Genomic DNA, 85,625 nt, shown 5'->3' with positions numbered 1-85,625 from the left:
TCTAACGGCTGAAATGGAACGGGGCGGCTTCAAGTTCTGGTATCGCAACCCCGACCGCCCCAGCCAGGATTCGCTGGGCATTTCCTATGCCGATGGTGACGATACGAAAATCGTCAGGCCGGATTTCATTTTCTTCGCGGAGCAGGATGGCCAGATTGTGGCGGACATCATTGACCCGCATGGCTTCCACTTGGCCGACGCCTTACCTAAATTGCAAGGCTTGGCGTGCTACGCCGAAACCCATTCGCAGATTTACCGCCGCATCGAGGCCGTCGCGGAAACAGGCGGCAAGCTGCGCGTATTGGATTTGACCAGCGCCGATGTTCGCCAAGCGGTTGTCGGTGCGACGAATGCGGAGGCGCTCTACAAGAGCGCGGTGGCGGGTGATTATACGTAACAAATGAGCATTGCGTCCGCTACCATGCGTGATGGATTCCAGATCATGGGGGGGGGGGGCGAGGGGGGGGGCACCACGCCGTGGATGTCATAATACCCTAACGGGCAGGTCTTTATGGCGAGGAGCACGCTCCCGTGCGTCTCAGAAGCCGTTGATGTAGCGGTCGACGTTTAGGTTGCCAACCTGAAGGTTGATCTCGCACACCTCTTCAGTTTTCGATGTTCGTACTTGGGGGGAGGGGTTGCAATGGGTTCTTAAGCAGCCTGCCGGATTCGCCCCCACGCTGCGTGGCGTAGCGTGTTCCGGAGTACGTCACGAGCCCCCCGCTAGATGTCTCTCAACGGGCCACATAGGCTGGGTTTGAACAAGTTCACAATACCCCGCCGCCTTCCCTGTAGTTGCCGCTGGAAGGCACGGCGGCGAAGGTCAAGGGGGCCAAGGTATGGAGACCACCAACCCGTGGCTCGTTGTGATGACTGGATGAATCCGGTCGGCGGGGTCGGGCGTACCCTTACGATTCGTCGGCGCGGTTCTGCTTCGCCGGCATGTTGAGGTTCGCGCAATGGGCGTGTGGACCGGCCGTGTGTGAACCTTAGAGGATTTGAGTATGAGGCGACGATGGCGATACGCATCCCTGGTCGGCGTACTTGTGCTGGCCTTGGGAGCGGGGTGGGTTGTGTACGGTCGTTCGGTCGGCGAAGGACACGGTCCTTTGTCGAGCGATACCAACGCTGTCGCGGTTGAGGTTGTGGCGGTTGAGCATGGCCCGATCCGTGACACCTCGACGTTCGCGAGCAATCTTGTGGCGCGGGCGCGCTTCGATGTAGCGCCCAAGATATCCGGTCGATTGGAGCGGATGGAGGTCGACATCGGCGACACCGTCGAGCGCGACGAGGTGGTCGCGTGGCTGGACGAGGGCGACTTCGCCCAGCATGTGGAAGAGGCCAAGGCGGAGTTGGCCGTTGCTCAAGCGAATCTGGAGGAGGCACGCAGTTCGCTGGACACCGCTGACCGCGAGCATCGGCGCGTGCGTTCGTTGCGCGAGCAGGATGTGGCCTCGGATGCGGAGATGGATGCTTCGCGTTCGCAGTATCAGACCAACCAGGCGCGATTGCGGGTGGCCGAGGCGCAGGTGAGCCAGCGGGAAGCGGCGTTGCGTGCGGCGGAGGTTCGGCTGGATGACACGAAAGTTCGCGCGACGTGGCCGGACAATGGTCATCAGCAGCCGCGTGTCGTGGCGCAGCGTTTTGTCGATGAGGGGGCGATGCTTTCGGCAAACACGGCGGTCGTGAGCGTGGTCGAACTGACGGCGTTGCGGGCTGTGTTTTTTGTGACGGAGCGGGACTATCAACGGCTGTCGGTGGGCCAGACGGCCGAGGTGCGGGTGGATTCGCTACCGGACGAAGTGTTTGCGGGCGCGGTGACGCGATTGTCGCCGGTGTTTCGCGAGACCTCGCGCCAGGCCGAAGTGGTGGTGGAGGTGGCGAACGACGAGCGCGTGCTCAACCCGGGCATGTTCGCGCGGGTGGAACTTGAGTTTGACCAAGCGTCGGAGGCGACGCTCGTGCCTCGTTCGGCGCTACTGCGGCGTGACGATCGGCAGGGCGTATTCGTGACGACAGACCGTGAGTCGGTGCGTTTTGTGCCGATTGAGACGGGCATTGAGGCCAACGGATTGGTTCAGGTGATCGAGCCGGCGGACCTGAATGGTGAAGTTGTCGTGCTGGGCCAGCATCTGGTGCGTGACGGCAGCCCGATCCTTGTGGTCGATGACGATCTGATGGCCGGGGTGGCCGCGACTGCGGCACGTTGACTTACGCTTGACAGTGTTTCGTTGCATGTCGTGCCATGAGTTGTGAGCAGCGGCGCAGGGCATGGTTGTGCGCATGTGGCAGAAGGATGATTGTGTTGTTTCATTCCAAGCGGCGGTCGAGCGCTGACGCCATGGAGTCGGGAGCGTTTTGTTCGTATGCGATTAACGGAAGAAAGCGTCGCCCGGCCGCTGTTCACCACGATGGTTGTGTTGATCGTGGTGATTCTGGGCGCGGTGTCGCTGTCGCGGCTGCCGATCGACTTGATGCCGGATGTCACGTATCCGACGCTGACGGTTTCGACATCGTATGGCGACGTCAGTCCGGAAGAGATCGAACAACTCATAACCCGTCACGTTGAGGAAGCAGTGGCGGCGATCCCGGGCGTGGAGCGGATCAGTTCGATGTCGTCGGAAGGCAACAGCACGGTGCGCGTGACGTTTGCCTGGGGGATGGACCTTGACGCGGCGGCGGCGGACATTCGTGACAGCCTTGATCGCATCGTCAATGATCTACCGGAGGATGCGGGTCGGCCGCAGTTGCGCAAGTTTGACGTCTCGCAGTTTCCGATCGTCATACTCGGCGCGATCGGGCCGGACGATCCGGTGGAGATGCGGCTGCTGATCGACAATCAGGTCCGTCAGCGCATCGAGCGTATTCCCGGCGTTGCGGCGGTGAACCGCTGGGGCGGGTTGAATCGTGAGATCCAGGTTAACGTGGATCAGGACAAGATGCGTGCGCTGGGCCTCACGCTGGACGACGCGGTGCAGGCGGTGCGCGCGGCGAATGTGAATGTGCCCGCCGGCTCGATCGAGCGTGATCAATTCGAGATCACGCTGCGAACGCCGGGCGAGTTTGCGAGTGTTGACGAGTTGCGCAACACGGTCGTGGATCTGCGCGACGGCGCCCCGATCTACCTCAGCCAAGTGGCGAATGTGGAGGATACGCACGCGCGCTGGGCACGGTACATTCGCATCAATGATGAGCCGGGCGTTCGGCTGGCGATCCGCAAGCAGCCGGACCGCAACACAGTCCAGGTTGCCCGCGCGGTGCAGCGGGAGGTGGAGCGGATCAACCGCGACATTCCACAGATCACGCTCGTGCCGATGGTGGACACGTCACAGTTCATCGAACGCTCGATCAACAACGTCAGTCGTTCGGTGATCTTCGGCGGCTCGCTGGCGGTGCTGATGCTGCTGTTTTTTCTTCGAAGCATTCGCAGCACGCTGGTAATCGCGGTGGCGATTCCCATTTCGGTGATCGGGACCTTTTCGCTGATCTACCTGGCGGGCTTCACGCTCAATCTAATGACGCTCGGCGGACTGGCGCTGGGGGTGGGCATGATGGTCGACAGTTCGATCGTGGTACTCGAAAACATCTACCGCTTGCGTGAGCAAGGGTTGGGCATGCGCGAAGCGGCGGTGAAGGGGGCACAGCAGGTGACGCCGGCCATTGTGGCGAGCACGATTACGACGCTGATCATTTTCCTGCCGTTGATTTTCCTGCAAGGTGTGAGCGGGGTGATGTTTCAGCAACTCGGTTACGTGGTGAGCTTCGCGCTGGTGTGTGCGTTGTTCGTGGCACTGACGCTGGTGCCGATGCTCTCGGCCCGGCTGTTGACCAAGGCACACCAGGGTGTGGAAGGGACGACAGCGGGCTGGGGACGACGGGCGTATATCGCCAGCGGTCAGATTTTCGAGGCGACGGAGCAACGGTACCGTCGCCTGCTGGATGCGGCGTTGAAGCGTCGGCTCGTATGGCTGGGCGGAATCGCGGTGGCGTTTGCGAGCTGCCTTCTGCTGCTGCCGCAGATCGGTTCGGAGTTCATGCCGAGCACGGACGAAGGCGAGGTTCGCATCACGGCCGAGATGGAGGTGGGCACGCGACTGGACGTGGTCGATCGGCAGTCGCGGCGGATTGAAGCCATCCTCCGACGGGAAGTGCCGGAGATCGAGCACATGGTCGTCAGCGTAGGTGCGGGTTCGTCGACATGGCGGCCCGGGGCGACGATCACCAGCGACATCACGCTCACACTCGCGCCTGCTGCGCAGCGGACTCGAACAAGCGAACAGATTGCAACAGACCTTCAGCCGGCACTGGCGCACATTCCCGGCACGCAAGTGCGGGCCCGGCCGGGGCAGGGGTTGTTCGTGCTGCGCGCGGGTGCGGGCGATGACGCGGACAACCTCGAAATCGAGGTGCGTGGCTGGGACTTGAACATTCTCGATGAACTGGGCACGGAAGTGGTTCGCCGAATCGCTGTCGTGGACGGCTTGACGGATGTGCAGTTCACGCGCGAAGAGGGCGTGCCGCAGGAGCTGTTCCGTATCGACCGCGCTCGTGCGGCGGATTTGAATCTGAGCGTGGACCAGATCGGCCGCGTGCTGGAGGCGGCGATCGGGGGCGTGAACGCCGGTGATTTTCGCGATGGCGGTGATGAGCATCAGATTCGTGTTCGACTCGCGAATGCCGAGCACATGGCCATGCACGAATTGCTCGATCTGACATTGGCCAACGGGCGTGGTGAACAGATCATTCTGGGCAACGTGGTGACCACCCAGAGCACACGTGGCCCGACGGTGATCGACCGCCGGGACCAGCAGCGGATTGCTTCGGTGACGGCCGGCGTGACCGGCCGCGATCTGGGGTCAATCGTGGCCGACGTGCAGGAGCAGCTGCGCGGTCTGCCGTTGCCACCGGACTACGAGGTGGTTATCGCGGGCGACTACGAAGAGCAGCAACGCGCGTTCTACGAACTGCTTTTCGCCCTGCTGCTGGCGTTGCTGCTGGTGTACATGGTGCTGGTGTGTTTGTACGAGTCGTTGCGCGATCCGCTGGTGGTCATGTTTACCGTGCCGATGGCCGCGATCGGGGTGGTGGTCATGCTGCTGTTGACGGGCACGACATTCAATGTGCAGACGTTCATCGGCTGTATCATGCTCGCCGGGATCGTAGTGAACAACGCGATTCTAATTGTCGATCAGGCGACGCGACTGCACAGCGAGGGGATGTCGCCTCGCGAAGCGGTGCGTGAAGCGGGACGGCGACGTTTTCGACCGATCCTGATGACCTCGTTGACCACGGCGCTGGCACTGTCACCGTTAGCGCTGGGGTGGGGCGAAGGCGCCGAAGCGCAGGCTCCGATGGCGCGGGCGGTGATTGGCGGGCTGTTGAGCGCGTCGATCATCACGCTGGTGCTGATCCCGGTCGTGTACACGCTGGTGCATCGCGAGGCGAGGCCGGCATGACGCGGACCTTTCTGACATGGGCGGCGGTGTGGCTGATGACGGGGAGCTTGGCGTGGGGGCGCGATGGCGAGGGGGAGGGTGATGTGCTCACGCTGTCGGTTGAGCAGGCGGTGGTGCTGGCGGTGCAGCACAACCGGGCGCTACGCGTGGAGCAGCTTCAGCCGAGCATTGTCGGACAGTTTGAGCGAATCGAACGGGCGTCGTATGACCCCCTTCTGCTGATGGAGGTGGCGTATGGCCGATCTGCCGTACGGACCGGTGACGACGGTAATATCGATCGCGCGTCGCAGTTGCTGCTGGACGCTCGCATCCTTCAGCGTGTGCCCACGGGCACGGTGTTGGAACTGGAAGCGCAGCATGAACGGTTGTCGCCGGACGGTGAGCCGACCGAACACGTGGCGCGTGTCGGGCTGACGGTGACACAGGCACTGCTGCGTGGGGCGAGCGTCGGGGCGAATCTGGTGGACATTCGGCAGGCCCGGCTGGAGACGCAGATCAGTCAGTACGAACTGTATGGTTTTGTCGAATCGCTGGTGGCCGAGGTTGAGCAGACGTACTGGCAACTGGTATTGCTGAAGCGACAGATCGAGTTGGTGGGGCATGCGCTGGAGGTGGCTCGCACGCAAGAGGATCACGTCGAACGGCGGATCGCCGCTGGGGCGCTGGCGCGGACAGAATTGGCTGCGGCGCGGGCGGAGGTGGCGTTACGTGAGGAGGCGTTAATCGTTGCGGAGGCGGCGGCGCAGGTTGAGCGGCTTGCGTTTCTACGACTGGTGAATCCGCCCGGCGGGCCGAGTTGGGATCGGCCGGTGCGGTTGTTGGATGAGCCAGAACCGTTGCTGAAGACACTGGATGAGGCTTCGGCGCACGCGGCGTTGGCGGTGCAATTGCGGGCTGATCTGAACGAAGCCCACTTGCGTCTGGAGCAGGGGCGGCTGGAAGTACGGCGGACGCGCAATGGGTTATTGCCCCGGTTGGACCTGTTCGCGAGCCTGGGGCAGACCGGCCACGCCGACACGTTGGGTCGGTCGTGGCGCGAGGTGGATGGTAGCCGAAGCTACGACATGACGGTGGGGGCGCGTTTCGAGCAGGCCCTGGGCAATCGCGAGGCCCGGGCACGGTACGAGGTTGCCCGTGCCAGCCGGCGGCAAGCAGCCGAGGCGGTCGCGAACGTGCGGCAGATTGTCGAACTTGATGTGCGGCTCGCGCACCTGGAAGTGCAGCGAGCACAGGAGCAGATTACGGCGACACGGGCGACACGGGCATTGCGTGAGGCGACGTTGCGGGCGGAGCAGGCGAAATTCGCGGCAGGTTCGTCAACGGTGCTGCTGGTCGCGCAGGCGCAGCGTGATCTGCTGGAAAGTCAGATCGCGGAAGTGCAGGCGATGGTGGAGCATCGGCAGGCCGTGATTGAACTTTATCGGCTTGATGGTTCGCTGTTGCAACGTCGCGGCGTCAACGTGCGTATGGCCGAGTGAACGAGGCACACAGAACGCGAATCAGCTGCGGGCGCGCATTCCGCGATTGTTCGGGTTGCGCCATAACAGATGGTCGAAGATGGTGAAGCGTTAACCCCAGCATTGAGTCTTCATCATGTACATCTCGCGACGTGATCCGATGGACCTGAACCAGTGGAATCGCCGAAGTAGTGATCGACGTTTAGGTCGTTAATGTGACGGCCGACTTGCTAACCCCCCCCTCGGCTGGCGCTCTCTGCTCTGGATCACGGATCTTGTAGTGGCTGTATGCGTATTAAGCTGCCCGTTGAATTTCTCCCCACACGGCGTTTCGTAGCGTGTGCTGAAGCACGTCACGAGCCTCCGCTACTTTACCGATCACAGCAGCCTCGGCACCCGCCTCATCGGTAGGGTACTGATGCGTAGGATCGGCATGTTCACAGGTCAGCCCGAGCCTGTGATTGGGCCGAAAATCGGCACGAGTAGCTTTCCACCCCCTCTCGTGGTACCGAGAATGCGGGTAAAGGGCTTTCATTTGAAACGATTGACGTGTCGTCGTGTTCCTGACCTGGTTCGCCATCGCCTCCTCTTCTAGGATCCGCAATTGTCAGATGGCGTCTGTGTGTTCCCGTATCAGTTGCACCGGCACCAGGAACAGGGGGGGCGGAGAACTTCGTGTCGCTGTTGGGCGACTCGTAGTATTCGAGAAGGCCGCAGGCGAGGAACAGCGTGTTGACGCCCTGTTCGGTTTCCGGGGGGCCGGGCATTGAACCAGAGTCGGTAGAGGCGGTTGGCCAGTTCCTTGTCGGCACGGTCCGTCAGCAGATGGAATGGTTGCAACGCATTGGACGCGCGGCAGGCCGCCAGCACCTGCTGCTCGCTGGGGCCGTTCGCCTCCTCTGGCACTTCATCGTCATCCTGCAGGTCCAATAGTGGCGGCAGTAGTGAAGGATCGTCGTCCTCCAGGTCAAGCAGATCGCGTCGCCATGGGAACAGCATGGTCTTCCCATCGCAGCATTGTGCTTTGCACGCGAATCATGCTCCTGCGCTATTTCATCGACTGTTGATTCGGCCATCCAGCGGACGGAACGCTGGTTCATTCGTCAGCAGCAACACGTCGTAGCGAACCTCCTCATGCAGATTTTCCAGACTCAGCGTATGTTCGCCGGCAGGAAGTTCCAGCGAAACCAGATTCGACTCGCCCGGCCACGCCCATGTCCACGCCTGCTCAGCAAGCGGCTCGCCCGGTGAAAGCATCTCATCCGCAACGTCCACATCAGCTTGATCCACAAGTGTTGTGATGCGATCACCATTCAGAAGCACATGGATACGCTGCTGTGCACCCTCCCCACGCTCTCCGTCACCGCGTTGCAGATAACGTAGCCACAGGTAATAATCACCATCGTTCGGCACGTCGATCTGCCATGTGGCGCTGTTCTGCTTGGGCTCCTGGGGGACAACAAAAGCTTCGCTTCGCAGACCGCCTGCCTCGGACCGCTCGAACGAGCCTTCCAGTTCTGCATCGACAAATGACAATTCGATCTCGAACTCGTCCACCTCGCGCCGCGGCGTGCGCGCCTCAGCGAACACCGGCTCACTCTGATTCCGCTGGCGATCCACCGCCGTCACCGCATAGTAATACGGCGTGTCAGCACGAAGTCCCCAGTCAAATAGCTCCGCTTCCGTTGGCGAACCGATCAGTTGCTGCTGTGAAAGCTCATCGAAAGGCTGTGTCGCTGCATACACCTGGTAATGCGACACCGCAGGATCATCCGATTCCTGCCATGTCAGATGATGCGTCCGCGAACGTACGCTTTGAACCTCAAGCGACGTTGGCGCAGCGGGCGGTGTCGCATGTTCCGGCCGCAGCCCCTGCGGTTCGAACGTACTGTCGCTGCTCAGGCAGATGAGGTCAAGCCCCGCGCCGCGATCCTCTGTCGCCAGATTCAGCGTCACATTGCCCGCCGCCAGCTCTACCTCGCCGACATGCACCCACATCCAGCGATCGGAATCGGTTGAGACTTCCAGCGTATCGCCTTGAATCTGCAGCGCCCATCGCGCCTCGGACGTGTCGTCGCTGCGCACACGCGCCCAAAGCTGATATCGCCCATCGGCCGGCACGCGCGCCCGGAGGCTCGCTTCGCCACGTTCCGCATCCGGATGCCGGTAGATGTAGTACCAATCCGATGCGTCGCGGACATCACGCCCAGTCGCCAAACCCGGCTTATCGGTTGTGTACAGATCCCACAGTGCCTCTTCAGCTTCCACATATACAGTCACAGGCTCATCGATCACTGAAGGCAAATCGATGCCCGCCCGCGCCGCTTCCATCGAATACCCGCTTTCCAGCCCGGAATGCTCAAGTGCACTGACCACGTAGTAGTAAGTCTCACCCGCCTGGATGGATTCATCGCGCCAACACGTTCCGTCCACCGGTTCAGGCGTCAGCAGTTCGTAACCATCGCCGCTTCGCTGGCTGCGGTACACCAGGTAACCGCGTGTTTCACGGCTATACTCCGATGGCTCCCATGAAAGAAGGACCGCATCACCATCCGTCTGCCAATCCAATTCGCGTGGCGGACGCGGACGAGCCATAACCGCCACATACGTGCGAAACCGCCCGGTCATGTTCGACGCGGTGTGAATCTTAGTGGCGTCCGGACTCTGCATGGAAAAATCACCGCCGGCATAATAGCCATTGAATTGATGATGCGTGTTGAACACCGGCTGGGCGGTTCCGTCCGTATAAATTTGGTAAACGATGTTGGCATGCTCCGGCTTTGTGAAGCGCCGAAAATGCCACCCCCGCACCCAGCCGATATAAAATCGCGGGTGCTTCACCCAGTTCACGTGATAGTTGGTCCCGTCAGCTGAAAGGCGGATGGTATCAATGACCTCACCCTCGCGCACGTCGATCAGAGCGGTTGATGTACCATCGCGCGACATGTACCGGCCGTCGGGTGAATGGGCCTCATGGCCGTGCGTGAGCATCGGGTAGTAAAGGTAGATCTCGAACAGCTCGTCCAGATCATCGCTTTTGTGAATACGGTACTTGTCCCACTCAGGTCCTTGCGGCCAATGGATGTTGCCGTCCCTGAACGCGCGCAGGTACTCTCGTTCACCGGCAAGCGGCGCGATGACGTAATCGATCTCACCGGTTTCGCGGTCGATTAGCATGCCGGTGCGCACCATGATGATGGGCCCAAACTTGTCATGCTCCTCGACAGCCTTGCCCCGCGGACTGCCGCGGAACATCAGGTCGTCGATCTGATCACGCGGCGGCACGGCGTTGCCGTCTGCGTCCAGACCACCGGGGCGCCCGTCATACATCTGGATATGGGGAATTGGATTCTCCGGCAGGTCGTATGGCAGCCAGATGCCCCCGTTAGGTGTGTCCACGAAAACATACCGGTTGTCCGATGTCAGGCCATAAGAACGTTCACGCGGGTATGCCTCCCACTCGGCCAGCAATCGGTTTTCACCGGTGCGGGCGTTCGCTTCATGCAAAGCCCCGCCCCCACTGGGACGATAGAAAAAGATGTCCGGATTCTGGCGATCCCAGATCGGGCGATATCCAACGGTATGCTCCAGCAGACGTGAATAATCCGCATTGAACAGCGGACGCCGATTGGCGTCTTCAAACGGCCGACGTCCTCGGGTGAAAAGCAGCGAGGCATCGGCGTTCCACGCCGGCCAAACCGAAGCGGTGCCCGAGTGTTCGGTCACCGGCGAATTGTCGAGCATCCACACCTCAGAGCCGTGATCCTGATCTTCAAAGATAATGCGATGATTCAATATCCCCCCCTCACGATACAGCAGGTCATATGGCTTGTGACCATGCCGCTGCAGGAGCGCGTCAAGCCCCTGGGGCGTTTCGGCACCACCCGCGTAGATCCGTGCTGGGGTCCCAGCCAATTCCTCCGGCCCGCCAATGGCCAAAACCGAGCTGCCGCTGCCGCTGATGAATCGCACAGCCAATACGTTCGCCCCCGGCCCCAGCGTCACGTCGGCAGTGTGATCGGTGTACAAAGGTGGCCAGTAATCATTGCCATGCTCAAGCGTGCTGACAATCTGCTCACCGTTTAACCACGCCTGCAACCACCAGTCGCCACCCATCCCCAATGTCACATCGCGCTGGGTATCAGCTTCGATCTCCAGAAACGCGTAAGCGGTATTACCCGCCTTCACTTCCCCGAACAGCGGTGCAAAATCAAATATCCCGCTGTCAGTTACAACGAACTGCCCTTCAATCGTGCGACCGTTCACCTCGATCGACTCGGGAATCTGCTCAAGCGTTTCGCGATCCGGCACAGGATCATCCCGGTCAAGAGTCACAAACACCCGCCATTGATCGGGCATCTGAATCTCACCTCGAACCTCGTTGGCCGTCAACACGTTGACGGTCAAAGCCAACATCATGCCTAACCCAATCGCCAGTTTCGTGTTCTTCGTATGCACCTTCATGAATTTACCCTTCAACCAATTAAATTTGAGAATGTTGTGCCCAGTCACTGCTACCTGATGCGGCATCTCACGGCTCATCCGCGCGCCAGCCCTCCGGGCTACCTTCGAGGCAGCAGAACGAGCGGAGACAACCCACCTTAATTCAACCGAAGCGCGCCCAGTTGACGGGGAGGGGTTCACTCATCAGAAATCTTAATTTCGTCCGCGTAGTTCGTTGGTCCAGGGCATCGAATCCCAATTACGATCGGGGAACCTCATTTCTTCGTGTGGCAGGCCTCTGGCGTGGCCATCGAGAAACACAACATTATTGCGATCATTGTGCGGGTAAACCAAGCGGTGCGTGGTCACCGTGCCGTGAAGAATATCTGGCTGCGCATGGCTCTCGTCGACGGGCTGGTGAAACCATACTGGCGTCAGTTCGCCCATGCTGCCATCCATAAAGTTGAACGTCTCGCTGGGGCGGTAGAAGTCGGTCAACCGAAAACCACCGGTATGACTGGTCCAAATATTCATGGAATAGGTGACGTTCCAAATGTATTGTGTGGCAAATCCAGTTGCCTGAATTCGTGGGCAGGTCAGTATGGTATCTTCATCCCATATTTCTTCTAAGAAGCCAAGGTATAGGAGCATGCCGGAGTTGGTATCACGCCAGCGCTGCTGGGGAAACTGTTCATCATAATCATTGGTATACATTACCCGCGCGAGACCGACCTGCCGCAGGTTAGAGAGGCACTGGATGTTATGGGCCGATTGCCTTGCTGAACTCAGCGCCGGCAGCAAAATACTGATTAGGATCGCAATGATTGAAATGACGACAAGGAGTTCGATTAATGTAAACGCGCGATCGACTTTCGTAAGATTGCTGGAAATGGTGGGCATGTCGCTGTTCCTTACATCGGAGTAGATGGGTCATCGAACCTAGGTAGATAGATTGAGGCCTTAGTTAACAGGGGCGGTTTCCACGGGCGGCCTCCTATCGTAAAAGAGGTTTGTGGTGCGTAAAACTGACAGGACGTTAGAACGATCACCTTTGACGCAACCGTAATCCACATCTGACGCGGTCATCATTCCTGAGCGGGTGTCTGATAAAATGGAACTCACACAAACGCCGCCTGCATCATGCTGATTTCCTGCTGTGCGGCACCGCGTATGCCATCGGCAGTTTGCGATGCACCACAACTCTGGCCGAGTACCAGTTTGCCGACGACGTCCCGCCGAATCGGCTTCTCTATCTGTTCCAAAACAAGCGACTTGGCAATTTCGGCCGCGGCTTGTCCCATTTCATAGCGAGGTAAATAAGTCCAAGTCATTGGTGGCTGCAGCGACGGGGCGGTAAATGGATCATCGAATCCGACCACGGCCACATCATCGGGAACACGATAGCCATGAGCTTGCAGCTTTTTAAGTGCCGCGTGGCCGGCGTGATTGACATCCGCCACTACCGCATCGCCAATCCGGCCAGCCCGCACTATCTCCTGTGCCGCTTGTTGCCAGGGCGGCAAATCGAGGAAATGCTTACAACGAATCGTCAGCGTCGGATCGTACGTCAGGCCCGCCTCTTCCAGTGCATCGAGGTAGCCGAGGAATCCAACTTCAGCCAGCGGATCGTTGGTGTCTCGTCCCCAAAAACCAATCCGTCGCCGACCTTGGCGAATCAGATGCAATGTTGCATCGTGCATTGCTTCCCGACGACGAAAGCGTACCTCGCTGAAACGATCGTCATTCATCTGCCAGTAATACGTGATCACTTTCACCCCCTCCTCCGCCAATCGCTGAAGCAATGGGCGAAGTTCGGGAATCATACACATGACAACATCAAAACTAGCCGCGATGCGGGCGACATTCTCTTCCAGTTGTTCGTTCGACATCGGATACTTCAACCCTACCGTCTGCACGCCGAGCAGTGTGGATTGAAGTGTCTGGTGCACACCGGCCAAGAATTCCTGATGCACATAGACAATATGCGGATGCGGAACCAATTCCGCCCACGGGGGCAGGAGAACAGCAACATGGCCGAGCCTCCCGGAGAAACGGTTTGCAAACGTGCCGCGACCACGCTCCTGCCGTACCAGCCCCCGCGAGGCCAATTCGGCGTAGGCACGACTGATCGTCATCGGATGTGTACCCAACGCTTGCGCCAACTGGCGATGCGTGGGGAAGCGAGCCTCCGGCGGAATCTTGTTCATCCGGAATAGGGTCTCGGCTTGAGAGGCGATCTGGCGATGCACGGCGTCCTTTGCGAGAACATCAATCACCAGATGGTCACATAGCATTTCTGTGACCGACGTATTTGACGACATTGAACGCATATGCCCATCATACCCAAAAGCGTAGTCAAGTAAAGATAGGCGTATGTATTTGGTGGTTTTGAAGCGAGGTGCATGGCGGCGTCCGCTATCTAGATATGCTTATAAATCTAGAATTTACAACAAATTTACGTTAGAAAATGATTCAGCAGGATGCATCTGGAAATGTGACCCTTTCCGAATTCTGATTCAGAAATCGTGTCGGCAACTGGTAGAGCTGGCGCACAGCCGCTGACGCCCCCGGTGAGCGGGGGTACGCCCCAATTGTTGAGGATGGCATCTCGATGTTGGGGCTCTTCGGAGAAATCCGTGGGTGGTTGGCGGGCCTCGTTGTGAGGTCGATCGTGTTTTTCGCCTCGCCGCTCCTTCGGTTCGGGCGAGAGCGATGAGCTTCGCCAAGGCCGTGGACATGGTGACGAGCTAACCGCCTTCTCTCGCTGGCGTGCGTATCGCGCCAACGGTTCAGGCTGGCGGTGGGCAACCGCCGCCAGTCTTTTAAGCCCCCTCACACTTGAGGAACCAGCATCATGAAGATCAAGTTTCAACGCCCCCAACTGATCGGCCGACGCAGTTACCGCGCTGGCGACATCATCGAGAAACCCGACGCCGAGGCCGTGCGGCTGATCGAGGCCGGCTTTGCAGTGCCCGCCGTTGAAGGTAACGCGCTCGAAACGGCCATCGACCCCGCCGCCGGCCAGGTCGAAACCCGCACGGATGAGCCCGAGCAGCAGCCGGAGCAGACCGAGCCCGAGCAGCCCGCCGGTGAGCCCGAGCAGGATAAGCCCCGCAGAGGCCGACCCCGCAAGCAGAAAGAATAACGACCGATGCCGTATGGCCTTGAAATCCTGACCGCCCCCGACGCGCCGGTGGTGTCGCTTGAAGAAGTAAAGCGGCACATTCACCTCGATGGTGTGGACGTCCACGACCAACTGCTCGAGCGGCTGGTGCAGGTTGCCACCGAGTACGTGCAGGAGCAGACGGGGCAGCAGCTTTTCACCGCATCGTATCGCATGACGCTTGACCGCTTCCCGCAGGGTAGCGAGCCCATCCGTGTGCCCCGACCACCGTTGAAGCGTGTGGTAGAAATCAAATATACCCGCCCTGACGGTGTGCTCATCGGAGCGTTTCAAGGGGGAACATCGAACCAATCCTCGCTCACGCTGGACGGTATGAAGGTGTACTTTGATTACGGCCGCTCGCCCGGCCGTATCGTGCCCGATCGGGTGTGGCCAGCAACCGCGCGGCAACCCGACGCGTCGAGGGCATGCCCCGCGACCAGCGAGGCCGCGCCAGCCCGCCGCAGCCGCGGGAGAGCCCCGGCGACAGCTTCTGGGCGGTCATCACCGGCCGGAGCATCGAAGGCGATCGGTTTAGCTGGCAGCGTGCAACCCCGGACGGCAAAGGGGGCCTCGTCATCGAGCCCAGCCCCGGGGGCCAACTGAATGCCATTGAACTGAACGACTCGCGCGAAGTGTCGACGATGGCACGCGTAAGGATGCATCGCATCGGGCGCGATGAGGCCGGTAACCCGCGTTATGGCTTCGTTGCACCGGCGAAGCAGGAGTGGCAGCCGGTGCCCAACCATGACCACCGCGACAACCACAACGGGGGCTTCGCGTTCAGCGTCTACCACCCAGGCACGGACCTGCCCCAGCAGCCTTACGCCCTGTAACCACGTCGAGCATACGCCGCATGATCGCCACCGCACCCACACGACGACGCATCCGCCGCACACGCGAGCAGGTCGACCACGAGGCCGAGTTATGGCGACGCTACACACATCGGCGAACGCTGACCAACCGCAACGCTTTGGTGGCCTGTTACAAGCGCTTCGCGTGGCACCTGATCCGCCAGTATGAACAAGGCGGACACCTGCCCCCGCAACTGACCGGCGACGACGTGTCCGGGGCCGTCATGGCCGCGCTGGTGTGGTGCGTTGAGCGCTTCAGGCCCAACAGCGGAGCAGTCTTTACCACGTTCGCCCGTCGCCGATTGCAAGGGGCCATCATCGACGAACAACGCCGCTGGGGGGGGCGCTGGATGGATATAGCCGGCAGTGTGGCCGGCTGGCACACCTGACGAGCTACGACGCCATGCTCGACCGATACGGCGACGAGCAGACCAACGCCCACCCGCGCGAGGTGCTGACCGATGAGCAGGCCCACGAGGCCGCCGGCTTCATCGACGGCATGGACACCATCGAGGCCGTGGTGGCGATGCTACCGCCCCAGCGTCGCCTGATGATGCGATTGCGTTACGTGCATGGCATGTACATGGGGGAGATTGGCCGACGGCTGGGAGTGTGCGAGGCCCGCGTGTCGCAGATGCACACAAACGCGATCAAGCTGTTGCGGGGCCGGCTACGCGAGCAGGTCGTGGCCGTGGCCGTCGCCACAGCATCGCCATCCCGCTCAGGCCCAGCAGCGCCAGCGACCCCGGTTCGGGCACTGCGCGGATGTCATGGATGGTGAGGTAGCCCGGATCATCGCTGTAGTTGCCGCCTTGGATTCGTAGAAGCATTGCGTCGACACTTGTCCAGTCCGCTTCCGTGCCGGACCCACTACCTCCGAACTCGCCGAACATCAGATCGACGATAAGGTGGTCGGCCGCGACTTTTGAGGGAATTGGCATGACTCTTACGCCAACCGCCTCGCCGTCTTCACCCGTGGTCCAGACCATGGAACTCAGGTTTAAATGATACGGGTCTTCAGCGCTGGTCCTCGACCATCCTAGGTCGCCTGAAAAGCTCAACGTTACGCGAATACGATCATTGCGGCCGCCGCCCGTCAGGTCGATGCCAAGTTCGCCCTCATTCCCCCAGTCGGCACCGCCGCTGTAGAGCAGCCAGCCCATACCGATGAAGTTCCCAGGTTGGACGTCAAATCGGAGCGCATCATCGACGGCGGGATCGAGGGTGGCTGCGAAGTCCGCATCATGGAACAACTGAATGCTGCGAACGCCGCCAAGGACATGCTCGCCCGGGAGGCCGTCGTGGACTTCGGAATAGGGCTCTTCGGCACCTTCCGGCGACCAAGTGCCGTGCGGCGCGTTGAGCATGCCCTGCGTGAAGTCGTCGATTACCACCGCTTGCGCATCGCCGACGGCTGCACCAGTAACAAGTCCCGCCAAGGTAATGGCCAATTTTCGTGACGTCATCATGTATTTCCTATCCGCTTCAAAGCCCATGAACACACTAAACCCCCGGCTGATGTACCAGCGTATGAGCCGAGGTTACATGGTCAAAACCCCCGGAACAGATCAAACTAACGGGCAGATGAAGTGGGATGACCCACGCGTAATAGATTAATGGACCACATGGACATGAGCAATCATGACGGTGAAATTCTTCATTCATAAGCGCTGGCCTTGCCTGCCCCGGCCCCCGCCGCACATGACGACCTCGAGCACACGCCGGCAAAGTGTGCTCGGCTTCGCGGTGTGCCGGGGGATCGCATCGCAGGCCCACGCCCCGGGCAGGCAGTGTGCCCGGGGAGCACATGAGTAGCAGGCGGCCCGCACCCCCTTGTACCCCCTGAGCACAGCCCGCCGAACCTTGTACCCCCTGAAAACTTTCCCGCAGGGGGTACAAATGGGGGTACAGAAGGCAGGGGGTACATACTCAGGACATAAGAAAACCCCGCAAATATTGTGATTTACGGGGTTTATAAAGTGGAGCCGAAGGGGATCGAACCCTCAACCTCTGCATTGCGAACGCAGCGCTCTCCCAATTGAGCTACGGCCCCAACCGGTCGAGATCGACTCGACCATTTGAGCCAAGCATTGTGTCGTCGTCGTCGCTGGAAGTCAAGCAGGCTCAGTCGGTGGCGTCGGCTCGCTGCTGCAGGCCGCGAAGGAGCAGCAGCAACAGCAGGGCGGGGGCTCCGGCGATGACGGTAAGGAGGAAGAACGGGCCATAGCCGAAGTCTTCGACCAGACCGCCGGAGTAGGCGCCGAGGTAGGCGCCGACGATGCGCATGAGGCTGGTGAGCAGGGCGAACTGGAAGGCGGAGAAACGTTTGTCACAGAGGCTCATCAGAAAGCCGAGGAAGCCGGCGGTGACCAGGCCCAGGGCGAAGCTGTCGATGAGCGAAACGGTGAACATCATCGCCCGGCCGCCGTCGAGTTCGTAGAGCAGCCAGTAGCCGGCGTTGGTGAGGGCCATTGCTGCGCCGAAGATCAGCAGTGAGCGGATCAGGCCGAGCTTGACGACGAGCGCCCCGCCGATGAACGCGCCGAGGATGGACAGCGCGATGCTGGCCGACTCGGCAATGCCGACGTCGGTTTCGCTGAAGTTCATTTCCTGCAGCAGCAGCGTCATGCGCATCGTGCGTGCGAGCTCTTCGGGCAGCCGGAACAGGGCCACGACCAGGAGCACTGCGGGCACCTGCCAGCCGAAGCGTCGGATGAACTCGACGACGGGGCGATAGACCGCCTCGATCAGCGACGCTGGCCGACTCGCCGCGCCGCTCGGCTCGGGGCCGAGCAGCGACGCAGCGACGCCGACGAGCATCAGCCCGGCCATGGCCATGTACACGCCCGGCCACCCCAGCCAGGGGGCGAGCATGAGCGTGCCGCCGCTGGTGATGATCATGGCAGTGCGGTAGGCGGCGACCCACACGGCCGCGCCAGCGGCGACCTCGTCGGCGGCGAGGATGTCTGTCCGATAAGCATCGCCGACCACGTCCTGCATCGCGCTGAACGTTGCCAGCAGCAGCGCCATCGCCGCCAGCAGCCAGAGGTGGGGCGAGATGCCCGCCGCCGCGTCGAAGCCGAGCCATCCGAGTATGGGGGCGAGCACATCGCGGACCGCGCCCCCGGCGGGCTCGACCTGCTCGCGCGGCAGCAGCGATTCAATCGTCACCTCGGCAAGCTCGGCTTCGCCCATGGCGGCGTTGTCGGTTGGCGCGGGTCGGTCGGCGACGTTGGGGCCGATCACCGCCATGCCCAGCAGTGTGAGCATGATGAGCGTTTGTGTAATCAGCAGCCAGCCTCGCCGCCTGCCGAGCATCGGCGGCACGTAGCGGTCCATCAGCGGGGCGACGACGAACTTGAACGCGTAGGGCATGACGGCCAGGCTGAACAGCCCGATCGTCGCCGGCCGAATGCCCGCCACACTCAACCAGGCCAGGAGCGTGGCGCTCGACAGCAGCAGCGGCAGCCCGCCGGCGAAGCCGAGGCCCGCCAACGCGAGCATGCGTCGATTGAAGTAGACATCGACCACGCGTCGCCAGCTGGGGCGCGATGGCGTATCGTTGTCATTCGAGGCAAGGGACGGTGTCACCTGTCACTTATCGGCCAATGATGGGCGATGGCCGCAGTGTCAGCGGCGACGAAGGTATGACCACGTGCTGATAGACCCGGCGACAAACCCGATCAGCAGCATCAGTGTCAGTAGCAGCGCCCGCGGCATTGCCGGCGTCGTCCAGAAGAAAATCTGAGTCTCAACACGATCCAGGTTCTGCATGATCAGCACGATTCCCAGCGCAAGCAGGACAGCGGCTACTGCAATCTTGACTTTGGTTGCGGTGGAGAAGCGAGATGTTGCTTCCGGCATGGCCAGACCCCTCTCTACAATGGTTCACGTCGCCTGCAAGCTACAGGGCGATGGGGCCCGCGTCCAGTTTTGCCCGCATCGGTGCGGGGTTCCTTACGCGATGCGATCATCGCACTTTCTCATGCAGCGGCTGCACCTGCAGCAGCGGCACGTAGCAATAACGCGGCTGTGTCATGCACCAGAGCACCGCTTCGGCAATGCACTCACTGACGAGCATCTCGCCTTGCGATTCGAGCTTGCGTTCCTCTTCCGGTGACTCGGGATTGATGTCCGCGCCGGTCGAGCCGGGCTCAATAAGCGTGACGTAGATATCTTCGTTCTGCACCTTGCGGGCGAGCGACTCGCTGAAGCCGCGAATGGCGGTCTTGGTGGCGACGTAGATATCGGAGTCGGGGCCTTGCCCTTTAGCACTGAGCGAACCGATGTTGATGATTCGGCCGGCGTGCTGCTCGCGCAGCCGCGACAGGGCGCGTTGAGCGCAGGCGAGGTAGCCGATCAGGTTGGTTTCAATCACCTGTCGGTATGCGTCGGGCGAGGCGTCGTCGATGCTGCCGGCGCCGATGCCGGCGTTGTTGATGAGGATGTCCAGGCCGCCGAACTGCTGGTCGATGGTCTGGAAGACGCGGTCGACGTCGGCTTCGCGGGTGACGTCGGCGGTGAGGCCGACGACTCGGTCTTCGCAGTCGCGCATGGTTTCGATGGCGTCGTTGAGTTCGCGTTCGTGTCGGCCGAAGATGAGCACTTTTGCGCCAAGGCTGGCCAGCAGCAGGGCGGTGCTTCGGCCGATGCCGGTCGTGCCGCCAGTGATGATCACGCGCTTGCCCGCGATGGTGGCGGGCTCATACTTCCAGGCGTCCGGGCGATGGTGGGTCAGTGTCAGCATGGTTTCGTCCTCGCGGTTGAAGGTTGGCTCCTTCATCAGCGTAGGCGCGCAAAAAACGACCCGCGCGGGGTGGCGCGGGTCGTGTGAAGGAGTGTCGGATTCCGCGGATTTGTCAGGCTCATCCACGGGTTTATTGGGAGAAACTTTTACTTGATGAACAGCATTTCCTGGTACGTGGGCAGCGACCAGAGGTCGTCGGCGACGATGGCTTCAAGGGCGTCGGCGTGCTCGCGGACGCTGAGCATGGCCGGCAGCAGGTGGTCGCGATAGAACGCCGACTTCTTCTTGAGGTCGTGGCCCAGGGCGTCGCCCTTGACGACCGCCTTGTCCAGCACGCCGATGGCATCCTGCAACTTCTTCACCAGGCCGGTCACCTCATCGAGCGAGTCGGTGTCGAACGTGTAGCCCACTGCTTTGAGGTGGGCGCACGTCTCGGCCAGCTCGCGCTGATGGCGGATCGCGGCCGGGAAGATGGCCGTCCGCGCCAACTTCAGCGCGACCTTGCTCTCGACGTCGATCTGGATGCAGTACTGCTCCAGGTACGTTTCCTGTCGGCTGGCCAGCTCGCGCTCGTTGAGCACGTTGTACTTCTTGAAGACCTTGACCACCTCCGGGCTGGTGATCACCGGCAGGGCGTCGGCGGCGGTGCGCAGATTCGGCAGGCCGCGCTTCTCCGCTTCCTTATGCCACTCTTCCGAGTAGCCGTCGCCGTTGAAGATGACCTTGTCGTGATCGCCGAGCACCTTCTTGAGGACCTTCTGCACAGCCGCATTGAACTTCTTGGGGCTGCCCTTGGTCTCTTTCTCGATTTCCGTGGCGATGTAGTCCAGCGACTCGGCGACGATGGTGTTTAGCGCCACCAGCGGGCCGGCGATCGACTGGTTCGAACCAACCGCGCGGAACTCGAACTTGTTGCCGGTGAAGGCGAACGGGCTCGTGCGGTTGCGGTCGCCGGCGTGTCGCGGCAGCGACGGCAGCGTGTCGACGCCGACGGTCAGCGTGCCGGGCTTCTTCGAGCCGGTAAGCGACCCCTTCTTGATTTGCTCGAACACGTCGGTGAGTTGATCGCCGAGGAAGATCGACAGAATCGCGGGCGGTGCTTCATTCGCACCAAGACGGTGGTCGTTGCCCGCCGAGGCGATGACCGCCCGCAGCAGGTGGCCGTACTTGTGCACGGACCGGATCACGGCAGCACAGAACACGAGGAATTGCGCGTTTTCATGCGGCGTGTCGCCGGGCTCAAGCAGGTTGCCCTGCGTCGCGTTGCCCAGCGACCAGTTGACGTGCTTGCCGCTGCCGTTGACGCCGGCGAACGGCTTCTCGTGCATCAGACATTCCATGCCGTACTTCTGCGCCACACGACGAAGCATGATCATCACGAGCTGCTGGTGGTCGGTCGCGACGTTGGCGTTCTCGAACACCGGGGCGACTTCGTACTGGCCGGGCGCGACTTCGTTGTGGCGGGTCTTGACGGGCACGCCGAGCTTGTAGAGTTCGCGTTCCGTGTCGAGCATGCAGGCGAGCACGCGTTCGGGAATCGCGCCAAAGTAGTGGTCGTCGAGTTCCTGGCCCTTGGGCGGCTGTGCGCCGAAGACCGTTCGGCCGGCGGCGACGAGGTCAGGCCGGGCGAAGTAGAAGTTGCGGTCGATCAGGAAGTATTCCTGTTCCGCGCCGGCGGTGGCGTTCACGCGGGCGACGTTCTCGTGGCCGAACAGTTTGAGCACGCGCTGGGCTTGCTCGTTGATCGCCTGCATGGAGCGGAGGACGGGCGTTTTCTTGTCGAGCGCTTCGCCGGTCCACGAGACGAAAGCGGTGGGAATGCACAGCGTCGTGCCGTTTGGATTTTCGAGGATGTACGCGGGGCTGGTGACGTCCCATGCGGTGTAGCCGCGTGCTTCGAAGGTGGCGCGCAGGCCGCCGGAGGGGAAGCTGGAGGCGTCGGGTTCGCCTTGGATCAGTTGCTTGCCGGAGAATTCGGTGATGGCTTCGCCGTTGCCGTCGGGTTCGAGGAAGCTGTCGTGCTTCTCAGCGGTCTGGCCGGTGAGCGGGAAGAAGACGTGAGCATAATGCGTCGCGCCTTTTTCGATGGCCCAGTCTTTCATGGCCGAGGCGACCTGATCGGCGATGGAGTAGTCGAGCTTTTCGCCGTTGTCGATGGTCTTGAGTAGTTTTTTGTAGATGTCTTTGGGTAGCCGTTCGCGCATGGCGTTGGCGTTGAAGACATTTTCACCGAACAGCTCGCGCGACGGCGTGTCGACGAAATTCAGCGGGTCGGAGAAGGGCGTGTAGTTGGTTACGGCCGAGACGGCCTGAAGGCGGGCGGTGCTGCCACTCATCGAAGATCGATTCCTTTGGGGCTCGGGTGGGTTACGGTCGGCCTCGGCCCCTCTCCGGCCGACCGTGCAGGCGGCGACAGTTTAACGAAAGCGGGACATGTCGGCGAACGGGCCTGTCACGGCCCCGCCGGGCCGCCGGGGTCCATCAGCACGACAACCCGCTCGCGATGCCGGGCGGGAATCGCGTGGGCAAGCAGTCGGCGGACCCGGTCCATCGGCAATTGCCGCGGCAAATGCGTCAGCACGACCGTCTTCGCCTGCACCATTTCAAGCAGCGAGACGATGTGGTCCAGGTGCAGGTGCTGGCCGCGTCGGGCGTGTTCGCGGTGACTGGCTTGAAGAAAGGTGCACTCGGTGATGAGCACCTTGGCGCGTTGGACGTCGCTGCGTTGAAAGTGCGGCCCCCAGTCAGTGTCGCCGGTGTAGCAGAGCAGCGGCGCGTTGTGGCGTTCCATGACCGGCTCGCCGCGGGCCTGCAACGCTTCGAGCCGTTCGAAGGGCAGGTGAGCGACTTCCTTGCGCAGACGCTTGCGCCGCTCGTAGACGACGTAGCCCAGCGAAGGCACGGTGTGGCGGGTTTCAAACGCGCGAAGGTGTAACGCGTCGTGCAGGTGCAGTTCGTCGTCATGCTTCAGCGGTGTGATGTTGACATCAGCCTGATGCGCGTCGAGCGCCGCGCTGGCCTGGACGAGATCGCGCAGCGGTGCTTCGAGGTTGGGGTGGCAGACCAGGCGAGCCGGGCCGAGGTTCATCCGCTGGCGTTGGCAGAGGTAGTAGCTGAGGCCGGCGACGTGGTCGATGTGGCCGTGGGAGATGGCGATGGTCTTGCTGACGAGCGTTTCGCGGGGGCAGAGGCCCATGTCGAAGCAGAGTTCGAGTTCGGGCACCTGGACGATGGTGTGTTCGCCGGCGACGGAGAGGCCCTGGATGCGGAACGGTTCGAGGCGCAGCTTGGCCATGACCGGGTGGCCGGTGGGCGCGGGGTTGGCGTCGGGCTGCTCGGGTGTGGGTGGCATGTGCAGTGTGTGAGTTGTCTGTACGAACCGACCGGACACTCTATCATGTAGAAAGATGCCATGACTGTCGATGCTCAAGCTATCAAGGCTCACTGTTCACCTGCCGACGCCGACCGGGTTGAGGCGATGCTTCGGCGGGTCGATGACGAATATCTTCATCGCTTCGACGCCGCGACGGTGGCGTCGCATTTTCAACAGCTGCTGCAACTGAACAAAGACGAGCCGGTGCGGACGCTGGTCGAGCAGGACGAAGAGGGCCACGTCGTCTGCACGGTGCTGGCGTTTGATCATCCGTTCGAGTTTTCACTGCTGACAGGTGTGCTGGCGGGCACGGGGCTGTCGATCGTGTCAGGCGATGTGTTCACGTTGCCGGTGGTCAAGGGCGAAACGAAGCCGACGGGCACGACGCGCCGTCGGCAGATCGGCGGTCGGCGGTGGACGTTGCCGACGGGGTCGGACCCGAATCGACGAGGTTTGATTGTCGATCATTTCGTCGGCCGACTGGTCGACGAGGGCGATACGTTTGACGCCTGGCGCGAGCGGTTCGAGTCGACGGTGCGCGATGCGATCATGCTGCTGGAGACCGGCGAAGAGGGCCGTATCGAGCAGGCGAAGAAACGCGTGAACGAGATGGTCACCCAACGCCTGCTGGAGCTGAACACGCCGCCGGAGAAGTTGCTGCTGCCGGTGGACCTCGACCTGACGCCGCTGGCGGACAAGCAGACGCGGATCGCAATCGTGGGCGAGGACACGCCTGCGTTTCTTTACACGCTGAGCACGGCCTTGTCGTTGCGCGGGTTCGACATCCGCCGGGTGCGCATCCGCAACGCGGCGGGCGGTTACATCCGTGACGAGATTGACCTGGCAGACCCGGCCACGCACGAGCCGCTGCCCGAAGAGACGCTTCGTCGCGTGAAGCTTTCGGTCGTGCTCACGAAACAGTTCAGCTACTTCCTTGGTCAGGCGCCGGACCCATTCACCGCGCTGCAACGTTTCGGGCAACTGATCTCCGAGTTGCTTGAGCAGCCAAGCGAAGGCGAGCCGACGGTGGTGGAAGGTTGGCTTGACCTGCTCGCCGACCCGCGCGCGTTGCACAGCCTTGCTCGACTGCTGGGCATGAGCGACTACCTTTGGGAAGACTTTATTCGCGGGCAGTACGAGTCGGTGCTCAGCGTGATTGGTTTGCATTTGCAGGGCAAGCGGTTTTGTGAGCCGATGGAAACGCTGCCGCTGCGACTTGCCGAAACGCTCGATGGCGCGATGGGCCTCGCCGAGCAGCAGGATCGGCTTAACCGGTTCAAGAGTCGCGAAACCTTTCTGATCGACCTCGATCACATTCTCACACCAGGCGTCGACTTTCGCGACCTGAGCGCCCACCTCACCACGTTGGCAGAGAACCTCATCGACGCCGCGACACGGTTGGTGTTTGAGGATCTGGTCCGCTCGTTTGGTCGGCCGTGCTTTGAAAAGGTGCAGACCGAGTTTGTCGATGGGAAAACGTTCGGGCAGACGTGGCCTTATGCGGTGTTTGGCCTGGGCAAACTCGGCGGCGTCGCGCTGGGCTATGCATCCGACCTTGAGTTGCTGTTCGTCTATCCGGGTATGGGTGACGCAGGTCAGACGGCGGGGGGTAAGCGTGAGCCGATCTCCAACACCGAGTTTTACGAAACGCTCGTGCGCGACACGACGCAGTTTCTCAAGACGAAGCGCGAAGGCATTTTCGAAATCGACCTTCGCCTTCGGCCGTACGGCAATGACGGCCCACTGGCGGTGAGCCTCGACCAGTTCCGACGGTATTACGACCCGGCGACGACCGGGACGGGTACACAGCGTAAGGTGGGCAATGGGGCGAAAGCGTCGAGCCCGCCGCACGCATTTGAGCGGTTAGCGCTGGTTCGTCTGCGGTGGATCGCGGGCGATCCGGAACTTGGCTACGAGGTGGAGAAGCTGCGCGACCGGTTTGTGTACGAACGTCCTGAACTGGATATGGACGCGCTGTGGACCTTGTGGGGCAAGCAGAAGAAGCAGAAGCTTGCCGGGAACAAGCACGTGAACGCGAAGTACAGCCCCGGCGCGCTGGTGGATCTGGAAGGGGCGGTGCAGTTGTTGCAGGTGCAGCATGCCCGGCGGGTGCCGCAGTTGCGTACCGCCCGCGTGTCGCAGGCGATGGACGCACTGCGGCGGGCGGAGGTGTTGCCGCCACGCGACTACGCGGAGTTGAGTGCTGCGTACTATTTTTATCGCCAGCTCATCAACGCGCTTCGCATCCTGCGTGGCGATGCGCGCGATTTATTTCTGCCGGAGGTCGGGTCGGATGATCTGACGCACCTGGCGCGGCGGATGGGTTATGCTCCGTTAAGCGGGCGTCGGCAGCGGGCGTTGGACCTGACATTGGGCGATCGGCTGCATCGCGATTTCGCACATCACCGCGAGGTGGTAGGGCGGTTTCTGCGGTCGCACTTTGATCGGCCGATGCCGTACAATGCCGGGCATGCCAGAGATCCACAGTGAACAACTGCCCAACGGACTGCACCTGCTCGCCGAGCCGATTGCGGGTGCTCAATCGCTATCCATGACGCTGCTGCTACCGGGCGGGTCGATGTACGAACCGAGCGATCAGTTCGGCGTCGCGCCGATGCTTTCGGAAATCATCTGCCGCGGCGCCGGCGGGCTTGATGCACGCCAGCACAGCGAAGCTCTTGAACGCCTCGGCGTGCATCGCAGCACGAACACGGAGACACGACACCTTCGCCTGAGCGCGACCATGCTCGGCGACAAGGTGGACGAGGCGCTGCCGCTGCTGGTGGACATGGTCCGTCGGCCGCGCTTCGACGAGGCGTCACTCGAGCCGACGCGACTACTGGCGTTGCAGTCGCTGGACGCGCTGGCGGACGAGCCGCAGCAGCGGGTGATGCTGGAACTGAAGCGACGCTTTTACCCCGAGCCGATCAACCGTTCGCCGCTGGGCGTGCGTGAGCATCTGCAGGCGATGACGCTGGATCAGATCAAGTCGTACTGGCAGCGGACGTTCGTGCCCAGTGGGGCGATTCTGGCGTTTGCGGGCAAGCTGGACTGGTCGGCCCTGCGCGATCGTGTGGCGAAGCTGACCGCCGACTGGCAGGGGGCCATTGATGAGCCCATCGTGCAGGCCGAGGCGAAGCGTGACTACGAGCACATGCAGGCGGACACGTCGCAGGTGCATATCGGCATGGCGTACGACGCGGTGCCGGAGAACGGCGAGTCGAGCATTCTGCAACGCGCCGCGACGAGCGTGCTCAGCGGCGGGATGTCGGGTCGGCTGTTCACCGAGGTGCGCGAGAAACGCGGGCTATGCTATGCAGTGATGGCCAGCTACTCCGGCCATCGCGATCGCGGCGCGGTGCTGGGCTACGCCGGCACGACCACGCCACGTGCGCAGGAGACGTTGGACGTGATGGTGCAGGAGCACCGTCGCATGAGCGAGGGCGTCGACGAAAGCGAGTTTCAGCGGGCGATTGTCGGCTTGAAGTCGCGACTGGTCATGCAGGGCGAGTCGACCGGCGCGCGCGCCGGTGCGATTGCGTTCGACCAGTACAACCTCGGTCGGCCGCGCACGCTTGAAGAGTTGGCTGAGCAGGTCGATGGTGTGACACTGGAAAAAGTCAACGCGTTCATGCGCGAGCACAAGCCGGGCGAGATGACGGTGGTGACGCTGGGATCGCAGGCGCTGCGGTTCTGAATTTCGGATTTGGGATTTCGAATTTCGGATTTGTGGCGGCGGCCAGTGGGGGTGTGGTAGTACGTGAAATGATCGACTTCGAGGCCCAAATTCGAAATCCCAAATTTGAAATCCGAAATTCCAATGAGAATTCTCATCACAGCCGGGCCGACGCGTGAGCCGATTGATGCGGTGCGGTTTATCTCCAACCGTTCGAGCGGTCGGATGGGCGTTGCGCTGGCGGAGTCGGCCGCGGCGGCGGGGGATGAGGTGACGCTGCTGCTGGGGCCGGTAGACGTCACGCCGACGGCGGCAGCGCGGATGCGGATGTATCAGTTCAACTCGTCAGCCGAGTTAAAGCAACTGCTCGAAGCGCACTTTCACGATTGCGAGTTGCTCATCATGGCCGCGGCGGTGGCGGACTATCGGCCGGTCTGCGTGCACGAAGGCAAGCTCGCACGCGAAGGCGCGGGCACGATGAGGATCGAACTGCAGCCGACGCCGGACCTGGTGGCGTTGATGGCGTCGCGCAAACGGGCGAACCAGCGCGTCGTGGCGTTTGCGTTGGAGGAAAAGGCGCATCTCGAAGAACGCGCAGCGGAGAAGATGCGGCGGAAGGGTGTCGATGCGATCGTGGCGAATCCGCTGGGGACGATGGAGTCGTCGCGCATCACGCCAGTGTGGTTGACCGCGGCGGGCGAGCGTGACGAGCCGGGACGGATGGACAAGGCCGACTTCGCCGGTTGGATGCTTGAGCGTGCGAGGGCGTTGTGAGTGGACGTCATCTGTGAGTCGATGTCATCGTGATGCGTCGGCCCAGATGCCACGGCCGGCGGCGCGGGCCTCGGCTTCGTGCTCGGCGTAACGCTCCAGTTGATCATGTGACCAGCGCGCGTTGACGCTTGCCAGCCCGGCCGACAGCAGTTGGGCGTTCAACGAAACATGGTCGTCAACGTACACGTGGGCGAGCAGTTCGCCGTCACGGTTGCGCACGCGATGCGATTCGGTTTCAAGGCGTACCGGCCGATCGCCCACCTGCTCGCGAACAAAGGCGGCGGCTTCGTCGGCCAGCGGTTCGGGGTCGGGTCGGCCGCGCTCGGGCTGTGCGTTTGCCGGCGCGGTGATGCCCCATAGCCGAACGCGCGTGGTGGGGCGGTTGCCGTCCGGTGCGTCGATTTCCAGCGTATCGCCTGAGATGACCTGCACGACGGCGAACGTCCGCGTGTCATAGCGTGAACGATCATCACCCTGATGCAGCAGCAGGCCTGACCGGTCGGCCAACACCGCGATCGCCAACGCCGCCACCGCGACGACGGCGATGATCCGCCGTTTGCGTTGGCGCTGGTGAAGGAACGCCATCACCGGTAGTCGCGGCGGCGATGGTGCGCGTCGGGCACGTGATGATGAAGATCGCTTCGAGCGGGCCATTCGGACAGTGTAGCCCGCGAGGTGCAAGCAGTGGCGTGGTGGATGAGATCAGGCGAGCAGGTCGAGCATGCTGCCTGTGCGAGCCTCGGCCGGGCTCGGGTAGGGCACGGACCATACCTTCGGCTCGGGCGGCGGCGGCTGGTCACACGTCAGCGGCAACTGCCAGGGCCACTTGCCCGACGGCCCCGGCTCGCGCCCCTCGTCCGCCAACGGCAACGCACCTTGCTCGGCCAACGCGCCCGGCACGACACGCGCCGTCGCGGCTTCGGAAATGTGATGCGCCGGACGCTGCGACGACACCGCGCAGGGTTCACCCCCGCGCGGCGGCAACGGACTCGGGTTGGAACAACTGTCCAGTCGCATGCCGGATGACCGGCGAAAGGTGAGCCGAGCCGTGCCATGGACGGCGGCGAAATGCATCGCCATGTTATGGCATGACTTGCAGGCAACGTTCGGCCGTGTCGCCTGTGTCACCCATGCCGGATGTTGCCCACACGCAACACGTCATCGCGGTGTCAGTTGCTCAGACACCACGCGACGCTACGATTTCGACTTCGCCCGGCCGCTTCCAGCCAGGCGAGGGCCCCGAGTTGAAACTGCCATGCGTGCCGATACCCTCGACTATCACCTGCCCGACCGCTTGATCGCGACGCGCCCTGCCGAGCCGCGCGACGCCGCCCGGCTGATGGTCTGTCACCGCGACACCGGCCGCATCGACCACCGCCATGTCCGCGACCTGCCCGGCCTCGGCGTGCTCAAGGCGGGCGACCTGATGATCGCCAACCGCACGCGCGTGTTGCCCGCTCACTTTCACGCCATCCGCACCGCCACCGCCGGCCAAGTGCGTGGGCTTTACCTTCAGGCCGACGACGGGCAGCACTTGCAGGTCATGCTCGAAACCCGCGGCAAGCTGCGCCCGGGCGAGCACATCGCATTTACCACGCCGCCGCATGACACCACGCCCAACCAAGCGCCTGAGACCGCGGCTCTCGAACTGACGCGTTCGCTCGGCGGCGGCCGATGGCAGGCCCGATACCTTGGCGATGAGCCCGTGCCCAGCCTGCTTTCCCGGATCGGTCAGCCGCCGTTGCCGCCTTACATTCAAAAGGCACGCAAGGCCCGCGATGAGCCCGGCATCACGGCCGACGATGTGCAGCGGTACAACACCGTCTTCGCCGACGTCCCCGGCTCCGTCGCCGCGCCGACCGCCGGCCTGCACTTCACCGACGAATTGCTCGCCCGCCTCGCCCGCCTCGGCATACATCGCCGACACGTCACGCTCCACGTCGGGCTCGGCACGTTCATGCCCGTCCGCGCTGACACACTGGACGAACACGACATCCATGAGGAGTGGCTGCAAGTGCCCGCCGACACGTTGGCCCACCTCGCCCGCACGCGCGAGGCCGGTGGCAGGACGCTTGTGGTGGGTACGACCAGCGTTCGCGCGATCGAAAGTCTGCCCGAGCCGATTGTCAGCATCGAAGGCGACTACACGGCGAGCACCCGCCTGTTCATTTACCCCGGCGCGGCTTTTCGCTATCGCTTCACTGATATGTTGCTGACCAACTTCCACCTGCCGCGCTCGACGCTGCTGGCGATGGTGGCGGCCCTGCCGGGCGTGGGCATCGACCGCCTGCACGCCTGGTACGCCGAGGCGATCGCTCACGAATACCGCTTCTATTCCTACGGCGACGCGATGCTGATCGTCTGATTCCAGTTCCCGCACAAAGCCCACGGATCGCATCCGTGGGACCGCACCCGCCTGTGTCAATTAAAACGACTGTAATGATCCTGCGACCTGTTGAATACGGGTGATATTTCCTGATTGGCGCTTATCCCGCGCCCGGCGCTGGCCGATAAGCCGAATGAGCCGACTCCGTGGTGGTTCGGCCGTGCGTAGTACGCGCGGCCGACGCGGGCGGCAGCTTCAACCTGCGAGGGTCGCAACCGCATGGATCTGGACACGATTCTCAAAACCGCCGTCGAGATGGACGCTTCCGACATTCACCTCGTGGCAGGTCATCCGCCGATGGTGCGCGTGCAGACGACGATGACGCCGCTGGACTACCCCGTCATCACCGCCGAGTCGGGCATGCGAATGCTCAAGCAGATGGCCGGCGAAGATCAGATGAAGACGTTCGACAAGGTGAAGGACTCCGACTTCTCCTACGAAGTCCCTGGCGTCGGTCGATTCCGTGTCAACGCTCACCTTCAGCGCGGCGCCGTCGGTGTCGCGCTGCGTGCGATCAAGACCAAGATCCCGCCGTTCGAATCGCTCAGCCTGCCCGACGTGGTCGAACGGCTGACCTACCTGCCGCGCGGCCTCGTGCTCGTCACGGGCGACACCGGCTCGGGTAAGTCAACCACCCTCGCCGCCATGATCGACGCGATGAACGCCCGCTACAAGAAGCACATCATTACGCTCGAAGACCCGGTGGAGTACACCTTCGTCTCCAACAAGAGCGTGATCGAGCAGCGCGAACTTGGCGCGGACGTGCCCAGCTTCGCGTCCGGCCTTCGCCATGTGCTTCGACAGGACCCGGACATCATCCTCGTCGGTGAAATGCGCGACCTCGAAACCACCGCCGCCGCCATCACCGCCGCCGAGACCGGCCACCTCGTGCTCAGCACGCTGCACACCGTCAACGCATCGCAAACGGTTGAACGAATCATCGACATGTACCCCGCCGACCAGCAGAACCAGATCCGCTCCATGCTCGCCAACACGTTGCAGGCGGTGATTTCCCAGACGCTGTTCCGGCGGATCGACAAGCCGGGCATGGCGCCTGCGGTTGAGGTGATGCTCTGTACGCCCGCCGTGCGAAACCTCATTCGCGAGAACCGGGCATTTGAAATTCCCAACGTGATCGACACCAACCGCGCGATGGGTATGACCAGCCTCGACAGCGCGATTGCCGAGTTGTACTTCAACGGCATCATCAGCAAGGAAGACGCGGTCGCGCAAGCCGCGTTCCCCGAGAAGCTCGAGCGCATGATCGCCGCATGATCCAGGCCGGTCGCTTCAGTGACCGTTCAGCGGGAAGAGTCGCAACGCAAGCCACAGAGGTGAAGTAACCCCATGCCTCAGTACCGTTACCAGATGCGAACCAGCGGCGGCGAAGTCTCCGTGGGTGTGCTTGGCGCAGAAAACGCGCTGGCCGCCGCGCAGCAACTCCGCAGCCAGGGGCATACCGTGCTCCAGCTTTCGCCTGTCCGTACGTCAATGACGGCGAAGTCGGCGATGGCCAAGGTCAACGAAGTTCTCAACTATTCGTCCGGGCCCACGGCTCGCGACATTCTCAACTTTACCACGCAGCTCGCCGTTATGGTCCGTGCCGGAATCGCGCTGCGCGCCGCTATCGAAGGCATTGCCGAGCAGACCCAGAACCCCAAGTTCCGCAACATCCTGTTCCAGATCAAGGCAGACGTGGAGTCCGGCAAGCAGTTCAGCGAGGCGCTCGCGCGACACCCGCGACAGTTCGGCCCGTTGTATGTGAACATGGTGCGCGCCTCGGAAATGTCTGGCTCGTTTAGCCACATGCTCGAACGCATCGCCAGCTATCTCGCTCACCAGATCGAGACGCGATCGATGGTCATCGGCGCGATGATCTACCCGGGCGTGATCGCCTCCATGGCCATCGGTGTCACAATCTTCCTGCTCACCTTCGTGCTGCCGCGCTTCGCCACGGTGTTCGAAGGCAAGGAAGCCGCGATGCCCACGCCGACCGTGGTGCTGATGAACCTCTCGGCCTTCATGGTCGACTGGTGGTGGGCCGTCGTGATGGGACTGATCGTTGGCTGCCTGGGCTTTTTCGCCTTCGTCCGCACGCAGGCGGGCGGCTGGTGGTTCGACGGCGTGAAGCTGAAAGTGCCCCTGTTTCGCGCCATGTTCCGTGCCCTCTACATCAGCCGAAGCCTGCATACCATGGGCGAACTGGTCAACGCCGGCGTGCCCATGCTCGACACGCTCCACATCACCGGCGAGATCAGCGGCAACCGCCACTACCGCCGACTCTGGCTCAGCGTGCAGAACTCGGTGAAGCAGGGTAAGAAGATCGCGCATCCCTTACAGAAAAGCACACTGCTGCCCAAGGCCGTTGTGCAGATGGTCTCGGCCGGCGAAGAGTCGGGCAAACTCGGCGAAGTGCTGGACGAAATCAGCACGTTCTATTCCAAGCAATTACGCGAAACGATCAAGACTGTCACCAGCATGATCGAGCCGATCATGATCATCGTGATGGGTACGGTGGTTGGTTTCATTGCGATGGCCATCATCCTGCCGATCTTCAAGCTCTCGACGCTGGTGAGTTGAGGAATTGATAATCGCTGATTTGTGATCGCTGATTTTCCGGACGTGAGGTTTCAAGCAGTTGTCGTGGCTGCTAAAGACAAAGAAGCGACATTGGTAAGGTCGAAGGGTTGGTGAAGCTGCCCGTGAATCGTATGAAAAGGAAGGGGGCAGGATGTGCATGGCTGTGATGTTTGACAATCAGCAATCAGCAATCAGTAATCAGCGATTACGTCGGCGAAGCCGACGCGCCCGCGGCTTTACGCTCATCGAAGCGGCGCTGACCACCGTCATTGTCGGCACGGGTGTGCTCGCCATCGTTGCGGCGCAGCAGGCCTATCACATGAAAAACGACTGGGCGCAGCGCACTGGCACGGCGTTGCTGCTTGCCAATGAGATCCGCGAACTGACGCTGACGATGCCGCTTTACGATCCGATCCACGGCCCGGCGAACTTCGGCAGCAAGGGCGACAACGTCCTCGCATTCAACTGCGTTGCCGACTTCGCCGGTGCGCCTGGCACGGGCGGCCTCGGCGAAGGCTGGAAGTCCGGCGAATACCCGATCGACGCACGACGCCAGCGGCTGACCGAGTATGGCCGATGGCGGCAGGTGGTGACGGTGCGCAACATCTGGCCGGAGAACCTGGGCACGACCTTCGTCGAAACGCTCGGCTCGACGGACATGATGCGCGTCACCGTCGATGTCCAGTACCGCCAGTCAGAAGATCACGATTACCAGCATGTAACGCGGTTGTCGTGGGTGGTCACGCGATGAGCCCGCTTACGAGCTATGCACGCTGTCAGGGCCCGCACCGTGAGGCAGAAGGATCTCGGCATTGAAATCTTCGAAATTTAAAATTCGAAATCCGAAATCGCAACGCGGCGCCGCCGCGGTGCTTGCAATGATGTTCCTGGTGATCTTCGGCTCGCTCGCGGCGGCGATGGCGATCGTCTCGCAGGGCAACCTCGCCACGGCGGACAGTCACCTGAAAGTCAACCGTTCGCTTGCTGCGGCCGAGACGGGCATGCGCGTGATCGGTCATGAGTTGGGTAAGCTCGCGCTGGGCGATCCCAACGACGCCGAGCGCTACCCGGGCATCCGCATCACAGAAGGCGAGATCTCGCCGCAGCTTGCCAGTCAACTCTGGTCGCAGTCCGATCGCATTGCCGATCGCCTGGTTGATGCGTTCCCCGAGGCAGCGACGATCGCAGCCGACCCGGAAGACGGCGTTGCGGTTGTGCACATCGGTCCTCTGGGCATTGCGCCCAATGACCACATGACCTTCACCGCAACGGTTCGCCCTCGGCCGGACGACGCCCGCTATCTGCGGGTGCGCGTGGTCGCCAGTGATGGACCGGAGCATGCGCGCATTCACCGCTCGATCTCTCAGGACTTCCGCATTGATAAGCGGATACCTTACGCCGTGCTCTCCCGCAGTCGCGTCATGGTCGGGCGAAACGTCATGATCGAAGGCCCCATCGGTTCACGCTTCACCGAAACGCACCTCGAACACGGCCACCCTGTGCACATTGTCAGCGACTTCCACGGCCTGACGCCCGAGTTCGACGAATTGCTCGAAGCGTTCTACGGCGACCTGGCCTCCAACGACCACGACGGCGACAACCGCCTCAGCCTCGCCAGCGAACTGGAGATGGAAAGCATTAGCGACCCCACCGAGTGGGACGTCACCGGCGACCACCACATCAGCGAGTGGGACCTGTTCCTCAAACACTTCGGCAACGAAGTCGATGGCGAATATCGCGTCCGCAAACAGGATCTTGTCAACGCCGGCGTTAACGAGGCGATCGCCAACGAATTGTTCGACATGATCTACACCTTCCGCGACCCGGACCGCTCGTTCGACAGCCAGAGCTACCTCGGCCCCGATGATCGCTATGCGAAAATCCAGGGCGAGGTCTATCTCGACGCCACACGCGAGCAGTGGGAAAGCGGTGCGGCCTATGGCGACTATCGTGATTTTCTCCAGGGCCCGATCCGCCCCGGCCACAACAAAGATGCGTTGACATTTGATGCCCAAAACACCAACGAAATCTACGAGTTCGACTCGTCAAATTTCGACGTGAGCTGGTTTCGCGATCAGGTCAGCTACGCCGGCAGCGACGTCGCTTCGCAGGCTTACTCGCAGGTCAGCAATCACGATCCCGACAACCCGAACTCGCCCCAGCCGATCCGCTATGTCACGGAGGAAGTTGCGTTCGGCTCGCAACATCCTTACGACTTCTTCGAACGTCCCGTCTATGAAAACATGACGTTCGAGAACGTGAAAATCCCCCGCGGCACGAACGCGCTGTTTATCAACTGCACGTTCATCGGCGTGACCTTCGTCGACTCGAACACCGACAACGACGACCCCAACTACAACTACGCCGGCATGCAGGAAGTTGACGGCACGCCGCGATACCCCGGCCTGACCGCCACGGTCGACGGCCAATCCATCGAAGACACGAAACAGCATGGCAATAACCTCCGCTTCGAAAGCTCCACCTTCGAAGGCGCGGTCATCACCGAAACACCTGACCAGTTCACCCATACGCGAAACAAAATCTCCTTCACTGGTAACACACGCTTCGACATTGACAACTCGGTCCATCTAAGCGAATCGGAGCGGGCGCTGTTTCGACGCAGCACCATCCTCGCGCCGCACTATTCCGTGGAGATGGGCACCTTTACATCGCCAGACGATCCAAACCAGTACGTGGAACTGTCCGGTGCGATCGTCGGCGGCATTGTCGACCTGCGCGGCAATATTCGAATCAACGGCATGATTATTACTACTTTCGATCCGCAAAGTGGTCAGCACCCGGTGATCGGCGACACAAGCCCGCAGTTCAACACCACGCTCGGCTACTTCGGCCCGGATGCTGGCGACCTCGAAGGCGGCTTCCCCACCACCGGTATGGGCCGTATCCAGGTCCGCTACGATCCGAGCATCGCGCTGCCTGACGGCATTTACAGCCCGATCCAGATCACGCCTGTTGTGGCGACTTACACCGAAGGTGGGAAATGATGATTTGGGATTTCGAGTGTCGAATTTCGGATTTGAAACACGCCACGCCGACGGCCGTGAGCAGGATGGTCGTACATGTTGACTGCCCTCCGCAGCATAACGATATGAATAATGTACAACTTCGAAATTCGAAATCCGAAATACGAAATCGCGTCAAGGCTTTCTCCCTGGTCGAGATGCTCATCGCGCTGGCGATCACGGCCATGCTGCTGACGGCGACGATGGTTGCCATTGACGTGAGCTTCCGCGCGTATGCCGCGGCTGCCGAAAGTGCCGGCACGCAGACGGCCACCCGGCTGGTTACGCATCGACTGCTGACGCTCGTTCGGACGTCTACGGCTCACGGCCCGACATTGCCGGACACGTCCAGCGAGCCGCCGGTGGTTTACTTCGTGCGCGACAACGGACAGGTTGATCCGTCTATTCTGGTAACGAATTACATTGAGCTTTTCGACACGCAAGGTCGGCGGATTCGCATCGAATACCAAGAGGAAGATAAGCAACTGTTGTTGACCACGAATTACGGCGGAAGCAACGCGAACACGCAGCCGCTGCTGGGCGGGGTGACGCAGTGCAAATTCTATGCGCACCGTCGGCAGGATAATGAAGGCGTGTGGGTACTCGAACGAGCGTCGATGGACATTACCGTTGAGCCGGATCGCGATTCAACGCTTGCCATCGAGAGCAGCCAGACGCAGCCGGTGCGTTATGTGGCGTCGACGATGCCGCGCAAGCTTGAGTGAAGCGCTGCAACAGCAGCAACAGCTCACTGCTGACCATCCGTGGTTTCAAGTTGTGCCGATGACCAACTGCCGAGTCGACGCATCCCAAACAGGCTTCCATCGCGTCGCCGTTCAAAGAGATGATGCTGGCAGTACGACTCGATCAGTCTTCATCGACCGCCGTGCGGAAGGTCACTTCGTAGTGAAGCTGGCCATCGAACCCCCGTGTCCAGACAAGCACCGGCGAAGGTGTGAGTCCCGATCCAACCACCGTTGGCGGAAGTGCATCGTCCGTCGCCTCCTGCAACTCGAAGGATACCCATTGGTCTTCGTCGTCGAGGTAGCTCATAAGCGAGCGACCATCGCCCGGGACGGTTGGCATGGTGATGCCATGCGGTCCCGGTTCGGGTGGAGTTGCCTCCGCTTGATCAAACATGACGTTCATTTCGTCTAACGTCGTCGGGAGGTCGCCGCGCTCCGCCGCGAAACGCAACTGGGAGCCGACGCTCAGCAGCCGTTGCTTGGCCAGGTACCGCCGGTCAGGGGCCATCTCTTCCAGTACATAGGCAATCCATCGTTGCTCGGCCACGGCGATGTCCGCACCGAACGCTTCACGAAACGCCACCCGGCCGCCCCGTCCCCCCGCCAGGTCGTTCAGGAACTGTTGAAATGCCGGTGCGTATCGCCCCTCCTCCGCGTGCATGAAAAAATGCACCATGCTCCACGACTGGAGATACTGCACCCGTGATCGTTCGCGGTCGTGCCGCATTGCCCGACGCCACGCGGAAGGTGAAATATCAAACAACTCGTCCAATGGTATGTGTCGTCGTTCGGCAACGATCTGACGCAACGCCGTGATGTCCGAACCTGCCGCGAAGCCGACAGCGATGCGGTCGTCCACCACGATCGATCGCTCAAAGTATCCTGCAAATCCTTCGTTCAGCCAGCGGGGAAGCCGTCCGCCGAAATGACGGGCAGCGAACTGGTGAAACGCCTCGTGGCGCAACACCCGCAGCACATGGTGGCGATCCCGGCCGCCGACATAGGTGATCAGTCCCGATCTGCGGTGCGAGTCTGTACTGAAGTACATGCCGCCGGCATGTTCCGCCCGGATGCCGAAACTGCGCATGAGCGTGCGATAATCCGGTGCGGTCTCAACGAGAAACAGCGATTCGGGACGGTGCTGACGTTCGCGACCACCGAAGTCGGCGGTCAGCCACTGAAATTCCTCGTATACGTGGTCCATACGGTCGGCGTACCATTGGACTTCCTCGGCCGGCAGATTGGTACGGATGTCGTAGTAGACGCTCTCGTGCTTCCACAGGTCGGCCATGCGCACCTGTGCCGGGGCGGGTGTTCCACTGACCAGAGCGATCCAGCTTGCGAGCAGTACAAGCGATAGACGACGAGATGCCAGCATAGCAACGTCCCCCTTCCGTAGATCGTCTTTGAATGCGGGCGAGAGGACTCGAACCTCCACGGGTTTTACCCCACCAGGACCTAAACCTGGCGCGTCTGCCAATTCCGCCACGCCCGCGTGCTGCGTCGGCCCCGCTATTGCCGGGGCAAATCAATATACCGAATCAGGGAAATGATAGTCCGCTGCGTTGTCTTGCGTGATCAATTGCACCGGCAGGATCAGCCGCCGTTGTTCCGTCGGTCGCGGCTCGGCAAGCCCCAGCAGATCACCGGCGTCCAGCCTCAGGTGGGCCGGTATCATCGCGGCCACAGCCTGCTCGTCACCATCATACAACACCTCCGCCACTGCCAGGTGCACAGCCACCGCCATCATCGCCGGCGAATACGCGACCGTCGCGGGAAACAGCGGGTCCTGCTCCTTCACCCGGCCGACGATCTGGCTCATCCCGCCGCCGCCGAGGATCAACATCTCATCCGCACGGCCAGCGGCGAGCACCGCCTCCTCCACGCCGAGCGCCATCTCGTCATCCCCCGCCCACACCGCACCGATCGTATCGTGCTCGGCAAGGGCTGTTCGCATCGCCTCGGCCGACTGCTCGCGATCGCCCTCGCCCGGCAACGTGTCGAGTACTTCAATACCAGGATGTGCGCCGAACACTTCCATCGCTGCTTCATATCGCATGCGATCCCCCGCTGTCGGTCCGCCGCGCAGGATCACGACCCTGCCCTGAAAATCGAGTTGCTGCACGATGAATTCCGCACTGACTCGGCCGAACGCGGCATGGTCGCCCGTTACAAACAGGTCGGCGATCGGTTCGTGAAGCGCGCGATCGACGCTGACCACGTAGACATCGACGTCCGTCGCATGGCGGACTGATGCCAGCGATGTGTCCTCGTCCAACGCGAGGATGATCAGCGCGTCGATGCCTTGCTTGAGCATGTCGTCGATCTGCGCTGCCTGCTCGCTTGCATGCTCGGCACGCTGGACGAGCCAATCGACCTCCGAATGCTCCGCCATGGCTTGCTCGGCCCACCAGTGGACACCGGCGTGCCACTTTTGTCCGTCGCCCGGCAGGGACACGCCAACGGTCGGCCGTGTGTCGCCGTCGCGGCTCAATCGGCGATCGCCTTCGCCCTCCGAGCCACAACCCGCCAATATCAACCAGGCCGCAAACAGCACCATCGGTATGTGAAAGCGAACGAGCATCGACATACACAGTTCCTAAGGCGGGTCATTGCTGGGCAAGCTGTGAACATACGCAACCGAGCCGTATGATCAATCTTCACCGGACGACGCCTGCCACGCAAGCCGACGACCGCGCGAAAGCGAGAACATTGTCAGTCACCAAGTCGCGCCGCCTGCAAGATCTCCGATAAACTGCCTGCATGAAAACGCGAGAAAGCGGCATGCCGGACGACGCATCGTGGCAGACGTACTTTTCACCTGACGCGACCTTGCGGGCGATGGGTTTGCACGCCGACACTGGCGACGTGGTGGATTTCGGATGCGGCTACGGCACGTTTGCCATCCCCGCGGCACGGATCATCAAAGGCAGCGTATACGCCCTCGACATCGAAGCGGACATGGTCGCCGCTACGCAAGCCAAGGCGGACGCCGAAGGTGTGGCAAACGTTCTGGCGATCCGGCGCAACTTTGTAACCGAAGGTACGGGGCTGGATGATGGGCAAGCCGGGTTCGCAATGCTGTTCAACATCCTGCACTGCGAAGAGCCGGAACGGCTGTTGGCGGAGGCCTGGCGAGTGTTGCGGGCCGGGGGCGTGCTCGGGATCATGCACTGGCGGTGCGACATCCCGACGCCACGCGGGCCGAGCATGGCCATTCGCCCGCGACCGGAGCAATGCCAGCAGTGGGCTGAGCAAGTCGGCTTCAAGGCCAACGAACGCACAGTGCTTGGGCTACCGCCATACCACTACGGCTTGGCAATGATAAAGCAATGAGGCCGGCCGCCACGGCCAGCCGGTGGCATCGGGCTAACTGACGGACATGTAAAAGTTGGTCGTACGACTCCAACCCTGATCGCAAGCGCTCAAGGCAAACGTTACGTCCGCCAACTCCGGCGGGGGCGGCTCTGGGTCAATCGGATCCCTCGGCGATCCAGACCAGGACGGCGAGGCTGAGCAGGGCGGTGAGCCAAAGGGCGAGGGCCGTGAAGGTGGCGCGGCGGGCGACACTGGCTTCGTACCAGGTGCGGGGCCGAATGCCCTGTAACACGAAGGTACCCACACCGGCCAGATTAATGCAGATGATATTCACGGCCAGCAGGAGCGCGGCGCCGCCAGCCATGACCCATTCGCCCGCGCCGAGCAACAGGCCGGTGGCGACGAGCGGCGGCAGCAGGGCGACGGCGACCATGACGCCGATGAGCGTGGCGGGTACGCCGGTGGTGACGGAGATCGCGCCGGCGATGCCGGAGGCGAGGCCAAGGCCGATGTCGCCGAGTGAAACACGAGTGCGTGTTTGCAGTTCGTCAGCGGAGGGATCGACGCCGTGTACGAGGCCGACGATGCAGGAGAAGATAAAGGCCACGGCCACGCCGGCGGCATTGGTGGCCAGGGCGCGGGCCGCCATCTTCAAGTCGCCGAGCGCGGTCGCCAGGGCGAGGGCCATGTTCGGCATGAGCAGCGGAGCGATGACCATTGCGCCGATGATGACGGCGACGTTGTCCCGGAGCAGGCCGACGCTTGCGACAATGGCCGAGAGCAGCACCATGATGAGATAGATGGTGGAAATCTGCGTGCCGGGTGTGAGATCGTTGAGTAGTTCGTCACGGCTGATGCGGCCGCGCTGGCGTTGATCGCCGGATTGTTTCGCGGCCTCTTTGCTGGTTTGCTCTTCCTCCGGCTGGCCGACGGCAGGCAGGGTGGCCTCAATTGGGAAGAGCATGACGCGAAACGAATCGTCGGGCAGTTCGTGTTCGGCGATGGCGTCAAACACCGCCTCGACGGCGTCGGAAGGCAGCAGCAGGCGAAGGGTTGAGCGATTGTCATTGCCGTGAAGGAGCCATTGCTCGATGCAGGAAATATCTCCGACCGCTTGTTGCAAGCGTTCGACCGCGTCGGTATTGGCGCTCAGTTCGACGAGACGAAGGGTGGTGGACATGTGGCGGTTCCTGGGCGTAGTGGTGTTTTCAGTTTAGATTGCCGGGGCGAGGCTGTCTGCGGGGAGTCGCGATGGGGGGGGGGTAAGATGAGTCGGTCCACTCCGCGAGCAGCCCGATGCGTACCACGACCGGCTCACGGTGGCAATATAATGAATGGGACCACCGATTCTGTTGCTCGAATTCTGACCACCGCGATGATGGGAGATTCAGGGATTCGCAGCACTCAGCACTCAGCCCGCTGACCCAATGCCACGTTTCACTCGGCCTCTAGTGCCGCATTCGCGAAAGAGTTCATGCCGACAAAGACGTGGTTGGGAAAGTTTTTCATACTCGAACTTCTGTTCGTGTTCCTTTGGAACTCCGGGTTTATCGGGGCCGAATACGGCCTGCCATTTGCCGGCCCCTTTACCTTGCTGTTCTGGCGTTATCTCGCGCTGACAGGCCTGCTGGGCGTGTGGCTTGTGTTGAGCGGCCGTTTCAGTTGGCCGGGGCATCGGCTGGCCGGCCGAATGGGCATGGTGGGTATTCTCGCGCACGGCGTCTGGCTGACGTGCGCGCTGTTGGCGTTGGATATGGGTGTGCCGGCGGGCATCGTGGCGCTGGTGACGGCGCTTCAACCCTTACTCACTGGCACGCTTTCGGGGTATGTCCTCGGTGAACGAACCGACGCACGCCAGTGGCTCGGGCTGATACTTGGCTTTGGTGGTGTGGTCATCGCGGTCGGGGCGCGACTTACTCTGGATGGAACGACACCGCCACTCGGATATTTAATCCCATTCGGTTCGGTGGTGGGCATCACGATCGCGAGCCTGTTACAGCGGCGCTGGACGCGCGAAGGAAGCCCCGACAGTCAACCGCTCGATTTGACACTTTTTTACCAGAGCCTTGCCACCACACTCGCTTTGCTGCTTCCTGCCTGGTGGATTGAAGGCTTCGCCACACAGTGGGTGGCACCGTTTGTCGGCACGATGGTCTGGCTGGTGGTGGCTGTGTCACTCGGGGCATACTGGAGTATGTGGCGTCTGCTTGCACGCGAAGAAGCGACGCGTGTCGCCAGTTTGTTCTATCTGAGCCCGCCGGTGACGATGCTGATGGCATGGATCGCATTTGGCGATACGCTGATTCTTACCGACGTGTTGGGGTTGATCGTGGCTGGCGGGGGTGTAGTGCTGGTCTACCGTATTGGCGTTCGCCGTCCCCCTCTCGCGAGCAAGGCGGAAGGGTAAGCCGGCTCAGGCGCATTCGGGCACGGCAGATTCCGCCGAGCGCGGTCGTCACGCGGCAAGCCGATGGTCATGGATGAGTTGGGCTATGCCTATGCCGCAACAGGGGGTCGGCTGGCATGCCGATCCTCAGACACGTCCGCCCTGTTCAATGAGTCAGGCTCGGCCGATTTCTCGCGTGCGAGCCGGCGGTGATCGTCTGACCACGCCCGGAAGCGGCCGATGTCGGAATTGACGAGGGCGGGTTCGGCAAAGGTGAACCGCTGGTCAAACGCCTCCGGCGGGATGCGATTGTCCATAAAGTATTTCAAACCGCGTGGGAGGCGCGACTGGTAGGGCGTCGTGCGCAAATCCAGGCGCAACAGGACGACCAACTGGTCGTTGACCGTGGCATAGCTTCGCTCGGGGCCGGCGATCTCGAAGCCGATCATCCGCTGATAGAAAGGCGCGTGGCGGGGGTGGACGCCGATGACGGTGTCATCCATGCCGCAATGGATGTCGTACAGGACGCCGAACCGCATCAGGTCAAAGAGACTGTTGAGTGTACGACTGGGATTTTCCCGACGGTCGGCGAGCAGGCCGATCTCGGCGAGTCGCCGACCGCGGCGGCGCAGTTGCGTGAGTTCGTCGGGGTAAACCTGGTCGAGTGGCAGGCCGGTGGGGCCATCGGTGTAGGAACTGATGGTGCTGACGACTTCCGTGCCGAGCCGACCACAGGCGACCATGGTCTGCGGCCCGATAATCTCCGGCAGCGAGTGCAGGTTGGCGGGGTTGCTGGCAATCAATCCCGCACGTCGGTAGCTGCGATAGACCAGCCGCCATGCCTCGATGACTGCGTCGGCCGTGCCAGCCACGTCATAGCTCAGGCCGGTCTGTTCCAGCGGTCGCCTCTCAGTCTGCAGTCCAGCATTGGATTGAATGGATGACAAAGCGGGTGCGGGTGATGCGGACGAACCCATATCTGACTTCCTTAAACTGACGGAATCGGGTCTTCAGGCTGAGGCGGTCGCCTCTTTCCCCGCAATTAGTCGTCAGAATCGCCGTATGACTCAACCTGCTTGCCTATTTTTCGCAGTCTTTTCAAATACTGCAATTGCTCCAGACGTACGCGAATTCGACCGAATCAATAGCAACCGTTCTTGTCGCCCGGCCGACCTTTCATCTCACCACGACAGTGGCCGGGCGGGGCTCGCTGCCGGAGATTATCGGGCCGGAGCAGGTGTTGTCGCACTACCAAAGGGTGCGTGATGAGATGCGAGACTACATCCAGACGCTGGCGAGCATCAGTTGCCGATACCGTCAGACAGCGTGATCGCGGCGAGTTGCTGGTACAGCGACAGGCGTCGCGAAGCGAGCGTCTGTGCTGCTTCGGCAAGTGCCTTAAACTCCTCCGCATCAACCTGCTCGACCATGCGGAATCGCGTTTGGTGATTCATGTAATCACGGACGTCATGGTGCGGCGCTTTGCTGTCGAGTTGCAGCGGCGGCTTGCCTTGCTCGATACGGCGAGGGTCAAAGCGATACAACGGCCACATGCCGGTTTCGACCGCGAGTTTCTGGTGGTCGAGGCCTTTGCTCATGTCGTAGCCGTGGGCCATGCAATGACTGTAAGCGATGACCAGTGAGGGGCCGGGGAACTGTTCGGCTTCAATCAGCGTCTTGACGGCATGGTTGTCGTTGGCTCCCATGGCGATGCTGGCGACGTAGGCGTGGCCGTAGCACATGGCCATAAGGCCCAGGTCTTTCTTACCCGTATGTTTCCCGGCTGCTGCGAACTTCACTGCAGCGCCGAGCGGGGTGGCCTTGGATTGCTGGCCGCCGGTGTTGGAGTAGACCTCCGTATCGAGCACGAGCACATTCACATTGCGCGACTGTGCGAGCACGTGGTCGAGCCCGCCGTAGCCGATGTCGTAGGCCCAGCCATCGCCTCCGACCAGCCAGACGCTGCGTGGGACGAGGAAGTCAGCGAGGTGGTCGAGCCGACGGGCTTCGGGCGCGTCGATCTTCGCCAGCTTCCGTCGTAGTGCATGCACGCGCTGTCGTTGCGTGTGTAGCGATGCTTCGTCGCTGGCGGGGATCGCGATAAGGTCATTGGCGAGCGTATCGCCGATGCGGCCGGCCAGTCGATGCACGAGGATGCGGGCGGCGGCGGCGAGTTGATCGACCGCCATACGCATGCCGAAGCCAAACTCGGCGTTGTTTTCAAACAGCGAGTTGGCCCATGCCGGGCCTCGGCCGTCGTTGTTGACGCAGTAGGGGGTTGTGGGCAGGTTGCCGCCGAAGATGGAGGAACAGCCGGTGGCGTTGGCGATCATCGCGCGGTCGCCGAACAGCTGTGTCAGCAGCTTGATATAGGGCGTTTCGCCGCAACCGGCACATGCGCCGGAGAACTGCATCAATGGCTGAAAGAACTGCGATCCCTTCGCGTCGAGGCGAACAATGCGGGTACGCGTGACGTCGGGTAGCTTCTTGAAGTAATCCCAGTTGACTTCGTCGGTGCCCCGCACATTTTCGCGCGGGACCATGTCGATGGCTTTATGGCCGGGCTCGGCTTTATCCTTGGCTGGACAGATATTGACGCATAAACCGCAGCCTGTGCAGTCGTCTGGAGCAACCTGGAGCGTGTACCTCAGCCCGCGCAGGTCGGGAGCTTTGTAGTCCATCGTCTGGAAAGTGTTGGGGGCGTCGGCTAGTGCGCTGGGCTCAAAAACTTTCGCGCGGATGGCGGCGTGCGGGCAGACCATCGCGCACTTGTTGCATTGGATGCACAACGCCGTATCCCACTGGGGCAGCTTCGTGGCAATGCTGCGTTTCTCCCACTGGGACGTCCCGGTGGGCCAGGTGCCGTCCACGGGGAACGCGGAGACGGGGAGGTAATCGCCCTTGTCTGCCAGCATCACAGCCGTCACACGCTGGACGAAGTCCGGCGCTTCTTCCGACACGATGGGCAGGCGGTAGTGCGTCGAGTCGGCCGTGTCAGGCACGTCGAGTTGGTGCAGATGCGCGAGCGCCTGGTCCACCGCTGCGCAGTTCTGCTTCACGATGTCGCCGCCCTTGCTCGCGTAGGTTTTCTCGATTGCCTTCTTGATGTGGCGGATTGCGGCATTACGTGGCAATACGTTGGCGATGGCAAAAAAGCAGGTCTGCATGATCGTGTTGATCCGCCTGCCAAGGCCGATGTCGCTGGCGATGGCGTAGGCGTCAATGGTGAACACGCGCAAGTTTTTCTCGATGATCTGCTGCTGGAGCTCCCGTGGCAGACGCTCCCACACCCGGTCGGCCGAGTAGGGGGCGTTAAGCAGCAGCGTGCCGCCAAATCTGGCGTGTTCGAGTATGTCGAGCCTGTCGAGGAAGCGGAACTGATGGCAGGCGACGAAGTCGGCCGAGCGAATCAGATAGGGTGCGTGAATCGGGTTGGGCCCGAAACGCAGGTGCGATACCGTGGTCGCGCCGGACTTTTTTGAGTCGTAGACGAAATAGCCTTGCGCGTGCAGGCCGGCTTCTTCGCCGATGATCTTGATTGCGTTCTTGTTGGCGCCCACCGTGCCGTCGGCGCCGAGGCCGTAGAAAATCGCCTGCGTTGCTCCGTCGGTATCGAGGCCGAACCAATCGTCGATCGGCAGCGAAAGGTGGGTCACATCATCCATGATTCCCACGGTGAAGTGACGGCGCGGCCGTGAGCGACGCAGTTCGCCATAAATCGCCTTGACCATCGCCGGCGTGAATTCCTTGCTGCCCAGGCCGTAGCGTCCGCCGATCACGCGTGGCATGACGCGATCGTCGGGCAGGTCCTCGGTCAGCGCTGCAATCACATCCTGATACAACGGCTCACCCACCGCGCCCGGCTCTTTCGTGCGGTCCATCACCGCCAGCCGACGCACGGACGCAGGCAACACCGAGACGAAACGCGCCGCGTCAAACGGGCGATACAACCGCACCTTCAGCACGCCGACGCGGCGTCCGTCTGCGGTCAGGCTGCGGACGGTCTGTTCCACCGTTTCGCTGGCGGAACCTATAATGACGATGACGTCCTCGGCTTCGGGATGGCCGGCGTACTCGAACAGGCTGTACCGCCGACCGGTGAGCGCGGCGAAGCGGTCCATCACATTCTGCACGATGTCGGGGCATGCGAGGTAAAAGCGGTTGCTCGCCTCGCGCGCCTGAAAGAAGACGTCGGGATTCTGCGCGGTACCGCGGATGCGTGGCGTGTCAGGGCTGAGTGCGCGTTCGCGATGGCGAGCGATGGTGTGCGGATCGAGCATGGCGAGCAATTGCTCATCGTTGAGCAGGGTGAGGCCGTTGATCTCGTGGGATGTGCGGAAGCCGTCGAAGAAGTGAATCACCGGGAGACGTGCTTGAAGCGTCGCGACCTGGCCGATGCAGGCGAGGTCGTGTGCTTCCTGTACCGAGTTGGACGCAAGGAGGACACAGCCGGTCTGTCGGCAAGCCATGACATCGGAGTGGTCGCCGAAGATCGACAGCGCGTGCGTCGCGACAGCTCGCGCTGCGACATGCATACAGAAACTCGTCAGCTCGCCGGCGATCTTGTAAAGGTTAGGGATCATCAACAGCAGCCCCTGCGACGAGGTGAAAGTCGTCGTGAGGGCTCCGCTTTGCAGTGCGCCGTGCACGCTGCCGATGACGCCTGCTTCCGACTGCATCTCTACCACACTGGGGGTCTGGCCCCATACGTTTTGTCGACCGCGCGTTGCCCACGCGTCGGCGGACTCGCTCATCGGCGATGAAGGCGTTATCGGGTAGATCGCAATGACCTCATTCATGCGATATGCGACCGATGCGACCGCCCCGTTGCCGTCCAGCATGACGCGCTTGTTACAGTGCATTGGGTTCTCGCTTCCTGGCAAACTGGCACGGGCGTCCACCAGTTCCGATCTTCACGCACTACTGCAGCCGGCGCCGCCGCAGCAGCCGGCCGAGCGGCCTGGCTGATGCAACTGCACACGGTGAGGGCGGAGGATCTTTTCCTGCTGGTTGAGGTACTCCACCGCGTCCACGCGCGTCTCAACGAAACGGTATTCGGTGCCTTCCTGTTGGCCGAGCATGTTCAGGCCATAGGGCTCGACGTGGCGGATCAAGCGGTCCCACAAGTCGTCCGCCCCCACCGCGTCATCGACCTCGCGAGCGTGGCCATACAGCGTCACCACCTCCTGTTGCTCCGGGTCGGCGAATACCCAGCACACCTCGGGATTGGCATGAAGATGCGCAAGCTTCCGTCCATCGCGCACGGTGAGGCAGTAGAGTTGTCGAATATTGGCTCCGATCGCGGCGGTCATGTACCGACTGCATGGCATGCCGGTCGGCTCGACGGTCGTCATCATCCCGGTCGGATAGCGCTGGATCACCGAAGCGCATCGCGCGAGCAGATCAGATTCTCTGGCCATCACAAACCCCTTTCCGGGAGGGCGTGCGCCGCCTGCTACCGTCGTAGCGGGCTGCGCCGGCAACATGCCGGCGGGGGGGACGCACAAGGCTGCTGCTTAATTCTACCATTAAAGATCTTTTTATCGTTTAATACTCATCTGTTTTTTCACTTTTTCTTCGTTCCTCCGCCACTGCCATGAGCAGCGGCGACGGCGGCCGCGCGATCATCCGGCATGAGGTGTGGTGCGGCCACGTTGGCCCGGAGCGCGTCGTACCGTTGACGGCGGAGCGGAACGAGGAGGCGATTGGCTCGCAAGCGATGGTCGGCGCGGGGTCGCCGCGAGGCACTTGGCTGCGGAAGTGGTTGAGGTAGAGGCACGGCGAGCGAAGGGCCTATTGCCTGGTGAAATGCTCGGTCGGCACATTCGAGCAGTTGTGGTGCATCAGGGTGGACCTGCTGCGTGGGCTTAACAGGTCGCTGCCAGCGCCGTGGCACGTTCGCGAAGCTGGCGTTCGCAGGCGTCGCGCGAAGCGCCGGCTGCGAAAAGTGTGACGACCGGCTCACCGGCGGCGATCGGCTTGTTGGGCAGCGGTCGATCGGCGACCTGATCCGATGGCAGACTGTCGAGGTCGGGCGGGCCGGCGAGATCGTGTGACGCGAACAGCGTCGCTCGGCCGAGGGTTCGCGGCGCGGCCGGCAACGGTCCGGGCCCAGTCGGCGCCAGCAGTGGCACGTTGCTGGCTCGTTCGAGCAATTCGATGGCGTCGACGTAGCGCGGGTTCACTTCAACGGGCCACAGCGTTCCGCGATGGTCCATGATCAGATCGACACCGAAGAGCCCGCGCATGTCGAAGCGTTGCGTGAGTTGGACGCTGAGGTGCGATAACGCCGTGCGGGCCTGTTCAGCGAGTTGAACGGGGCCGAGTTGGCCGACGACCTGGAAGCCCTGGGCATGGAAGGCAGGTTCGCCGACGAGAATCTCGGTGACGCCCAGCAGCCTGGCCGACCAGCCGTCCGCGAAGAAGACGGCGGTATAAGGCGTGCCGCGGATGTACTGCTGAAGGTAGCGGTCGTGGCCGATCCGCTGACCGGCTGCGCCGGGCGTCCACCACTGGATGCCGTGGCCAAGATAAGAGCGGCGCGGTTTAAGCAGATACTTCCGCCCGCCCCATGCGCCGAAGACCAGCCGGGCGAGCCGTTGAGCCAGCGAGGCGCGCGTGCGTGTGTGGCAGGATCGTATGCCCTCAATCGCTGGCAGCGAGGGCAGGGTGAGCGGGTCGCGAATGTGACGCATCGCGTCGACCGTACAGCCGAGCAGTTTGTGCTCGAAGCTGACGGCCTGCACGACGTCGAGGTAATTCTCCATATCGCCGGCAAGCAGGATCGGCGCGGCCACGGGCGCATCGTCGATCATGCCCAGGACTGCGGCGGGATAACGCTCGGCCGGGCAGTGGCGGACGGTGGCGATGTCGGGAAGGTCGACCGTGGGGCGGGTGGTCACAACCCACGGCTCATAGCCGGCGAGTCTCGCCGAACCGGCAGCGGCGCGAGGGTTCTGGCCAAGAATGATGAGCGGGGTGGGCATGTCGACCATTCGGAAAACGGGTCGCCAGGCAGGGCAAGCATCGGTCGTGGATCAGCAATACTTCCCCGTTGGCTTCCATCGACATGGATCGACGAGGGTTATGAGTCAGTTTATCGCGTGACCGTCGTCGCGAGAAATACCGCTCCAACAGTTCTCCGGGGCGAGGCGTGCCCGGAGTCGGCCTCGCCTGGCCGATGCTTGACGCGTCGTGCCCAGCCAGAGCCGGCCGACATGAATCAGGTCGGCGATCTGTTGGGTCTTCAATACAAGGCACCGTAGGCCACGAACAGGTGGGCTGAAGACGATCTAAATCATTCAGAAAAATGGTTGACACGATTTGGGAATATGGTCTAATGAACGCGCGATCATTTTTAATGATCGCGCGTTCATCCAGGTTTTTGGAGCATTTGGCGATGGCGACGGTTGAAGACATCTGCCGACTGACGGGTAAAAGCCGGGCGACGGTGTCGCGGGTGCTGCGTAATGATCAGCAGTACCGCGTCCGACCGGCGGTTCGGCAGCAGGTGCTCAAGGCCGCGGCGCAGGTTGGTTATGAGCCCAATCATTTGGCTCGGTCGCTGGCGACGGGCAAGAGCTTTTGCATCGGGGTGGTGCAGGGGCAGGCCGAAAAGAGCTTCGGGTCGCCGTTTTTCGCTCCCACACTGCTGGAAATGGCCAACGTCGCGCTGGAGCGAGGGTACCACCTGGCGTTGCTGCCGGTGGAAGTGGGCGAGGTGGGGGAATCGCAGGTGCTCAAGGCCATTCATCGCCGTCGCATTGACGGGTTTTACCTCAGCACGCGGATCTTCGGTCAGCAGACTTTGGATGAACTGATTCGGCGCAAGATACCGGCGGTCACGACCGATCCACCGACCGAACTGGGCGCGTCGGACAAGCTCAGTGTGGTTTTGCGTGACGATCGGTCGGGCTACGTCCAGTTGGCGCAGGAACTCAGACGGCGCGGTCACAGGCAGGTCGGCTATGTCACGGGGGGCTACCTGACGCGCGATCCAGTGCGGGGCAACCGCCTGGCGGTGTTTCGCCAGGCGATGGCTGAGCAGGACATCGAGGTGCCCGAGCATCGGGTGTTGTGTTACGAACCTCGCACGGATGGTGCGATTGCGGAAATCAGCGAGGCATGCCGGGCGATGCGGGCGAACATGGACCGTTTTGCCGGCTGCACCGTGATGGTGGGCGCTAGCGACGCGGTGGCGTTCGGTGTCGCCGACGCACTGCGTGAGCGGGGCATCGAGCCGGGGCGCGACGTGGCGTTGGCGGGCTTCGACGATCTGGAGTCGAGCCCGAACTTCCCCACGCGCGAGCCATTTCTCACGACGATCGACCCGCAGCGTCGCCTGCGTGGGCGCAAGGTTGCGGAGCTGCTGGTCGAGGCGATGGAGAATCCTGCGTTTGAACCTACGACGTTTGCCGTGCCGACGAAGCTGATCGTTCGGCGGAGCATGATCGACGCGTCGGCGTGCTGTTGGAAGCCGAGTCATTGAGCATCATCAGTCGTAATCGTAGGGGCAATCACAGGGATGACGGACATGGTCACAACCGGGACACTTCACGAACGGAGCAGTCTTATGTCAAATCGACGCGGATTCACACTCATTGAGCTTCTGGTCGTCATCAGCATTATCGCATTGCTGATCGCCATCCTGTTGCCGGCCCTTTCCGCAGCGCGGCAAACGGCCCGCACGGTCCAGTGCCTGTCCAACCTGCGACAGATCGGCATGGCGTTTCATACGTATGCCGGGGACTGGCGCGAGCGGTTTCCCGGTTATCAGTGGTACCATCCACGGCGAAGTGGCTGGCACGATGGGCTCCCGCGAGGGGACCGTATCCCGGCGTACCTGGGCGATAGCAACTGGAGCCATGAGGAGAATGCGTGGCCACTGAATTGTCCGGATGTGCCATTCGACATCGTGATTCAACCCGGTATGCAAGGCGGGACATACGGCTACAACGGGTGGTGGTACCGCAGCACGCCGGACACACCCGGCACCGGAGTCCGGGGCGGCAGCGCCCCCCCCTATGACGATGATTGGACCAGAAGCCGAGGTGGTACCCATATCGACGAAGCGGACGATCCGTCCAATACCTTGATTGCTGCTGATGCCGTTCAGTGGAGTATCACGAATGGGCCGCACTACGGTGGCAGTGACGTCTCAAGGCATGGCTTTGCATTCGAAAATACGGCATACGATGACACCCGGGTGGTCGCAAGTGTGTTCACCGATGGTAATGGTCGGTTGGAACGCGGGCCTTGGGAGGGCTCATATGCACCGACCAATCAATTCAACCTTCGGGAGAAGGTGCTCTGGCTAAAGCGATAGGCCGTATCCGCGTGGAGGCCGATGCCGCTTTGAGCGTTGGCGGTTGTTGGTTGAACGATCTTGAAGCAGGCGATCAGCCTGTCGGTGATGCGAATAACAGGAGCGTATTTGATGAGGCGATCGCAATGGTTGGCAGTAACTTTGACGCCGCTGTGCCTGGTGGCATTGCTGGCAGTGCAGGCGCAGGCGGGGCAGGTGACTTACCCGGCGTTGGGCAACATTGATCCGGAGCGGGGCACGATTGAGATGTGGCTTGTGCCGCAGTTCGATCCCGACGCGGATATCGAGGGGCACTATCGCGGGCGACGGCTTTTTCTGCTGGAGCAGGAGCAAGAGCACACGTTCTTTCAACTGATCTGGCGGACGCGTCGGCAGGACGATGGCAGCCAGCGTTCCGGGCCCTGGATTCGCGCGAGCAATGAAGGCGAACAGGTCGTGGTGATGGCGCGGTTGTGGCATGTGTCGGGCGAGGACGACGACGGCTGGCGGGAGGGTGAGCCGCGCCATTTCGCCTTGAGCTGGGACGGCCGGGAGATGTGGGTGACGGTCGACGGCCGGGAGACGAAGCGTGAACCGATGCGCCGACCGTTGGGGGTTCAGCCGGATGCGGACATGAAGATCGTGCTCGGCCACAGCGGGGAAAATTCGTTCGTGATCCATGACTTTCGAATTTCATCGCTGCCGCGCGAGCCGGAGGAGCTTGGCTATCACTATCCGGACGGGTTGCGTCCTGATCCATGGACATTGTTGCTGGACACGTTCCGTGAGCCGTTTGAGGTGGACGGTCAGCGGCAGACGCGACCGTATGGCCTGACGCCGAGCCATGACCAGGACGGCGGCTTGCCGAGCGAGGGCGCGCGGTTTATTGAAACGTCTTTGGGAATGGGACTGAATCTGTAGGCCATGGCACGCGGGCGGTGGTGCGTCCGATTGCGAGCGAATCAGCTCGTGAACGAGACGGTGTGTGAAAAAGTGCGTTGATGACCAGAAGGAAGCCGGCGTAAGGCTGGCGTATGGAGAGTTCAGAGCATGACGATTCAAACGAGGCGTTTTTCGGGAGTTCTTTCGGGACTTGCATGCGGTCTGGCGATGTCGCCGGGCGCGTTGTTCGCGGAGGAGTTGCCGTGGCAGCGGCTGCCGCATGTGGGGGCGCCGATGCTTTCCGAAGCGCCGACGATCGACGGGCGCGTGGATGAGCGCGAGTGGGTTGGGGCGTCGACGCTTTCGCCGCTGATCTCGACCGAAAGCGGGCAGCAGTATGAACGCGACACGGAGGTTTACGTCGGCTATACCGAGGAAGCGCTGTACATCGCCTGGCGGGTGCATCGCGACTACGCCGGCCCGATGCACATTTCCGCGGACGAGCCCGGCCGGGCGACGACGGGCGTGTGGGGCGACGACGCGATTGAGGTGTTGATCGACGTCGGCCGAACCGGACAGGAGGCGGTTCACTTCGGTGGCAATGCGGTCGGGGCGTACGCGGACGGTCTGGTGCATGCAGACGGCCGTGACGCCGGCGCGCAGTGGGACTGGACGTATGCCGCACGTCAGACCAGCACTGGCTGGGAGGCCGAGCTTCGGCTGCCGTTCTCCGAACTGGACATGGACGGCCCGCCTGAAGCGGGCGAGACGTGGGGGCTGGATGTGGCCCGCGCCGACAAGACGCCGGAGGATACCTACGCCTTCTGGTCGTATCGCGATCGGGTGCGTTTCCGCAACCTTGCGCAAGTCGGCGTGATGCAGTTCGTCGGCGAGCGGCCGGCGTTCCGCCTGCGAGAAATTGGACGCCTGGGCGATATGTCGTCGGGCGCGCTGGCGGAACTGGTTCATCTTGGCAGCGATGATGTGTCGGTGAACGTGCAGCACGCTGTGTACCTGCTTGAAGAAAGCGGCGCCGTGGACAACGTCTTCGATACGATCGACTCGGGCGTGGGCGAAGAAGATATGGTCGGCGACGTCGGCGCATATACCACACTCGATCGGCAGATCGCGCAGGTGTTGGGCTTCTACACGGTCAAAGGCGAGAACGAGCGCACGGTCGACGCCGTGGCAGGCGGCCGCACGGGGTTGAATCTCAGTGCTGTCGATGTGCCGGCGGGCGATGTGTTGATTGCCTACCACGTGACGGACGCCGAGGGCCATGTGCTCGGTTCGGCACTCGTGCCGACGGTGCAGCGCGAGCCAATTTTCCTTTCCGTCGTGCCATACTTTCTCAGCAGCGAAAAGCTGGACCTTTCAGTGTCGCTGCATTCCGATCAGCTTCGCGGACGGGTGCACGAAGCGGAAGTGATGTTGACCCAGGACGGTCAAACGCTGGAAGAGGGGCGCTACCCGATTGACGAGGCGATGGAGCAGGTGCTGTTTTCCAGCGAAGGGATTGCCGAAGGCGGCTATGAGTTGATGGTGAGGCTGCTGGATGCGAACGGCGAAGTGGCAGGGGAGTTGCTGGAAACGTTATATCGGCCCGTGCCGGATTGGGTGAAAAATCAGCCGGGCACGAGCGCGTTCGTGCCGCCGCCTTATGAGCCGGTGGAGGCGGCAGCGGATTACGCTCGCATCTGGGGCCGAGAGTATCGTTTCGATGGCTCGTTTCTTCCATCGCAGATGGTCAGCCAGGAAGAGGGCCTGTTTGCGGCAGCACCGCGACTGCATTTGAAGCTTGATGGTGAAAAGGTGGAACTGCGCGGCACGCTGTCGCTGACGGAGACAGACGACGAATTTGCCCGGTATGAATTCGAGGGCAGTGCGGGCGACGTCGCGGTGCGAGCCGTGACGAAGGTCGAGTTCGATGGCTTTACGACCATTGACCTGGAACTGGACACCCAAGGCGTGCGCGTGGACGAGTTATTCGTCGAGTTTCCGATCAAGGACGAGCACGCTGAGCTTTATACCTTCAACGCATTTTTCAATGAGAACACACATCGGCCTGACACGCGGCAGATGGAGGAACTCAGTGCCGGCCTCTCGCGGGCAGGGTTGATCGACGACGGGTTTACCATCGGTTTCAACCATGCCATCTGGCTGGGCACGCCCGAGCGCGGCTTCCAGTGGTGTGCGGAAACAGCGCAGCACTGGCATAACCAGCAGCGAGCCGAGGCGATCGAGGTGATCCGCACCGGTGAAGCGGACCAGACGCTGTTTCGCCTTCGCGTGATTGACAAGCCGACGGAGGTCGACGCGCTGGCGTATCGCTGGGGCCTGATGGCCGGCCCGGTGCGGCCGTATGGTCGCGGGGCGCAGGACTTTTACTTCGGCCAGTTGCATACGCCGTACGAAACGCTGGAACTGGATGAGCAAAGCATGGATTTTCGCCGGTTCATTCCCGCTTACCGGGAAGCTGGCGGACAGTGGCTCAACGTCTTCTCACGGTGGAATCGGCCGCACTTCGGCCAGCCGTTCCGCGAAGCCGAGGGCATTGAACAGCGTCGGGCACTGAACGACCGCATTCAGGCCGAGGGCTTTCGAACGACCTGGTACGCCGGTTGGAATGCGCTCGACCCGAGCATGGAACTGTACCAGCACTACGGGGTGGCGATGCGTCGCGTGCCCACACGCTTCAGCTGGGGCGGCTACAAGGAATGCACCAACGCCGGCTACATCGAGTATCTCGCCGGCGGGGCGGTGTGGATGATCGAGAACATCGGCATGGACGGCATCTACCTCGACTCCACCCCCGGCCCGGAGTTCTGCAACAACCCGCTGCACAGCGGCCCGCTCGGGGGCGGCTGCGGCTATGTCGATCCGGAAACCGGTGAGCGCATCGTCACCCGCGACATCTGGGGCCGACGTGAACTGTTCAAACGCCTCTTCAAGATCTTCCACGGCGAAGTCGTGGAGAATGGCCTGGTCTACGGCCATGATGGATGGGCGCCGCTCATGGGTATCAACTCATTCATCGACGTCTTCCACACCGCCGAGGGCGCCCGCCGCGAGGACTATCACGACATCGATTTCTATCGCGCTCAATACAACCCCACGCAGTACGGCGTGCCGGTGGAGCATGCGTGGGAGCGGCATCACCCGGTCGACCGCAACATGGCTTGGGCCGTGTCATTGGTGCACGACAACCGCATCAAGATGTATCCGTACTACATCGCCATCGCGGAACGCAAACGCGACACGTATGAGCCCGATCTTGGCATCGACCACCGCATGTGGGTCGCCAGCCAATGGTTCGACTGGGACGCCGACTGGAAGTGGCATCCTTATTACAGCAATGAAGAGGTGCTGAGTGTGGAAGCCGACGAGGTGTACGCTTCGTTCCACGCGAACGACCAAGGCCAGATCATTTTCAACGTGGTCAACATGGCGGAACAAGCCAGCAACGCCCAGTTCCAGCTTGACCTGGAAGCCTTGGGTCTGCCGTCGCAGCTTTATGCTCGCGATGTGGTGACGCACGAAACGTTTGAAATTCACGATGGCCAATTCGAGTTGGAAGTGCTCGGCTATCGTCCCCGCGTTCTGATGATCAATGCGACACCGGTACCCGAACTATGAGGTGGAGGAAATTGCTTCCGAGGTTTTTGGCCCGTTGAGGCCGTCTTTATCTGACTTCACGTCAACTCTTTTATGGAGATCTGAAAGATGATTCATGCACTGAAATCGCTTTTTAATCGAAACTCGGTCCACTTCAAGGCCGGTGCGGTGGCACTGGTAGCCAGCGGCTGCCTCGCCGGGGGCGTCAACGCCAGCACGCTGCACTACTGGTCGTGGGAAGGTGAGGATGGCACGCCGCCTCAATCCGGCGGCATCCCTGGCACTGGCACATGGTGGCAGGACAAGGAAGGCAGCGGCAACATGAACTGGCAAACCGATGGAGGGGTTGAGCGACTGGAACTTCCCGAATCGGGGCCTGGGTCGGCATTCCCCAATCCAATCCCCTTGACCGGCGAGACCAACACGCATGGGGTTGATGCCTCCGAAGGCTACATCCGGACATCCAACCTGGAGACGTTCAACCGAAACAGCTTTACCTTCGAAACCTACTTTAACGCCATGTCGACGGCTGGCTTCACCCGATTCTTCGACATTTCAACTTCCACGGTTCAGTCGCAGGGTGGGGTGAGGGACGGGATGCTGGCTGCCCGCGTGTATAACGACGATGGCAGCTTCAATAGCGAGCACACGAATATTTCATCATCGCTGGCAGTGGAAGCTGACAAGGACTACTACGTTGCCATCGCCATCAGCACGGGCGAAAATGCAGAAGACCGCTTTGTTGACTTTTACCTTCAGAACCTGACCGATGGCGGGTCGCTGCAGCATGAACGCGTGGCGATCTGGGACGGCTTCACCAGCTTGTATCACCGTAACGGCGGAATTTCGATGCGGGTTGGCCGAGACAACAATTTCCAAGCCCTCGGCGACATCCGCTATTCCGATGGCGTGCTCGACCAGAGTGAGTTGATGATCATCCCCGAGCCGGGCTCGGTCGGCCTGCTGCTGGGTGGCTTGGCCCTGACGCTGACGGGGCGTCGCCGAGGTGAGATTTCGTAACGTGCATCAAGATCATGGCGATTGCATCGGGGAGCATTACGCTCCCCGATGCGGCCGCCAGTTCGAAGCAGGGTTCGCAGCGTCGGTCGAGGCTCTTGTGAGTCGACGCCCGGCAAACGGTAGTAGCGACACGTGAGAACGGAGCGAGGCGGCTTTATGCCAAACAGTGTGACATCGGCGAGACAGCAGGGGGGCGTTCAGCTTGGCGTCATTGTGGTGATGACGGTTCTGGCGCTCGGTGTGCTGATATCTGGGATATGGTTTTTCGCTTCGCCTGACGAGCAGGCGGAGCGGCCGCGCTCGGATGATGAGCATGTAACGACGCCCGTTTCAAACACTCGGCCCGCTGCGGCGGCCCCCGTCGATACGGGCCGGTCGTTGGCGTTGGACGCGTTCCAGTCAGCTCGGGCAGAACACCCGACGCTTGAGCCTGAAGTGTCGAAGATCGTCTACTCGCGATTCCCGTATGGCACGAAGCTGATCGACGAAGACGGGATGGAGTGGGATCTGACGTATCATTCGGGCGAGCATGCGGCGTTGGTGATTTCGCCGGATCACGATCGCGCTTTGTTCACCTATCCCCATGACGAAGCCGATGGGCTTTGGGTGCTCGGGCTCGACCCTGGCACCGGGGCGCGGCATCTCTGGGCAGGCAGTCAGGGCAGTTGGTCGCCTGACGGGCAGAGCGTGGTCTACCAGCGGGACGGCCACATTTACCGACGTCCGCTCGATGGCGGGGAGGCGCAGCGCGTCAGCCCGGCGGGTGTGGAGGACGCGGCGTGGCCGATCTTTTCGCCGAACGGCGATTCCATACTGTTCGTGGCAGGCGCTGACGAAAGTGACAAACGCGCTCTGCATGTGGTTCCCGCGCAGGGGGGGAGCGAAGCTCGCGTGCTGGTTAGCGGCGAGATTTACAGTCGACCTGCCTGGTCGCCTGATGGACAGCAGATCGCATATCAGGATGGGGCACGCATTGCATTGACCGATCCGCGAGGCGAGTCGGTACGTTACCTGACCGCGGAAGGTGGGTTTCATGCTTTCCCGGTCTGGTCACAGGACGGACACGGCGTGGCGTACAACCATGCGCCGCGCCCTGAGGGGCCATGGCGTTTGCGGGCGGTGGATGTCGCCGGGGCTCATCGATCGGTGTTGCTTGAAGTGGCGGAGGAACAGTTCACCGGCGCACCGTCACGGCAGGAAGACATGGATGCGGGAGCCGGGATCGTCTGGTCATCCGGCGCGGGCCACAAGATCGGGCGGGCGCCTGGCGTGCATTATGCGGTGGATGACGATCAGGCCACACTCTCGCTCAGCGCGGATCTGAAGTTGGCGTTGCGCAGCGAGCGTGCCGAGGTGTTGGCAAATGCGATGACGGCTGATCATCATGTAACGCTTGCTTTGCGCTCGGATGATGTGGTGTCGATTCAAGCCGACGCGGCGAAACTGGTCGTGCCCGATCGGTTGGGTGACGATCTGATCATCGAGATTGACGATTTGACTGACGAGCCAATGGACCTTTCCCATGCTCGCTATGTGCTGGCGATGCTCAACGATGGGAAGGGGGTTGCTGTGTTCTGTGTGCCCGAGGGCGGTATGGTCGCTCGTAAGGCGGCCGACGATGAGCGGGATGGCACGAGGCTGGAGTTGACCGGGGGCGGCATGGCCCACGTCGGGATGCTCTCGGCGGGCGAGGCAACCTGGACGCTCGGCAGCGACGACTGGGAGCCGACCTTCGATGCGGTGTGGCGAATCGTTGGCAGCGATGGCAGCGATGGCAGCGGCGTGCAGGCGTGGATGGCTGGGTTCGGCGAAGGTGAAACCGACGATGAACGAAAGGCGATGTTCGACAAGATTCACGGCAGTGAGGGGCGGTCGGCGCTGATCTATCCGTTCGAGCGTACCAGCCAGACGCCGATTCATCTGGTGACGGTTTCCGATGTGCTCACGCAGGCGATGGGCGTAGCGTCGGCCGACCGGATTCTTCAGCGCGAGGCGGTGGCTCGCTACCACGAACCGGAGCGATGGACGACGTTCCCCACGGTTGACAAAACGCTCGATTTTTTTCACCGCTTGTACATATCGCCTTCCGTGATGGCGGGCGGGTTTCATGCGGATGTGCCGGACGATCTTGTCAACTGGAGCGAGGATTTGAAGGTGCTGCTCCGGTGGAAGGATGAGCGAATCGAAGCGTATGCGGCGTTCGCGAGCAACTTTGAGCAGGCGAGCCTGGCGGACGGAAAGTTCGATGCGCATCGCGAGAAGCTCAGCGAGCTTGCCTCGGCTCGTGACGAGATGACCCCGCAGGATGAGCTCAACCGCTGGGCGGATCGTATGAAGTCCGGCGAATTGAACAGGTCGGATGTACGAGGGTCGTTTCTCCCGAAGATGCGCGAGGCTGCGGAGCAACGACAAACGCTTCTTCATGATTTCCGTCAGGCGGTTCGTCGGCTTCGCACTGATGTCAATCTCGCGATGACGAGTCCTCCTTCGGAGGATGAGCGGTCGGCGTTGCTGGCCGTTCAACAGCAGACCGCCGAGTTGCTGGGGCGACGCATCATCGCCGAAGCGGACTGGCGGGGCGAACTGGTTGTTCGCCGCTACACAGACATTGCGCCGGCGACTGTCCTGGCTGGCAGTTTACGGCACGGCAATGTTCAACGGCCGAACGTCACACGACACGACCGCACGCCGCGGATGTGGTGACTAGCCTGTCCGTTGTTGTCAACGGCGGCGCAGTTGTTTTATGAAGTACCTGGGAATCAAGACATGCTTGTTATGAATAAAAAGTATTTTAGTTTTGCGTCTGTGTGTAGAGGCGATCGATTGCCGCCAAAGGCGCACGCGACGTTCTTGTATGGCGTGACGTTGCGACTCATAGGTTGCATGCTGATCTCGTCGGCATTGCTCATCGTCGGCTGCGATGGGGCGGAGGGCGTCGGCCAGAACAGCAGCCGATCGCAACTCGGCGACGGCAACGTGCAGGAGGTTGAAAGCGAGAACGACTTCACCATGGTTCGGTTGCCCGCCGGCGAGTTCGTCATGGGCGACGAACGCGGCAGCGAGGGCGAACAACCCCGTCAGGTGCGTGTCGATTCGTTCATGATCGGCAAGCATCCCGTGACGCAGGAGCTGTACGAAAGCGTTATGGGTGACAATCCGTCGAACCGGAAGAATCCCAACAACCCGGTGGAGCAGGTTCGCTGGTCGGATGCGGTGCGCTTCTGCAACGCGCTGTCGGAGAAGGAAGGGCTCGAGCCGGTCTACGATCTCGACGACTGGTCGATCAATTACGAAGCGAACGGCTATCGCCTGCCGACCGAGGCGGAGTGGGAGTACGCGGCGCGAGCGGGGGAGACCGGCCGCTATTCCTTCGGTGAAGACGAATCACGCCTGGGCGACCATGCATGGTTTGCCGGCAACTCCGGCGGCCAGCCGCGACCGGTTGGCCGCAAGCGGCCGAATGCGTGGGGCTTGCACGACATGCTTGGCAACGTCTGGGAATGGACCAATGACTACTACGAGGCTGTGCCCAGTGGCACGGATAATCCGCGTGGTCCGGAATCGGGCGACCAGCGCGTCGTTCGCGGCGGCGCGTGGGATTCGCGAGCCGAGCGATTGGCCGTCTTTCACCGCCATGCCGAGGAGCCGGGCTACGCGGATGTGTGCGTCGGGTTCGACGTCTATGGATTCCGAATCGCCCGCAACGCCGACTGAATCACCTGGTTGGCAAGTTGGCCTGAACGATGCTGCCCTGCATGACGAGGAGCGTTTGTGATGATGGATCTTTTTCGGGAATATGCGGTCCCCGGCCTGTTGGCGGCCAGCCTGCTGGGATCAGCAGCGGCCGGCGCCGCCCATGCGACGCCGACGGTTCTGTCCGGCAATGCTGGAAGCGACCAGGAATCGGTAGACGTCGGTGAGACGCCGCGCGATCTTGGTGACGCGGCAACTGTTCGTAACGCGTACTACGGCCTGTCGCTGACGGACGAGGGGCTGTTCTTTGAAACGCGCGATGACCAGGACCAGTACACGTCGCAGACTCGCCTGGTGGCGCTGCGTGACGATGCGCCGCTGGAAGGTGTCACGAGCCTGACGCTGGCAGAGCATGCAGAAGACCGGGTTCGCGTGACGTTGCACGTTGGCGAGCGTGCCGTTGCCGACTTTACGATCGAAGAGGACGTCGCCGTGATGCGCGTGGAGCCTTTGTCCGAGGGGTTTGCCCTTCGGCTGGAGGCAACGCCACGGCACTTGATCGTGCCCACGTTCATCGGCGACGACTTTCTCTTCAACCCGGAGGAGTTCGGAGCCGGGCAGTGGACCATGCCGCTGAACGAGCATTACGTCCTGCTTCTGGGCGAGGGCAACGCGATGCTTCAGCCTATTCTGCTCGGCGACGGCCAGCAGCTTATCGCCCGAGTCGGCGACAGCGACGGTGGCCATGTCATCGAATCGTTGGACATCGCGTTCCACGATGAGGCGGTTTACCTTGCCGGCTATGAAAGGGCGGACCTCTGGCAGGACGGGTCCTTCCAGAATCTGTTTGCGGACAGCGCCGAGGCGGGCAAAACGGAGGCTGACTTGGAATGGCGTCCACCTTTCCCCGCCGGTTGGCGGGCCGTCTTCCATGGCAAGGGACGCGACACGGCGTGGTTCGCGACCGACGAGCGCCGCGACGACGCGGAGATCGTTCATGGGCGCGTCGAATACGTCTGGCCGTTCTGGATTGAAAATGGCCAGGCGAAATTCGCAATGCCTCACGAGGATCTTCAGGAGGCCGACCCGGCCGAATTTTACGAGACGTATGTGATTTATCCGCTGCGACGTTCACCGGCGCGGATGGAACGCCCCGTCGCCACGCACAGTCGATACTGGTTCTATCCATCTTTTGGTGCGACGCCGAGTCAAGCCTATGTGCCGGAAGACGGCCTGCGATTCGCGCTGGGAGACAAGTGGGAGTCCCGCTTTCCGCAGGGCGTGATGCAGCACACCCTGCCCACACGGCTGGGGGCGATCTGCTCGGTTCGCAATGCTTTTGCTCACATGATTAACGCGTACCACGGTGCGCCGCCCGAGCGTCAGTCGCAACTCATGCAGTTGGCGGCGGATCGTTTGCTGGAAGAGGGCATCGTTCAATACGAACGCTCCGCGGCGTATCAGAGCCTCGGCGAGCGCATCGTGCGGATGAGCGAGACGTTCGTCGAGGACAACCCCGGCGCAGCCGAGGAGATTCGCAAGATCCAGGCGTTGGCCGAGCAGATGATTCCGTATCACAACCGGATGTTGAATGCTTTTGCCGACCGCCAGGCCGGTTGGGTTCACTACGAAGCGCCGTCGGATGATCCAATCGAGATCCTTGAGGACCTGCATCGTCTGCTGCGGGCAGCAATGGAAAACCGACACGCGCAGTCGCAAGCCGAGTTGGCTTACTACGGCGACAAGCTGGAGCGTTTTGCGGTGGTCGGCCAGAACCGTTTTTCCCAGCCGCGTTACCTGACGCTGAAGATGCATAACCAGGCGGCAAGGGTCGCTGTCCAATCGCCTGATGCACAAACCTTCGCACGGGAAGTGCAGCGATTGTGCCTCGGCATGCTTCAGAACAAGCACTGGTCCGAAGGCACGAAGTAACTTCCTGAGCCTGAACAAGCACGCGCTGCCCACTGGACCGCGTGTGGCGAGTAACGATTCCTGAGAACGGAATCGAGAGGCCTTTTCTGTCGCCATTGCGTGCGATCCAGATTCGGAATCCCCTTGTATGCTCTTTCAAACCTGGCAATTCATTGTCTTTTTCATCATCGTCTATACGCTGTTCCTTCAGGTCAAAGGAACACGCTTTCAGACTCCGTTGCTGTTAGCGGCTTCGTATTTCTTCTATGGCTGGTGGAATCCGCTTTATCTACTGCTGATCGTCTATTCCACAGTGCTGGACTACACGGTGGTCCAGTTCATGGAACGCAGCCAGCGCAAGCGGATCTGGCTGGCAGTGAGCATCTGCAACAACCTTTTCCTGCTGGGCTTTTTCAAGTACGGCGAGTTCTTCGCTGAAAATCTCAACGCAGCGTTTCAGGCCACGGGCGTCCCTCTGGATGTGCCTATGGCCGACGTGCTGCTGCCGGTGGGTATTTCCTTCTACACCTTCCAGTCGATGAGCTACACCATCGACTTCTACCGCGGTGAGATTCGGCGGGAGCGTAGCTTCCTTCGGTTCGCCGCCTTCGTATCGTTGTTCCCGCAGTTGGTGGCCGGCCCCATCGAACGTGCCCGCACCTTCCTGCCGCAGTTCGCCCGTGAGGCCCGAATCACCTGGACGAACATTTCAGACGGCCTGACGCTTTTCCTGATCGGCTTTTTCAAGAAGGTCGCCATCGCCGACTATCTGGCGATGCATGTTGATCCTGTGTATGCCTATCCGGACGAGCATTCGGGGTCGGCGTTGCTACTCGCGACGTTCTTCTTTGGGTGGCAGATTTATTTCGACTTCAGTGGTTACACCGACATGGCCCGCGGCATCGCGCGGATGATGGGCTTCAACCTGATGCTCAACTTCAATCGGCCGTACCTGGCCAACAGTCTGGGCGACTTCTGGGGGCGCTGGCATATCAGCCTGTCCTCCTGGTTCAAGGACTACGTCTATATCCCGCTCGGCGGCAACCGTCGCGGTACGGTTCATATGTACATGAACATGTTTCTGGTCATGGTCATCTCCGGCCTGTGGCACGGCGCGGCCTGGACCTTTGTGATATGGGGGGCCATGCACGCCATCGGCCGAATCGTGACCCGGCCGATGGAGCAGACCGCGTTTTATCGCGAGCAGGTGCCCAACATCGTCAAGCAGGCCTGGGTGTTCGCGTTCGTCACGGTGACGTGGATCTTCTTCCGCGCTGAAAGCCTTGGCGACGCATGGCTGATCCTCGGCCGAATCTTTTCACCATCGCTGTTCACTGCGTCTGAATTGCCACACCTGGCGTTCTTTTTCTGCATGGTCATCTGGATTTACCAGTACCTGGATGAAACCCGTGCCAGGTTCGCCCTTCAGCCGTCCTTTGTGCGGATCGGGGCGGCGACTTGCATGATCGTGTACGTGCTGGTCTTCCTGATCTCCGGCACGCCGGAGCAAGCCTTTATCTACTTCCAGTTTTAATCATGACGACCCAACACCTTCCTGATGCCAAGGCACGCCCTGAGATGACGCCCCCGCCGGGTGCTCGCGAGAAGCCCGACCCAGCGGAGCAGCCGTTTCGTTTCGCCTCAGAAACGCTTCGGCTGCGCATGCGCGATTGGCTCGTGGTTCTCGTACTGGTCATTCTGGCGACACTCCTGTTGCCGCGCGTGTGGACGCTGGTAGACGATTTCGAAACGGGAGAGAACTTTCGCTTCCCCTACGACCTGAGCAACGATTACTGGCTGGTCTCACGCTGGATCGGGGAAGCGACTGCAACGTACCCGGCGTTGACGCTTGGCGACTCCGTGGTCTGGGGGCAGTATGCGGGGCGGAATGAAACGCTCGCCGCCTATCTCAACGCTGGTATGGGTGAGCAAGTGTTCGGCAACATCGGTCTCGATGGTCTGCACCCGGCGGCGATGTACGGCCTGGTGCGTCACTATGGCGGAAGCATTCGAAACAAGCAGGTGCTGATCCAGCTGAATCCGTTGTGGGTGAGCTCGGCGCAGCACGATCTTCAGGGAGATGAAGAAACACGCTTCAATCATCCAGGTCTCGTGCCACAGGTCTATCCCAATCTACCCGTCTACAAGCCGACCGTGGAAGAAGTGTTTTTCACGGTGCTGGAGCGTAGCGTTGATTTCTTTGCATGGACGCGTCACCTCCGTCTGGCCTATTTTGACAACATGGATTATCACAGTTGGACGCTTGAGAATCCGAGCGATTTTCCGTTGAGCTTTATTGGGCATGAACTGCCGGCTGTTGACGAAAACCCGCGCAGCAGGGCCATCCCATGGGAGCAGGGCGGTTTCACCGAAACCGAGTTTCCCTGGCTGGATCTTGAAACATCGTTCCAATGGCAATCGTTCAGGAACATGATCGATCTGTTGCGCTCCCGCGACAATGAGGTGTTTGTTCTGGTGGGTCCGTTCAACAAGCACATGATGGCGCCTGAAAGCCGAGTGCGTTACGAGCAGGTGAAAGCCGAGATGGTGCGTTGGCTTGAGCAGGAGGGCATACCCCATAACGCAACGGCGAATCTGCCCACGGACGAGTTCGGCGACGCGAGTCATCCGTTGGCCAGTGGGTATGAGCGCCTTGCCAGGGAATTGCTGGAGGATCCGGCATTTTTCAAGTGATGTCTGCAATTGAATCATTTCGTCAGGGAGATTGATGTGGTGAATCTGCGAAGGCTTCGTGGTGGTGCGCTGGGAACCTTGCTCGTCGGCGGTGTGATAAACATGGCGGTGGCGTCGGAGCGGCCGGCGGGGCTGCTGCTTACCTGGCAGCAAGATCCGACGAGCACGATGACGATTGACTGGCATATCGACCCGGAACGCGGTCACGCGGCTTCGCCGACGCTGCGATTCGCTCAAGCCGGTACGGACACCTGGTCGCAACGCGAGGCGAAGCAAATCGCATTTCCGTACTCTGACCGAGTTGTGTATCGCATTGAATTAACCGATCTCGCTGCGGACACCGACTATTATTTTCACGTTGGTGATTTTGATCGGCGGTATATGTTCCGGACCATGCCGCGAACACTGGATCAGCCGTTGGTCTTCGCGACAGCGGGTGATACACGGCATGCAAACGACTGGACGAGATTGATGCGCCATGTGCTCGATGAGCATGACCCGGCGTTCGTCGTTTGGGCGTGGGGCAAGGCGTTCTATGGCAACAGGCCTGAGGGGTTTCTGGAGCGTTGGCATCAATGGTTCGAAGTGGCCAAGGACGCGCTGGTCGATGACGAGGGCCGGGTTCGGCCGGTGGTCGGCAGCATTTCGTCACAGGAGGTGCGGTCCAGCGCAGGTGTCGAGCATGTCAACGACAGTTGGCGGGACGAACAAGCGCCGTTCTTTTACCGGCTGTGGGCGTATCCCGGCCAGCCGGGGTATGGCGTATTGGACTTCGGGACATACCTGAGTCTGGTTTCGCTCGACACCGAGACGAATCCTATCGAAGGCGAGCAGTACCGTTGGCTTGAAACGACGCTGGCAGACCGGCGGGATGTTCAGCATGTGATTCCGCACTACTACCTGGCGGCATTCCCCTCCGATCGCGACTATTACGAACCGAACCGCGAGGTGCGTGAAAATTGGGTCCCGCTGTTTGAACGCAATGGGATTCGCCTGGCGATTGAAGAATCCGACATGACCTACAAACGGACGCCGCCGATCCGCAACGGGCGACCGGACCCACGGGGCGTCATGTATGTCGGCAGCGGCTCGTGGGGCGCGGGGGGACGGGCCAAGCACGATCCCGACGTGACCTGGTATCTGCAAGCGTCGGCTCCGTCATATCACTGTGTCGTGGTGACGCTGGATGGTGAGGATGAATCATTTATTGTTGTCGATATGCATGGGCAGAAGGTTGACGCCTACCCGGATGAGAACATGGCGTCGCTCGGGCTTGGCACGGCAGACGCGTTCGTTGAGCAGATCGCATCACTGCTGGGCGAGGCGGCGCCGGCAGAGCGACGTGCCGGGGCCATGTTACTTGAGGCGTTCAGTAACGCCTATGACGCAGATCGCCCGGCGGACCGCGAGGCGTTTCTCCAACAGATGCTCGCGTGGTATGACGACGAATCGCAGGACGTTCGTTTGCGAAGCGCTGCATATCAGGTGTTGTTGATGCACGCGGACGATGTGGAGCAGCGTGGGGCGTTGTTGAGCCGAGGGATGAATGACGCCTCGGCACGTATTCGCGCGCATGCTCTTACCGTGCGAGAAGCGGATTTGAGCAGCGTGACGGGGCGTTTGCTGTTGCAAACTCTCGGCGAGGCGCGGATGTTGGAGATGCGCGAACGCGCATTCGTCGCGGCAACGAATCGCCCAAGCCCTGCGTTTCCCGATCAACAGGCTGCAGATGCATTTGAAAAGGTAGACGCGTTCGAATTGCCGGTCGAAGACTGGGCTTTCAAAACAGATCCGTGGCGTATTGGGCATTTGAAAGCATGGCACGAGGCCGAGGTGGACGAGTCGGGATGGATGTCGGCCGAGTTGCAGACGCATTGGCATCATTTTCTTGACACGTCATACCAGGGCGTGGGCTGGTATCGGCGCGTTATCGATGTGCCGACTATGTCACCCTACGATGCGGTCGGCCTCCAGTTCGATGGCGTAGAGGAAAACGCTTGGGTCTGGATCGACGGGCATTACGTTGGTCAACACAACCTTGGCCCCGTCGGGTGGAACGTACCCTTCCAGTTCGATGTGACGCGGTTGATCACGCCGGGGCAAAGCCATCAGATCACAATCCGTGTGATGAACCAACGAAGCGTAGGGGGGGTGTGGGACAGTGTTCGCCTTCAAACATACAGGCAGTCCGAGGCGAGTGAATAAACCGCGTTTCTCGCTTCGTCGCCGCTTCGACAAACCCGATCGGGGGTCCGTCAGTCGCCGCGAGCGAGCACCTCGTCGGTGCAGGCGGGGTCGATCGATCGGCAACTATCGGTCAGCAGCCCGACGAGCTCTTTCAACTCACTCTGCCAGACCTCGCTCGTCATGCCCGTGGGCGTCAGCGGCATGAACTCTTCGCAGAGCAGGATCAAACGCAGGACGTGGCGGAAGATCATCCCTTCCTGTTTGGTCAGATCGCGTGCGGTGATGAAGGCGTTGAACTCACCGTTGAATGTCAGCAGATCGCCCGCGGCCCAGACGGGGGTGATGCGCACCCGGCCGCCGTTGCGGACCTTGCTTTGAAACAGCAGATGCATCTTCTCCGCCAGCGGAATGGGGAACTGCGGCGGCTCGCCGAAGGGGCGGTCCTGCTCGTGCGGCAGCGGCGGGTACATCTCGTCGTAGGTTGCCAGTCCCGATTTCACGATTGCCGGGTCGATCGTCTCGCGGGTGAACTCGCCTGGCGGCAGGTCCTGCGGGAAGGGCACGCGCACGCTCCGCGCCACCGAGCCGGGCATTTCCAGCAGCGATTCGAGGATCTGCATGCGTTCGTGTCGCTCGACCTGGCCGAGGTAGTCCAGCAGGAAAGCGCCATACACCGGCTGCACGGCGCGGAAGGCCAGCAGCGTCTTGAGCTTGTCCGTGGCATGGGCGGTGGTCGGCTGGTAGTCGGCTATGGGATCGGCGGGGGCCGTGGCGGCCGACTTGCCGGTAGCCGGGCTGGTGGAGGCGGTCGACGCGGCCGGCTTGCCCGTGGGCGCGCCGCCGAGTTGCAGGCCTGCGAGCAGGTCCTGCGTGGTCGCGGGCGTCGCCGGCTCGGGCGTTGCGGCCGGTTCGGGGGCCGTGCTCGCTGAACCGCCCGCCGACCGCGGTAGGGGCGGGGTCGGCGTCAACGTCACATACCAGCCGAGCGAGTGGGCGGAAACGTACCGACGCGGTAGGGGCGGGGTCGGCGTCAACGTCACATACCCTTGCTCGTGTAGTGTCACGAGCATGCGCGTGAGCTGCTTTTGCCCCTGCGCGATCTGCGGTTCACTCATTAGTCGTTTGGATACGACGTCCCGCAGCGTTGCCACGTCGCTGAACGAATCCAGCAGAAACGCCAGCAGCCGCCACGGCAGCTCGCCCCTGGATTCGAGCTTGCCCGGCTCGGCGGCCTGAAGCTTTTCGAACTGCGCCTCGGACCAGTACTGCTCGCCCTCGCGGCGCGTGGGTGTCTTCTTGACCAGCTTCTTGCGCATCTTCATCAACTGCGGGTCTTTGGTGTCTTCGGGGATCTGTTCGATCTTCTGCTTGTGGCGCAGAATCTTGACGTCGTCTTCGTGGGCGACGGCGTAGACGTGGCCTTCGCGATCGAACTGCGGCCGACCCGCCCGGCCGAACATCTGGTGGGCGCTGCTCGCACCGATCAGTTTTTTCTTGCCCCGGGGCCCCTTGAGCAGCGTCGTGAGCACGACCGAGCGGGCGGGGAGGTTAATGCCCGCAGCGAGAGTTTCCGTGCAGACGCACACCGACAGCAGCTTCTGCTGGAACAGGGTTTCGACCACCCGCCGGTAGCGCGGCAGCAGGCCGGCGTGATGAATCCCCACGCCGCGCATGAGAATGCGTTTGAGCTTCGGGCCGGCGCCTTGTGAAAAGTCGATCGCATCGAGTTGCTCTGCCAGTTGTGCCTGCTGGTCGCCGTTGAGCATGTCCTTGCCGCGCAGCAGTTCGCCCACCGCCCAGCAGCGCTCGCGGTCGAAGCAGAACACCAGGGCCGGAGTCTTTCGCGTCTGCTCCTCGCCACGGACCATCTCGATCAGTAACTCGGGCAGCAACTGCTCGCCCACCCAGTGGCAGGTCAGCGGCACCTTGCGTTCTTTGCTTTGCGCGAGCGTGAGGTCTCGTCCGTGACTGGTGCGCAACCAGCTTAGAAACTGCGAGGCGTTGCCCACCGTTGCCGAGAGCAGCAGCAGCCGAACGTGCTTCGGCAGCAGCGACAGCGACAACTCCCACACGATGCCCCGCTCCGGCTCGGCGAAGGAGTGAAACTCGTCCATCACCACAGCCGAGACATCGCTGAAATCGAACGCTTCCTTGTGCAGCAGTCGGTTCAGCAGAATCTCCGCCACGACCACCAGCACCGTCGCTCGCGGGTTGACCGAGCGATTACCCGTCACCAGCCCCACCTGTTCGCGACTGAAGCCCCACCGCTCTGCCGCGTCCTGTACCTCGGTAAACTTCTGCTCGGTCAGCGCGATCAACGGCGTCGTGTAGTAGGCCCGCCGACCCGTGCTCAATGCTTCGTACAGCGCCGCTTCGGCGATGAGCGTCTTGCCCATGCCCGTGGGGGCGCAGACGAGCACGCCCTCGTCCGACTCGAAGTAGCGCATGAGCGCTTCTTCCTGAACTGGGTATGGCTCGTAGGGCAGCCGATCGAGGTACTGAAGCAGCAGGTCGTCGCGTGAGGGCTTTGGCATGACTCCCCAGCATACCGTGACGGCCATCGCTCGACACGACCATCTGCGGCGGCTCGCGGATGCCCACACTTGTGCGTGGTCGAAGCCCGTATGCGACAGCCCGGACGCGGATCTCGTTCACACAGATTTCGATGTTCGATGAGGTTGGCGGTGGAGCGGGTGGGACGGATTCATGGTGACGTCTTCGCTTTCAAGGTAGGGCTGGAGAAACGCAGGCACCCGCTGCTCCAGCCAGTAGGTCGCCCGCCATGGCCAGCGACCTGTTACAAATCCCACGTGGCCGCCGTCGTCCAGCAACTCAAGCCGCACCGCCGTCGGCAACTGTGAGGGGTCGGGCAGCACATCGCCGGTCATCGGGTCGTTGCGGGCATGCACCAGCAAGGTCGGCACGGTGATGCGATCAAGGAATTGTCCGCTGCTGCATTGCTGGTAATAGTCGTCCGCTCCCTTGAATTCGTGCAGCGGGGCGGTCACCTGGTCATCAAACTGCCGAAACGTTCGCAGCCGCATGACCTGTCGCTCGTCCATCGGCAGGAGCGTGGGATCCTGTCGCAGCTTTGCCTGCACGGTCTGTTTAAGTGACCGCATGAGGTGCCACTGGTATAGCTGGCTCAGCCCGCGTTCGACGCATGCTGCCGTGGCCGCCAGGTCATACGGCACGGACACCGCGACCGCCGCCGCGAGCGGCGCCGCCACCCCGCGTTCGCCGAGCCACTTGAGCAGCACATTGCCGCCGAGCGAGTATCCCACGGCCGCCAGTTTTGTGTCAGGTTCTCGCGTACGAAGCAGCCGCACCACCTGCTCCGAGTCATCACTTACGCCCGAGTGGTAGCTCCGGGGCAGGCGATTAGGGTTCGTGCCGCAGCCACGGAACTGCATCACCACACCGCGCCAGCCGTGCCGCACCGTTGCCGCCAGCATGCCGCGGGCATAACGCGATCGTGCCGAGCCCGCCAACCCGTGCAGCACGATGAGAATCGGCCGATCCGCCTGCTTGCCATCCGGCTCGACCCATTCCAGTTCCAGGCAATCACCATCGTCCAGTTCCACGACCTCACACCACGTGGTGACCGCAACACGTCGACGGCAGATCGCTGGCCAGAGCGTCTGGAGATGACCGCCTCGTGCCCACCACGCCGGTCGAAACGAACTTTGGGATGATTGTGACATGTTGTGCAATTGTACGGCGGTGCCCACGCCCCGCAGAAAGAAGGCGGCAAAGGCAAGAGTCACAGTCACCTCATGCCCAACAAGATCGACAACTCGCCCTGCATCGAAAGGCTTCGCGTTGCTTCCTCGGAACTCGCCGGGCAGTTGACCGGGAACCTGACCAATGCTGGCCGCACCAGTGGCGGCTGCTGATTAACTATTGCGTTACGCCTGGAATTAAGCTAACTTTTATCCTAATAATCAGGAGTGAACGTTCGTGATTAGACCGTAAATTCGCAATCTCGATAATTTCGTGTCCCCCCGCGGGCGAATGTCTGAACGTATGAGAACTCGAAAGACCAAAACGAACACAAACTCGCTAGGCTGGCTATCAGCGAGGCCATATACCGACTCATAAAGGCTGGCGCATGGTTTTCAGGCAGGCTATACGCTTTTGGGGGTCTTTTCATTCAAAAAGAGTTTTTCGCGGAAAGGCGAAGTTTTTCAGAGGCTCGATATGACCAAACAGGCTGAAATAATCGGGGATATTCAGAAAAAAATCGCCAGCGGTGCGTATACACCGGGACGTCCTTTGCCGACGCAGAAAGCGCTATCGTCGCAGTACGGCGTGGCTGTGGGGACTGTCCGGCATGCATTGGGCAGTCTGGTGAATCAGGGGCTGCTCAAGTCACGCCGTGGTTCCGGGACGATCGTCAGCCCTGACGTGAAGGTGACCGGCCCCGCCCCCTCGGCCGGCCGGCGGCAACTGGGGCTGCTGGTCCCGGATTCGCGAGCAGCGCTTTTTGTCCGTTCCTATGTACTTGCCATCCAACGGCTCCTGCTTCAGGACCCGAATTTGGAAATCAGCCTTCGTTTCACTCAGAACCAAACCAAGGAGTCGATCCTGCAATGGGCCAAGCCGCTGTGCGGTATCCTGGCTCAGGATACGGTTTCCTTGGACCTGCTCAACCATCTTCGGGCGACGGGCAAACCAGTCATGGTGATGGGGCATTTGCTGTCAGGCGGATGCCCTTCATGGGCAGGGCAGGTTTGCATCGACGTCGACCAGCACGTTCGCATGTGCGTGCAGTTCGCCTATTCGCTTGCCCATCGTCGGTGTCTGCTGATCCGCGAAAGCGGCTCGTATTACATGGACAGCGTGGGACGAGCGTTTCATCGTGAGGCTCAGAAGATTGGGGCAGACCTGCAGCATGATGAGTTAATCGTCGATAGGTCCGATCATGGCGACGAGCTACTGATGTATCTTGCCGCCGCCGAGTGCCCGCCATCGATCGTGATTGTCGAAGGTGGCTTCCAGGCTTGCCGAAATCTATACGCCCTTGAACGGAACGGGTGGCGCGTCCCCGAGCAGATCAGCGTTCTGGCGATCAACGGCGTACCCGAGCCCTGGCTTTGCACGCCGGACCTCAGCCGGGTGGAAATGCCGACCGAGCAGTGGGCGATTCGCCTGGTCGAAGCGATGTATGAGATGCTGGATAAAGGCACGATCATTCGCGCGGAAGTCGCGCCCAGTCTGGTATGGGGCAAGACGTGCGAGCGTTTTCACGGCGACCAGCCGAATGCTGCCTCGAAAGCCGAAAGCAACGGCGTATCTCCACGGTCTAACTAAATAAGGCCGCACCCCTGCTTCACCTGCATCTCATCACACAGCGGTTGTATCGGCGACTTGCGGTTGGTGATCACGATGCGACTCGCCTTTGCCGGCAGGCGAACTTACGTCAAAGCGGTAAGCGCCGCTGCCGATCCGACACGAACACGAACAGCCCTCGTCGCTCATGGCAAAGGCCAGGTCGAGCGGGGCGTGATCGCCAGCCGCGTAGGCAGTGATCGTCGACGGGTCGGCCGTGGGCAGCACCACTGTCGCCGTGGTGTTGGCAGGTATTTCGACACGCAGGCTGAATTGATCGCCTTCGCGTTCCCAGTGTGTCGCGATTCGGCCATAGGGTGACGTCAATGCGGCCCGCGCCCAGGTGAGATCGCCCCCGGGGATGGGGCGGATCAGGACATGACGGTAGCCGGCGGATGACGCATCCACATCCACATCAATCCCTGCCACGGTGGCATACAGCCATTGTCCGATTGCGCCATAGGCGTAATGGTTGAACGAGTTCATGTTGACGTCACCGAAACCATGCTCGTGGCTGTAGCTGTTCCAGCGTTCCCACATGGTGGTCGCCCCCTGGTCGACGGAGTACAACCAGGATGGGTAGGTGCGTTGAAGCAGCAGCCGATACGCGACATCGCTTCGCTGGAATCGGCTGAGTACAGGTGCCAGCAGCGGCGTGCCGAGGAAGCCGGTCGCGAGATGGTCGCCCCGGGCTTCGATCAGATCCACGAGGTGGCCCAACGCAATCGGCCTCATTTCATCCGGCAACAGGTCGAACGCCAGGCTCATCAGATAGCCCGTCTGCGTATGCCCGACCACGCGCCCCGAAGCCGAGACGAACGTCTTTTGAAAGGCCCTGCGAATGTGTGCCGCCAGGTTTTCAAAACGTCGTTGATCGCCATCGTATCCAAGGACCTCGGCGATCTGAGCCATCAGCGCGGTGGCATGCGCAAAATAAGCGGTCCCGATTAAGTCTTTCGGCGTCGGGGCTGACCCGGGGTTGGGCGCGTCGACCGCCAGCCAGTCGCCGAATCCACAATTCGCCAGGCTCGGATCGCCAGCGCGGATCAGGTCGCAGCTGGTTTCTTCGAGATAGTCAACAAAACGGACCATCGAGGCATAATGCTGTTCCAGAATGCTGCGATCGCCGTAGCGGCGGTAAATCGTCCAAGGACATATGAGGCCAGCATCAGCCCAGCCCGGCCCGCCGTCCTTCCCGCCGGGAAGCACGTTGGGGACCACCTCCGGAAACGCCCCCTCGGGCGATTGGGCGTCCGCCAGATCATCCTGCCACTTGTTGAAAAATCCCGAGACCTCTTGATTGAAGCACGCTGTGGCCACAAAGACCTGCGCGTCGCCCGTCCAGCCCAACCGTTCATCACGCTGAGGGCAATCCGTGGGTACTTCCAGGAAGTTGCTGCGCTGGCCCCAGACGATATTGCTCTGCAACTGATTGACATCGGGATTGGAGCATTCAAACTCGCCGATCGTCGGCAGATCGGAATGGAGCACGACACCTGTCACTGCCGACGCGTCAGGCATTTCGGTGAAGCCGCGCACTTCCACATAACGAAAACCGTGGAAGGTAAATCGCGGCTCATAGACTTCGCCCGCCGCGTCTCCGCGACATGTATACCAATCCGTCGCGGTTGCGTAACGCAGGTTCTCGACGTAGAGCTTGCCGTCCGGCCGAAGCATTTCCGCGTGGCGAATGCGAAACAACTGGCCCCGCTTACCCTTGACCCGAAGGCGGACTCGGCCGCTGAAGTTCTGGCCAAGATCAAACACCCAGTGCTGACTTGACCAGTGTTGCTCATCAGCCCGGCGCGGCGGCGCGATTGGTTCGATCAACTGAGTAGCGCGCACTGGCGGTGCGGTGGAAGCGACCAGTGGCACCTCCACCTCCTCAAAACGCTGAACAGGAAACCATTGAGCTGGTGCCTCATCGACTCCCGGCCTGTCCCATCCGGGCTGCTCCAGCCGGGCGTCGTAGCTTTCGCCCATCAGCAAATCATTGGCCACCACCGGACCCATGGCCCAACGCCATCTTTCGTCCGTGACAATGGTGTGCTCGCTGCCATCGGCACATGTGATGACAAGCTGTGCGAGCAGCTTGGGGCGATCGCCGTAATGTTGGCGCCCGAACTGCGCGATGTGGCCGCAGTACCAGCCATCACCGAGCATGCACCCGGCGACGTTGGCGCCGGCCGTCAGCAACGGCGTCACGTCGTACACCTGGTACTGTCGGCGACGGGCGTAGTCGGTCCAGCCGGGGCTGAAAACATCCGCCCCAATCCGCTGCCCGTTCAAGTGAAACTCATACAGGCCAAGCGCGGTGACATAAAGCCGTGCCCGCACCGGCTCGGCAGGCAAATTGAATGATCGACGCAGCAGCGGGCTCACCGTCCCGGTCTGTCGGTCGCCAACCATCGCAGTGCCAATCCAATCCGCCTGCCAGTCAGACGCGTCGAGCAGGCCCATTTCCCACGACGCGACCCTGCTCCAGTCCGAAGGCTCCGTCGCATCGTTCCATGTCTGCACCCGCCAGTAGCACGTCTGCGCACTGTGCAGGGTGACGCCGGCGTAAGGAATCAGCACACAATCAGCCGACTCGACGCGGCCGCTGTCCCACAGCAACGCGTTTTCACTTTCGAGGGATTCCACCGTCGTGCCGACCTGAATGCGATAGGCACGCTGGATCGCGTTGCGCTGTCGATCCACATACTGCCATGATAGGCGCGGCGTGGCTCGCTGAACCGCCAAAGGGTTGAGGTGAGACTCGCAGCGCAAGTGCACGGGACGGTCGGGACGTACAGTCATGGATAGTCAGCAATCGTGGTAAAAGAATTCTGCAATGCAGTACAAGCCTACGCTCCGTCGACCTTGCAGACTCAAGCCTGCACTGCGAGATGGCACCTAACCATCCGCGTTCAAAATATTCTTTCTGCAATCAGTTGATCGATTCGCTGTCCGAGTTCTTGCTGACGATCTCGAATCGCATCCAGTTCGCCAAGCCGATCAAACTCCCCCCGCTCCCATTCACGGCGAATCGCGTAGTACTCACGACTCTGGTCTTTGATCTCTTCAAAGACCTCATGCCATTGCGCGTTTTCCGTTGCGTCCACACGCACGATCACGTCGATGATTTTGTTGTGATTCTCCCCAAACCCCCGCTGAACCTCCGCGAGCGCTTGCTTCCCTTCCACATACGTCGGCTGGCTCTGTTTTAAAGCCTCCAGCGCTTGTTCAATGGTGGCAACCGACTCGGCGGTAGGGGGCTGCTCGAAAAGCTTATCGAGCGAGGTTGTATCAAAGCCTGCTCGTCGCAGAACATCCGTTTCCACACGAAGCAGACCGAGCGCGCGTTCATGCTGCCTCGTTTCGATTCGCTGCCTCATCGCATCAAACTCACTGGAGGATCCGCGGAACAGAATCACTCCGCCGCCTTCCGCCAAATTCACGTTGGCTTGGCCGTCGGTGTCGATCCGTTCCAGACTGAGCAGGTCGTAAAAATTCCCTTTGCCCGGATCAGCAGCTTGCAGTGTGGCCGCGAGACGGCGGTCGATGTGACGGTTGGCGAGAATCAGGAAATCGCCACGCTCGCCCGTCGTCACGTCCACGAGTGCCCTACCCTCCAGGCGGATGCCGATTTCCTCAAGGTCGGTCGTTTGCTCACCATGCTGAAGCACCTCCGGCATGACGGGAATCAGCGCCTTGGCCAGGTTCCCGGCTTCGGTGTGCATCGGAAGCGCATTGCCCCACGGGTCGACCATCGTGTGATCGAATTCTTCACTCCTATGCGTACCGTCGAGGTACGTCACGGTATCGTTGTAGAGGAAAAAAATGAACCCGCGCGCTCCCGACGCCAGACCCGAGAAAACGCTCATGCGGATTTCTTCCGGCACAGGCTCGCGCAGCGTCACCGATCGCCCTCGACGCCGGCTGTACGCCTGCGGGATCACCCACGTCCGTGCGTCTGGCGCCACCGTTCGGGCCTGCTCAATGTCGCGCGTCACATTCATCAGCGCCGCCGCCCCATCCACGCCAGGCTCAAGCACATATGGATCAATAATCAAAAACTCAACGTAAGGCCCGAGCGTCTGCACAATATGCGGATTGGCGAATGCGCTGACATACGGCCTTGTCGGGTCTTCCTGATTCACCCGCATCTTGTTCTCAATGTACGCCCGCGTGTCGGTCGGCTCGTCCTTGCCATACCACGCCAGCAGGCGATCGTCGCCTTCACGCGACCGGATCGACTCAATCACCGGATGATCGTCCGGCATTTCTGCCTTGTTGTCGTTGGAATAAGCCGTTTCGATCAGTTTCAGGTCATACTTGCCGGTCACTTCGAGGTGCGCATCGACGTCTCGGTTGTCGACGAAGTTGGACCACACGTTGAAATGATGTCGGCGGATGTCCAGCAGGTCGTGAGCAACCCGCTCTTCCCGCGATTGGTCAAAGAATCGGCCGTTGACCACGTTCCCCGCCCCCACGGTGGTGATCACCCCGAACGGGAAGATCTCGTCCATGTGCGGATATTCCTGCACCGGCGCGTCGAAGGTCTCGACCTCCGCGCTGAGCAGTTCATGCACAGGCTCGGCGTAATTCACCAGACGAAAATTAGCGATGCGGACTTCCTCCCCCCTGACCGCAATCATGACCTGCGACAAGCGGTCGCCCACCAGGCCATCCCTGGGCACGTCTGCGCTGCCGCCTCGCTGGTAAAGCGCCGGCTTGAGGTACAGACGAACCGGCGACCGCTATTACCACGCGGAGGTGGCGGGCTGGAATCCGTGGGGCGTGCCGGACGAGGCGTATGACTTTGGCCAGTTGATGCCGGACTACCTGATCGCGGTGCAGCCGTTCCAGCGCACGTTTCGCTCGAACGAGCGCGCCCGGCGGACGGTGCACACTTACAACCAGTTGTTTGAAGACCTCGCTGCGGAGTTAGTGCATGAACTGGTGGTGGCGGGCGAAACGGTTTCGAGTCAACGGGAGACGTTCGAGTTGCGGGCCGGCGAACGGCAGAGCTTCGACGTTCGGTTGAACATGCCAAGCGTGCAGCAGCGTGAGGCGGTGCAGTGGCGATTGACGCTGCGAGCCGGCGACACGGTGCTGACGGAGCGCATATATGACTACACGGTGTTTCCGGTGGTGCGTCGACTCGGCGAGGCGGAAGATGTTGCGCTGGTGACGCCGGGCGATGACGCGGCAGGCCCGCTGGCGAACGCGCGCTTTCGACGGGGCACGCATCGTTCGCTGGAGGCGGCGCTGGGCAGCGGGGCGAGGTCGCTGGTGCTGGCGGGCGTGGAACTGACGAGCGAGGAAGGGGCGAAGCTGGAGCGGGCGGTGCGCGACGGCCTTCGCGTCTTGTGGCTGGAAGTGCCGGCGGAGAGTTGGCTGCCAACGCCGCTGCAACTCGACCCACAGCATCGGGCGGCGCATGTGTTCGTGCGTTCACCACACGACCCGCTGGTGGAAGGGCTGGACGAACAGGACCTGCGCTACTGGGGCGCGGACACGCTGGCAGTCGAGCGGAGCCTGTTCAAGCCGGACCGCGGGCGGTTTGAAATATTGCTGGATGCCGGTGGCCCGGAGGGGCTGGACACGGCAGCGCTGCTTCGGCTGCACCGTGGCGAGGGGTCGTATGTGATGTGCCAGATGCCGGTGTTGTCGAAGGCGGCGGATGAGCCGGCGGCGATGGCGCTGCTTCAGCGGCTGGTGGGTTCGCTGGGCGAGCCGGCGGTGTCGCCGGGTACGGAACCGCTGGTGTTAGCGGCGGGTGAGAACTCGCCGGTACGTGATCGACTGGTGGCGTTGGACGTGCCGTTTGTGGAAGCGACATCGCAGCCGATAGGCGTGCTGGTGGTGGATGCTTCGTCATCGCTGGATGATGATCGGCTGTCGCTGATTGTGAACTACCTGGAATCGGGGCATGACGTGCTGCTGCAACGGTTGGGCGAGGCGGCGGCTGAGCAACTGGCCGATCGCTTGGACATCGGCGTAACGGTGGAATCCAGCGATGCGCAGCAGTTGCTTCACGTAACAAGCGACCCACTGTTGGCCGGGCTCAGCCATGACGATTGGTACTGGGCCGAGGCGGGCGACGATGTGCCGGCAATCGTCAGCGGCGTAGTGAGTGGGGATGAAGCTTGGCGGGCGCTTACGCGGCCGGCGGGGCTGGCGGTGCGCGATGTCGGATCGGGCCGACTGATTGTCAGCCAGGTGCGTTGGGACGAGCCGGAGGCGGTGTCGCGACAGGCGACGCGTTCGGCGCGGGTGGCGTTGACATTGCTGGCGAATACGGGGGCTGACATCGGGCAACTGACGCCGGGCGATCGGCAGTTCGTTCCGGTGGCATTGGCGGAGCACGCCAACCGTGGCTTCCACGATCAGCCGGACGAGTCCGACCGGCCGCGCGGTTGGTTTGCCGGCGGGCGAGATGACATGCGCTACTTCCCGGTGAACCGTACGGGGCTCGATCCGGTGCACAATGTGCCGGCCCCGGTCGAGCCGTTCCCCGAACAGCCGACCTACGGCGGCGTGCGCTTCGACCTGGTGAACCCGGACGACAACGTTGGCCGATCGGTGCTCGTGCTTGGTGGTGATGAGCAGGCGAATGGTCTGCCGTCGCAGGTGACGTTCGCTGTGGACCAGCAAGCGAGCCGTGTGTGGATGCTCGGGGCGCTGGAGCGGATGGTTGGCTCACCGGAGCAGGTGGCGACGCTTCAATGGACGTACGCCGACGGCACGCGGGCGCAGAGCCCGATCACGGCCGGCATCGAAGTGAGCGGCTACCAGTATTTCGATGCGGTCCGTCGCGGCCGCGTGGGTTGGACTGGCAACAACCCGCAGCGGAACGGCGTGGTGCTGTACGTCTGGGACGTGATCAACCCGCATCCGGAGCGGCAGGTACGGGAACTGCGGCTGAGTAGCGAATCGGCGGTCGGGCTCGCGGTGGCGGGCATGACGTTGGAGCAGACATCGAGCAGGCCCTGATCGCTTGGCCTGCTGGCACATTGAAATGACGGGAGCAACATTGAAGGCATTGAACGACAAGATCGCGATCGTAACGGGCGGTTCGAGTGGTTTCGGGCTGGGCATTGCCCGCCAGCTTGCGGCGGCGGGCGCGACGGTCTGGATCACCGGACGCACCGAATCGGCGCTGCAGGAAGCGGCGGCGACGCTGGGCGTGAAGCATCAGGTCGCTGACGTAGGGTCGCCGGTCGACTGGGATCGACTGCTTGAGCGGGTACTGGCGGAAGAAGGGCGGGTGGACATCCTGGTCAACAACGCCGGCGGCGGCGTGAAGGTGGAGCCGTTGGTCGAGCAGTCAGATGATGAGATTGCCCAGTCGGTGGCGGTGAATCTGACGGGCGTCATGCTCGGCTGTCGGCGGGCGGCGTCGATCATGAAGCGGCAGGGCGATGGCATGATCGTCAACGTGTCGAGCGTGTGTGCGGTGCATGCCTGGCCCGGCTGGGGCCCGTACTCGGCGGCGAAGGCGGGGCTGGACCAGTTCGGTCGATGCCTGCACGTAGAGCTGCGCGACGCGGGCGTGCGCGTGACGACGTTGACGCCATCGTGGGGCGCGACGGAATTTGCCGCCGCAGCGAGCATTGCGGGCCATCCCACGGTCGATCCGCAGGTGCGGGCGCAGTGCATTCAGGCGGACGACATCGGGGAGATGGTCGTACACATCTGCACACGTCCGACGCACCTGGTCGTGCCGGAGATGCGCGTGCAGCCGATGGTGCAGGACATTACGCCGATGTAACCGGCGGCGGAGGTTGCGTGTCACGGCAGCAGGAGACGTCATATGACCTGGCAGTGATTGGCGCCGGGTCGGGCGGCTATGCGGCGGCGCTGGCGGCGGCGCGGCTGGGCCGGTCGGTGTTGCTGGTGGAAAAGAGCGACACGCTCGGCGGCAACGCGGTGCGCTGCGGCGTGAATGTCTGGGAGCCGGGCGCCGGTGGCACGGGCATACCGTTTGATCTGTACACGCGCATCAAGCGCGACGAGCCGGGCGCAATCGGCGTTTACTCGTTCGGTCGACACATGCTCGACCATGACCCGGAGCAGGGCGGTCGGCCGTTCCCCGGTGGCGAGCAGGTGATCGACCCGGCCCGCTGCTATCGCGACACGTTGCAGCGCCACGGTACAAAGGGACTGAAGCACGACATGGCACGCTGCCGATCGCTGTGGCATGGTGTGCCCTTTGAACCTTGGACGATGCACCGCGCAATGGCTGCGCTGCTGGCCGAGACCGGCCGATGCGAAGTGCGCTTCAACGTCGGCTTTGACCGCGTGGCGATGCGTGATGCGGCGATCGAGCATGTCGTGCTCAGCGACGCCACGGCGGTGCGGGCGCACAGTTATGTTGACGGCACGGCCGACGGTTGGCTGTGCCTGGCCGCGGGTTGTGCGGCGCGGGAAGGTGAAGACACGCGGGCTGATTTTGGTGAGCCGGATGCACCGGAACAGCCGACCGGGAACATCAATGGCGTGACACTGGTGTACCGTATCACGCCCGCGGCGGACGAAGCCGTCGAGCCGTTGCCGGCGGAGACACCGGCTGCGTGCTGGTGGCGAGAGCGGTTCCCGGTCGCCAGCTTCACGCAGTACCCTAACGGCGATTACAACGTCAACATGCTGCCGACGATGGAAGGCCATGCGTTTCGACAAATGCTCTATGCGGACGTGTATGCCGAATGCACCCGCCGTGTCAGAGCGCACTGGCACGACCTGCAACAACACGTGCCGGAATTTCGGCGGTATCGGATGAGTTGGATCGCGCCGGGGCTGGGCGTGCGCGAGTCGCGTCGGATCATCTGCGATTACATGTTGACCGAGCACGACCTGCTCGCCGGACTGGCTGGTCAGCGGCACGCGGACATCATCGCCATCGCCGACCACGCGATGGATACGCACGGCCGACACATCGCCCGCGGCTGTGCTGAACTTGATGCACCTTATGGCGTGCCGCTGCGATGCTTGCTGCCGCGGGGCGTGACCAACCTGATGATCGCCTGCCGGGCCGCCGGCTTCAGCGCGCTTGCCGCGTCAAGCTGTCGGCTGTCACGCACCATGATGCAACTCGGTCAGGCCGCGGGCACCGCCGCAGCGCTCGCGTGCGAGGCCGACTGTTCGTTGCGCGATGTACCGGCCGAGCGGCTACGTGCATCGCTGCGCAAACAGCATGTCATGCTCGACTGGCGCATGCCCACCCTGCATCTGGCGGGCGAGCGCTACCCGGTGGGCAAGTGTTGAAGGTGGCTGCGGAACAGGGTTTTAAAGTGGGCCGGGACAAGTGCCAGACCGTGCCGTGAAACTGTCGCCCACGTTGATGGGTTCCTCGAACTGGTCGTTATCTCTTGGCTGGCTGTGCGCCAGCTGGGCAGTGCGGAGGATCAGAGTAGGGCACCGATGGCCAAGCACGTCCAGGACAGAACGGACACCGTTCCACCGACCACCGACATTTTCAGCAGCACCTTAGCTCCCGTGCAGTTGACCATGACAACCTTTGCCGGCATGCCGCCCATCATAATTTTGTAATGTCCCTGATTACCTACGATGGTATTTCGAACAGGGCGTGCATTGACCTGATGATCGGCAACCGTTCGCAAGTTCGCCGCTTTCCGCAAGTGGCATCAACACGCTTCGACAAACGAGCACGTCGGGAGCCGGGCGGTCACCGAGCCGTTCCGCAACACCTCGCAGCTTCGCACTGCATCCGTCACATCGCGCACCTCCACCAGCAGCGGCACGCGACGCGGCGTCTGTTCCGCCATTGCCGCCAGCAGCCCGGCGTAGTTGATGCGCGGGCCAAGCAGATGTTCGATCGGGCGATGGTTGCGCGGCTTGCCTTGCTCATCCACGACGACCTGATGAATGTGAGCCAATTGCAGCATCAGGGCGGGCCATCTGGGCTTTCTTGAACGTTCATCACAACCTTCAAGGAGCCTTCGATGACCCACCCCCGGAATGCCCAACAGAACTCTACCACGCTCGGCCAGCTCATGGAACTGCTCATTCAAGCCGGACCCGACGCCATGGCCGACGCGTTCACCACGCTGCTCAACCATGCCATGCGCATCGAACGCGAGCAGGCCCTCGGCGCAACTTCCCACCAGCGCACCGACCCGCGTCGCGGCTACGCCAACGGCTTCAAGCCCAAAGCCATCACCACCCGCGTGGGCGAACTGCCCTTGCAGATTCCCCAGACGCGCGGCTATGCCGACGAGCACGGCAGGCCGTTCTACCCCAACGCGCTTGAGCGCGGCGTCCGTAGCGAACGCGCCCTCACGCTCGCCATCGCCGAGATGTACGTTCAGGGCGTCAGCACACGCAAAGTCACCAAGGTCATGGAAGAACTCTGCGGCCTGGCCGTCACCAGTACGCAGGTCAGCCGCGCCGCCGCCGAACTCGACGCGCAGCTCGAGGCGTGGCGCAACCGGCCGCTGGGCGACGTGCGCTACCTCATCCTCGACGCCCGCTACGAAAAGGTGCGTCATGGTGGCAGCGTCATGCCCCGCGCCCTGCTGACCGCCGTGGGTGTGCTGCCCGACGGCAAACGCTGCGTGCTCGGCTGCAGCGTCGCCACGTCCGAGGCCGAAGTGCACTGGCGGGCTTTCCTCCAGTCGCTGATCGACCGCGGCATGCGGGGCGTCAGACGTCGGCCCCACTCATACAACTGAGCGATGGCATCCAGCACCACGTCCCGGGGCGCGGGGGCGACGCGCGTCTGTACTGATCGGCAGTGCGGGCACAGCAGGATCACGAACGTGACGGGGCCGGCGCACGGAGTGTGGCGCGCGAGGATGATCTGCCCGCCAAGGCCAATGATCGCGTCGGGCCCCAGTTCCGTCTTGCAGGTCCGACAATGCTTGTCGTGAAGCAGTCGCGCGAACTGCGGCGGCCAGGTGGGGCGCTCGTTGGGGTCGGGCGTCTCACGATTCGACATGGTTGTACGCCTCCTCCACGGCCATATCGAGCCTGTCGCGCAGCAGCCACTTCGACCGCAGCGGTGTGCGCCGGGTCGTCGTGTCGAGCAATGCCTCCGCTTCGATGCCAAAGCGGTCCAGCACCTCCGCCGCCCGTAGCCGCATGTCCTCGCGCAGACGCTGCGGACGCCCCGACAGGCACAGCACCTGATGCACAATGATGCGGTCGTTCCTGCCGCGCGGGTACCGTGACTTGTCAGGGCATCGTGTCGGTGGGCGGCTTCGACGCTTTTGCCCGATGGTCGCGCAGGATACGCAGGACCTCTTTGATCGCAGCGGGATGCAACGGCACTGAATGATCGGACTGCGGGATCACCAACTCCGACTCGGCTTGGGGAAGGTGTGCGCTTGCGTAGGGAACAAGCCCGTCGGTCGTCTCGGACCAGTCGGATTGGCCATGCTCGTCACGTTGCCCTTGCGATTCGCTGCCGATGATCGAATGGGCATGCACGCCGGGAGCGAGCGGCAGGTCGCTGAGGGCCTGGATGAATGCCGAGCCGGGCGAGAGCGAATCGATCCCGGTGGAGACGGGACGGCGGGGATTGATCGGTGTCCGCGCATGGCCGGGGTTTGCTTCGATCATCTGCGCCGCCGCACGCAACATCTCCGGCGGGAGGCGGATCGCGCGTGAGCCGAAACGACCAAGCCGAAGGTCGGCGTTCGCACTGCCCTCGTGCGGTGTCGCGAGGAAGATGACCCGTTCCACCTCTGGCATGGCCTGGAAAAAGATGGTGCGCTCCACCAGTTCACGGTCCTGCTCACGAAGCACCGTGTCGTCATAAGGCAGCACGCTGAAGCGGTTCCAGACCGCTTCACCCGCGTCCGTCACGAGTCGACGCGCAATCAGGCCCCCCATGCTGTGGCCAACCAGCACCATCCGGTCCATTGCCGGGGCCTTGTGTTCGGGGTCGTGCATGTCCCGCACCTGCCGCAGTTCCTGCTCCAATGCCGCGGCCGAATAGGCGAATGGATAGCCGGTGGGGTACATGAAATACCAGAACTGATAAGTCTGACGTACCTCCGGATCACGCCAGAGGTCGTTGAACATCTCGGCCCAGACCAGCGACGAAGAAACCAGGCCGTGGATGAACACGACCGGAATACGCTCCGGATCGAACGGTTCGAGCATGTACAGCCCGGCGAGGTCTTCCCAATGTGTACCCGCCACCAGGCCGCCGAAGCCAGCATGTCGTCGCGGTTCGTTGCGCGCGAGCGTTTTCACCAGCGGCGTTGTAAAGTTGGCGGCGAGCGGTACGTCGCGCCCGGCGATCTGCACGGTGGACGTTCGGCCGGGGTTGTGCATCCGTATGACAAACGACACGGGCGGCCAAGGCTGATCCGCGGCGAACTGGACATCAGTCATCACACCCGACATCGCCACGGCCTGGTACTGCGGCTGCGGTGGTTTGGCGCGGAGCAGGTCCGAGCCGGGGCGGGGAATGGTCCGGTCAGCGAGAAGCGATGCGCCGATGCCATACTGCCGATGCTCATGCTGCACGCCATAGGCGCGGTATCGGTTCATGGGGTTGAACAGTTCGAACGTGTCGGGCTGCCAGGGCTCGGCCTGCCAGGCGTAGTCAATCTCGATTGGCTGGCCGAAAAGGTGGCGCGTGGCCTGTTC

The 85,625-nt window shown here is 61.8% G+C and carries 63 protein-coding genes, 2 tRNA genes and 2 pseudogenes; 39 read left to right on the top strand and 28 right to left on the bottom strand.

The features are described 5' to 3' along the window. The 4 genes from ACERK3_17760 to ACERK3_17745 form a co-directional block, all read left to right on the top strand. Positions 1–397: type III restriction endonuclease subunit R (locus ACERK3_17760; GenBank protein MFA9480121.1), on the top strand; the 397-nt coding region annotated here is incomplete at its 5' end. Positions 398–1,109: 712 nt separating this feature from the next. Beyond that, positions 1,110–2,210, top strand: coding sequence for an efflux RND transporter periplasmic adaptor subunit (locus ACERK3_17755; protein ID MFA9480120.1), 1,101 nt, complete (start codon positions 1,110–1,112; stop codon positions 2,208–2,210). Positions 2,211–2,366: 156 nt separating this feature from the next. After that, positions 2,367–5,456, top strand: a complete 3,090-nt coding sequence (locus ACERK3_17750; GenBank protein ID MFA9480119.1) for an efflux RND transporter permease subunit — start codon at positions 2,367–2,369, stop codon at positions 5,454–5,456. Beyond that, positions 5,453–6,934: a TolC family protein gene (locus ACERK3_17745; protein MFA9480118.1), complete on the top strand. Its 1,482-nt coding sequence runs from the start codon at positions 5,453–5,455 to the stop codon at positions 6,932–6,934. The genes ACERK3_17750 and ACERK3_17745 overlap by 4 nt, the downstream gene beginning before the upstream one ends. A 416-nt stretch (positions 6,935–7,350) precedes the next feature. Here ACERK3_17745 and ACERK3_17740 read toward each other — a convergent pair whose 3' ends face one another. After that, entirely contained in the window at positions 7,351–7,680 is a 330-nt protein-coding gene (locus ACERK3_17740; protein MFA9480117.1) for a DUF4011 domain-containing protein, read from the bottom strand. Between ACERK3_17740 and ACERK3_17735 the strand changes: the two genes are divergently transcribed. Then, entirely contained in the window at positions 7,646–7,846 is a 201-nt protein-coding gene (locus ACERK3_17735) for a hypothetical protein (GenBank protein MFA9480116.1), read from the top strand. The genes ACERK3_17740 and ACERK3_17735 overlap by 35 nt on opposite strands. 120 nt (positions 7,847–7,966) lie before the next feature. Here ACERK3_17735 and ACERK3_17730 read toward each other — a convergent pair whose 3' ends face one another. The 3 genes from ACERK3_17730 to ACERK3_17720 form a co-directional block, all read right to left on the bottom strand. Further along, the gene (locus tag ACERK3_17730) at positions 7,967–11,557 is read right to left on the bottom strand and encodes a fibronectin type III domain-containing protein (GenBank protein MFA9480115.1); all 3,591 of its coding nucleotides are present in this window, start codon (positions 11,555–11,557) and stop codon (positions 7,967–7,969) included. Between the two features lie 12 nt (positions 11,558–11,569). Continuing rightward, positions 11,570–12,256, bottom strand: coding sequence for a type II secretion system protein (locus tag ACERK3_17725; GenBank protein ID MFA9480114.1), 687 nt, complete (start codon positions 12,254–12,256; stop codon positions 11,570–11,572). A 218-nt stretch (positions 12,257–12,474) separates the two neighbouring features. Then, entirely contained in the window at positions 12,475–13,686 is a 1,212-nt protein-coding gene (locus tag ACERK3_17720; GenBank protein ID MFA9480113.1) for a LacI family DNA-binding transcriptional regulator, read from the bottom strand. Between the two features lie 524 nt (positions 13,687–14,210). On the opposite strand from ACERK3_17720, the gene ACERK3_17715 reads away from it, so the two are divergent. The 5 genes and pseudogenes from ACERK3_17715 to ACERK3_17695 all read left to right on the top strand — a co-directional run bounded on the left by ACERK3_17715 (position 14,211) and on the right by ACERK3_17695 (position 15,977). Then, positions 14,211–14,501 carry a hypothetical protein gene (locus ACERK3_17715; GenBank protein ID MFA9480112.1) on the top strand — a complete coding sequence of 97 codons (291 nt, stop codon included), beginning with the start codon at positions 14,211–14,213 and terminating at the stop codon, positions 14,499–14,501. A gap of 6 nt (positions 14,502–14,507) precedes the next feature. Then, positions 14,508–14,783 (top strand): annotated as a pseudogene (locus ACERK3_17710) (phage head-tail connector protein). A 125-nt stretch (positions 14,784–14,908) separates the two neighbouring features. Next, the gene (locus ACERK3_17705) at positions 14,909–15,355 is read left to right on the top strand and encodes a hypothetical protein (protein ID MFA9480111.1); all 447 of its coding nucleotides are present in this window, start codon (positions 14,909–14,911) and stop codon (positions 15,353–15,355) included. Between the two features lie 20 nt (positions 15,356–15,375). Continuing rightward, positions 15,376–15,762, top strand: coding sequence for a sigma-70 family RNA polymerase sigma factor (locus tag ACERK3_17700; GenBank protein ID MFA9480110.1), 387 nt, complete (start codon positions 15,376–15,378; stop codon positions 15,760–15,762). Positions 15,763–15,776: 14 nt separating this feature from the next. Beyond that, positions 15,777–15,977: pseudogene (locus ACERK3_17695) on the top strand (hypothetical protein). A 46-nt stretch (positions 15,978–16,023) separates the two neighbouring features. Here the strand turns inward: ACERK3_17695 and ACERK3_17690 are convergent. From ACERK3_17690 to ACERK3_17660, 7 genes are all read right to left on the bottom strand, one after another. After that, positions 16,024–16,869, bottom strand: coding sequence for a PEP-CTERM sorting domain-containing protein (locus tag ACERK3_17690; protein MFA9480109.1), 846 nt, complete (start codon positions 16,867–16,869; stop codon positions 16,024–16,026). Positions 16,870–17,353: 484 nt separating this feature from the next. Next, a tRNA-Ala gene (locus tag ACERK3_17685) sits at positions 17,354–17,426 on the bottom strand. Positions 17,427–17,497: 71 nt separating this feature from the next. Continuing rightward, entirely contained in the window at positions 17,498–18,964 is a 1,467-nt protein-coding gene (locus tag ACERK3_17680) for an MFS transporter (protein MFA9480108.1), read from the bottom strand. A gap of 39 nt (positions 18,965–19,003) precedes the next feature. After that, complete coding sequence (locus tag ACERK3_17675) at positions 19,004–19,237, bottom strand: hypothetical protein (GenBank protein ID MFA9480107.1); 234 nt, start codon at positions 19,235–19,237, stop codon at positions 19,004–19,006. Positions 19,238–19,343: 106 nt separating this feature from the next. Then, positions 19,344–20,156: an SDR family oxidoreductase gene (locus ACERK3_17670; GenBank protein MFA9480106.1), complete on the bottom strand. Its 813-nt coding sequence runs from the start codon at positions 20,154–20,156 to the stop codon at positions 19,344–19,346. A gap of 110 nt (positions 20,157–20,266) precedes the next feature. Beyond that, on the bottom strand, positions 20,267–22,456 hold the full coding sequence (locus tag ACERK3_17665; GenBank protein ID MFA9480105.1) for a glutamine synthetase III: 2,190 nt from the start codon (positions 22,454–22,456) through the stop codon (positions 20,267–20,269). Between the two features lie 116 nt (positions 22,457–22,572). Further along, positions 22,573–23,472, bottom strand: a complete 900-nt coding sequence (locus ACERK3_17660) for an MBL fold metallo-hydrolase (GenBank protein MFA9480104.1) — start codon at positions 23,470–23,472, stop codon at positions 22,573–22,575. A gap of 60 nt (positions 23,473–23,532) precedes the next feature. On the opposite strand from ACERK3_17660, the gene ACERK3_17655 reads away from it, so the two are divergent. The 3 genes from ACERK3_17655 to ACERK3_17645 all read left to right on the top strand — a co-directional run bounded on the left by ACERK3_17655 (position 23,533) and on the right by ACERK3_17645 (position 27,943). After that, the gene (locus tag ACERK3_17655) at positions 23,533–25,983 is read left to right on the top strand and encodes a hypothetical protein (GenBank protein ID MFA9480103.1); all 2,451 of its coding nucleotides are present in this window, start codon (positions 23,533–23,535) and stop codon (positions 25,981–25,983) included. Beyond that, complete coding sequence (locus ACERK3_17650) at positions 25,964–27,190, top strand: M16 family metallopeptidase (GenBank protein ID MFA9480102.1); 1,227 nt, start codon at positions 25,964–25,966, stop codon at positions 27,188–27,190. Before ACERK3_17655 ends, ACERK3_17650 begins: the two co-directional genes overlap by 20 nt. Before the next feature lie 123 nt (positions 27,191–27,313). Next, a complete protein-coding gene (locus tag ACERK3_17645; GenBank protein MFA9480101.1) occupies positions 27,314–27,943 on the top strand; it encodes a phosphopantothenoylcysteine decarboxylase in 630 nt (209 codons plus the stop codon). Positions 27,944–27,967: 24 nt separating this feature from the next. Here the strand turns inward: ACERK3_17645 and ACERK3_17640 are convergent, their stop codons facing one another. Both ACERK3_17640 and ACERK3_17635 read right to left on the bottom strand, forming a co-directional pair. Next, on the bottom strand, positions 27,968–28,528 hold the full coding sequence (locus ACERK3_17640; protein ID MFA9480100.1) for a thermonuclease family protein: 561 nt from the start codon (positions 28,526–28,528) through the stop codon (positions 27,968–27,970). A gap of 117 nt (positions 28,529–28,645) precedes the next feature. Further along, complete coding sequence (locus ACERK3_17635; protein ID MFA9480099.1) at positions 28,646–29,023, bottom strand: hypothetical protein; 378 nt, start codon at positions 29,021–29,023, stop codon at positions 28,646–28,648. Between the two features lie 175 nt (positions 29,024–29,198). On the opposite strand from ACERK3_17635, the gene queA reads away from it, so the two are divergent. The 6 genes from queA to ACERK3_17605 all read left to right on the top strand — a co-directional run bounded on the left by queA (position 29,199) and on the right by ACERK3_17605 (position 36,657). Then, positions 29,199–30,308, top strand: a complete 1,110-nt coding sequence (queA, locus tag ACERK3_17630; GenBank protein ID MFA9480098.1) for a tRNA preQ1(34) S-adenosylmethionine ribosyltransferase-isomerase QueA — start codon at positions 29,199–29,201, stop codon at positions 30,306–30,308. Between the two features lie 240 nt (positions 30,309–30,548). Further along, a complete protein-coding gene (locus ACERK3_17625; protein ID MFA9480097.1) occupies positions 30,549–31,604 on the top strand; it encodes a type IV pilus twitching motility protein PilT in 1,056 nt (351 codons plus the stop codon). A gap of 72 nt (positions 31,605–31,676) precedes the next feature. Next, on the top strand, positions 31,677–32,909 hold the full coding sequence (locus ACERK3_17620; protein ID MFA9480096.1) for a type II secretion system F family protein: 1,233 nt from the start codon (positions 31,677–31,679) through the stop codon (positions 32,907–32,909). Positions 32,910–33,066: 157 nt separating this feature from the next. After that, a complete protein-coding gene (locus tag ACERK3_17615; GenBank protein MFA9480095.1) occupies positions 33,067–33,660 on the top strand; it encodes a hypothetical protein in 594 nt (197 codons plus the stop codon). Between the two features lie 61 nt (positions 33,661–33,721). After that, the gene (locus ACERK3_17610) at positions 33,722–35,914 is read left to right on the top strand and encodes a hypothetical protein (protein MFA9480094.1); all 2,193 of its coding nucleotides are present in this window, start codon (positions 33,722–33,724) and stop codon (positions 35,912–35,914) included. 104 nt (positions 35,915–36,018) lie between these two features. Continuing rightward, a complete protein-coding gene (locus ACERK3_17605; GenBank protein ID MFA9480093.1) occupies positions 36,019–36,657 on the top strand; it encodes a prepilin-type N-terminal cleavage/methylation domain-containing protein in 639 nt (212 codons plus the stop codon). Between the two features lie 142 nt (positions 36,658–36,799). On the opposite strand, the gene ACERK3_17600 is transcribed toward ACERK3_17605, so the two are convergent. The 3 genes from ACERK3_17600 to ACERK3_17590 all read right to left on the bottom strand — a co-directional run bounded on the left by ACERK3_17600 (position 36,800) and on the right by ACERK3_17590 (position 39,268). Further along, positions 36,800–38,056, bottom strand: a complete 1,257-nt coding sequence (locus ACERK3_17600) for a DUF1570 domain-containing protein (protein ID MFA9480092.1) — start codon at positions 38,054–38,056, stop codon at positions 36,800–36,802. A 33-nt stretch (positions 38,057–38,089) separates the two neighbouring features. Continuing rightward, positions 38,090–38,173: transfer RNA gene (locus ACERK3_17595), tRNA-Leu, on the bottom strand. Positions 38,174–38,206: 33 nt separating this feature from the next. Further along, positions 38,207–39,268 (bottom strand): substrate-binding domain-containing protein, encoded by a 1,062-nt coding sequence (locus ACERK3_17590; GenBank protein ID MFA9480091.1) that lies wholly within the window; start codon positions 39,266–39,268, stop codon positions 38,207–38,209. 173 nt (positions 39,269–39,441) lie between these two features. Between ACERK3_17590 and ACERK3_17585 the strand changes: the two genes are divergently transcribed. Beyond that, positions 39,442–40,014, top strand: a complete 573-nt coding sequence (locus ACERK3_17585) for a class I SAM-dependent methyltransferase (protein ID MFA9480090.1) — start codon at positions 39,442–39,444, stop codon at positions 40,012–40,014. Between the two features lie 136 nt (positions 40,015–40,150). On the opposite strand, the gene ACERK3_17580 is transcribed toward ACERK3_17585, so the two are convergent. Then, positions 40,151–41,176 carry a TIGR00341 family protein gene (locus ACERK3_17580; protein ID MFA9480089.1) on the bottom strand — a complete coding sequence of 342 codons (1,026 nt, stop codon included), beginning with the start codon at positions 41,174–41,176 and terminating at the stop codon, positions 40,151–40,153. 294 nt (positions 41,177–41,470) lie between these two features. Here ACERK3_17580 and ACERK3_17575 point away from each other — a divergent pair, with 294 nt between their 5' ends. Next, positions 41,471–42,403, top strand: coding sequence for a DMT family transporter (locus ACERK3_17575; protein MFA9480088.1), 933 nt, complete (start codon positions 41,471–41,473; stop codon positions 42,401–42,403). Between the two features lie 89 nt (positions 42,404–42,492). Here ACERK3_17575 and ACERK3_17570 read toward each other — a convergent pair whose 3' ends face one another. Further along, the gene (locus ACERK3_17570; GenBank protein MFA9480087.1) at positions 42,493–43,359 is read right to left on the bottom strand and encodes a hypothetical protein; all 867 of its coding nucleotides are present in this window, start codon (positions 43,357–43,359) and stop codon (positions 42,493–42,495) included. 134 nt (positions 43,360–43,493) lie between these two features. On the opposite strand from ACERK3_17570, the gene ACERK3_17565 reads away from it, so the two are divergent. Continuing rightward, entirely contained in the window at positions 43,494–43,712 is a 219-nt protein-coding gene (locus tag ACERK3_17565; protein ID MFA9480086.1) for a hypothetical protein, read from the top strand. On the opposite strand, the gene nifJ is transcribed toward ACERK3_17565, so the two are convergent. Continuing rightward, complete coding sequence (gene nifJ, locus ACERK3_17560) at positions 43,684–47,244, bottom strand: pyruvate:ferredoxin (flavodoxin) oxidoreductase (GenBank protein ID MFA9480085.1); 3,561 nt, start codon at positions 47,242–47,244, stop codon at positions 43,684–43,686. The two genes, ACERK3_17565 and nifJ, sit on opposite strands and share 29 nt — an antisense overlap. Positions 47,245–47,295: 51 nt before the next feature. Beyond that, positions 47,296–47,802 (bottom strand): pyridoxamine 5'-phosphate oxidase family protein, encoded by a 507-nt coding sequence (locus ACERK3_17555; protein MFA9480084.1) that lies wholly within the window; start codon positions 47,800–47,802, stop codon positions 47,296–47,298. A 176-nt stretch (positions 47,803–47,978) separates the two neighbouring features. Here ACERK3_17555 and ACERK3_17550 point away from each other — a divergent pair, with 176 nt between their 5' ends. Next, on the top strand, positions 47,979–48,155 hold the full coding sequence (locus ACERK3_17550) for a hypothetical protein (protein MFA9480083.1): 177 nt from the start codon (positions 47,979–47,981) through the stop codon (positions 48,153–48,155). A 94-nt stretch (positions 48,156–48,249) separates the two neighbouring features. Here ACERK3_17550 and ACERK3_17545 read toward each other — a convergent pair whose 3' ends face one another. After that, positions 48,250–49,368, bottom strand: a complete 1,119-nt coding sequence (locus ACERK3_17545; GenBank protein MFA9480082.1) for an ATP-grasp domain-containing protein — start codon at positions 49,366–49,368, stop codon at positions 48,250–48,252. 413 nt (positions 49,369–49,781) lie between these two features. Here ACERK3_17545 and ACERK3_17540 point away from each other — a divergent pair, with 413 nt between their 5' ends. From ACERK3_17540 to ACERK3_17490, 11 genes are all read left to right on the top strand, one after another. Further along, positions 49,782–50,870, top strand: a complete 1,089-nt coding sequence (locus tag ACERK3_17540) for a LacI family DNA-binding transcriptional regulator (GenBank protein MFA9480081.1) — start codon at positions 49,782–49,784, stop codon at positions 50,868–50,870. Between the two features lie 84 nt (positions 50,871–50,954). Then, complete coding sequence (locus ACERK3_17535; GenBank protein ID MFA9480080.1) at positions 50,955–51,707, top strand: prepilin-type N-terminal cleavage/methylation domain-containing protein; 753 nt, start codon at positions 50,955–50,957, stop codon at positions 51,705–51,707. 111 nt (positions 51,708–51,818) lie between these two features. Beyond that, on the top strand, positions 51,819–52,607 hold the full coding sequence (locus ACERK3_17530; protein MFA9480079.1) for a hypothetical protein: 789 nt from the start codon (positions 51,819–51,821) through the stop codon (positions 52,605–52,607). Positions 52,608–52,736: 129 nt separating this feature from the next. Continuing rightward, positions 52,737–56,204, top strand: a complete 3,468-nt coding sequence (locus ACERK3_17525; GenBank protein MFA9480078.1) for a hypothetical protein — start codon at positions 52,737–52,739, stop codon at positions 56,202–56,204. An 87-nt stretch (positions 56,205–56,291) separates the two neighbouring features. After that, positions 56,292–57,203 carry a PEP-CTERM sorting domain-containing protein gene (locus tag ACERK3_17520; GenBank protein ID MFA9480077.1) on the top strand — a complete coding sequence of 304 codons (912 nt, stop codon included), beginning with the start codon at positions 56,292–56,294 and terminating at the stop codon, positions 57,201–57,203. 156 nt (positions 57,204–57,359) lie between these two features. Further along, positions 57,360–59,906 (top strand): TolB family protein, encoded by a 2,547-nt coding sequence (locus ACERK3_17515; protein MFA9480076.1) that lies wholly within the window; start codon positions 57,360–57,362, stop codon positions 59,904–59,906. A 180-nt stretch (positions 59,907–60,086) separates the two neighbouring features. After that, positions 60,087–60,917: a formylglycine-generating enzyme family protein gene (locus ACERK3_17510; GenBank protein MFA9480075.1), complete on the top strand. Its 831-nt coding sequence runs from the start codon at positions 60,087–60,089 to the stop codon at positions 60,915–60,917. Between the two features lie 60 nt (positions 60,918–60,977). Next, the gene (locus ACERK3_17505; protein ID MFA9480074.1) at positions 60,978–62,828 is read left to right on the top strand and encodes a hypothetical protein; all 1,851 of its coding nucleotides are present in this window, start codon (positions 60,978–60,980) and stop codon (positions 62,826–62,828) included. A 127-nt stretch (positions 62,829–62,955) separates the two neighbouring features. Continuing rightward, complete coding sequence (locus tag ACERK3_17500; GenBank protein MFA9480073.1) at positions 62,956–64,341, top strand: MBOAT family protein; 1,386 nt, start codon at positions 62,956–62,958, stop codon at positions 64,339–64,341. Next, positions 64,266–65,501 carry a hypothetical protein gene (locus ACERK3_17495; GenBank protein MFA9480072.1) on the top strand — a complete coding sequence of 412 codons (1,236 nt, stop codon included), beginning with the start codon at positions 64,266–64,268 and terminating at the stop codon, positions 65,499–65,501. The genes ACERK3_17500 and ACERK3_17495 overlap by 76 nt, the downstream gene beginning before the upstream one ends. 36 nt (positions 65,502–65,537) lie before the next feature. Continuing rightward, complete coding sequence (locus ACERK3_17490) at positions 65,538–67,706, top strand: sugar-binding domain-containing protein (protein MFA9480071.1); 2,169 nt, start codon at positions 65,538–65,540, stop codon at positions 67,704–67,706. A gap of 50 nt (positions 67,707–67,756) precedes the next feature. Here ACERK3_17490 and ACERK3_17485 read toward each other — a convergent pair whose 3' ends face one another. Continuing rightward, positions 67,757–70,222: a DEAD/DEAH box helicase gene (locus ACERK3_17485; GenBank protein ID MFA9480070.1), complete on the bottom strand. Its 2,466-nt coding sequence runs from the start codon at positions 70,220–70,222 to the stop codon at positions 67,757–67,759. Positions 70,223–70,339: 117 nt separating this feature from the next. Beyond that, positions 70,340–71,392: a hydrolase gene (locus ACERK3_17480; protein MFA9480069.1), complete on the bottom strand. Its 1,053-nt coding sequence runs from the start codon at positions 71,390–71,392 to the stop codon at positions 70,340–70,342. Between the two features lie 496 nt (positions 71,393–71,888). Between ACERK3_17480 and ACERK3_17475 the strand changes: the two genes are divergently transcribed. Next, the gene (locus ACERK3_17475; GenBank protein ID MFA9480068.1) at positions 71,889–73,001 is read left to right on the top strand and encodes a substrate-binding domain-containing protein; all 1,113 of its coding nucleotides are present in this window, start codon (positions 71,889–71,891) and stop codon (positions 72,999–73,001) included. A 33-nt stretch (positions 73,002–73,034) separates the two neighbouring features. Here ACERK3_17475 and ACERK3_17470 read toward each other — a convergent pair whose 3' ends face one another. Next, positions 73,035–75,818 carry a family 78 glycoside hydrolase catalytic domain gene (locus ACERK3_17470; GenBank protein ID MFA9480067.1) on the bottom strand — a complete coding sequence of 928 codons (2,784 nt, stop codon included), beginning with the start codon at positions 75,816–75,818 and terminating at the stop codon, positions 73,035–73,037. Positions 75,819–75,928: 110 nt separating this feature from the next. Beyond that, positions 75,929–77,701: a hypothetical protein gene (locus tag ACERK3_17465; GenBank protein ID MFA9480066.1), complete on the bottom strand. Its 1,773-nt coding sequence runs from the start codon at positions 77,699–77,701 to the stop codon at positions 75,929–75,931. A 34-nt stretch (positions 77,702–77,735) separates the two neighbouring features. Between ACERK3_17465 and ACERK3_17460 the strand changes: the two genes are divergently transcribed. From ACERK3_17460 to ACERK3_17450, 3 genes are read left to right on the top strand one after another with little or no spacing between them, the layout of a single operon-like run. Beyond that, positions 77,736–80,000, top strand: a complete 2,265-nt coding sequence (locus tag ACERK3_17460; protein MFA9480065.1) for a hypothetical protein — start codon at positions 77,736–77,738, stop codon at positions 79,998–80,000. Between the two features lie 25 nt (positions 80,001–80,025). Next, entirely contained in the window at positions 80,026–80,778 is a 753-nt protein-coding gene (locus ACERK3_17455) for an SDR family oxidoreductase (protein ID MFA9480064.1), read from the top strand. A gap of 17 nt (positions 80,779–80,795) precedes the next feature. Beyond that, positions 80,796–82,271, top strand: a complete 1,476-nt coding sequence (locus ACERK3_17450) for an FAD-dependent oxidoreductase (protein ID MFA9480063.1) — start codon at positions 80,796–80,798, stop codon at positions 82,269–82,271. Between the two features lie 380 nt (positions 82,272–82,651). Here ACERK3_17450 and ACERK3_17445 read toward each other — a convergent pair whose 3' ends face one another. Beyond that, positions 82,652–82,912 (bottom strand): hypothetical protein, encoded by a 261-nt coding sequence (locus ACERK3_17445; GenBank protein MFA9480062.1) that lies wholly within the window; start codon positions 82,910–82,912, stop codon positions 82,652–82,654. Between the two features lie 57 nt (positions 82,913–82,969). Between ACERK3_17445 and ACERK3_17440 the strand changes: the two genes are divergently transcribed. After that, a complete protein-coding gene (locus ACERK3_17440) occupies positions 82,970–83,698 on the top strand; it encodes a transposase (protein MFA9480061.1) in 729 nt (242 codons plus the stop codon). Positions 83,699–83,950: 252 nt separating this feature from the next. Here ACERK3_17440 and ACERK3_17435 read toward each other — a convergent pair whose 3' ends face one another. After that, positions 83,951–84,160 carry a hypothetical protein gene (locus ACERK3_17435; protein MFA9480060.1) on the bottom strand — a complete coding sequence of 70 codons (210 nt, stop codon included), beginning with the start codon at positions 84,158–84,160 and terminating at the stop codon, positions 83,951–83,953. Positions 84,161–84,200: 40 nt separating this feature from the next. Next, positions 84,201–85,625, bottom strand: a 1,425-nt coding sequence (locus ACERK3_17430) for an esterase/lipase family protein (GenBank protein MFA9480059.1), incomplete at its 5' end; no start/stop codon positions are given.

It is taken from the genome of Phycisphaerales bacterium AB-hyl4, assembly GCA_041821185.1.
GTDB lineage: Bacteria > Planctomycetota > Phycisphaerae > Phycisphaerales > Phycisphaeraceae > Natronomicrosphaera > Natronomicrosphaera hydrolytica.
Note: the sequence above shows the minus strand (reverse complement) of the source record. Positions and strands in the feature narration are given on the sequence as shown.

Coding starts and splice junctions, on each gene's coding strand:
- ACERK3_17535 (MFA9480080.1), top strand. CDS start 50,955: ATGTCAAATCGACGCGGATTCACACTCATTGAGCTTCTGGTCGTCATC.
- ACERK3_17640 (MFA9480100.1), bottom strand. CDS start 28,528: ATGGCGTTCCTTCACCAGCGCCAACGCAAACGGCGGATCATCGCCGTC.
- ACERK3_17480 (MFA9480069.1), bottom strand. CDS start 71,392: ATGTCACAATCATCCCAAAGTTCGTTTCGACCGGCGTGGTGGGCACGA.
- ACERK3_17645 (MFA9480101.1), top strand. CDS start 27,314: ATGAGAATTCTCATCACAGCCGGGCCGACGCGTGAGCCGATTGATGCG.
- ACERK3_17550 (MFA9480083.1), top strand. CDS start 47,979: ATGAGCAGCGGCGACGGCGGCCGCGCGATCATCCGGCATGAGGTGTGG.
- ACERK3_17625 (MFA9480097.1), top strand. CDS start 30,549: ATGGATCTGGACACGATTCTCAAAACCGCCGTCGAGATGGACGCTTCC.
- ACERK3_17590 (MFA9480091.1), bottom strand. CDS start 39,268: ATGTCGATGCTCGTTCGCTTTCACATACCGATGGTGCTGTTTGCGGCC.
- ACERK3_17455 (MFA9480064.1), top strand. CDS start 80,026: ATGACGGGAGCAACATTGAAGGCATTGAACGACAAGATCGCGATCGTA.
- ACERK3_17520 (MFA9480077.1), top strand. CDS start 56,292: ATGATTCATGCACTGAAATCGCTTTTTAATCGAAACTCGGTCCACTTC.
- ACERK3_17665 (MFA9480105.1), bottom strand. CDS start 22,456: ATGAGTGGCAGCACCGCCCGCCTTCAGGCCGTCTCGGCCGTAACCAAC.
- ACERK3_17720 (MFA9480113.1), bottom strand. CDS start 13,686: ATGCGTTCAATGTCGTCAAATACGTCGGTCACAGAAATGCTATGTGAC.
- ACERK3_17600 (MFA9480092.1), bottom strand. CDS start 38,056: ATGCTGGCATCTCGTCGTCTATCGCTTGTACTGCTCGCAAGCTGGATC.
- queA (MFA9480098.1), top strand. CDS start 29,199: ATGCGTGCCGATACCCTCGACTATCACCTGCCCGACCGCTTGATCGCG.
- ACERK3_17505 (MFA9480074.1), top strand. CDS start 60,978: ATGATGGATCTTTTTCGGGAATATGCGGTCCCCGGCCTGTTGGCGGCC.
- ACERK3_17580 (MFA9480089.1), bottom strand. CDS start 41,176: ATGTCCACCACCCTTCGTCTCGTCGAACTGAGCGCCAATACCGACGCG.
- ACERK3_17525 (MFA9480078.1), top strand. CDS start 52,737: ATGACGATTCAAACGAGGCGTTTTTCGGGAGTTCTTTCGGGACTTGCA.
- ACERK3_17615 (MFA9480095.1), top strand. CDS start 33,067: ATGGCTGTGATGTTTGACAATCAGCAATCAGCAATCAGTAATCAGCGA.
- ACERK3_17470 (MFA9480067.1), bottom strand. CDS start 75,818: ATGACTGTACGTCCCGACCGTCCCGTGCACTTGCGCTGCGAGTCTCAC.
- ACERK3_17545 (MFA9480082.1), bottom strand. CDS start 49,368: ATGCCCACCCCGCTCATCATTCTTGGCCAGAACCCTCGCGCCGCTGCC.
- ACERK3_17635 (MFA9480099.1), bottom strand. CDS start 29,023: ATGGCGATGCATTTCGCCGCCGTCCATGGCACGGCTCGGCTCACCTTT.
- ACERK3_17655 (MFA9480103.1), top strand. CDS start 23,533: ATGACTGTCGATGCTCAAGCTATCAAGGCTCACTGTTCACCTGCCGAC.
- ACERK3_17515 (MFA9480076.1), top strand. CDS start 57,360: ATGCCAAACAGTGTGACATCGGCGAGACAGCAGGGGGGCGTTCAGCTT.
- ACERK3_17725 (MFA9480114.1), bottom strand. CDS start 12,256: ATGCCCACCATTTCCAGCAATCTTACGAAAGTCGATCGCGCGTTTACA.
- ACERK3_17650 (MFA9480102.1), top strand. CDS start 25,964: ATGCCAGAGATCCACAGTGAACAACTGCCCAACGGACTGCACCTGCTC.
- ACERK3_17660 (MFA9480104.1), bottom strand. CDS start 23,472: ATGCCACCCACACCCGAGCAGCCCGACGCCAACCCCGCGCCCACCGGC.
- ACERK3_17445 (MFA9480062.1), bottom strand. CDS start 82,912: ATGCTGCAATTGGCTCACATTCATCAGGTCGTCGTGGATGAGCAAGGC.
- ACERK3_17700 (MFA9480110.1), top strand. CDS start 15,376: ATGATCGCCACCGCACCCACACGACGACGCATCCGCCGCACACGCGAG.
- ACERK3_17530 (MFA9480079.1), top strand. CDS start 51,819: ATGAGGCGATCGCAATGGTTGGCAGTAACTTTGACGCCGCTGTGCCTG.
- ACERK3_17500 (MFA9480073.1), top strand. CDS start 62,956: ATGCTCTTTCAAACCTGGCAATTCATTGTCTTTTTCATCATCGTCTAT.
- ACERK3_17510 (MFA9480075.1), top strand. CDS start 60,087: ATGCTGATCTCGTCGGCATTGCTCATCGTCGGCTGCGATGGGGCGGAG.
- ACERK3_17585 (MFA9480090.1), top strand. CDS start 39,442: ATGAAAACGCGAGAAAGCGGCATGCCGGACGACGCATCGTGGCAGACG.
- ACERK3_17690 (MFA9480109.1), bottom strand. CDS start 16,869: ATGGGCTTTGAAGCGGATAGGAAATACATGATGACGTCACGAAAATTG.
- ACERK3_17555 (MFA9480084.1), bottom strand. CDS start 47,802: ATGGCCAGAGAATCTGATCTGCTCGCGCGATGCGCTTCGGTGATCCAG.
- ACERK3_17620 (MFA9480096.1), top strand. CDS start 31,677: ATGCCTCAGTACCGTTACCAGATGCGAACCAGCGGCGGCGAAGTCTCC.
- nifJ (MFA9480085.1), bottom strand. CDS start 47,244: ATGCACTGTAACAAGCGCGTCATGCTGGACGGCAACGGGGCGGTCGCA.
- ACERK3_17670 (MFA9480106.1), bottom strand. CDS start 20,156: ATGAAGGAGCCAACCTTCAACCGCGAGGACGAAACCATGCTGACACTG.
- ACERK3_17475 (MFA9480068.1), top strand. CDS start 71,889: ATGACCAAACAGGCTGAAATAATCGGGGATATTCAGAAAAAAATCGCC.
- ACERK3_17745 (MFA9480118.1), top strand. CDS start 5,453: ATGACGCGGACCTTTCTGACATGGGCGGCGGTGTGGCTGATGACGGGG.
- ACERK3_17715 (MFA9480112.1), top strand. CDS start 14,211: ATGAAGATCAAGTTTCAACGCCCCCAACTGATCGGCCGACGCAGTTAC.
- ACERK3_17570 (MFA9480087.1), bottom strand. CDS start 43,359: ATGGGTTCGTCCGCATCACCCGCACCCGCTTTGTCATCCATTCAATCC.
- ACERK3_17485 (MFA9480070.1), bottom strand. CDS start 70,222: ATGCCAAAGCCCTCACGCGACGACCTGCTGCTTCAGTACCTCGATCGG.
- ACERK3_17740 (MFA9480117.1), bottom strand. CDS start 7,680: ATGCCCGGCCCCCCGGAAACCGAACAGGGCGTCAACACGCTGTTCCTC.
- ACERK3_17675 (MFA9480107.1), bottom strand. CDS start 19,237: ATGCCGGAAGCAACATCTCGCTTCTCCACCGCAACCAAAGTCAAGATT.
- ACERK3_17540 (MFA9480081.1), top strand. CDS start 49,782: ATGGCGACGGTTGAAGACATCTGCCGACTGACGGGTAAAAGCCGGGCG.
- ACERK3_17440 (MFA9480061.1), top strand. CDS start 82,970: ATGACCCACCCCCGGAATGCCCAACAGAACTCTACCACGCTCGGCCAG.
- ACERK3_17750 (MFA9480119.1), top strand. CDS start 2,367: ATGCGATTAACGGAAGAAAGCGTCGCCCGGCCGCTGTTCACCACGATG.
- ACERK3_17605 (MFA9480093.1), top strand. CDS start 36,019: ATGAATAATGTACAACTTCGAAATTCGAAATCCGAAATACGAAATCGC.
- ACERK3_17575 (MFA9480088.1), top strand. CDS start 41,471: ATGCCGACAAAGACGTGGTTGGGAAAGTTTTTCATACTCGAACTTCTG.